Genomic DNA, 111403 nt, shown 5'->3' with positions numbered 1-111403 from the left:
GCGTGGATCAATCGCCAAGGCGAAGTCTGGCCCGCCACGCTGGGCGAAGCGCCGGAGCTCAGCTTCAACGACCTGGCCGAACTCGCCGACTGGCTGGAACTCCACGCCATGGCGTGACCCCGTTGGCGCATCGGCGCATCATTGGCGTTTGCGCGCCCCGCGCGACACGTCTGCACGCCGAAGGAAAGCCATGTCCGCCCTGCTCGACCGTTCGTCCGCCCCCCGCCACCTCGTCGCGATCGAGGCCGTCGACGCCCGCCGCCTGCCCGCCGCGCGCAAGCGGCTGGATGCCGCGCAGCGCCGCTGGCTGGACACGAACGGTTTCGACGCCCGGCCCGGCAGCGCGATCCTGCTCGCCGATGCGCACGGCAAGCCCGCCCGCGTGCTGGTGGGCGTGGACGCGGCCGATCCGCTGGCCGCGCTCGCCGCATTGCCGATGACGCTGCCCGAAGGCGCCTACCAGCTCGCCGCCGAGGGCGTGGCGCTCGATCCCGAGCAGGCTGCGCTGGGCTGGGCCTTGGGCGCCTACCAGTTCACCCGCTACCGCAAGGCGAAGCGCGCGCCGGCCACGCTGGCGCTGGACGCCGCCACGCTCGCCACCGTGCAGCCGCTGGTCGAGGCCACCACGCTGGTGCGCGACCTGGTCAACACGCCCACCGAGGACATGGGCCCCGAACAGCTGGGCGAGGCGATCCGGCACCTCGGCAAGCAGCACAAGGCGAAGGTGCGCGACTGGGTCGGCAAGGAACTGCTGAAGGCGAACTTCCCCACCATCCACGCGGTGGGCCGCGCCAGCCATCGCGAGCCGCGGCTGGTCGAACTCAGCTGGGGCAAGGCCGAGCATCCGCAGCTGGTGATCGTGGGCAAGGGCGTGTGCTTCGACACCGGCGGCCTCGACCTCAAGGCATCCGACGGCATGCGCTGGATGAAGAAGGACATGGGCGGCGCCGCGCACGCGATCGCGCTGGCGGGCCTGGTGATGCAGGCCAAGCTGCCGGTGCGGCTCACCCTGCTGGTGCCCGCGGTGGAGAACGCGGTGAGCGGCAACGCGCTGCGCCCCGGCGAAGTCGTGGTCACGCGTGCCGGCCATTCGGTCGAGATCGACAACACCGACGCCGAGGGCCGGCTGGTGCTGTGCGACGCCTTGGCTTACGGCGCGGAACAGCAGCCCGAATTGATGATCGACTTCGCCACGCTCACCGGCGCCGCCCGCGTGGCGCTGGGCCCCGACCTGCCCGCGCTGTTCGGCAACGACGACGCGCTGGCCGAGGCCGCGCTGGCCGCCGGCCGCGCGATGAACGACCCGCTGTGGCGGCTGCCGCTGTGGCGCCCCTACCGCAAGATGCTGGACTCCTACCTCGCCGACTTCGCCAACGCCGGCCCCTCGCGCCACGCCGGCGCGATCACCGCCGCGCTGTACCTGGAACGCTTCGTGCCCGACGGCCTGCCCTGGTTGCACCTGGACACCTACGCCTGGAACGACGCCGACCGCCCCGGCCGACCGCGCGGCGGCGAAGCAATGGGCCTGCGCGCGGTCTTCGCGATGCTCGAAAAGCGCTACCGCAAGAGCTGATCTCCAAGCCCCTCTCCTTCCGGGAGAGGGGTACACCTGCGCGCGTCATGCAGGCACATGACTTTTGGCGATGTCGCAGCACCATCCGAAGTGGCATGGTGCGAAGTCGATTCCCCGCAGAGAAATCGCCCATGCGCCCCACCCTGCTCGCGCTCGGCCTCGCCATCGGTCTCGGCCTCGCCGGCCCGACCCTGGCCCAGGCCGCCACGCCCAGCCAGTCGCCGCTCACCGCGCTGACCAAGGACTCCGGCACGCCGATGCCGGCCGAGCAGAAGCGCGTGCACTTCGACCACGCCGAACTGCACATCACGGTGAAGCCCGCCACGCAGAGCATCGAGGCCAGCGCCACGCTCACGTTCAGCGCACTGGCGTCCACCGACGTGCTGCTGGTGGACCTGGACCGCAACCTGCCGGTGAGCGCGATCAGCGTCGATGGCAAGGCGCTTGCCAAAAGTGCGTGGAGCAACCCGGAAGGTCGCCTGCGCATCCCGTTGCCGCACGCCATCAGCAAGGGCAACAAGGTCGTCGCCACCATCGCCTACGGCGGCAAGCCGCACGTGGCGAAGAACGCGCCGTGGGACGGCGGTTTCGTGTGGAGCCACACCAAGGACGGCCAGCCCTGGGTGGGCAGCGCGGTGGAAGGCGAAGGCTGCGACCTGTTCTGGCCGTGCATCGACCAGCCCGACGGCAAGCCGGATCTGGTCGACCTCTACGTCACCGTGCCCAAGCCGCTGGTGGCGCCCGGCAACGGCGTGCTGGTCGGCGTGACCGAGCAGGGCGACACGCGCACGTACCACTGGCGCGCCAAGCACCCCACTACCTACGCCATCTCGATCAACGTGGGGCCGTACCAGGAGCTGAAGGGCGAGTACCACAGCCGCTTTGGCAACACGATCCCGCTCCACTACTGGTACCTGCCCGGCGAGGAGGCGCAGGCGAAAGCGCTGTTCGCCGAGTTCCCGCAGCTGCTGGATTTCTTCGAGGCGAAGATCGGCCCCTACCCCTGGGGCGACGAGAAGATGGGCGTGGTGGAAACTCCGTACAAGGGCATGGAACACCAGACCATCAATGCCTACGGCAACCACTACGCGAAGGACGGCAGCGGTTTCGACTGGCTGCTGCAGCACGAGTTCGCGCACGAGTGGTTCGGCAACCAGATGACCAACGCGAACTGGGACGACATGTGGCTGCACGAGGGTTTCGCCACCCTGATGCAGCCGCTGTACGCGCGCTGGCTCGACGGCGACGCCGACTACTACGCCTGGCTGCACCGGCTGCGCCTGATGATAGCGAACAGGCACCCGGTGGTGTCCGGCCAGCCGCGCACCGAGGAGGCGGTCTACGACGAATCGCGCGGCGGCCCCGGCCAGGACATCTACAACAAGGGCGCGCTGATGCTGCAGACGCTGCATCACCTGATCGGCGACCAGGCGTTCTACGCATCCATCCGCGAACTGGTCTACGGCCGCCCCGACCCGAAGCCCGGCAACTTCACGCCGCAATACCGCACCAGCGCCGACTACATGCGCATCGTGGACCGGGTGACCGGCAAGGACTACGACTGGTTCTTCAAGGTCTACCTCTACCAGGCCGCGCTGCCCAAACTCGACGTGCAGCGCCACGGCGACACCCTGGGTCTGCGCTGGCAGGTGCCGCAGAACCTGCCGTTCCCGATGCCGGTGGAGGTGCAGGTGGACGGCACCGTGCACACCGTGTCGATGGAAGGTGGCCACGGCAGCCTCGCCGTGCCGGCCGGCGCGCTGGTGACGATCGACCCGCACTCGGTGCTGCTGCGCGACGAACCGCGCATCACCGCATTCCAGCAGTGGATGAAGCAGCAGCGCGCACAGCGCAAGGCGGCGAAGCCGTAAGCCCCGTCAACCTGCGCCGGAGAGGAAACCGCCGATCCGGCGCAGCCGCTGCCGCAGCGCGCGCAGGCCGCGCACCAGCTTCGGCAACAGCCAGCACAACAGCAGCACGAACAGCGCCAGCAGCACCAGCATGGCCAGCGGGTGGTGCCACATCAGGTAGAGGCCACCCACCCAGGTGAGATCCTCGCCCACGCTGGCGGTCCAGTTGCTCACGGGTTCGGGCGAGGTGTTGATCAGCGCGCGACCGCCGCTCTTCGCCAGATGCGTACCCGCGGTGAGCGCACCGCCGAGCAGCGCCGCCGCCACCTGCGTGCCCGCGCCCGACTCCCGGAACACGCCCCACGCCAGCAGCATGCCCACCGGGATGCGGACGAAGGTGTGCAGCGCGTCCCACACGCTGTCGAACGCGGGAATCTTGTCGGCGAGGAACTCGCCCAACGCCAGCACGCCGGACACCACCAGCACCCAGGTGTCCGTGAGCATCGCCAACCCGGGCGGCAGGTGCACCCAGCCCAGCCGTCCCAGCAGGCCGGCCACGAACACCGTGGCGTACAGGCGGAAACCGCTGGCCCAGGCCAGGCCACCGGCCAGCGCGACGTTCGACAGCGGATCCATGGCAATGCTCCCGGCAACCGGCGAAACCGCGAATGGCCACACGCTCGCGCGCCGCCGTCGCGACGTCAAGCCTCGACTCTCGCAAGAGGGAACCTCGAATAACCTCTCAACTTGCGTCATTCCGGCGAGGCGCTTTTCAACAGCCGAAGGGCTGGTCAAGCCGGGATGACGAGCAAAAAACGGTTGTTCGAGGTCCCCGAGAGCACGCAAAGCCGTTCCGAACCGCCGTGCCATGAAAACGACCAGGGGCGCCGAAGCGCCCCTGGTCGTCAGTATCGCGCGCGATCGCTCAGTGCGTCGCGGCGGTGGAGGCCGCGGCGGCGGGCTTGTCGGCGCCGGCCAGCACGGTGGCGAGGTAGTTGCTGCCGGGCGGCAGGATGACGGCGCCCAGCTTGGGATCGGTCTTCAGCAGGCCGACTTCGTCGGCCACGATGTGCGCAGCCTCGCGCAGCTGGGCGTCGGGCGCCTGCTTGGCGTCCTTCTCCTGCTGCAGTTCGCTCTTCAGGCTGCGCTCGCCGGGGTCGAGGCCGTCGTCGAGCGCGCTGTCCTGGTCCTTGAGGTAGGCGTCGCTGCCGTCGATGGTCTTCTGCCGCGCGCGGAAGCTGGCCTGGGTCGCGTCCAGCTGCTTGCGCTCCGCCTCGCGCTTGGCGAAGTTCAGCGACACCGTGGTGCGGGCGCGCATCGTCTTGTACTGCGCCAGCTCGTCCAGCATCAGCTTCCACGCGGGCGACTTCACCACGCGGGCGGCGTGCAGGCTTTCCAGCTGCGGCAGGTAGACCTTCACGTCGCCTTCGGGCTTGTAGTCGGCGGGCGCGATGTGCGTCCACGGCAGTGCGTTGTCGTAGGTGGATTCGCCGAAGTCCTTGGCGTCGCCGTTCTGCGGGAACGCGAAGTCCGGCGTCACGCCCTTGATCTGGGTGGAGCCGCCGTTGATGCGGAAGAACTCCTGCACGGTCATCTTCAGCTCGCCGTACTGCGGCTTGCCGTCGGCGTTCTGGCTGAAGCGGTCGAGGTCGATCAGGGTCTGCACGGTGCCCTTGCCGAAGGTGGGCGTGCCGATGATCAGGCCGCGACCGTAATCCTGGATCGCCGCGGAGAAGATTTCGGAGGCCGAGGCGGTGCCGCGGTTCACCAGCACCGCCAGCGGGCCGTTCCACACCGGATCGGCATTGTCCGCACCCTGCACGTCGACCTGGCCACGCGCGTCGCGCACCTGCACCACCGGGCCCTTGCCGGTGAACAGGCCGGTCATCGAGTCGGCCTCGGCCAGCGAGCCGCCGCCGTTGTTGCGCAGGTCCACGATCACGCCCTGCACGCCGGCCGCCTTCAGCTCGACCAGCAGCTTGGCCACGTCGCGGGTGGCGCTGCGGTAATCCTTGTCGCCTTCGCTGCGTGCGCCGAAGTCGGAGTAGAAGCTCGGCAGGTCGATCACGCCGATCTTGCGCACGACGTCGCCGTCCTTGACGTCGATGATCTTCTTCTTCGCCGCGCTTTCCTCGATGTTGACCTTCTTGCGCACCAGGCTGATCAGCTCGTGCTTGCCGTCCGGACCGGCGTCGGCGGGCAGGATCTCCAGCCGCACGGTGGTGTCCTTCTTGCCGCGGATCAGGTTGACCACGTCGTCGAGGCGCCAGCCGATCACGTCGGTGACCGGGCCGCTGTCGCCCTGGCCCACGCCGACGATACGGTCGCCGGGCTTGAGCTTGCCGGACTTCTCCGCCGGACCGCCCGGCACCAGCGAGAAGATCATGGTGTAGTCGTCGCGCGCCTGCAGCTGGGCGCCGATGCCCTCCAGCGAGAGCCTCATCTGGATCGCGAAGTTCTCCGCCTGGCGCGGGCTGAGGTAGTCGGTATGCGGGTCGGTGGTCTCGGCATACGCGGTCATGAAGGTCTGGAACGCGTCCTCGCCGTCCAGCTGCTTCAGCCGCTCGATGTAGTTGGTGTAGCGCTTGGTCAGCGTCTTGCGGATCTCGTCGTCGCTCTTGCCCGCGAGCTTGAGCCGCAGCCAGTCGTTCATGGTGCGCTTGCGCCACAGCTCGTTCAGCGCCGCGTCGTCCTTCGCCCAGCTGGCGTTCTTGCGGTCGTAGTCGTAGCTCTCGTCGCCGTCGAAGCTGAAGCCGTCCTTGAGCAGGCTGCGCGCGTAGGTCATGCGCTGCACCGCGCGTTCCAGGAACTTGTTGTAGATGTCGAACGGCGCGCTGAGGTCCTGGTTCCAGATCGCGTCGTCCAGCTTGGTCTTCAGCGGCGCGAACTGGTCCATGTCCTGCTGGGTGAAGAACACCTTGTCGCTGTCGAGCAGCTTGAAGTAGTCCTTGTAGATCTTCGCCGACATCGCGTCGTCGAGCGGCTGCGCGTCGTAATGGAAGCGGGTGAGGAAGCGCGCCGACAGCTGCGCCGCCTGCGCCTGGGTGGCGGTGGGCTTGAGCGGCCACACGGCCGCCTTGCGGTTGCCGCCGGCGCCGAGGTCGGCGGCCGACTGCGCGTAGGTGCAGGTGACGGTCAAGGCCAGCAGCAGGGCCAACGCGGGACGGAAGGTCATGGGGATGGCGACTCTCGGGAGTTAGGCGACGCCGGCCGCGTGGGCCTGCAGGTCGGCGTGGTAGGAGGAACGCACCAGCGGGCCGGAGGCGACGTGATGGAAACCCATCGCCTCGCCCTCCCTGCGCAGGTCGTCGAATTCTTCGGGCGTCCAGTAGCGCACCACCGGGTGATGGTGCGGCGTGGGCTGCAGGTACTGGCCGATGGTGATCATCTCGACGTCGTGCGCGCGCAGGTCGCGCATCGTCTCGACCACCTGCTCGCGCGTCTCGCCCAGGCCCAGCATGATGCCGGACTTGGTCGGCACGTCGGGATGCTGCGCCTTGAAGCGCTTGAGCAGGTCCAGCGACCACTGGTAGTCGGCGCCCGGGCGCACTTCGCGGTAGAGGTGCGGCACGGTTTCCAGGTTGTGGTTGAACACGTCCGGCGGGAATTCCTTCAGCACTTCCAGCGCGCGCTCCATGCGGCCCTTGCCGCGGAAGTCCGGCGTGAGTATCTCGATGCGGATGGCCGGGCTGGCGTGACGCGTGGCGCGGATGCAGGCGGCGAAGTGCTCGGCGCCGCCGTCGCGCAGGTCGTCGCGGTCCACCGAGGTGATCACCACGTACTTCAGGCGCATGTCGCGGATGGTCTCGGCGAGGCGCGCTGGCTCCAGCGGATCGGGCGGCTGCGGGCGGCCATGCGCCACGTCGCAGAACGAGCAGCGGCGCGTGCATACCTCGCCCAGAATCATGAAGGTGGCGGTGCCCTTGCTGAAGCACTCGTGGATGTTCGGGCAGCTGGCCTCCTCGCACACCGTCACCAGCGCGTTCTCGCGCAGGCGCGCCTTCAGCTGCTGCACGGCATTGCCCTGCGGCAGGCGCACGCGGATCCACGACGGCTTGCGCAACACCGGCACCGCGGTGTCGAAGCCGGCGCGGTTCAGCGCGATCTTGTCGTTGCCCAGCTGCTTGTCGACCGCGGGCGTGCCCGCGACGACGCTGATCGGGATGGTCTTGTTCGGGGAAACGGACGCTTCACTCATGCAGCAAGAGCCTGCTCATGGTCTCCAAGTGCCTCGCGCCGGGAACTGTTTGCGCGCAGGCCAAGGAAGAGGGAGGGAGTGGACGTCTGTCCACGACTGATTGATGACGCAGGCATGCGGGCAAACAGACCCGGCCCTACGGGTTGCCATCGAGTGGCCGCCAGGTGGCAGCGCGCGGCTTGACCTGCCGACCAGGCAGGCGCTGCGCCACGCACTGCCACCTGGCAGCCACTCGATGACAACGCGAGGTACTTGGAGATCATGAACAGGCTCTCGGGCTCAGACCACGACGCGGGCGGGGAGTTCGGGGATGACGGGGTCGGCGGGCGCGGCACGGAAACCGAACTGGCGGCAGAATTCCTCCACCAGCGCATCTTCCACCTCCGCCAGCCGTGACGGACCGCCCAAGTCTAGCACCTGGGTCACCGCCAAACCCTTGTAGCCGCAGGGGTTGATGCGGTGGAACGGCTCCAGGTTCATGTTCACGTTGAAGGCCAGGCCGTGGAAGCTGCAGCCGCGGCGCACGCGCAGGCCCAGCGCGGCCACCTTGGCGTCGGCGACATACACGCCCGGCGCGCCCTCGCGGCGTTCGGCGACGATGTTCCAGCGCGCCAGCGTATCGATGATGCCCTGCTCGATCCGGTTGACCAGCTCGCGCACGCCCACGCCGGCGCGGCGCAGATCGATCAGCGGGTAGCCCACGATCTGGCCGGGACCGTGGTAGGTCACCTGGCCGCCGCGATCCACCGGGATCACCGGAATGTCGCCGGGCGCCAGCACGTGTTCCATCTTGCCGGCCTGGCCCAGGGTGAACACCGGGTCGTGTTCCAGCAGCCAGAACTCGTCGACCGTGTCGGCGGTGCGGTTGTCGGTGAACGCGCTCATCGCCTGCCATGTCGTCGCGTAGGGCTGGCGGCCGAGACGACGGATCTTGAGCGGCAGGGACATGGCGAAACCTGGCAAAACAGGAAGGGAAAAGATGCGGCCGGCCGGCGGAAAGCCAAGGGCGGCGCGGCGGCCACCCTGCCGGTCACGGCCGGCTCGTCACAACTGGTTCGTCACAACCGGCTCGTCACATCGTGTACCGGATATCCGGGTCCGCGCGCAGCACCGCGTGCGCGCTGTCGTACTGCTCGCGGTCGGTGCAGCGGAAGCTCACCGTGACCGAGACGTAGTTGCCGCCACCGGAGTGGCGGTGCTTCACCGTCTCGTGCAGCACGTGCAGGCCGGCGCGCTCCAGCAGCTGCGGCACGCGGGTGGGCAGCCCGGCGCTGGCGTTGCCCACCGCGGTGATCTCGAACTCGCCGGGAAACTGGAAGCCCTTGCCTTCCCGCTTGGCCTGGCTGAAATCGATCTCGTGCATCACTTCGTGCTCGTCGCCGCGGCCGGCGCGGGCGCGTCGGCCTTCTTGCTGCCGTGGAACCACAGCAGGATCGAATCCCACAGCCGCGAGAAGAAGCCGCCCTGCGGCGCGTCGTTCAGCGCGATCAGCGGCACGCTCTGGATCGGCTGGCCGTCCAGCGTGATGCGCAGCGTGCCCACCTGCTGGCCCTTCTTGAACGGGGCGATCAGGGTGGAAGGAATGTCCATGGTGGCCTTGAGCTGGTCGTACTGGCCGGTCTTCACGGTCACCAGCACCGGCTCGGCCACGCCGATCGGCAGCTGGTTCGCCGCGCCCTTCCACAGCCGCGGGGTCACCAGCGGCTTGCCGCCGTCGTACAGCTTGTGCGTCTCGTAGAAGCGGAAGCCGTAGTTGAGCAGGGCCATCGCCGCGTCGGCGCGGCCCTTGTCCGTGCTGGCACCCATCACCACCGCGATCATGCGCTCGTCGCCGCGCTTGGCCGAGGCGGCGAGGCAGAAGCCGGCGGCGGCGGTGTGGCCGGTCTTGATGCCGTCCACACTGGGGTCGCGCCACAGCAGCGCGTTGCGGTTCTGCTGCTTGATGCCGTTCCACTCGAACTCCTTGATCTTGGAGATCGCGTAGTCCTCGGGAAAGTCGTGGATCAGTGCGCGCGACAGCACCGCGATGTCGCGCGCGGTGGAGTAGTGGTCGTCCACCGGGTAGCCGGAGGCGTTGGAGAAGTGCGTGTTGGTCATGCCCAGCTGCTTGGCGTAGGCGTTCATCAGGTTCGCGAACGCGTCCTCGGAGCCGGCCGTGTGCTCGGCCAGCGCGATCGCCGCGTCGTTGCCGGACTGGATGATCATGCCCTTCAGCAGGTCGTCCAGCTCCACCTTGCTGTTGAGCTTGAGGAAGCTGGTGGAGCCGTCGGTGCCGCCGCCACCGCTGCGCCAGGCGTGCTCGCTGATGTTGACCTGGTCGCTGTTGTGGACGCGGCCGTTGGCGATCTCGGCGGAGACCACGTAGTCGGTCATTACCTTGGTCAGCGAGGCCGGCGCGCGGCGCTCGTCGGGGTTCTTCGAGGCTAGGATCTGGCCGGTGGCGTAGTCCATCAGCACCCAGCTCTGCGCATCCACGTCCGGCGGCGGCGGCACCGGCATCGCCGGCACCACCGGGCGCGGCACCGTGGGCACGGGATGCGGCGGGGCGGGCGGCGTCTGGGCAACGGCGGCGCCGGCCACCAGCGCGGCGACGGCGAACGGGGTCAGGATGCGGCGGAGAAAGCTCATCGTGGTCTGTGGTCCGAAATAGGTTGCAACACGGCGCCGGCGGACGCCGTCAATGGATAAAAACATCGCTCAGTCTACCGCGACCTGCGGCCGTGGCAGACCCATGCCTTCGATGCGGGCGGTCACCTGGTCGGCGCGATCCACGCCATCCAGCGGCCCCACCCGCACGCGGCGAATGGTGCGGCCGTTGACCTGAACCTGCTCCACCTGTACCGGCGCGAAGTTGGCCTGGCGCAGCTGCGCGGCCACCCGCTCGGCATTCGCCGGATCGGAGAACGCGCCCACCTGCAGGTAGATGCCCGGCGATCCGGCGTCGGCTGTGACCGTGTGCGGCGCCGGCGGTTCCCCGCCCGGAGCGGACGGATCGATGCCCTGCACCTCGACCAGGCCGGTGCCCTTGGGCCAGACGCCGATGCGCACCGCGGCGGCGTAGGACAGGTCGATGATGCGGTTCTCGTGGAACGGGCCGCGGTCGTTGACGCGCACGATCACGCTCTTGCCGTTCGCCAGGTTGGTCACCCGCGCGTAGCTCGGCAGCGGCAGCACCTTGCTGGCGGCGGTGAACTTGTACATGTCGTACTCCTCGAGGCTCGAGGTCTTGTAGCCGTGGAACTTGTTGCCGTAGAACGAGGCGATGCCGCGCTCGTCGTAGCCGCGCGCGCTGGGCAGCACGCGGTAGCTCTGGCCCAGCACGGTGTACGGCGACTTGTTGCCGTACAGCGAGCGCGGCTCCGCCTTTGGCACCGGCTCGGGCAAGGTGGCGATGAAGGCTGGCGGTGCGCCGGTGGGCGAGCTGTCGGTCTTGTCGCCGTAGCGGCGGTCCTGCGGCAGGCTGGTGTCGTCGCGATGGAACCAGCCGTGGTGCGTGCTGCGCTCCGCGGTGCCCGTCGGCGCGGCAGGCCGCGTGGCATGGCGACCGCCGCAGGCGGTCAGCGCCAGGGCCGCCGCCAGCAGCGACAGGCCGCGCCACAACCTCATTGCACGCGATCCGCGCTGCGCACGCCGTCCATGATCGCCAGCGCCAGCTGGTTCACCGCCATCGCGTACATCGGGCTGCGGTTGTAGCGGGTGATCACGTAGAAGTTGTTGAAGGTGAACCAGTGCTCCGGCCCGCTCAGGCCATCAAGCATCAGCAGGCTGGTCGGCTCGCCCGGGTTCAGGTGCTGGAACGGCGCGTAGCCCCAGGCCTCCAGCTGCTCCAGCGGCCACTGCGGTTTCGCCTGCCAGTCGCCCAGCGGCTTCGCCGCGCCGTCCGGCTGCGCGCGCGCCGCCACCGGGCCGCCGTCGACCCAGCCGTGCTTCGCGAAGTAGTTCGCCACGCTGGCGAGGATGTCGGGCAGCGAGTTCTGCAGGTCGATGCGACCGTCGCCTTCGGCGTCCACCGCGTAGTCGCGGATGCTGTCGGGCATGAACTGGCCCCAGCCCTGGGCGCCGGCGTAGGAGCCGGTGAGCGTGTCCAGCGGGCCGGCGAGGTGGTTGTCCGGCAGCTCCAGCAAGGTCTTCAGCTGCTGGCGGAAATACGTCGCGCGCGGCGGGTAATAGAAGCCCAGCGTCACCAGCGCATCGAGCACCTTGTACTTGCCGGTGACCCGGCCATAGAACGTCTCCACGCCGAGGATCGCCACGATGTACTGCGGCGCCACCCCGTACTGCTTGCCGATGCGTTCCAGCAGCTCACGGTGCTCGCGGTAGAACGCCACGCCGTCGGCGATGCGCTTGTCGGTGAGGAAGATCGGCCGGTACGCGCTCCACGGCTTCGCTTCGGCCGGCCGGCTGATCGCGTCGAGGATGCCCTGCTGCATCTTCGCCTGGTCGAGCAGCGCGTTCAGCGCGGCGGGACTCTTGCCGGTGTCGCGGGCCACTTCGCTCACCAGCGCGGCCTGGCCGGGGTGGGTATCGGCCAGCGCCGGCTGCGCCAACCCCAGCGACGACACGACGATCGGCAGCAGGAGGAAAGGAAACAGGCTGCGGAAGCGGCGCGACGCGGAATGTTCTGGCATGGCTTGATCGACATCGATGACGGCTGCACCGAAGCGTAACATGCGTTTCGGTGAGTAATTTTTGCGATCATCCTTGATCGCCAGGATCCATCGGGTGGCCATTCATGGTCGCACCCGGGTTTCATTGCGATCATCCCTGATCGCGAAGATCAAACGGGCGGCCATCCATGGCCGCACTCTTCAATTCAATCGTGCCGCTTGCGGTGCGCGTGGATCGACATCAGCATGCCGAAGCCCACCAGCAGGGTCACCGCCGAGGTGCCGCCGTAGCTCACCATCGGCATCGGCACGCCCACCACCGGCAGCATGCCGGAGACCATGCCACCGTTGACGAACACGTAGACGAACAGGCTCATGCCGATCGCGCCGGCGAGCAGGCGCGAATAGGTTTCGCGCGCCTCCATCGCGATCCACAGGCAGCGGCCGATGATGAAGGCGTACAGCGCCACCATCAGGCACACGCCGACCAGGCCGAACTCCTCGGAGAACACCGCGAAAATGAAGTCGGTGGTGTGCTCGGGCAGGAAGTCCAGCTGCGCCTGCGAGCTGTGCATCCAGCCCTTGCCGAACGCGCCACCGGAACCCACCGCGATCTGCGACTGGATGATGTGCCAGCCGTTGCCCAGCGGGTCGGACTCTGGGTTGAGCAGGGTCAGCACGCGCTCGCGCTGGTACTGGTGCATGAAGTGCCAGGCCACCGGCACCATTGCGCCGGCGCCGGCCAGCAGCAGGCCGATGCGCCACCACGCCATGCCGGAGAGGAACAGCGCGAATGCGCCGGCCGCCGCCACCAGCAGCGCGGTGCCCAGGTCCGGCTGCCTGGCGATCAGCACGGCGGGAATCGCGATCAGCACGCCCACCACCGCGATGTCCTTCCAGCCCGGCGGCAGCTGGCGCGGGTGCAGGTACCAGGCCGCCATCATCGGCATGGTGAGCTTGACCAGCTCGGAAGGCTGGAAGCGCATCACGCCCAGGTTCAGCCAGCGGTCGGCGCCGCGCCCCTCGCCCAGCACCGCCACCACCACCAGCAGCAAGGTGCTGCCGGCGTACAGCCACGGCGTCCAGTTGCGCAGGGTCGACGGCGGGATGCGCGAGATCAGCAGCAGCAGCGCGAAGCCCAGCACGAAGCGCACGGCCTGCCCGCCCACCAGCGCGACGCTGCCGTCGGCGGCGCTGTACAGCGTGGCCAGCCCGACCATCGACAGCAGCAGCAGGCCCGCGGCCAGCGGCAGGTCGATCCGCGGCCGGGTCAGCACGCGGCGCAGCAGGCGTCCCATCCGCACTTGCAGTAGCTCGATCATGGCGGCGTCTCCTGCGTCGCCGCTTCGGCCGGCTGGTCCTCTCCGGCCGGCGCAGCGGGCGGGGCGCCGGCGGGCGGCAGTCCCCCCGGCGGCAGCGGCGTGTCCGGCGGCGCGTCCGGCTGGGTGGCCAGCCAGGCGTCGAGGATCTTGCGCGCGATCGGGCCCGCCGAGGAAGCGCCCCAGGCACCTTCCTCCAGCACCACCGCCACGGCGATGCGCGGATCCTCGGCCGGCGCGAACATCTCGAACCAGGCGCGGTGGCGGCTGGCGAGGTAGGCGAGGCTCTTGTTCTCGTTGTAGGCGTCGGTGCGGCGCGAGTAGCGCTCGGCGGTGCCGCTCTTGCCCGCGATGGTGTACGGGAACCCCTTGCCCAGCCCGTAGGCGGTGCCGCGCGGATCGTTCACCACCATCTGCATGCCCTGCTCCACCGCCTGCCAATTGCCCTGGCTGGTGACCAGCGAGGGACCGCTGGGCGGATTGGCCAGCGGGACCTTCGGCTGGTCCACGCCGGTCTGGGTGGCCATCACCAGTCGCGGCGCGTACGGCGTGCCGCGCCCGGCGAGGGTGGCCAGCGCATGCGCCAGCTGCAGCGGGGTCACCGCCCAGTAGCCCTGGCCGATGCCGGCGATCACTGTCTCGCCGGGGTACCAGGACTGCTTGAAGCGCCTGGCCTTCCATTCGCGCGAAGGCAGGATGCCGCTGGCTTCGCCGTCGAGGTCGATGCCGGTGGGCTTGCCGAAGCCGAACTTGCCCATCCACGCGCTGAAGCGGTCGATGCCCATGTCCAGCGCCAGCTTGTAGAAGTAGGTGTTCACCGACCACATGATCGCGGTGCGCAGGTTCACCGTGCCGAAACCGCCGCGGCGGTCGTCGCGGTAGCCGCGCGACTGGCCGGGAATGTAGAACGTGCCGGTGGAGAGCACGGTGTCCTGCGGCGTGCGCAGGCCCAGCTCCAGCCCGCCCAGTGCGACGTACGGCTTCACCGTGGAGCCCGGCGGATACACGCCGCGCAGCGCACGGTTCAGCAGCGGCTTGTCCGGCGCGCTGGTCAGCGCGTCGTAGTCGGCGTGGCTGATGCCGTCGACGAACAGGTTGGGGTCGTAGGTGGGCACGCTGACCATCGCCAGCACCTGGCCGTTGCGCGGGTCGATCGCCACCGCCGCGCCGGGGCGGCCGTCGAAGGCGACTTCCGCGGCCTTCTGGATGCGCACGTCGATGCTGAGGTAGACGTTCCGGCCGGGCGTGGCGGGATGCGTCTGCAGCACGCGCTGGGTGCGGCCGTCCGCGTTCACCTCGACCAGTTCGTAGCCCGGCGTGCCGTGCAGCACGTCCTCGTAGGAGCGCTCGATGCCGATCCGGCCCACGTGGGTGGTGCCCTTGTAGCGCGACGGGTCGAGCCGGTTGAGGTCGTCCGCGTCGATGCGCGAGACGTAGCCGATCACGTGCGCGAACAGCCCGCCGAACGGATAGCGGCGGTTGAGATAGGGCACCACGTCCACGCCGGGGAAGCGCCAGCGGTTCACCGCGAAGCGGTCGATCTCGTCCTCGGTGAGGCGCAGCTTCAGCGGCACGCTCTCGAACCGGCGGCTCTGCTTCAGCTGCTTGTGGAACGCGTCGAGGTCGTCCTGGCCGAGCGGGATCACCCGGCCCAGCTGCGCCAGCATCGCGTTCATGTCCTTGACCTGCTCGGGCACCACCTCGAGCCGGAACGCGGGCACGTTGTTCGCCAAGAGCACGCCGTTGCGGTCGTAGATCAGGCCCCGCGCCGGCGGGATCGGCAGCGGCTTGACGCGGTTGTTCTCCGAGCGCGTGGCGAACTCGTCGTAGCGCTGCACCTGCAGGAACACGTAGCGGCCGATCAGCCCGGCCAGGCCCAGCAGGATCAACACGAAACCGGCCACGGCGCGGCGGCGGAACAGCTCGCCCTCGCTGCGTGCATCCTTGATCGCGCGTCGCAGCTTCATGTCACCGGTCCATGTCTCATTGGATCGTGTCTCATTGAATCCGCAAACGCGCGCGCAGGTCGTCCAGCAGCAGGAACAGGAACGGCCACAGCGCGGCACCCACGAACGGGGCGATCCACCAGCTCGCGGGCGGCACCTGGGTGCCGGACAGCACCCGCACCACCAGCAGCAGGATGCGGTCGTTCAGCAGCAGGGCCAGCACCGCCAGGGTCTGCTGCCACATCGGGAAGAAGCGCAGCCGCGAGCGGAAGCGCAGCACGATGAACACCAGCGCGGTGAGGCGCAGCGCCTGCTCGCCCAGCAGCACGCCGTCGAACAGGTCGGCGCCCAGGCCGAGCAGGAAGGCCAGCCCCAGGCTGACGCGATCTTCCGACTCCAGCGCCCAGTACAGCAGGACCAGCGCGGGCCAGTATGGCTTGAACGGCTCCAGTACCGCCGGCAACGGCACCAGCATCATCAGCAGCGCGAACACCAGCGTGCCGATGAACCACCACAGGGACAGGCGCTGGCGGTTCATGGCGTGCTTCCGGCCGATGCGGGCGTCGTGGTGGTGGCGCGCGGCGGTGGCGAGGCCGGCTGGCCTGCCGCCGGTGTGGCGGTCGTCGGCGCGGCACCGGTGGCGGCGCCCGGCGCCGGCGCCAGCGTCGTCGGCGGGCCGGCCGGCACTGCCGGCGCGGGCGGGCCGTCGGGCTCGGCCTGGTCGTGCAGCAGCAGCACGTCGTCGCTGCGGTCGAGATCGGCCGCCGGCTGCACCTGCGCCACGCGGAACATGCCGGAGGAGCTCGGCGCCACCGCGAGCACCTTGCCCACCGGAAAGCCCGGCGGGAAGCGGCCGCCGAGACCGGACGTGAGCAGCCGGTCGCCCGGCCGCACGTCGGCGGCCAGCGGGATGTTCGGCAGCACCAGACCGCTGCCGTCGCGCGCGCCGTAGGCCACCGTGCGCAGGCCGGAACGCTCCACCACCACCGGGATCGCGTGCGCCGGATCGGTCACCAGCATCACCACCGACGTGGTCGGCAACACCTCGACCACCTGGCCCATCACGCCGTGCGCGTCGATCACCGGCTGGCCCGGCTTCACGCCGTCGCGGGCGCCGAGGTTGAGCACCAGGCGCTGCTGCCAGGCACCCAGGTCCACGCCCACCACGCGCGCCAGCTGCACGTTGATGTCCAGGCTGTGCCGGGTGTCCAGCAGTTCCTTCAGCCGATGGTTCTGCTCGGCCACGCCGGCCATGCGGTTGAGCCGCGCATTGGCCAGCAGGAGATCCTCGCGCAGGCGCTGGTTCTGCTCGGTGAGCAGCTTGCGGTCGGCGAACGCCACGCTGAGCGTGCGCATGCCGGCGCTGGGCAGGTTGGCCAGCCGGTACACCGGCTCCACCACCGCCGACGCCGCATAACGCACGCGCCACAGCCAGCCGTTGCGGTGGTCGAGCACCATCAACACCATGGCCAGGGCGAGGTAGACGATCAGCCGCAGCGTGCCCGCGGCGTTGCCGGCGAACAGCGGCGAAGACTCATCGCGCGAACGCGCCACGATGAGTCGGCCTTACTCGGGCGCGAAGAAATCGCTGCCGTGCTGGTCGATCAGCTCCAGCGCCTTGCCGCCGCCACGCGCCACGCAGGTCAGCGGATCGTCCGCCACCTGCACGTGCAGGCCGGTTTCCTCGGAGATCAGGCGGTCGAGGTCGCGCAGCAGCGCGCCGCCGCCGGTGAGCACGATGCCGCGCTCGGCCACGTCGGAGCACAGCTCCGGCGGGGTCTGCTCCAGCGCCGACTTCACCGCGGCCACGATGCCGGCCAACGGCTCGTGCAGCGCTTCGAGGATCTCGTTGGAGTTGATCGTGAACATGCGCGGCACGCCTTCGGCGAGGTTGCGGCCGGAGATCTCGATCTCCCTGACCTCGCTCTGCGGGAACGCGCAGCCGATCTCCAGCTTGATCCGCTCGGCGGTGGACTCGCCGATCAGGGTGCCGTGGTTGCGGCGCACGTAGTTGATGATCGCCTCGTCGAAACGATCGCCGCCCACACGCACCGACTGCGAGTAGACGATGCCGTTCAACGAGATCACCGCCACTTCGGAGGTGCCGCCGCCGATGTCCAGCACCATCGCGCCACGCGCCTCGTGCACCGGGATGCCGGCGCCGATCGCGGCGGCCATCGGCTCCTCGATCAGGAACACGTCGCGGGCGCCGGCGCCCTCGGCCGATTCCTTGATCGCGCGGCGCTCGACCTGGGTCGAGCCGCACGGCACACAGACCAGCACGCGCGGGCTCGGCCGCAGGAAGCGCGACTTGTGCACCTGCTTGATGAAGTGCTGCAACATCGCCTCGGTCATGGTGAAGTCGGCGATCACGCCGTCCTTCATCGGCCGCACCGTGGCGATGTTGCCGGGCGTGCGGCCCAGCATGCGCTTGGCGTCGCTGCCCACCGCCGCGATCGCACGCGGGCCGCCCGGACCACGGTCCTGGCGCACCGCCACCACCGAGGGTTCGTTCAGCACGATGCCCTGGCCACGCACGTAGATCAGCGTGTTGGCGGTGCCGAGATCGATGGAGACGTCGTTGGAAAAGATCCCGCGAAACTTCTTGAACATAGGTTCGCCGCGCGCCGGCCTGATTAAAAAATAAGCTCACCAGTCTAGTCAGCGCGCCGGCCATGCGCAACCGGAAAAACGTTAAGAAAGCCTTGTACGACGCACATTTGCCGCACATTTCGGCAATCCGGATCGCGCGCGCCGCGCCCTCCGCGGATTCGCCACGAACACCCGTTCACGATAGGATGCGAGTCTTTGGCCGGGTCTGCGGACCCGGGTTTGTCGGTCGCGTCGCGCGCGCCATCCTCACGTTCCGGGGCAATCAAGAACCATGTCTGCCGTCATCTGCGGATCGCTGGCCTACGACACCATCATGGTGTTCCAGGACCAGTTCAAGAACCACATCCTGCCCGACCAGATGCACATCCTGAATGTGTCCTTCCTGGTGCCGCGGATGCGCCGCGAGTTCGGCGGCTGCGCCGGCAACATCGCCTACAACCTGAAGCTGCTCGGCGGCGACCCGCTGCCGGTGGCCGCGGTGGGCCAGGACTTCGCGCCCTATCGCGCGCACCTGGAGAAATGCGGCATCCGGCTCGACCGCGTGCGCGTGTTCGACGACCAGTTCACCCCGCAGTGCTTCATCACCACCGACCTGGACAACAACCAGATCACCGCCTTCCACCCCGGCGCGATGTCCAGCGCGCACGACAACCACGTGCGCGACATCCCCGACATCGACATCGGCATCGTGGCCCCCGACGGCCGCGAGGCGATGCTGCAGCACGTGGACGAGTTCGCCGCGCGCGGCGTGCCCTTCATCTTCGATCCGGGCCAGGCGATGCCGCTGTTCAGCGGCGACGAGTTCCGCGCGATGATCGAAAAGTCCACCTACGTGATCGTCAACGACTACGAGTCGCAGCTGCTGCAGACGCGCACCGGCTGGAGCGCCGAGGAGATCGCCGGCCGCGTGAAGGCCTACGTGGTCACGCTGGGCCCGCGCGGCTCGCTGATCCACGCCGACGGCACCACGCACGAGATCCCGCCCGCGCACGAACGCCAGATCGTCGACCCCACCGGCTGCGGCGACGCGTACCGCGCCGGCCTGATCTTCGGCATCATGCGCGGCAAGGACTGGCCCACGGTGGGCCGCATGGCCTCGCTGATGGGCGCGCTCAAGGTCGAGCACCCCGGCACGCAGAACCAGCGCTTCGACTACGCGCAGTTCGCCGCCGCGTTCAAGGAGCAGTTCGGCTACGCGCTCGACTGACCGCACCGCCGTGTAGGAGCGCACCCTGTGCGCGATGGCTTCCGGCTTCGATCAAACACCAGAGCATTCGCGCACAGGGTGCGCTCCTACATCGGTTTTCAGCCAGGCGTGAACGCGCAGGCGGCCTGCACCGCCGCCTGCCAGCCGCGATACAGGCGCTCGCGTTCCGGCGCGGGCATGCGCGGCTCGAAGCGGCGTTCCACCTGCCACAGCTGCGCGAGCTGTTCGCGGCTCTCCCAGAAACCCAGCGCCAGCCCGGCCAGGTAGGCCGCGCCCAGCGCCGTGGTTTCCTGCACGCGCGGGCGCAGCAGCGGCACGTCCAGCAGGTCGCTCTGGAACTGCGCGATGAAGTCGTTCGCGATCGCGCCGCCGTCGCAACGCAGTTCCTTCAGCGGGATGCCCGCATCCGCCTCCATCGCCGCCAGCACGTCGCGCGACTGGTAGGCCATCGCCTCCAGCGCCGCGCGCACCAGGTGTTCGCGGCGGGTGCCGCGGGTGAGGCCGAACATCGCGCCGCGCACCTCGCTGCGCCAGTACGGCGCGCCCAGTCCCACGAAGGCCGGCACCAGGTAGACGCCGTCGCTGGAAGCCACGTTCTCCGCCAACGCCTGCGAATCAGCCGCGCATTCCAGCATGCGCAGGCCGTCGCGCAGCCATTGCACCACCGCGCCGGCCACGAAGATGCTGCCTTCCAGCGCGTACTCGACCTTGCCGCCGATCTCCCAGGCGATCGTGGTCAGCAAGCCGTGTCGTGACGGCACCGCCTGCGCGCCGGTGTGCATCAGCATGAAGCAGCCGGTGCCGTAGGTGTTCTTCGCCATGCCGGGCTCGAAACAGGCCTGGCCGAACAGCGCCGCCTGCTGGTCGCCGGCGAGGCCGCCGATCGGCACCGCGGCGCCGAGGAAGCGTGCCGGGTCGGTGTCGCCGTAGCGTTCGCTGCATGAGCGCAGCTCGGGCAGCATCGCGCGCGGCACGTTGAACAGGCGCAGCAATTCGTCGTCCCATTCGCGCCGATGGATGTCGTACAGCAGGGTGCGCGCGGCATTGCTGGCGTCGGTGATGTGCAGGCGCCCGCCGCTGAGGTTCCATACCAGCCAGCTCTCGATCGTGCCGAACAGCAGCTCGCCGCGCTCGGCCCGCGCCTGCGCGCCCTCGACATGGTCGAGGATCCAGCGGATCTTGCTGGCCGAGAAATACGCGTCGATCAGCAGGCCGGTCTTCGCGCGCACGACAGTCTCGCCACCGTCCGCCCGCAGGCGTTCGCAGATCGCCATGCTCTGCCGCGACTGCCACACGATCGCGTGGTGCACCGGCTGCCCGCTGCGGCGATCCCATACCACGGTGGTCTCGCGCTGGTTGGTGATGCCGATGCCGGCCAGCTCGGCCGGCTCGACCTGGCTGCGCGTGAGCAGCTCGGTCACCGTCACCAGCACGCTGGCAAGGATCTCGCGCGGATCGTGCTCCACCCAGCCGGGCTGCGGATAGATCTGCGCGAACTCGCGCTGCGCCATGCCCGCCACGCGGCCGGCCGTGTCGACCAGCATCGCCCGCGTGCTGGTGGTGCCCTGGTCCAGTGCCAGGATGTATCGCTTCGCCACGGCGGACCTCGCGCATCGACAGCTGCGCGAAGATTAGCAACGAAGCGGGCGGCACGGCTCAAGTACCGTGCACGCGGTCATGACTGGCGGTGACGCTCCGCCGGAGGTTCCGTTCGCGCTGAGCGTAGCTTGCGGCAGCAAGCGCAGTCGAAGCGCCCGCGCCAATGCCCCTTCGACTTCCTCGCTCCCCAGAGCGTGGCCATCCATGGCCACTCCCCGCGTCGGCCCTGCGGGCCTACGCTCAGGGCGAACGGAGAGAGTTCCAACCGAGATTTGCGGGCCGACGGGAGCAGCTTCGACCGCGACAGAACCCGGCTTACCAGGTGCGCACGTCCACGATGCTGGCGGTGAAGCTGCTCATGTCCGGCTGAATGCGGAACATGCGGCCCAGGTCGAAGTTCACCGTGTCGCCGGGGGCGATGTTGGAGGTACCGGCCGGCCAGGCCTGCTTGCTCTGCACCACGTTGCCCGAGGCGTCCTTGATCTCGATGCGGATCTGCGCGGCCGAGGCGGCGGTGCAGTGGTTGACCAGCTCGCCGCGCAGGCTGAGGCGGGCACCGGCCGCAGCGGGCTTGAAATCCTTGATCGCGAAATCGGCAGGCGCGCAGGTGGCGTGGGCGGCCAGCGGGGCCAGCAACAGGACGGCGGCGGCAACGAGGGCTTTCATGGAATCTCCGGAAACGATGGGGAGGGAACCGCCGTACGGATGCAGGCGGATGCCACCGGTATCGACCGCACTGCCCGGAGCTTTAGCGCCTCGCCATCGCCGGCTCAAGTTTCCCGTCCCGTGGCCGATGCCCCGGATACGTGCGCAATCGCGCCCAAGTGGGAGACCGAAGCTCATGAAGACATTGCTAGTTTCCACGGTCCTGTTGCTGGCTCCGCTGGCCGCTCACGCCGCCTGCTCCGCGCAGGACTTCGCGATCCAGGATTTCAAGCCGGCGCTCAACAACACCGGCATATCGACGCGTATCGCCTTGCGTGGCGAACTGGCCAACCATTGCACCAGCGCCGCCGCCGCGCAGATCCGCGTCGAGATCAAGGACGCCTCGGGCAAGGTGCTGGAGAGCAAGCAGGCCTGGCCGGCCGGCACCTCCAACATCGCCCCCGGCGACAAGGTCGACTTCGACCTGGGCCGCATGTTCCGCTTCCGGCCCGGCATGGAATCCTTCACGGCCAGCGTGGTCGACGTGCGCACCTGGTAAGCGGCCACCCCGGCGCCAACGCGAAAGGCCCCCGCGGGGGCCTTTCGCGTTGGCGCATCCGATCCGCCGGGCGGCCAGCCACGGCCGGGCCGGCGATCGATCGTCAGTGCAGCACGAACAGCTTGTCGAAGCCGGCCACGCGCAGGGTGCTGCGCAGCTCGCCGGAGGCGTTGACGATGCGGATGTCGGCGCGGTCGGCGCCGGCGTGCTCGCGCAGCAGCAGCAGCATGCCCAGCGCCGAGCTGTCCATGCCGGCGACCTCGCCCAGGTCGATCACGTAGCTGCGCGCGGGCTTGCCGGCGCCGAGGCAGGCGTCGTGGAAGTCGCGATGGATGCTGAAGTCGAAACGCTCGCCCAGCTGCAGGGTGAGGCAATCGAGTTCGGGGTCGTGGTGGACGATCATGGTGCCATCCTCAAAAGAGTTCGATTTCGCCGGCGTCCATCGAGTTCTGCAGCGCCGGGCCGCGCGAGCGCAGGCGCGCCTTCTCGCGCTGGATCGCCAGCCGGCTGCGCACGCGCTGCGAGCGCTCGGCCAGCGCATCGGCCTCCAGCGCGGTGCAGGCCAGTTCCTCGATGTCGCGGGTGCATTCGGTGGTGACGTCCTGCAGTTCGGTGAGCCGGGTGCGGGTCTGCGTGATCAGCTGGCGCAGGATGTCCTCGAACTGCAGCGAGCGCACGGTGGTGGAGACGTCGCTGCCGAGGCCGCGGCTGATCTCGACCACCTGGTCGGCCACCTTGCTGCTGCGCGCGTCGCTCTCGGTGACATGGGCGGTCATCGCGTCGATGCCGCCCTTGGCGGACAGCGCCACGTTGAGGTCCTGCGAGGCCATCGCCCCGATCAGGCCGCGCAGCTGCTCCATCGCCGTGCGGGCGCGCTCGACGTGGCCGCCGATGCGCTCGTTGAGCTGGTTGGAGTTGCTCGCCAGGTTGCGGATCTCGCCGGCCACCACCGCGAAGCCGCGGCCGGATTCGCCCGCGCGCGCCGCCTCGATCGCGGCGTTCAGCGCCAAGAGGTTGGTCTCCTCGGCGATGGTGTTGACGTTGCGCAGCAGGCCGAACACCGCGTCCATCTCCTTCGCCATGCCGTCGATGCGGTAGACGATGCGCAGGCTCTCGCGCGACATCTGCACGATCATTCCCACGAAGTGCTCCAAGAGATCTCCGGTGCGCGCGGCGAAATCCTGCACGGAGACGCCGCCGTCCTGCACGTCGATGATCTGCTTGAGCAGCGACTGCTGCAGCGCGGTCTTGTTCGACAGGCCGTCGAAGCCGCCGCCCAGTTCGGACACCGCGTCGCGCAGCAGGTCCAGGCCCTGGTGCAGTTCGCGGGTGGCGTGGCCGAGCTCGTCGACCAGCGCGCTGCGCACGTCTTCCAGCGCCTCGCGCACCGGCTCGCTGCTCGCGGGCGCGGCGACGACGGGTGCGGCCGGCGGCTCGGAGCGCATCGCAAAAAACCAGGCCGCGGTCAGCACTAGCACCAGCAGCGGCGCCAGCCAGGCCGGATGCCACAGCAGGCTCAGCAGCAGGGCGACGACGCTGGCGATCCAGCCGGCCAGCGGGCGTCGGAACGGGGAGGCGGGAGTGAATGACATGATCCGTTATCCGAGCGCGGGCGCCACCGGCGCCGGGGAATGGGTATGGCGGGCGAGCGCGAGCAGGCGCGCCGCAATGTGGTCGACCGGCAGCATCTCCGGCGCGGCGCCGAGCTTCCAGGCGGCGCCGGGCATGCCCCACACCACCGAGCTGGGCTCGTCCTGCACCAGGGTGGCGGCGCCGGCCTGGCGCAGTTCGAGCAGGCCGCGTGCGCCGTCGTCGCCCATGCCGGTGAGCAGCGCGGCGATGGTGGCGGCGCCGGCGCTGGCCGCCAGCGAGCGGAACAGCACGTCGACGCTGGGGCGGTGCCGGTTCACCGGCGGGCCGTCGTGCAGGCGGCAGACGTACTTCGCGCCGTCCCACATCACCAGCAGGTGGTGGCTGCCGGGTGCGATGTAGGCATGGCCCGGCTGGATCGGCTGGCCGTCGCGCGCCTCGCACACGCGCATCGCCGAGCAGCGGTCCATGCGTGCGGCGAACGGCCCGCTGAAGGCGGCGGGGATGTGCTGGGTCACCAGGATCGGCGGCGCGTCCGGCGGCATCGCCTCCAGCACCACGCGCACCGCCTCGGTGCCGCCGGTGGAGGCGCCGATCGCGATGATCGGGCTGCCGCCGCGGCTGCCCGCGGTCTGCGAGCGCGGCAGCACCGCATCGGCGGAGAGCCGCGGCGCCACGTCCAGCCTGCGCACCGTGGTGCGCGCACGCGGCTTCGCCTTCGCCGCCTGCTTCACCTTGGCGCAGATCTCCAGCGCGCTGTCGCCGAAGCTGGATGCGAGGTCGCTGCTCGGCTTGGCGAGGAAATCCACCGCGCCCAGCTCCAGCGCGCGCAGCGTCACGTCGGCCCCTTCCGTGGTCAGCGACGACACCATCACCACCGGCATCGGCCTGAGCCGCATCAGGTTCTCCAGGAAGGTGAGGCCGTCCATGCGCGGCATCTCGACGTCCAGCGTGAGCACGTCGGGATCGAGCTGCTTGATCTTCTCGCGGGCGATCAGCGGGTCCGCCGCCGTGCCCACGACTTCGATGCCCGGGTCGCAGGCAAGCATGGTCGACATCAACTTGCGCACCAGGGCGGAATCGTCGACTACCAGTACGCGCACTCTTTCCATTGCTCACCTTGGCCATGCGGGCCCGTCGCCGAAGACGATGGCCCGGTCGATGCCGCGCCGGCGCCCGGCGTCAGAACAGCTCGACCTCACCCTTTATCGGATCGTTTGCCAAACGCTTGAGGTAGCCGCGCTCGTCGGCCACCAGCGCCACGTCGTCGCTGCGGCGCAGCTGGCGCACGCGCACCCGGCCGCTCTGCGGGAAGAACTGCACCTGGCGCGGATACACGTCGCCCAGATCCTCGGCCACCAGCAGCAGCCGTTCGGCGGCGAGATAGCGATGCACGAAGTCGATGTTGCGCTGGCCCACGTCGCTCATCTGCGCCAGCACGCGGCCGCCGCCGAACACCTTCACCCTGAGGTCCGCGCGCTGCCCGCCGGCCTTCAGCACCGCGTTGATCAGCTGTTCCATCGCGTCGCTGCCGTAGCGCGCCGCGCGGCCCACGGTGGCCGACCAGCCGTCGCTGGCGCCGCGCGGCTCGGGCAGCATGAAATGGTTCATGCCGCCGATGCCGCGGACCGAGTCGTGCACGCAGGCCGCCACGCAGGAACCGAGCACGGTGCTGACCAGTTCGTCCTGCGTGCCCACGTAGAACTCGCCCGGCAGCACCTTCACCACCATGCAGTTCTGGGTGGGGTCCCAGAACCGGCGCAGGTGCTCGAAGCCGGGCATGGCCTCGGGCAGCGTGGGCGTGGCCCGGCGTTCGGCCGTGCGTGCCAGCATCAGGCGCGCTTCCGGTAGACGGTGCGGCCGATCAGCTCGAAGTCGTCGTTGATGCCGTGCAGCGACTCGGAGTGGCCGAGGAACAGGTGGCCGCCCGCCGGCAACAGCGCGGCGTAGCGGCTGAACAGCCGCTGCTTGGTCGGCTGGTCGAAGTAGATCACCACGTTGCGGCAGAAGATCGCGTCGAACGGCCCGCGCATCGGCCAGTCGTGCAGCAGGTTCAGCGGCTGCACGGTCACCAGTTCGCGCAGCCGCGAATGCACGCAGGCGTAGCCTTCGTATTCGCCGGCGCCGCGCAGCAGCCAGCGGCGCCGGCGCTCTTCGCTGATGCCGTCCAGCTTGTCCAGCGGATACACGCCGTTGCGCGCCGTTTCCAGCGCCTGCGGCGACAGGTCGGTGGCGAGGATCTTCGCGTCGACGCCGGTGGCGCCGTGCTTCTCCAGCGCCTCGGCCAGCACCATCGCCAGTGCATACGGTTCCTCGCCGCTGGAACAGCCGGCCGACCAGATCCGCAGCCGGTCGCCGTCACGGCGCTTGTGTGCCAGCCACTGCGGCAGCAGCTCGCGCTCCAGCAATTCGTAGTGGTGCGGCTCGCGGAAGAACGCGGTGACGTTGGTGCTGATCGCGCTGGCCAGTTCGCCCAGCTCGCCGTTCGGATCGCTGCGCAGCAGCGCGCAATAGGCCGCGTAGTCAGGCAGGCCCAGCGCGCGCAGGCGTCGCGCCAGCCGCCCCTGCACCAGCTGGCGCTTGTGCTCGCCCAGTGCGATGCCGCAGTGCGCGTAGACGAAGTCGCGCAGGAAGCGGAACTCCGCCGCGCCGAGCAGGATCGTGCCGTCGCCCGCGGGTGCCGCATCACGCTTGATCGCAGCGGCGGCGACGGCCACGCTCAGAACTCCTTCCAGGCGCCGGCGTCCGCCGCTTCGGCGGCGACCGCGCGCGGCGGCGCCTTGCGCACGGCGGCGAACACCGCCTCGGTGGCCTTGGCCACTTCCTTCGCGCGCGCCGGCGGCACGTCCGCCGTCGCGGCATCGCCGGCGAGACGGAAGAAGCCCACCTGGCTGGTCAGGTCGCCGGCCTGCTCCTGCATGGCGCGAGCGGCGGCCGAGGCTTCCTCGACCAGCGCCGCGTTCTGCTGGGTCATCTCGTCCATTTGCATCACGGCGTTGTTGACCTGGTCGATGCCGGCCGACTGTTCCTGGCTGGCCGCGGCGATCTCGGCCACGATGTCGGTGACCTTCTTCACGCTCTCGACGATGTCGGCCAGCGCCTTGCCGGACTGGTTGACCAGTTCCGAGCCGCTGCGCACCTTCTCCTCGCTCTCGGCGATCAGGCCCTTGATCTCCTTCGCCGCGCCGGCGCTGCGCTGCGCCAAGTTGCGCACCTCGCTGGCCACCACCGCGAAGCCGCGACCCTGCTCGCCGGCGCGCGCCGCTTCCACCGCGGCGTTCAGCGCCAGCAGGTTGGTCTGGAACGCGATCTCCTGGATCAAGCCCACGATGTCGCCGATCTTGCGGCTGGAGGCGTCGATCTCGGCCATCGCGACGATCGCCTTGCCGGCCACCTCGCCACCGTGCTCGGCCTGCTCGCGGGCACCGCGCGCCAGCTGGTTGGCGTGGCTGGCGTTCTCCGCGTTCTGCTTCACGGTGGAGGTCATCTCCTCCATCGACGAGGCGGTTTCCTCCAGGCTGGAAGCCTGTTCCTGGGTGCGCTGGCTGAGGTCGTCGTTGCCGCGCGCGATCTGCTGCGCCGCGCTCGACACCGCGTCGGAACCCTGGCGCACCTCACCCACGATCGCCGCGAGACGCTCGTCCATCACCCGGAACGCGTCGAGCAGGCGGCCCAGCTCGTCCATCCGCTTCACCTTGATGCCGTGGCCCAGCCGGCCGTCGGCGATCGCGTGCGCCACCGTCACCAGGCGCGCCAGCGTGCCGCTGATCGAACGCACCAGCAGGGTCGCCACCAGCAGCGCGAAGATCAGGCCGCCGGACAGCGTGACCAGCACCAGTGCTCGCACCACGCCGTAGCGGCTGACCTGGGTGTGGTAGATCTGCTTCACCTCGTCGCCCTGCGCCCGGATCAGCTTGTCGAGCGTGTCCAGGCGCATCATCAGCCCCGGCCGCACTTCCATCTCCAGCAGGTCGCGGGTGCCGTCGTCATTCTGGCCCAGCGCGTCGTAGACATCCTTCAGGCTGCTCGCGTAGTCCGCGTCGGTGGCGCGATAGGCCTTGTACTTCGCCGCGATGTCCGCGCTGAGCGGCAGCGCCGACAGCTGCTTGTTGTCCGCGGCGATCTCCTTCTGGAGCTTCTGGGATTCGGCGACCTTCTGCTTCACCTGGTCGGCCTTGCCGATCACGTTGGCCGCCTCGCCCAGCACGACGAAGTTCATCAGCGACTTGGAGCGCAACTCGCCCATCAGCTGCGCCGGCACCATCGCCTCCTCGTAACTGTGGCGCATGCCCTCGTTCTGCCAGGACATCACGCCCAGGCCCACGCCGGCGCCCGCCACCAGCATGATCGCGAGCAGCGCGAAGGTGCCGATCAGGCGGGCCTTGACCGACAGGGTGGAAAACTTGGCGAAACGCGCGGTGAATTTCTTGATGTTCATCGTGATTCCCGAATCAGGCGGCAACTTCGACTTCGCGGACGGCCGGCAGCGCGGCATCCAGCGTTTCCACGTCTTCCGGACGCATCAGTTTCTCCACGTCCAGCAGCATCACCATGCGATCGGCATGGGTGGTCAGACCTTTGAGGTAGCGGGTGTCGACGATCGCGCCCATGTCCGGCACCGGCTTGACCGTCGCCGGGTCGATGTCGACCACGTCGGACACCGCGTCCACCACGATGCCGAACAGGCGCTCGGCCACGGCCACCACGATCATCACCGTGTTGTCGCCGTAGCTCTCGCGTTCCAGTCCGAAGCGCAGGCGCAGGTCCAGCACCGGCACGATCGCGCCGCGCAGGTTCAGCACGCCGAGCATGTACGCGGACGCCTGCGGGATGCGGGTCACCCGCGACCAGCCGCGGATCTCGCGCACCGCCAGGATGTCGACGCCGTACTCCTCGCCGGCCAGGCTGAAGGTGAGCTGCTGCACGGTGGCTGCCGTGTCCGCATGGTGTTCGTGCATGGATCGTCTACCTCGTGATGGGCGCCGCGGGGCGCCCGGCCTCGATGCTGTATCGGCGCTGCCGGGGAGGACTTGAGCACGCTTCAATCCGCAGGGTGATGGCAAAGCAATGCGCAGCGATCCCGCAGATGCCCGCCGGTAGGAGCGCACCCTGTGCGCGAATGCTCTTGGCTTCGATTAGCGCCAGAGCCATTCGCGCACAGGGTGCGCTCCTACCCGGCCCGGGCTACGCGGAGACTTTGAACAGGCTCCATGGACGCTCAGGCCGCCTTGCTGCGCCGTCCCAGCCGCACCACGCCGCCCACGTCGACGATCAGGGCCACCGAACCGTCGCTGACGATGGTGGCGCCCGACACGCCCTGTACCTGCTGGTAGTGCTTCTCCAGCGACTTGATCACCGCCTGCTGCTGGCCCACCAGCTCGTCGACCAGCAGGCCCACGCGCTGGCCGCCGTCCTCGACCACCACCACGATGCCGCGCTCGATCGCGGTGACCGCATCGGCGCAGCCGAAGGCGTGGTGCAGCCGGATCACCGGCAGGTATTCGTCGCGGAAGCGGAACACCTCGCCACCGCCGGCGGTGCGGCGCACGGCGTCGGCCGGCAGGCGCAGCGATTCGACGATGGAGATCAGCGGCACGATGTAGCGTTCGGCGCCCACCGTGGTGACCAGGCCGTCGATGATCGCCAGCGTCAGCGGCAGCGCGATGGTGAACACGCTGCCCTGGCCGGCCACGCTCTTCACGCCCACGCTGCCGCCGAGGTCGCGCACGTTGCGGCGCACGACGTCCATGCCCACGCCGCGGCCGGAAAGGTCGGTGGCCTGGGCCGCGGTGGAGAAGCCGGGCTGGAAGATCAGCTCGGCCACCTCGTCGTCGCTCAGCGGCTGGGTGGCCGAAACCAGCCCTCGCTCTACCGCCTTGGCGCGAATGCGTTCATGACTCAGGCCGGCGCCGTCGTCGCTGATCCGCACGATGATGTTGCTGCCCTCGTGGTGCGCGTCGAGCGTGAGCGTGCCGGTTTCCGGCTTGCCCGCGGCGCGGCGCTGCTCGGGCATTTCCAGGCCGTGGTCGATCGCGTTGCGCACCAGGTGCACCATCGGATCGCCGATCTTCTCCAGCACGGTCTTGTCCAGCTCGGTGTGCTCGCCGTGCAGCTCCAACCGCACCTGCTTGCCGAGCTTGCGCTCGAGGTCGCGCACCAGGCGCGGGAAGCGGTTGAACACGCTGCCGATCGGCAGCATGCGGATGCGCATCACGCTGTCCTGCAGCTCGCGCGTGTTGCGCTCCAGCTGGGCCAGCCCCTCGCGCAGCCGCTCCAGCTGCGAAAGATCGAAATGCTCGCCGATGTCGCTGAGCATGGACTGGGTGATCACCAGCTCGCCCATCATGTCGATCAGCGCATCGACCTTGTCGATGCCCACGCGGATCGAGCCGCCATCGGCATGGCCTGCAGTGCTCGCGACGGTGGCCTCGCGTGCCGGCGCCGGCGTTTCCGCAGCAGGCGTCGCCGCTGCGATTGGCACCGGCGTTGCCACGACGGCTTCGGTCGCGGCCGCGGTCAGCGGCGCGATGGCGAGTTCGCAGTCGCCGTCCAGCCAGTCGAATACGGCGTCGAGATCCGCGCGTGCCACCGCACCGTGCAGGCGCAGTTCCCAGCCGAGATGGCACTGGCCAGGATCGAGCGCGGCGAAGTCCGCGGGCGCGGATTCGGTCACGAAGGCGCGCAGCACTTCCAGCCGGCCCAATGTCTGCAATTCGTTGAACACGCGGAGGGGATCGTTGCCGGTCTGCAGCAGGTGCGGCAGCGCAACGAAGCGGATCGCCCAGCCGGTGGCCGGCGCGGCCGACGCCTGCACCGCGACGGGCGCCGGCGCGCCCGCGACCAGCTGCGCCAGCTCGGCGCGCAGCGCCTCGCTGCCGGCGTCGGCCGCGGGCTGGCCGCGACTGGTGCGGTCCAGCATGCCGCGCAGGCAGTCGAGCGAGCGCAGCAGCAGGTCGATCAAGCCGGCATCCACCGCGCGGCGTTCGCTGCGCACTTCCTCCAGCAGCGATTCGGCCACGTGGGTGAACGCGGCCATGTCGGCGAAGCCGAACGTCGCCGCGCCGCCCTTGATCGAATGCGCCGCGCGGAAGATGGTGTGCACCAGCTCGTGGTCGGTCGAGCCCGAGTCCAGCGCCAGCAGCGCCGCCTCCATCGCGTCGAGGCCTTCGCGGCTTTCCTCGAAGAAGGTCTGGTGGAACTGGCTGAGATCAACCGTGGCCATCGATGCCCCTTAACCCAGCACGCGCTTGACGGTGGCCAGCAGCTGCTCGGGGTCGAACGGCTTGACCAGCCAGCCGGTGGCGCCGGCGGCCTTGCCTTCCATCTTCTTCTCGGTGTGCGACTCGGTGGTGAGCATCAGGATCGGCACGCCCTTGTACTCGGGCTTCGCGCGCAGCGCGCGCACCATGCTGATGCCGTCCATCACCGGCATGTTGACGTCGGCCAGCACCAGGTCGAACGCGCTGCCGCCGGCCGCATCCAGCGCCAACTGGCCGTTCTCGGCCTCGGTCACCTCGTGGCCCGCGCCGCGCAGGGTGAAGGCCACCATGCCGCGCATCGAAGCCGAATCGTCTACCGCGAGAATCTTTGCCATGCTGCCACCTCGTTCAGGCCGGCCGGGCGGCCGGCAGTTCCAGAATCTTCGCCAGGCCCAAGAGCCCGGCCGCGTCGTTCAGGGCCGCGCTGCTGCCGCGCCAAGCCAGCGCGCCGCCGCGACCGTCCAGCGCGCGGCGCAGCAGCACCAGCAGCTGCAGCGCGGCGGTATCCACGCGCTCCACCTGGCTGCCGTCGAGCTCGACGGCGCCGCCCGGCAAGGCCGCCACCAGTTCGGTGTGCAGCGCCGCCAGGGTGGCCATGCGGCAGTCCGGCGGCAGCACCACCGCCTCGCCTGCCGCCTGTTCGCCGTCCCGTTTCGCCGCCCGCTTGCCGGCCATGCCCATCGCTCCGTTCGCGCCCGTTGGCGCCGACTGCTGGGCTTATCGGCCGCGCTGGTGCACGCTTTAGGCCCATTTGCCGGTCCGGCGACGTCGCCTCAAGTTCGTGCGAAAACGGTCGATGTCCTTTGGGACGAGCCCGCTCTCGACACCACCCTCCACGCGCAGGAATCCGCTTGATCATCCAGCCGACCAGCCTTGCCGCCCTGACCTGGGCCGGCGCCGCCTCTGGCAGCGCCGCGCCGAGCTGGCGCATCGGCAGCGTGCTGCTGGCGCGGCCGCTGGGCGTGAATGCGCAGGGCCTGCAGGTCCTGCAGATCGGCACGCTGACGGTGGAGGCCGACGTGGCCGGCGGACAGCTGCCCGCACAATTCCAGGTGCGCGTGCTGAGCCTGGGCGCCCAGCCGCAACTGGAGATGCTCGCGCAGCCGAGCGACCCCGTGCTGCAGCGCGCCCTGCGCGAGCGCCTGCCGCAGCAGAACGGTTACGCGCCGCTGCTGGCCACGCTGGACGCGCTGGCCCAGCGGCCGGTGCTGCGCCAGTTGCCGCCGGAACTGCGCAACGCGCTCGCCCTGCTCGAACAGGCCATGCCCAGCCCGGCGGAGGTCACCCGCGGCGAAGGCCTGCGCGTGGCGATCGAACACAGCGGGCTGTTCCTCGAATCCCTGCTTGCGCGTCCGCCGGGCCAACCGGCGCCCCCGCTGCAGGACGACTGGAAGGGTGCGCTGCTGCGCCTGGTCGCCTTGCTCGACCGTCGCGCGCCGGCACCGTCGACGCGGAACACCGGCGACACCGCACCCCCCATGCTGCAGCGCGGCCTGCAGGCGCAGCCGCGCGCGTCCCTGCCGCCGTCGCTGCTGGCGGGCGACGAAGTGGAGCCGCTGCTGGATCGCCTGCAAGGCGACGTGAAGGCCGCACTGGCGCGGGTCGAGGTAGCCCAGCTGGAGTCCGCCAGCGGCCCGCTGCCGGCGTGGATGATCGAGATTCCGCTGCACGGCGTGGACGGCCGCGACGTGCTGCAACTGCAGCTGGAATACGCCATCGACACCGGCGACGGCAGCCGCGGCTGGAACCTGGGCTTCGCGCTGGACCTGCCCGCGCTGGGCGCGGTGCAAGGCGAATTGCAGCTGCGCGAGCCGCGCCTGTCGGTGCGCCTGTGGGCCGCGCAAGCCGATACCGTGCAACGGCTGGAGCGCCAGTTCGGCGCGCTGCGCCAGCGCCTGGCCGCCTGCGGCCTGCTGCTCGACCAGCTGAGTTGCCAACTGGGCCTGCCCGAGCCGCCGAACCGCTACAGCGCCGTGCTGCTGCAGGCCACCGCATGAGCACGTCGACATGAACCCGCCGACTTCTCCTCCCGCGCGCCGGGTCAGCCTGCGCCTGTCCGCGCCCGGCAGCGGCGAGACGCGCGCGCTGCCACCCGAGTCGCTGGAAAGCCTGCGCGCCCGCGCGCAGGCACTGGGCCTGCCGCTGCACTCCGATCCGCAGATCGCCGCCCTCTTGGCCGGCCTGCGCCTGCGCGACGACGTGCCGGTGCTGCTCTACGCTGCGGCGGCTTCGGTGTTGGCCGCGGTCTATGACGCGGCGGAGGAGCAGGGCTGATTCACGCCACTGGCGCGCGCATCGCGAGGATCAGGTCCCGCCTCGTCACGCGACAGTCCAAAGCACGCGACCAGTGGTCCGGTATCCACGCCTTCGCACGCGAGTTGTCTTGCCAGCAAGTGGACCTGAAACCGCTCTGGAACCCAGGCTGTAGTGGCTAACCCGAAGCACCCGCGCACCTCGTCCAGCAGCCGCGGCGACTTGCCTGCGTCGGCATGCATATCGGCGTTTTCGGGGGTGATATGACATACACACCTCATTTCGCCAGATATGCATACCAGCATCCGCCTATGCGGCGAGCCGAGACAGCCGGGCAAGTCCTTGATGGTTTGCAGGATTTCCCCGCTTGACGGTGCCTCAGCGAGCGTGGAGCATGGCACGCATATGCCCCGATCTGGGGACTACTAAGCGTTAGGCCGCTAATGAATCCATACGAGGAAATTGAGCAAAGAGCGAGAGCCGCTGAGTCCTTACAGGATTCTGCTGCTGTTCTCTCAGATCTTCTCTCGGGCGGCTTCTCGGTCTGGATGGATGGATCGCTTTACAGCATCAAGCAACTAGTCGCGCGTGTTCAGGGACTTCAGATCCATGTCTACGCCAACGAACATTCTCCACCCCACTTCCATGTAAAAAGCCCGGACATAGAGGCTTCCTTCACTATTCAAGACTGTGCTTTCATGCATGGCAATATCGGTGGGCGCGAAAAAAATTTGATCCAATGGTGGTATGAGCGGTCCCGGCCACAACTTGTTTCCGCGTGGAACTCCACGAGGCCATCCGATTGCCCAGTTGGGCCCATCAGTGAGTAGTACGCGGCCTAACCGTTCAAGGCGGACGGCTACGCCGCCGCTTAACTCCAGCGTTAGGCGCCACAGGATTCGAGGCATGTCAAAGCAACAGACGGAGCGGCAGCGTTACTTGGGTTTTGGTATCAGCATTGGCGTTGCGATTGGGTGTGGCCTCGGAATAATCTTTGGCAATCTCGCTCTAGGTATCGGCCCGGGTATTGCAATCGGCGTCCTGTTTGGGATTGCGTTAGGCAAAAAGCACGCAGCCAAATCTGGCACCGACAGCAGCGAGGACGATGCTGGCGGCGTCTAACATTTCCGTAAGAGACTTCCGATCAAGCCCGGGCGCATGATGCTTTTGCCCTGAGCTTTCGGGCCACTGCTGGTCATGGTGTTGTCCTGTTTTCTACGTGCTGCGCGTCAGTGCTGTGCGTGCTGCAACGAGTGTCAGACGGCATTTCCGTAACCGGTCTTGTTGAGCCGATGTGGCCGACTCGGACCTCTGTATAAACCGCACCCGAAGACCTCTTTCGTTCATCGGACTGTCCGGGGCTCGGGGATCGGCCGAAGCGCCGTTTGGACGTCCATCCAGTTAGCCAGGTTCTCTCCGGGGTGGTCTGACCTGTTGTCTACCGTATCGCGCTGACGATGGAGCGAAACTTCTTCTAGGCCACGTGCATCGCGTGGCTTTGCCGGTGCATCGGGTGGTTCAGGCACGCGTGCGGGTCGTAGTCCACGTCGTGCGCCAGTACCGCCCAGATCTGCCGGGCGTGCTTGTTGGCGATGGCCACGATCACCTTGCCGAAGGGCAGGCGCCCATCGAGTGAGCGTATCCACAGCTGTTCCGGGGTGGCCTTCTCCGTGGCCACGGCCTTGGCGCGCTGCAGGCTGCTGCGGGCACCCTGGATCAGCAGCGTGCGCAGGTACGCATCACCGCGGCAGCTGATGCCACCCAGTTGTGCATGCCCGCCGCTGGAATGTTGCGTGGGCACCAAGCCGAGCCATGCAGACATCTGCCGCCCCTGTTTGAACTCGCGGGCGTTGCCCACCGTGGCCACCGCCGCATCGGCGGTGATCGGGCCGATGCCCACCATGGCGCGCAACTGCACGCACCGCGCGTCCTGACGCGCGTGGGCTTCGATGCGGGCATCGCACGCGTCGAAGTGCAGGCGCACCTGCGTCCAGTGATCGGCCAGGTCACGCAGCAACTCCTTGAACTCGGCGGGCAGTGCGAGCTGCGCATCCAGGTCCGCCAACCGTCGACGCAGCGCCCGATCGCTCTGCGCCACGATCACGCCGAACTCGGCGAGCAGGCCACGGATGCGATTGCCGATGGCGAGCGATTCGGCCTTGTAGCCCTCGCGCACCCGATGCCACGACAGGCGCACCTGCTGGTCGATGTCCTTGACCGGCACGAAGCGCATGTTGCCCTGGCGCGCCGCGGTGGCAATCGCCTCGGCGTCGGCGCGATCGTTCTTGCTGCGCGAGCTCTTGCGGAACGGTTTGACGAACTGGGCGGCCATGATCTTCGGCTGCAAGCCGTACGCCTGGCAGCGCCGCGCCCAATGATGTGCCCCGCTGCATGCCTCCATCGCCACCACCGTGCCCGCCGGCAGCTGCGGCAGCCACGCGATAAACGCATCGCGACGCAGATCCTGCCGCCGCCGCACGTGGCCGGCGCCGTCCATCTCGCACGCCGAAAACACGCTCTTCGCCAAGTCCACACCCAGGGTTATAGTGCTCATGGAGACTTCCTCTTCTGCTGACGGTTGTGTCGCAACACCATCATGGCCTTCGAGGCCGAAAGGGGAGGAAGTCTCTTTTTACTCGTTCAAGGCGGACGGCTTCGCCGCCGCTTAACTCTAGCGTTAGCCGTTCAAGGGGGATGTCATGAATGTTACGGAGCTTAAGGATTGGCTTGCCTTCCTCAACAGCACGCCGGATCCCGTAAAGAGCTATCTACTCAAACTATTCTGGGTGCTTGTTGCACTGTTACTTCTCTCGGCAATTCTAAAAATTCTCTTTAGTAAACAGTTTAGGGAGCTGTACGCCGCTCTTGCAAAAGGAGCCAACTTCGCCGCTCAGCTTGGAAAAGCAGCGGCGTCAGGGGCTGGCAAGGCCCTGGAGCTGCCTGAGCCCTATCCACGCATTGCAAAATTCTTTGCCATTGTATTTATGGCAAATAACTATGCAGCGGCGTTCGTCTTCGGTGTTTTTGCATTGATAGTAGGCGTGCTGTCTGTCACATCTTCTGTGCCCAGTTTTTTGGCAAGAACGGCTGCAATGCTTATCACATTCGCACTTGTGTATTTTGCTTGGTTCTTCTTCGCTCAAGCTGAGCATGATCGTGTTCGTCTGTTCAATCGCCGTGAGAACTCGGCAAGCGGCTAACAATTCGTCCAAGCGGACGGCTCCGCCGCCGCTTAACTCCAGCGTTAGGCCGCACAACAATGGAGGGGCCCATGAATGGCGCTCAGGTTCTCGTCGCGTTGGCGGCGCTTGTCTCACTGGTTGGCTGTGCCAACACAGGTGCGGTTAAGCCGCCAACTTGGCTTTCAGGCTCCTACGAGGGCACCCTGTCGGCACCGGCTGCCGTGGGCTGCGGTCTCCCGTCAATGCTTGAGCCGTTCACTTGGACTATCTCGGTCGATGGTGATGACTTTCTACTCGTCTCCAAGTCGCCGTACGGAAATACCTTCACGTTCAAATCGAAGCTTCGCAGCGAGGGTGAACATTGGCTGTTATCTGGTTCTTTAGAAACCACTTCGAAGTCCCTCGGCAATGGCACTTTCGTGGGCCGCCTTTACGCGGCCGATCATGGCGTCATCTTCGCCCACTCGGTCCAGTCAGCCACGAATCCAGATTGCCACGAGGAAGGTGCAGCGCTCGCGGGTGCCAGGGATCGCCGGACCTGAGTGCCTCCCGGGTACCGCCTAACCCTTCGCTCAACCGGACGCAAACCCGCTACGTGGGTTCGCGCCGGTTACCTCAAGCGTTAGGCGGCCCCGGGCACCAGGAAACTTTGAACCGGCTCTTACAAAGCCGGCACGCGCATCGCGAGGATCAGCGTCGCCTCGTCGCGCGACAATCCGCAGCAGGCGACCAATTGCTCGACATCGGCGCCTTCGCGCGCGAGTTGCTTGGCCAGCTCCCACGAGCGCCCGAGCGTTGCCGGCCGTTCCACCTGACCGAGTTGCCGTTCGAGCCGGCCCAGCGCGGTCACCAGCATCGAGGTGGGCACGTCGGTACTGGTGCCGGCGGCGTTCTGCCACAACGCATCGACGCGTTGATGCAGCCGACGGGACTGCCGCCACAGTCGCAGCAGCAGCAGGGTCTGGCCGGTGGCCAGCAGGAGCAGCGCGAGTACGCCCAGTTCAAGCCACATCGTCGTCTCCTTCCAGCCGGTACAGCCGGCGCGCGTCGAGCAGGGCCACGAAGCCGTCCCGCCAGGGCAGCACGCCGCTGACCGGATCGTCGTCGCGGCTGGCACGGCCCGGTGGCGGCGGTGCGATCTCCAGGCCGTCGCGGTCGATCAGTTCGCCGACCGCGTCGACCTTGAGGCCGAGCGAATGGCCGGCATGCGCCAGCATCACGATGCGCACCGCGAGCGGATCGGCGGCGGGCTCTGCCGGCAGGCCCAGCCGACGGCGGCCGTCCATCACCGGCACGATGCGCCCGCGCAGGTGGCGCACGCCGAGCAGGTCGGCGGCGGCGCCGGGCACCGGGGTCAGTTCCTCCTCGCGGATCACCTCGCTGACGTCGGCCAGCCGCGCGGCGTACAGCTGCGCACCGATGCGGAACGACAGCCAGTGGCGATCCGCTCCGGCGTGGTCGGAAGCATGGCTGTTCATGGCGTAGCCCTGGCCTGGATCGCGCTACCGGATGCGCTGTCCGAGGGGATGGTGGCGGCCGGCACTTCCGCGTGAGCCGTGGCGGCCGGCGCTTCGGCCGGCGCAGCCTTCGTCGCCGCTGCCGATTGCAAAGGCTCGATCACCTGCACGGTGGGCAACATGCCCGGCGCGGTCGCTTCGGCGATGCCGGGTTGCCGGTCGAGTTCGCCGATGGTGCTGCGCTCGCGCTGCGGCGCCGAGCCTTCGCCCATCACCACCACCAGCACGCGGCGGTTCTCGTTGCGGCCTTCCACGGTGTCGTTGTCGGCCACCGGATGCATCTCGCCCCAGCCGATGATGCCGAGCCGGTCCGGCACGATGCCGTTGTTGACGAACAGCCGCGCCACGCTGCCGGCACGCGCCGCCGAGAGTTCCCAGTTCGAGGGATACAGCGCGGTGTTGATCGGCACGTCGTCGGTGAAGCCTTCGACCCGCAACGGATTGGCGAAGCCCGCCAGCACCGCGGCGAGATTGTGCAGCACGCCCTGCGCCGGCACGGACAGCTGCGCCACGCCACTGGGGAACAGGATGTCGGTGCGGATCTCGATCTCCAGCCACTGCCCGTTGTTGCGCACCACCACCTGCTTGCGGTCGATCAGCGCCTGCAGCGCCTTGCGCACATCGGCCTCGATGCGCTTGAGGTTGGCCGGTGGCGTGGTCTGGTGCGCGATGTCACGGCCGTTGCCGCCCTGCAGCGCCACCGGATGCGGCGGGATCGGCACGGCGATCGGCACCGCCGCGGAACCCGCCTGCCCGGCCGGCGTGGCGATCGCGGGGTTGACGTTGTGCGGCCGCACCCGGGTGGGCGGCAGTGGCGCAACCGCGTGGCTGGAGCCGTTGAACGCCTCGATCAGCGATTCGGACATCACGCGGAACTTGCCTTCGTTGACCACCGAGACCGCGTACATCACCACGAAGAAGGCCAGCAGCAGGGTCATCAGGTCGGCATAGGGAATCGCCCACGCCTCGTGGTTCACGTGGTCCTCGTGCTTGTGCCGCCTCATGCCACGTAACCCTGCAGGCGCGACTCGATCTGGCGCGGGTTGTCGCCCTGGGCGATCGACACCAGGCCCTCGATCAGGATCTCGCGCATCCGCGTCTGCTTGTTGATCAGGCCCTTCAGCCGCGCCGCCATCGGCAGCATGAACAGGTTCGCCAGCGCCACGCCGTAGATGGTGGCGACGAAGGCCGCCGCGATGCCGTGGCCGAGCTTGGACGGGTCGGCGAGGTTCTGCATCACCGCCATCAGGCCCATCACCGCGCCGATGATGCCCAGCGTGGGCGAGTAGATGCCGGCGTTCTCGTACACCTTGGCGCCGGCCAGGTCGGTGGCCTCGCGGGTTTCCAGGTCCACCTCCAGCACGCCGCGGATCGCCTCCGGCTCGCCGCCGTCGACCAGCAGCTGCAGACCCTTCTTCACGAACGGGTCGGACTCGGACTCGATCTGCGGCTCCAGGCCCAGCAGGCCCTGCCGGCGCGAGATCTCGCTCCAACCCACGATGCGGCTGATCAGGTCGTCCGGCCGGTGTTGCGGTGGCTTGAAGACCATCGCCATCATCTTCAGCGCGCGCTTGAGCACCTTGCCCTGGTTCTGCACCAGCAATGCCGCCAGCGTGCCGATGAACACGATCACGAACGCGGCGGGGTTCCACAGCGCGTCGACCGTGGAGCCCTTGAGGATGGTGCCGACGATGATGACCACGAAGGCCAGGATCGTGCCGATGATGCTGATCAGATCCATGATGTTAGAGCCTGTTTACGATCCCCAAGCGCCCCGCGCCAGGAGCTGTTTGCGCGCAGGCCAAGGAAGAACGAAGGAGTGGACGTCCGTCCACGACTGAGTGATGACGCAGGCATGCGGGCAAACAGGCCCGGCCCCGGAATTGATAGGTGCCGGGGTTGCCATCGAGTGGCCGCCATGCGGCAGCGCGCGGCTTGGCCTGCCAGCCAGGCAGGCGCTGCGCCACGCCCTACCACCTGGCGGCCACTCGATGACAACGCGGGGTGCTTGGGGATCATAAACAGGCTCTTAGCCGGTCTGCGCGAGGGGGAGGGGAGACGGCGCGGCGCCGTCGGCGAGACCGGCCAGCTCCATCACCAGCGCCAGCCGGCCGTCGCCGGTGACGGTGGCGCCGGCGACGCCGGGCACGTCGGCGAACAGGTGGCCGAGCGGCTTGACGATGACGTCCTCGCGGCCGAGCACCTCGTGCACCAGGCAGCCCAGCCGCTGGTGGCCGATGTGCAGCACCGCCACGTGGCGCACCGGCTCGGCCGCCACGCCGGCCCAGTCGACCAGGTCGACCAGCGGCAGCGCACGGCCGCGGTGACGCGCGACCAGGCGGCCGTCGAGCAGGCAGTCCTGGCCCGCGGCCAGTTCGAACACTTCTTCCACGTTGCCCAGCGGCAGCGCCAACAGACGCTGACCCACACGCACCATCAGCACGCGCAGCACCGCCAGGGTGAGCGGCACGGCGAGTTCCAGCTCGCTGCCGTGGCCGAGGCGCGAATGCACGGCCAGCGTGCCACCCAGCTCGGTGATGCGGGTCTTCACCACGTCCATGCCGACGCCGCGGCCGGAGACATCCGACACCGTGGCGGCAGTGCTGAAGCCGGGGCGGAAGATCAGTTCGTAGCACTCGGCCTCGGACAGCCGCGCGGCCTGCGCCGCGTCGATGACGCCCTTCTCCACCGCCTTGCGGCGCAGGATTTCCGGAGCCATGCCGCGGCCGTCGTCGCTCACCGTGATCACGATGCGCTCGCCACGCTGGCTGGCCGACAGCACCACGCGGCCCTTGCGCGGCTTGCCGCCCTGCTCGCGCAGGTCCGGCGCTTCCACGCCGTGGTCGAGCGCGTTGCGCAGCAGGTGGATCAGCGGATCGGCGAGCGCCTCGACCAGGCTGCGGTCGAGATCGGTGCCCTCGCCTTCCAGCACCAGTTCCACTTCCTTGCCGAGCTGGCGGGCGAGGTCGCGCACGATGCGCGGGAAGCGCTGGAACAGCCGGCCCACCGGCTGCATGCGCATGCCCATCACCGCGCCTTGCAACTCGTCGGTGATGCGGTCCAGCTCGCCGGCCGCGGCGGCCAGCGTCTCGCTGCCGTGACGCGCGGCGAGGCTGAGCAGGCGGTTGCGCGCCAGCACCAGTTCGCCGGCGTGGTTGACCAGCAGGTCCAGCCGCGCGGTGTCCACGCGCACCGTGGTCTCGGCGGCCGGCGCGGCATGACGCGCCGACGGCGCAGGCGCGACAGCGGGCGCAGATACGGGTGCCGCGATTGGCGCGGCAGCGATACCGGGCTGGCCGCCCGCGTCTTGCAAGCCAGGCTGGCCGCTCGTGGCTTGCAACCCGGGCTGGCCGCCCTTGCCGTGCAGCGTGTCCAGCAGCGCCTCGAATTCGTCGTCGTCGATCGTTGCGTCCGGTGCCGGCGCGGGCGGCAGGACGGTCGGCGCTACCGTGCCCGGTGCGGCGGTGCCGTACAGGCTGTCGAGCAGCGCCTCGAACTCGCTGTCGTCGATGGCGCCGCCCGCCGGTTCGGGCGACGGCGCAGGTACAGGCGCCGGTGCAGGTGCGGCGGCGGGCTTGCCGCCACGCGGCAGCAGCGCCTGCAACAGTTCGGCGGGCGGCATCGCCAGCGACGTGCCGGCGCCGAGCGCGGCCATCATCTCGACCAGCCGGTCCAGCGTCTGCAGCAGCGCGTCCATGTAGCTGGCGTCGAGCCGCACGGCGCCGTTGCGGGCCAGGTTGAGCAGGTCCTCGGCGTGGTGGCACAGCTGCACCATCGGTTCCAGCGCGAGGAAGCCCGCGCCGCCCTTGACCGTGTGGAAGGCGCGGAACACGGCATTCAGCAGCTCGCCGTCGTCCGGCGCCGCTTCCAGCCCGACCAGCTGCTCGCCCAGCCGCTCGACGAGTTCGCCGGCCTCGACCAGGAAGTCCTGGCGCAGCTCGTTGTCGAAATCCGCGTTCACCTAGAACCCGAATTCGCTGAGCAGCCGGTCGGCATCCTCCTGGCTGGTCACCTTGGCCACGTCGACCGGCGCCTCGACGCCGGCCAGCGCGCCGGTGAGGCGCACCAGCTCCAGCAGCGAGGATTCCACCGTGCCGATGAAGCTGGCGACCTTCTTGATGCGCTGGCCGGTGAGGTCCTGCCAGGACTGCGCCACCACCATGTCGCCGAGACCGGCGCGGCAGCTGTCGGCGAACGTGGCGGCTTCGCGCGCCAGCGCGGCGGCGGGTTCGTCACCCTCGGCCTGCTGCAGCACGTCCCAGGCGTTGCGCGCCAGCGACTCGGCCTGCGGTCGCAGGCGCTCGGCGAAATCGATGCTGCGGTTGGCGGCGTTCGCGCTCATTTCCAGTACGTCCTGCAGGTGCTGGCGCGCGTCGGCCACGATGCCGGGCACGCCTTCCTGCGCCAGCTCGCCGCCGAGGCGGCGCACGGCGTCGTGCAGTTCGCGGGCGAGCTGGCCCAGCGCGCGGAACAGGTGCTGCTCGCGCTGGCGCACCATCGTGTCCAGCGCGTGCTCGAAGGCGGGGCCTTCCGGGCTGTTCAGCAGATCGCGCAGCTCGGGCGGCAGGCTGTCGTCGACGGCGAGAGGTAGGACGGCATTCATGCGCTGGCTCCGCTGGCGGCGATCCGTTCGAAGATCTTGGTGAGTTTTTCCCTGAGCGTGACCGCGGTGAACGGCTTGACGACGTAGCCGTTCACGCCGGCCTGGGCGGCGGCGATGATCTGGTCGCGGTTGTTCTCGGCGGTGACCATCAGCACCGGCAAGCCCTTCAGCGCAGCCTCGGCGCGGATCGCGCGCAGCAGGTCGATGCCGGTCATGTTCGGCATGTTCCAGTCGGTCACCACCAGGTCGAACGGCTGGCTGCGCAGCATGATCATGGCGTTCTCGCCGTCGTCGGCTTCCTGGATCAGCGTGTTGGTGAAGCCCAGCTCGACCAGCAGGTTCCTGACGATGCGCCGCATGGTGGAGAAGTCGTCCACCACCAGGATTTTCATGTTCTTGTCCAAACGTCTGCTCCGGGTGCAATGGGCCGCATGTGGCCCCGGGGATGGTGGGATGGCGTGGACTCAGTCGCGCCAGCCGGCCAGTTGCGCGCGCAGCCGGATCACGGCCTGGCCGTGGATCTGGCACACGCGCGACTCGCTGACGCCGAGCACGGCACCGATTTCCTTGAGGTTCAATTCCTGTTCGTAGTACAGCGACATCACCAGTTGCTCGCGCTCGGGCAGCGCGCCGATCGCCTCGACCAGCGCCGCGCGCATGCCGTGGTGCTCGATGCCTTCGTCCGGGCCGAGGCTGTTCTCGTCGGCCACGTCGAGCACGCCGGTGTCCTCGCCGTCGTCCGAGGAGGTGAGGCTGAGCAGGCGCGAGGAGGTCGCGTCGGCGAGCACCTGGTGGTATTCCTCCGCGCTCATGCCGAGCCGGCGCATCACTTCGGCGTCGTCCGCCACGGCACCGGTCTCGGCCTCGATCTGGCGGATCGTCTCGGCCACTTCGCGGGTCTTGCGGTGCACCGAGCGCGGCGTCCAGTCGGCGCGGCGCAATTCGTCCAGCATCGCGCCACGGATGCGGATGCCCGCAAACGTCTCGAAGCTGGCGCCCTTGTCGTGGGCAAAGTGGCGCGCTGCCTCCAGCAAACCGATCATTCCCGCCTGGATCAGGTCGCCCACGTCGACGCTGGCCGGCAACCGCCCCATCAGGTGATAGGCGATCCGCCGGACCAGCGGCGCGTGCCGACGTACCAGTTCGTCGGCACTCTCGCGGGAGAGTTGCAGATATTCCGAAGCCGCGTTCATCCCGGCATACCCCCGGCCGGAGCCGTCCGGCCACCGAAGAAGGAGATACGGTCGAGACCCGCATGCTCGGGCTCGATCCACTTATCGACCGCACCGGCCAGTTTCTTGAATGCCCGCGCCGACGGGCTGGACGGCCACAGCTCGACCACCGCGGCCTGGCGCCGGATCGCCTGGCGCAGGCGCTCGTCGTGCGGCACCCAGCCGCTGAATTCGATCGCCACGTCGAGGAAGCGGTCGCTGACCCGCGCCAGCTTCTGGTGCAGTTGCCGCGCCTCGCCCTCGTTGCGCGCCATGCTGGCGACCATGCGCAGGCGGCGCACGCCGAAGTCGCGGCTGAGCACCTTGGCCAGGCCGTAGGCGTCGGTCAGCGAGGCGGGCTCGTCGCACACCACCAGGATCACCTCGGCGGCGGCGGCGGCGAACATCGTCACGCTGTCGGACAGGCCCGCGGCGGTATCCACCAGCAGGTACTCGGGCGGTCGCGCCAGCTCGTCGAAGGCACGGATGATCGCGGCCAGTTCGTTGTTGCCCAGCTGCGCCAGCCGGCGCGCGCCGGAACCGGCCGGCACCACCTGCAGGCCGCAGGCCGCGGGCAGCAGCAGTTCCTGCAGCGTGCATTCGCCGTCGAGCAGGTGGCCGATGTGGCGCGACGGCGCGAGGCCGAGCATCACGTCGACGTTCGCCAGCCCGGTGTCGGCATCCAGCAGCATCACCTCGCGGCCGGCGCCGGCCAGCGCCACGCCGAGGTTCACCGCCAGCGTGCTCTTGCCCACGCCGCCCTTGCCGCCGGCCACCGCGATCGTCTGGCAGTGCCGGCGCGCGCCCGCCACCGCGGACAGCAAGCCGTCGGCCTGGTGGCCGGCGCCCGCCTCCGCGACGGGGCGGCCGACCATCGCCGCCAGCATCTGCCGCAGTCCCGCCGCCTGGTTCATCGCGAGCACCCCGTTCATGCCTGCGCCACGGCGAGGCCGAAGCGCTCGGCCATCAGGTCGTCGTCGGGAAGCTCACTCTTGAGGGACTGCGCGGCGCGGCACACCAGCACGCGCGCGTCGGCGGTGGCGATGTCCTCGGGCACGCGCTGGCCGTCGGTGACGTAGTCCAGCGGCAGGCGGTTGCGGATCAGCACCGACAGCGCGCCGCCCAGCTTCGGCGCCTCGTCCAGTTTGGTCAGGATGCAGGCATGCGGCTTCAGCGCGCGGTAGGCGCGCACCGCGTCCTCCAGCGAGGAAGTCTGCGCGTTGGCCGCCAGCACCAGGCAGGAGCGCAGCTCGCCGGTGTCGGCGAGGATCTCCAGCTGCTGCGCCAGCCGCGGGTCGCTGCCGGCCATGCCGGCGGTGTCGATCAGCACGGTGTGGCGGCCCTGCAGCATCTCCAGCACCTTGCCCAGGCTGCGCGCGTCGTAGGCGGGATAGACCTGCACGCCGAGCAGGCGCCCGTAGTGCTCCAGCTGCGCGGCGGCGCCGATGCGGTAATGGTCGGTACTGACCAGCGCCACGCGCCCGGCGCCGTGGCGCATCACCGCTCTCGCAGCGAGTTTCGCAATGGTCGTGGTCTTGCCCACGCCGGTGGGGCCGACCAGGGCGACCACGCCGCGGTCGTCGTCGCACAGCTGGCGGCCGCTCACCGCGAGGCTGCGGCTGAGCATGCCCAGCGGCAGGTAGCGCGCCTGGTCGGCGTTGAGCTGCTCCGGCAGTTCGGCCACCAGGGTGCGCGCGACGTCGGCCTCGATGCCGAGCCGGGTCAGCTCGCGCAGGATGCGCGCGCGCAGCGGCTGGCGCCGCTCCATGTCGTTCCACGCGAGGCTGGACAGCTGCAGCTCCAGCATCGCGCGCAGGTCGCCCAGCTCGCTGCGCAACTGTGCGGTGTCGCGCGCGGCGCGCTCCATCAGCGGATGCATCGCCGGTGGTTCCGCCGCGACCGCGGCGGCCGGCGCGGCGACGGTATGCAGGCGACGCGGCGCGGGTGGCGGCGGCACCGACGGCTTCGCGGGGGCGACGGCGCGCGACGCCTGCGCCGCAGCCGCAAGCGGCGCCGGCTCGGCCTTCGCTTCCTTCGCCTCCGGTGCGGACGGCGGCGGCGCGGCGGGCGCGCCGTGCCGGGCGGCCTCGCGCACCAGCGCCTCGTCGTAGTCGATCGCGGCGATCACCTCGATGCCGTCGTCCATCCGGCGCGTGGACAGGATCACCGCATCCGGCCCCTGCTCCTCGCGCACCTCGCGCATCGCCTGGCGCATGTCGGGCGCCACGAAACGTTTGATCTTCATGCGTGCTTGCTCCGCGAGCGGAATCCGGAAGTCGCGCTCGGTGATCCGTCATCAGCCAGGACGCCGCAAATTCGCCGCGCCGACCGCCTTTCCGAATTCCGCATGCCGATATCCAAGTCCCTGCTCCTCAACGCCCCAAGGCCTGCACCAGTCGCACCCGACGGTTGTCGGGCACCTCGTTGTAGGCGAGCACGTGCAGGTTTTGTGCCACGTGCCGGGTGAAGCGCGCGAGCCACGGCCGCAGCAGCGGCGCGACCAGCAGCACCGCGGGTTCGCCGCTCATTTCCTGGCGGCGCGCGGCCTCGGCCACGCTCTGCTGCAGGCGGTCGGCGAGGCCCGGTTCCACCGCGGCGCCCGCCACGCCGCCGGACATCGAGCCGAGCAGGATCTGCTCCAGCTCCGGCGCCAGCGTGATGACGGGGACCTCGGTGCCCAGCCCGGCAATCTCCTGCACGATCTGCCGGCCCAGCGCCACGCGCACGGCGGAGGTGAGGACGCCGGGATCCTGACTCTGCGCCGCGTGCTCCGCCAAGGATTCGACGATGCCGCGCATGTTGCGGATCGGCACACGCTCGGCCAGCAGGTTCTGCAGCACCTTCACCACCACGCCCAGGGTGAGGCGCTTGGGCACCAGGTCCTCGACCAGCTTCGGCGCGCCCTGCGCGAGGCGGTCGAGCAGTTGCTGCACGTCCTGGTGGCTGAGCAGTTCGTGCGCGTGGCCTTGCAGGATGTGCGAGAGATGGGTGGCGATCACCGTGGCCGGGTCGACCACGGTGTAACCGTAGCCCTGCGCCAGCTCGCGCTGGCCCGGCTCGATCCACACCGCTTCCAGGCCGAAGGCCGGGTCCTGGGTGGCGATGCCCGGCACCGTGCCGTGCACCTGGCCGGGGTTGATCGCGAGCAGGCGCTCGGTGTGCACCTCGGCCTCGCCCATCGGCACGCCCATCAGCATGATGCGGTAGGTGTTGGGGCCGAGGTCGAGGTTGTCGCGGATGTGCACCGCGGGGATCAGGAAGCCCAGCTCCTGCGACAGCTTGCGGCGCACCGACTTGATCCGCCCCATCAGCTCGCCGCCCTGGTGCTGGTCCACCAGCGGGATCAGCCGGTAGCCCACTTCCAGGCCCAGCGGGTCGACCGTGGTGACGTCCTCCCAGCCCAGTTCCACGCGCTCGGCCGGCGCTGCTGGCGCCGGCGTCGCCGCGGTGTCGGCGGCGAGCTGCTCGCGCGTCTCGCGCTGGCGCTTGAACAGCAGCCACGCCGCGCCGCCGCACACGCCACCCAGCAGCAGGAAGGCGAGGTTCGGCATGCCGGGGATCAGCCCCATCACCCCCAGCACCACCGCCGCCACCGCCAGCGCGCGCGGCTGGCCGAACACCTGGCCGGCGAGCTGGCGGCCCATGTCCTGCGCGCGCGAGACGCGGGTGACGATGATCGCGGTGGCCACCGACAGCATCAGCGCCGGCACCTGCGCGACCAGGCCATCGCCGATGGTCAGCAAGGTATAGGTCTTGGCCGCCTCGCCGGCCGACAGGCCGTGCTGCATCACGCCGACGAAGAAGCCGCCGACGATGTTGATGATGAGGATCAGGATGCCCGCGGTGGCGTCGCCGCGCACGAACTTCGAGGCGCCGTCCATCGAGCCGTAGAAGTCCGCCTCCTCGCGCACTTCCTGGCGCCGTTCCCGGGCCTGTTCCTGGGTCAGCAGGCCGGCGTTGAGGTCGGCGTCGATCGCCATCTGCTTGCCGGGCATCGCGTCCAGGGTGAAGCGCGCGGTGACCTCGGACACGCGGGTGGCGCCCTTGGTGACCACCACGAAGTTGATGATGGTGATGATCGCGAACACCACCAGGCCCACCGCGAAGTTGCCGCCGATCACGAACTCGCCGAACGCCTCGATCACCTTGCCGGCGGCGCCGGGGCCGTCGTGGCCGTGCAGCAGCACCACGCGGGTGGAGGCGATGTTCAGCGCGAGGCGCAGCAACGTGGCCATCAGCACCACGGTGGGAAACGCGGCGAATTCCAGCGGGCGCATCACGTAGACCACCGCCAGCAGGATCACCAGCGACAACGCGATGTTGAAGCTGAACAGCATGTCGAGCAGGAACGGCGGCAGCGGCAACATCATCATCGCCAGCATCACCAGCATCATCACCGGCGCGCCGACGCCCCGTCGCGCCAGCTGCTTGAAATTGCCCAGTACCTGCGTGCCCGTCATGGATTTGACTCGTATTCGATCAGCGATAAGGACCCATCAGGTCGGGATCGACCTCGGGGTTCGGCACGGCCGGCGGCGCCTCGCCCTGCGCCGCAGCCTGCTTCAGCTGGTAGACGTAGACGAGCACCTGGGCCACCGCCACGTACAGCGCAGCGGGAATTTCCTGGCCAAGCTTCGTGCTTGCATACAAGGCGCGTGCCAGCGGCGGCGCCTCGACCAGCGGAATGCGATGGCTGCCCGCCACCAGGCGGATCTGCTGGGCCAGCACGTCGACGCCCTTGGCGATCACCCGCGGCGCGCCCATGCGGCCATCGTCGTATTTCAGCGCGACGGCGAAGTGGGTGGGGTTGACCACCACCACGTCGGCCTTGGGCAGTTCCTCCATCATGCGGCGGCGCGCCTGCGCCATCTGCACCTGGCGAATGCGGCCCTTCATCTCGGGGCTGCCCTCGCTCTCCTTCATCTCGTCCTTGATCTCCTGCCGGCTCATGCGCAGCTTCCTGGTGTGGTCGTACTTCTGGTACAGCGCGTCGAGGCCGCCGATCAGCGCCAGGATGCTGCCGAACCACAGTGCGGCCTGGCCCAGCAGGCCCAGCGCCTGCGCGATGCCCGCGCTCACCGCGCCGCGCCCGGTGGCCTGCAGCGCGCCCTGCCAGTGGCGCAGCAGCAGCGCCAGCACGGCACCGATGAACAGCAGCTTCAAGAGCGCCTTGCCCAGTTCCACGAGGCCCCGCAGCGCAAAGATGCGGCCCAGGCCCTTGATCGGGTCCAGCCGCTCGAACTTCGGCTCCAGCGCCTTGCCGCTGAAGTTCAGCCCGCCCAGCAGCAGCGGCGCCGCGAACGCGGCCAGCAGCGTGGCCAGCGCCACCGGCGCGAACAGCGCCAGCGCCTCGCGCAGCGCCGCGTGCAGCACGCGCCCCGGCAGCGCGTCGGAGAACAGCGCCTCGCGCGAATAGCCCAGGCCAAACCTGAAGATCCGCCGCGCGTGCTCGAACGACGCCGGCCCGCCGGCCATCAGCGCCGCCACGCCGGCCAGCACCACCGCCGCGCCGCTGAGGTCGCGCGATCGCGGGACCTCGCCTTTCTCGCGCGACTCCTTGAGCCGTTTTTCTGTCGGCTGTTCGGTTTTTTCCTGGTCGCTGTCGTCGCTCATCGCTCAGCCGCCGAGCAGATGACGCATCAGGGTCCACGCATCGCCCTGCAAGGCGTCGAACGCGCCCGGCAGGCTGCGCAGGGAGAGCCACAGCGCGATGAAACCCAGCGACACGGTGATCGGGAAGCCCACCGCGAACAGGTTCATCGACGGCGCCGCACGGCTGATCGCCGCGAAGCCGATGTTCACCACCAGCAGCGAAGTCATCGCCGGCAGCGCCACGCGCACCGCGCCGCCGAACAGCTGCACGCCGAAGGCCAGCACCGCGTGCAGTCCGTTGGCGTCGAGCGCGGGGCCGCCCGGCGGCAGGCTGCCGAAGCTGTCGGCGAGCAGCGCGATCAGGCGCAGATGGCCGTCCATCGCCAGGAACAACAAGGTCACCAGCACCAGGTAAAACTGGCCCAGCACGTTCGCGCTGCCACCGGCCTGCGGATCGACCACCTCGGCGAAACCCAGGCTCATGCTCTGCCCCACCAGGCCGCCGCCGAACTGCACCGCGTCGAACACCAGCTTCAGCACGAAGCCCGTCGCCGCGCCGATCGCCAGCTGCCCCGCCAGCCCCAGCATGCCGGCCGCGCCGAGCACATCGGGCGGCGCCGCGTGCGCGAGCGGCGCCAGCACCAGGCTGAGCACCACCACCACGCCCAGCCGCACCCGCATCGGGATCACCGAGGCGCCGAACACCGGCGCCAGCAGGCACAGCCCGCTCACCCGCGCCAGCGCCCACAGGAAGCGATCCAGCCACGGCAGCAGCCAGGCCACGTCCAGCGTCATCACCGGATCACCCCCGGCAGGCTCTCGATCAGCTGCGTGGTGTAGTGCACCAGCAGGCGCAGCATCCACGGCCCCGCGATCAGCGCCACCAGCGCCATCGCGATCAGCTTGGGGATGAACGACAGCGTCATCTCGTTGATCTGCGTGGCCGCCTGGATCACGCCGATCAAGAGGCCCACCGCCAGCGCGGTGAGCAGCAGCGGCGCGGCCACCAGCATCGCCACGTAGAGGGCGTGTTGGCCGATTTCCATGATGGATTCGGGGGTCATGGGCAGCCTCCCGCATGGCGAACGACGAAGAGTTCGCGTTCTCCCGCACCTGTAGGAGCGCACCTTGTGCGCGACGTTCTTGCTCCATTCAAGGTCAGGAGCTTTCGTGCGCCTGCGGCGCCCGAGTCACTTTTCTCTTGCGTGGCCAAGAGAAAAGTAACCCAAAGAGAAGGCCACCCCGGTTGGCGCTTGCCGGGCGTCCTGCCCGGCAAGTCCGTGAGGCGGGGCCGGGCTTTTCGAGCGGGCTCCTGCCCGCGCGAAAAGGCGTTGCCGTCCATGGCAACGCCCGCTGCGCGGCCTCCTCGTCCCCACCTCACCGCCGCCCAGGGGCCCCGGAAAAGCAGGCGCGCATCGTGCGCGCCAGAAGCAAGAGCACCGCGAACTGCAACGCCCTTGCTTTTGCTGTGGCTTCTGCGCGCAGGAGCGCGCTGCTCTGCCGGGGCCCCTATGGCGCGGCGGGCGGGTGGAGGAAAGTCCGTCAGGATGGCTCGCAGGGATGCGAGCCAGTTTTTCGCCGGCACATGGATGTGCCGTCGAAAAACCCCGGAACCCGCCCGCGCACCCGCAGGGCAGGATGCCCGGAGGGCGCGCCATCGGGGTGTCGTTTTCTCTTGGCTACTTCTCTTTTGGACAAGCAAAAGAGAAGTAGCTCGGGCGCCGACAGGCGCACGAAACTGCTTTGTCGCTGGCGATGACACACAAACAAAGGCCCCTCTCCCCCACCCCTCTCCCGCAAGCGGGAGAGGGAAGATGCAGGGGGTCGCGAGCACCCGCCCCTCACTCCAACCCTCTCCCCGAAGGGGAGAGGGAGTGAACGCCAGTGGCGCGTCACATGCGGCGCTCACGTGTAGAAGCTCCCGGCCAGGGTCCCCAGCAGCAGCGTCCACCCGTCCACCAGCACGAACAACATGATCTTGAACGGCAGCGAGATGATCATTGGCGAGACCATCATCATGCCCATCGACATCAGCACGCTGGCCACCACCAGGTCGATGATGAGGAACGGGATGAACAGCAGGAAGCCCATCTGGAATGCGGTCTTCAGTTCCGAGGTGAGGAAGGCCGGCATCGCCACCTTGAACGGCACGTCGGCCTTGCTCGCGTAGGGCTGCTCGCCGGCGAGCTTGGTGAACAACGCGAGGTCCGCCTCGCGGGTCTGGTCGAGCATGAAGCGCTTGAACGGCGCGGTGGCCGCGGGCAGCGCCTGCTCGGCGCTCAGCTGGCCGTCCATGTACGGCTTCACGCCGTCGGCGTAGGCGCGGTTCAGCACCGGCGACATCACGAACAAGGTGAGGAACAGCGCCAACCCCAGCAGCACCTGGTTCGGCGGCGTGGACTGCGTGCCCAGCGCCTGGCGCAGGAAACCCAGCACGATGATGATGCGGGTGAACGAGGTCATCATCAGCAGGATCGCCGGCAGCAGGGTCAGCACCGTGAGCAGTGCCAGCATCTGCAGCGACAGCGTCCAGTTCTTCGCGCCGCCCGGCGCATCGTGCACGGTCAGCACGGGAATGCCCGCACCACCCAGGCCCGGCGGGCTGGCCGGCATCGACAGGGTCGGCGTGGCCGGTGCGGCCTGCGGCGCGGCGGACGCGAGCAGCGGCAACAGCAGCAGGGCGAGCGCCATCCAGCAGCGCGCGGCGAGCGAGCGATGCATCATCACGACTTCGCCTTCCAGCGCGACAGCAGTTGCGCGATGTTCGGCACCGCCGGCAACGGCGCCGGCGCCGCGGATTCGGCCGGCGCCGCGCCCTCGTAGACATGCAGGGTACGCATGCCGCCCGGGCCCATGCCCACCAGCAGGCGCTTGCCGTCGGCGTCGAGCAGCAGCACGCGGTCGCGCGCACCCACCGCCATCGTCTCCACGCAGCGGATGCGCCGCCCGCCGGGCCGGCTGCGCGCTTGCATGCGCCGCGACATCCATCCGGCCACGAAAATCAGCGCCACCACCGCGACGAGACTGAGCAGTACCCGCACCAGTTCGCCGCCCACATTGACGTCTGCCGCCGGCAGCGCCACCGGCGCCAACGCGACAAACCTGCGACCCATTCCCGCTGCCCTGTTCACTGCCCGATTACCTCAACTTCCGCACGCGCTCGGCGGGGCTGATCACGTCGGTCAGGCGGATGCCGAACTTCTCGTTGATCACCACCACCTCGCCATGCGCGACCAGCGTGCCGTTGACGAACACGTCCAGCGGTTCGCCGGCGGCGCGGTCGAGTTCCACCACCGAGCCCTGGTTGAGCTGCAGCAGGTTGCGGATGCTGATGCGCGTGCGGCCGACCTCCATCGCCAGGGTCACCGGCACGTCGAGGATCATGTCGAGGTTCACTTCGCCCGCGCCCGTACCGCTGCCGCGCAGCGAATCGAACTGGACGCGCTCGCCGACGTCGTCGGCCAGGGCTTCGGTGGACTGGTTCATGCGATTTCTTCCCGGTTGCCCAGGTCGCCGCTGGTGCGCACCACGCGCCGGCCGACCTGGTTGTGGAAACGGATGGCGTTGCGGCCGTTGGCCTGGCCGTAGCGGCCGCGGAACAGCGGCACGTCCTCGGCGTAGACGGTGGCGAGTTCGGGCAGCTGGATCGGCAGCACGTCGCCGGGGCGCAGGTGCAGGAACTCGCCGAGGGTGAGCTCGATGTCGAGCAGCTGCGAGCTGAGCGGCACTTCGGCGTCGAGCACCTCGTCGCGCAGCAGCTCGGCCCAGCGGTCGTCGCGGTCGACGCGGTCGCTCTGCACGCCGGCGTCGAGCAGGGTGCGGATCGGCTCGACCATCGCGTACGGCAGGGCCAGGTGGATCTCGCCGCCGCCGCCGTCGAGTTCGACATGGAAGCGCGACACCACCACCGTCTCGGTGGGGCTGACGATGTTCGCGAACTGCGGATTGATCTCCGAAGTCTGGTACTCGAACGAGAGACCCAGCACCGGTGCCCAGGCCTCGACCATCGCCGTGAACAGCTCGGCCAGCAGGATCTGGATCACGCGGTTCTCGGTGGCGGTGAAGTCGCGGCCTTCGATGCGCGCGTGGTAGCGGCCGTCGCCACCGAAGAAGTTGTCGATCACGGTGAACACCAGGCGGGGTTCGAACACCACCAGCGCGGTGCCGCGCAGCGGCTTGATCCGCACCAGGTTCAGGTTGGTGGGCACCACCAGGCCGTGCACGTACTCGGCGAACTTCTGCATCTTCACGCCCAGTACCGAGACCTCGCAGGTCTTGCGCAACACGCTGAAGACGCCGGTGCGGAAGTAGCGCGCGAAGCGGTCGTTGACCATTTCCAGCGTGGGCAGGCGGCCGCGCACGATGCGGTCCTGCTGGGTGAAGTCGTAGGAGATCGCCGTGCCCGGCGCCAGCGGCTGGTCGCCGCCGGTTTCCACCGCGCCGTCGGTCACGCCGTCGAGCAGCGCGTCGATCTCGTCCTGGGAAAGCAGGTCGCTCATCGCCGGCGTCCCGTCACTGCATCACGAAGCTGGTGAAGTACAACGCGTCGATGCCGGGCCGGCCCAGCCGCGCCTGGACGATCTTGCGCACCGCGGCCAGCGCCTGCGCCTGCAGCTTCTCGCGGCCGGCGGCGTTGCTGATGATCGAGTACTCCTGGTTGCTGAACAGCGATACCAGCGCGTCGCGGATCACCGGATCGGCGGACTTCGCCACTTCGATCGCCTTCGGATCGTGCGCCATCAGGGTCACCGCCACCTGCAGGTAGCGCAGCGACTGCTCGTCGCGGAAATTCACCACGAAGGGCGGATCCATCGGCAGGTACAGCTCGGGCTTGGTGTCCGTCACGGTCTGCCTGGTGGCGGCCGCATGCGCGGCCTTCTGCGCCTGCCAGGCGTAGCCGCCGCCGGCCAGCACCAGCAACGCCACCACGCCGATCAGCAGCGGACCGCGTCGCTTGCGCGCCGCCGGTGCCGCCTCGGTCTGTTCCTCGTTGGCCATGAAATCCTCGATCCGCCGGGTTGGGAGTTGCGCGCCGCGGCGCGCCCACCCATCCAATGCAATCCATGTGCCATGCACGGAAAGCCTTGCGGCAAGCGGATTCGCGGCTGTCTGCGCGAAGACCGGGAAGCTGCGCGGCGCTTTCTTGACGCGTGCCGGAAGCCCGCCGCGACGCGATCGCGACGCGCGCCGAAACGGCGGCGTCATGCAGACTGGAGCGCGGTCTTCAGCCGTGGAGGGAAATTCGCTGGCGCCATCCTCCCCTCTCCCTCCGGACGCGGGGAAGGGCCATGGATGGCCCTGCTTTGAGGAGCGAGGAAGAGGGGTCGGGGGAGAGGGTTCGGACTTGCCGTGCGCTTCGCTTCCCGGCTGCCGCCATCCTCTCCCGGAGGGAGAGGGACTCACTGGCCAGCCCTGCGCGAATTCAAGTCGCTCGGTTTCGTTGCTCAAAGCGAGAGCTTGTGCTGCTCGAGTCCACGAATTGGAAACTCGGGTATTCCGGACAGCAGTGCGCTTGCGTGGGCATGACGAACAAAGGCTCGAGAGCACCAATGCCCGTCCTTTCAGTCCACCGAAACGCAATGAGTCTCAGGCGAATGCGTCGAGCAGGCCGATCCGGCCGCTCGCGACGGGCAGGCTCACGCCCTGCACTTCGCCGATCTCGTCCGCCGTCGACGCGCCATGTCCCTCGCCGCGCGCGTGCTGGTCGCCGCGATTCTGCTGCTGTCCCACCTCGGCGTGGCCCAGCGCGAGGCCATGCCGGGCCAGCAGCTGATCGAGCTGCGGCAGGCTCTGCTGCACCGCCGTGACGGCGGCCGGGTGCTGCGCGCTGAACACCACGTCCACGCGGTCGTGGCTCACGCTGAGATGCACGTCGATCGAGCCGAGATCCTCGGGATGCAGGCGGATCTTCGCCTCCTTGATGTCCTGCTGGCCCAGCCACAGCACCTGCTGGCCGAGTTCGCCGGCGAAGCCGGGGCTGCCCGGCGGCGACGCCAACTGCAGCTGGGGTAGCGCCGGCGTGGCGGGTGCCGGGGTCGGCGCAGGCGCGGTGGCCAGCGCCAGCGCTTCCAGGCCGTGATCCTTGTGGGTGTCGGTGCCGCCGGCCGCGAGCGCGTGCTCCGCGTTGCCCAGTGCGGCGGCGAGGCTTGCGACGGGCGTGGCCGTGGCAACCGCCGCCGCAGCGGCCTTGTCGTCCAGTCCCATGCCTTGCGGCATCACGGCGGCCTTGGCCTGGCCCGAGGCCGCGCCGTCCGCCGACACCGTGGCATCGTCCGCGCCGGACGATGTCGCCGGCACGCCGTTCGCCACCTGGCCGAGCATGGCGAGCAGGGCGCCGGCCAGCGTGGCGGCACCCTGCTCACCGGCCGCCGAGGTTTTCGCGGGGTCCGCCGCCTTCGCCGTGGCGGCGGCCACGGCATCGCCCGCCTCGGCGACGGCAGGCGCGGCCTGGGCCACGAGCAGGGCGATATCGGCCTGGGTGGCGTCCATCGGCCCGCGCGGCGCGGTGGGCGACGTACCCGTCGCCGACGCGGCTGACGCCGCGGATGTCGTGGCAACCGTCGACACGTTCGACCCCTGCGCGGGCTTCGCCCCCGCATGCGTGGTGGATGAATCGGCCGGCGCGCGCGCAGCCGGCGCCGATGCGGACGACTGGTCCGCCGGCGGTGGCGTGTCGGCGGGCCGTGCGCCGCGAGCTGCCTGCAGGTGGTGATCGAACGGATTCGGTGCCGGGCTGTTGCCTGGCGCGGCGGCGGGCGCGCTGCGCACGCTGTTCGCGGCAGGCAGTTGGGGAAGCATGGGGGCTGGCGTCATGGCGCAAGGATTCCCGTGTTGGCGGACCGGCGCTTCATCGCGGCCGCCGTTGCTGCATGCGTTCGTCGACCTCGGCCTGTTCGCGCCTATCCTCGGCGCGACGCTCGTGTTCCTGGTGCTGCGCGACCACACTGCCCAGCGCGCTTTCGCGCGCATGCGCCTGCTGCCAGGAGTCGCGCACCTGGGCTAGCCGGCGATGCTGGCGGTGGACCTCGGCGCTCTGCTGGGCGATCGCCTGGTCGATGCGCGCGACGAACTGCTGGCGGTTGAGCAGCGCGCTGACGCTGACCGCACCCTCGCCCGCGGCGGCGTATTCGGCGCGGTAACGCTCGAGTTCGCCGAGCTGGTGTTCGGCCTTCGCCAGCTGCTGCTGCTGCGTGGCCAGCTTCGCCATCGCATCCTCGGTCTGCTGGTGGGCCTGGTCCACCGCCGGTTGCAGGCGTTTCGAGCGGGAATTCATGCGGTCACCTGTTCGGCGAGCTTGCCGAGCTGCTCGACGGCGGTTTCGAGCGTCATCGGTTCGTCGACTTCCTGCTGCAGGAAGTCGCGCAACTGCGGCCACAGTTCGATGGCCAGGTCCACCTGCGGGTCGGACCCCTTCTGGTAGGCGCCCACCGCGATCAGGTCGCGCTGCTGGCGATAGGCCGAGTAGACGCGACGGAAGCGCTGCGCCGCCTGCAAGTGCTCGCGCGCCGTCACCTGCGGCATCACGCGGCTGATCGAGGCCTCGATGTCGATCGCCGGGTAGTGGCCGGCCTCGGCGAGGTCGCGCGACAGCACGACATGGCCGTCCAGGATCGCGCGCGCCGCATCGGCGATCGGATCGTGGCGGTAGTCGTCGCCCTCGGTGAGCACGGTATAGAACGCGGTGATCGAGCCGCGTCCCTCGGCGTCGTTGCCGGCGCGCTCGACCAGTGCGGGCAGCAGCGCGAACACGGACGGTGGATAACCCTTGGTCGCGGGCGGCTCGCCGATCGCCAGCGCGATCTCGCGCTGCGCCTGGGCGTAGCGGGTCAGCGAATCCATCAGCAGCAGCACGCGCAGGCCCTGGTCGCGGAACCATTCGGCGATCGCGGTGGCGTACTGCGCGCCACGCAGGCGCTTCAGCGGCGGCGCGTCGGCGGGCGCGGCCACGATCACTGCCCGCGCCCTGCCCTCCGGCCCCAATGTGTGTTCGACGAATTCCTTCACCTCGCGGCCGCGCTCGCCGATCAGGCCCACCACCACCACGTCGGCGTCGGTGTAGCGCGTCATTATGCCGAGCAGGGTGGACTTGCCCACGCCGGAGCCCGCGAACAGGCCCAGGCGCTGGCCGCGGCCCACGGTGAGCAGGGCGTTGATCGCGCGCACGCCCACGTCCAGCGGCGCGGCTATCGGCTTGCGCGCCATCGGGTTGATCGGCTCGTTCTTCAGCGCGGCATGTTCGTCGGCATCGAGTGCGCCCTGGCCGTCCAGCGGCAGGCCGTCGGCGCCGACCACCCGGCCCAGCAACTGCCGGCCCACCGGCAGGCCGCCGCTGCGCGCGCAGGGGCGCACGCGCGCGTTCGGCAACACGCCGTGCATGTCGCCCACCGGCATCAGCAGCAGGCGTTCGTCGGCGAAGCCCACCACTTCGGTTTCCAGCGTGGCGCCGTCGGCGGTGTCGACCAGGCAACGCGCGCCCAGCGCGGCCTCGCAGCCTTCGGCTTCGAGGGTGAGCCCCACCACGCGACGCAGGCTGCCTTCCACGTTGAGCGTGCGTGCCGCGGCGGCGCGGGCGGCGTGCCGCGCGAACTGGCGCTGCCAGCGCGCGCGGCGCGCGGCCGGATCGGCCACGGCGTTCATGCGGCACCCTCGTGCGGCCCGGCGGCTTCGCCGAGCACGGCATCGACCACCGCCGCGAGGCGGGTTTCCACCCGCGCGTCGAGGCGCGAGTGTTCGCTTTCCAGCCGGCAGTCGCCGCGCGCGAGCGCGGGATCGGCCAGCAGTTGCCAGTGGCGTTCGGCCGCGCCGAGTTCCCGCAGCAGGGCGAGGTCCTGCGGATGCAGATGCACGCGCAATTCGCGGGTCGCCGCGGGCAGCGCGTTGGCCGCCTCGCGCACGGCGCGTACGACCAGCTCGGGCGACAATTGCAGCTCGTGCGCGACCACCCGGCCGGCCACCACCATCGCGAGGCGGGCCAGCTCCTGTGCCACCTGTTCGTCGAATGCCTGCAGCGGGCGCGCTACCGCTTCATACACGGCGTCGAGCTGCGCCAGCCGCTCGCGCAGTTCCTGCGCGGCCACGGCCCGCCCTTCGGCGAGGCCGGCGGCGCGACCTTCATCGCGCGCCTGCTGCTCCAGCGCCTCCAACTCGCGCACGGTCGGCTGCGGCGGCACCGCGTCGTCCTGCGCCGCCTCCGACTCGTTGCCGACCTGCGGCATCTCCCAGCGCCGGAAGTCCATCGCGGCATCGTGGATCGCGGCCGCCATCAGACGTAGTCATCCCCGGCACCGCCCAGGCTGAGCTGGCCGGCGTCGGCGAGCTTCCTGGCCGCGGCCAGCACTTCCTTCTGCGCCGCGTCGACCTCGCTGAGGCGCACCGGGCCCTTCACTTCCAGGTCGTCGCGCATCATGTCGGCGGCGCGCTTGGACATGTTCGCGAAGATCTTCTCGCGGATCGCCGGCTCGGCGCCCTTCAGCGCGGTGATCAGGATGCCCGACGGCACCTCGCGCAACAGGGTCTGCATGCCGCGATCGTCCAGTTCGGCGAGATCCTCGAACACGAACATCAGATCCTCGATGCGTCCGCCCAGCGCCTCGTCCTGGCTGCGGATCGCGGTCATCAGCTCGGCTTCGCGGGTGCTGTCCATCGCGTTGAGGATGTTGGCGGCCGCCTTCAGCCCGCCCACGTTGGCGGACTTCAGCTTCTTGGTGTTGCCGTTGAACTGGCGCTCCATGATCTCGTCCAGCTCGTTCAGCGCGTGCGGCTGCACGCCGTCGAGCGTGGCGATGCGCATCACCGCGTCGGAACGCACGCGCGGCGGCAGGTAGCCGATCACCTCGGCCGCCTGGTCCGGCTCCAGGTGCGCCAGCACCAGCGCGATGATCTGCGGATGTTCCTGGTTGATCATCTCGGCGATCGCGCGGCTCTCCATCCATTTCAGCGATTCCAGCCCCTTCGAGCTGCGGCCGAGCAGGATGCGGTCGATCAGGCCGCCGGCCTTGGTCTCGCCCAGCGCGTTGGTCAGGATCTTGCGGATGTATTCCTCGGTGCCGACGCCCAGCGAAGTCTGCCGGCCCATGTCCTCGTCGAGCTTGTCCAGCGCGTCCGTCACCTGCTCGCGCGAGACGCTGGAGAGCGCGGCCATCGCGCTGCCGACCGCCTGCACGTCGCGCGCGCTCAGGTGCTTGAGCACCTCGGCCGCGTCCTGCTCGCCGAGCGTGAGCAGCAGGATCGCCGCGCGCTGCGCGCCGGTGACGGGCGCCTCGTGACGGTTAATTGCCATCTTCGTTCACCCAGTTCCTTACCACTTGGGCCACCTGCCGGGAGTTCTCGCCGACCATGCGCCTGGCCTGGCCGATGCGCTGTTCGTAGGCCAGCGCTGGCGCCGCGTCGAGGCGGGCCGGCTGGCTGCCGGACAGCCGGCCGCCCTCCTGCGGCTCGTCGTCGCCCACGCGCACGGACACGGTCGGCAGCGGCGCCGCCAGGATTTCCTTCGACGGCCCGCCGCGCAGCAGGCCCTTGAGCAGCGGGCGCAGCAGGCCGAACGCGACCAACAGTGCGATCAGCACGCCGAGGCCTTGCTTGATCAGGTCCAGCGCGCCGGGGCGTTCCCACAGCGGCGTCGCGGGCGCCGCGTCCGGCGCGGCGTTGCGGTGGAAGGCCTGGTTGATCACGCTGACGCTGTCGCCGCGCGCGGCGTCGAAACCCACGGCGTTCTTCACCAGGTCCGTGAGGTGCTGCAGTTCCTGCGGCGTGAACGGCACGTCCCTGGCACCGCTGGCGGCACCGGCGACGGCCGCCGCGAGCTTGTCGTCCACCACCACCGCCACGGTGAGGCGGGCCAGCCGGCCGGCCGGATCGCTGACGTGACTGATGGTGCGGTCCAGTTCGTAATTGCGCGTGGCGCTGCTGGAACTCTCGCCGTCGCGGCTGCTCGTGGTGGTCGACGCCGTGTTGCCCGGCGCAGCGGCCGCGCCGGCGTTCGGTTTCGCGGCGGTGGGCTGCGCCACCGTCGCCGGCGGCTGGTTGCTGAGCGCGCCGGGCACGCCGCCGGCGGCGGCACCACCGTCGCTGCGCTGCTCGCTGCTGACCTGCTCGCTGCGCAGCGCCGGATGATCGTGGCCGTAGGTTTCGCTGGCCTTCTCGGTCTGGCTGAAATCCAGGTCCGCGTTGACCTGCGCGCGCACGCGGCCGGGCCCGACCAGCGGCGTCAGCAGTTCCTCGATGCGCTGGGCATAGGTGTTCTCGATGCGCGTGGCCAGGCGCAGGCGGTTGTCGCCGGTCTCGCCGGGCGCGTCCGCATTGCCGGTCAGCAGCCGGCCCTGCTGGTCGACCACCGAGACCTGGTTGGGATCCAGCCCCGGCACGCTGGACGCCACCAGGTGCACGATCGCCGCCACCTGGCCCGCGTCGAGCTGGCGGCCCTGGTACAGCGTGAGCAGCACCGAGGCGCTGGCGCCGCGACTGTCGCGGATGAAAGCCGAAGGCTTGGGCATCGCCAGGTGCACGCGCGCGGCGCGCACCGACTGCAGCGAGGCGATGGTGGAGCCGAGGTCGCTCTCCAGCATCTGCTGGTAGCGCGTGCGCTCGGCGAGGTCGCTCATGCCGAACGGCGAGTCGCCGGCCGGCGGCGTATTGATCGCGGCGCTGCCCTGCGGCAGACCCTTCGCCGCCAGCCGCAGCCGCAGCGCGGCGAGGTCGGCGGCCGGCACCATGATCGAGGTGCCGTCGCCGCCCAGCTTGTACACGGTGTCGGAGGCCTGCAGCTCCTGCGCGATCGCGGCGGCGTCCTTCTGGTCCAGCCCCGCGTACAGCAGGCCGTAGTTCGGGCCGCGCGACCACAACACCACCGCCACGCCCAGCGCCACCGCCGCGGCCACCGCCACCAGCAGCGCGAGTTGGCGCGCCGCCGGATTGCGGGTGATCTGCTTGAGGGAGTCCAGGCGCGCGCCGCTGTTGTTGGCGGTCGTCGCGATGGCGTTGTCGGCCATGCTGCTGCTCGTCGGTCAGGGCTGTTCGGTGATCGGGGTGTCGGCGTCAGACCGACATGTTCATGACGTCCTTGTAGGCGTCGACCAGCTTGTTCTGCACCGCCACCGCGGTGCGCAGCGAGAGATCCGCCTTCTGCACCGCGATCATGGTGCGGCCGAGGTCGGCACCGGGGTCGCCGCGCTCGAAGCTCGCGGCCATGTTGCCCGCCTCGACCTGGCTGTTGCCGACCGCGGCGATGGACTGCCGCAGCAGCGTGGAGAAATTCGCCGGGCCGCCGCCCGCCGGCGCCTGCACCGCGGTCTCCGGCATGCGCACCTGCGCCGTCATCTGGCGCATCTGGGCAAGCAGGTTGTTGACGTCGATCGTGCTCATGCCGCGGTGTCCATGCCGATGGGTGGAAGACGGAATCCCGTCACGCGACGGGTTTGCAGGGGATGAATGCAGGAGCCGTGCCACGCGTCGCCGACGCGTGGCAACTCGCGTTTCAGGCCGCCAGTCCGTTCGCCTGCAGGCCGTACTTGCGCAGCTTCTCCACCAGCGTGGTGCGCTGCATGCGCAGCAGGCGCGCGGCGTGCGCCACCACGCCGCCGGTGGCGTCGAGCGCCTGGCGGATCAGTCCCACCTCGATGTCGGCGAGATGGTCCTTCAGGTCGATGCCGTCTTCCGGCAGCAGGCGCTGCGCCTCGTCCACCGGATGCACGCCGAGCATGGCCGCCGCCGACGCCTGGACATCCTCCATCAGCGCCAGCAGGGCCGCGCCGTGGACTTCCTCGCCGGCCGGCCCGTGGCGGTATTTCACCGGCAGCTCGCTGGCGCGCACCTCGCCGTGCGGGCACAGGATCGCCATGCGCTCGACCAGGTTCGCCAGCTCGCGCACGTTGCCCGGCCAGGCGTGCTCGCGCAGCGTGTGCATCGCGCCGGCGCTGAAGCGCGCCACGTCGAGGCCGCGGCGGGCCAGGCGCTGGTTGAACTCCTCGATCAGCACCGGCAGGTCCTCCAGCCGCTCGCGCAGCGCCGGCAGTTCCAGCGGGAACACGGAGAGGCGGTAGTACAGGTCCTCGCGGAACTTGCCCTCACTGATGGCCTGCTCCAGGTCGCGGTGGGTGGCGGCGATGATGCGCACGTCGCAGCGCTGGGTCTTGCTGCCGCCCACGCGCTCGTACACGCGCTCCTGCAGCACGCGCAGCAGCTTCACCTGCATCGGCAGGCTCATGTCGCCGATCTCGTCGAGGAACAGCGTGCCGCCCTCGGCCAGCTCGAAGCGGCCCTTGCGCGCGCTGATCGCGCCGGTGAAGGCGCCCTTCTCGTGGCCGAACAGCTCGCTTTCCAGCAGTTCGGCCGGGATCGCGCCGCAGTTGATCGCCACGAACGGCTTGTCGCGGCGGGAGGATTGCTCGTGGATGGCGCGCGCCACCATCTCCTTGCCGGTGCCCGACTCGCCCAGCACCAGCACGGTGGAATCGAACGGCGCCACCTGGCGGATCAGCGCATTGACTTGCACCATCGGCGCCGAATGGCCCACGAAGCGCAGCGCGGTGGACTGGCCGCCGAGCAGGCGCGTGTGGACGCTGCGCAGCGCCTCGGCCACCTGCTCGTAGCGCAGCGGAAACTCCAGCACGGCCATGCGCGTGGCGGACGGCGAGGCCATCCTCGCGCAGCGCTCGGCCAGCGGCGCATCGGCGGCCACCAGCATCGGCACATGGTTCGCGGCGTCGCCGAGCAGGGCCAGCTGGCGTTCGGCCGCGGCCTCGCTCTCGACCTTGCCGACGTAGACGGCCTGCCATGCGTGGGTGGACTCGTCGACCGATCGGCATTCGGCGGCGAGCTGCGGCCGGTAGCCCAGGAAGTGAAGCGCCGACAGCACGGCTTCAGCACGCGCCGCATCGGACTCGATGACGAGGAAATCGAATTTCTGCACAGCCCCTTCTCCTTACCGCACTCGTCGCGACCCTTCGGCTTCCATCGGGGGGCGCTGTTCGTCAGTGCCGGCTTTCCGTCGCCGGCTTGATGAACGAAGAGCAACAAGGGGGCCAACTTTGACGGCGGTCGCGACGGCAAAGCGTCGCCCGGCTGCATGAAAACGGCGGCTGCGCCGCGCCGGCATGCGCAAGAGTTTGCCGCAAGCGCATGACACGAAAGGTCTTTGCGAAAAATCGGTACCGTGACGAAGCCATCCGGAAGCACGTGACGGCCGTCGAAAAAATCTCTGCCCGGACCACGCAAGTGTGATCGATATCACATGTGAAATGACAACTCCGTCGGAGTGTCAGCCGAGCTGCTGGCGCGCCTCTGCCACTTTGCGTCGGTGATGGCGGAACACGAGGCGCTCAATCGCGTCACTTGTCGCGTCACCCTGCACGGCGAACTCGACGAAGCCCCGACTTTCATCGGCGGTGCGCACCATCCGGCCGGCCAATTCCAGCGGCAGGCTGCGGCAGGCATCGAAGCGCAGGCGCAGCAGCAGGCCCTCGCCGGCCGGCAGCAGTGCGGCCGGCAGCACGGCGCCCACCGCGTTGAAGCGCAGCGTCCGGCGCGGCGGCAGCGCGGCGGCGGGCGCCAGCAACTGGTTCACGATCTCCACCAGCGCGGTGAGCTTGGCATCCATGCGCAGTATTTCCTGCATCAACGGGTTGTCGTCGTCGCCGAGGTCGGCGCGGCGTTCCTCCAGCGCAGCCAGCGTCGCCAGGGTGTTCGCGTTGCGCTCGGCCAGCCGCTGCAGCAGTTCCGGCGACGGCGGCCAGGCCAGCGGCTCGCTGTCGGCGTGCAGGTGTTCCTCGCTGCTCAGGCGTTGATCGAATTCGTCCCAGCTGCTGGCAGTCATGTCGGCTCCGCGTGGCTATCCGGGCCGTCGGGCGGCCCAAGGCTGATGTTGCCGCAGCACGATGCTCGCCGGACGCCCGCGGATCAAGCACGCGGCGACCATGACGCGATGCGCCGACCGGCCGCCGTACTCAGCCGGCGAGGTCGACGTAGGTGCGCAGGGCCTGATGCGCGTAACCGTGGCGGCCCAGCGCGTCGGCGACCTCGGTGCGTGCACGCGCGGCCAGGTCCAGCATTTCCTCGTTGCAGGCCAGCAGCTGCTGCAGCAGTTCGCGGCTGCGCGTGTCGCGCGGGTGGCCGGCACGCAGCAGCGGCTGGCGCTCGGCGTCCAGCCCGGGCAGGCTGCCCCAGTGGCCTTCGCGCGCCGCCGCCAGCATCGAGGCGCTGACCGCCAGCGCGCGTTCCAGCAGGACGTGTCCCGCAGTCACGCGGCGCTCCCGGCCCGCCCGGCGAGGTAGGCGTCGCGGATGCCGTTCCAGCCGTCGCGCACCGGTTCGAGCAGGCGTGCGCACTCGGCCAGCGCCTCGTCGTCATTGTTGAGCTGCGCGAACAGCAGACGGCGATTGACGTAGTCGTACAGCGAATCCAGCCGCTGGGCCACCGAGCCGCCGGCCTCGTGGTTGAGGCTGGCGCGCAGCTCGCCCACGATCGCCACCGCCTTGGTGACCACGGCGCCCTTGGCCGGCACGTCGCCGCGGCGCAGGTGCACGCGCGCCTGCGCGATGCGCTCGATCGCGCCGTCGAGCAGCATGGCGATCAGCTGGTGCGGATCGGCACCTTCCACACGGCCCTCGGCGCGGGTCTGCTGGTACATCGCGCTGGCCTGGCGCATGTAGGCGTTCGTCATGACTGGGCCTCCGTCACTTGTTCGATGAGTTGCTGTTCAACATCGCCTGCAGCGAGCTGGTGAGGTAGCTGCTGGTGTTGTTGAGCGAGGACATCAGCGTGTCCAGCGCGGTGTACTGCTGGCGCAACTGGGTCGCGTACACGTTCATGCGCGCGGTGAGCGCCGTCGACTGCTGGCTCAGGTTGCTGAGCTGGCTCTGGATGCTGGCGGTGCGCGTGGCGAGGATGCCGTTGCTGGCGGTGAAGCCGTCCAGCATGCTGTTGAGGCGGGTGGCGTAGCCGTTGGTGCCGGCGAACAGGTCCTGCACCGCGCCCGGGTTGCTCTGCAGCGCACTGCCCAGCGTGCTGCTGTTGGAGGACAGCGTGCCGTCGGCATTGCGCGTGATGCCCAGCGCCGCCAGCGAACCGATGCTGTTGCCCGGCACACTGCTGCTCAGCACGCTGTTGACCTGGCGCTGCACCGACATCAGCGTGGTGTCGCCCAGCAGCACCCCGCCCTGCTTGGAACTCGGGTCGTAGCTGCTCAGCGTGCCCACGGTGGAAATGTAGCTGTTGTAGGCGTTGACGAAGTCCGATACCGCGCCGGTCACCGCGCTGGTGTCCTGGCTCACCGTCAGCGTGCTGGAGCCGGTGGCGACCAGGTTCAGGGTGACCCCGTTCAGCGCGCCGCTGACCGAGTTGCTGGCGCTGGTCACCGCGATGCCGTCGATGCTCAGGCTGGCGTCGCTGGCCTCGTTCGATCCGGCCGTGTTCAGCGTGGTGGCCAGCGACGAAAGCCCCGCGCTGCTGCCGCTGCCCGCGCTGACGCTGAAGGCATTGGCCACGCCGGTCTTGGTGGAGGTCAGCAGCAGCTGCGCGCCGTTCGCACCGTTGACGATCGTGGCCTGCACGCCGGGGTTGCCGCTGGACTGGTTGATCGCCGTGGCGATGCTGCTGATCGAATCGGTCGCCGAGACATTGAGGTTCATCGACTGGTTGCCGACGCTCACCGTCAAAGTTCCGGCGCCCACCGCGCTGCCCGACGCATAGGCGCTGCTGGCCCGCGTCTGCGCGGTGGCCAGGTGGTTCACCGTCAGGTTGTAGCTGCCCGGCTGCGCGTTGGGCAAGGTGCTGGTGGTACCCAGTGCGGTGTTTCCCAGCGTGGCTGCATAGGTAGTAAAAGTGAGGCTGCTGCCGAGCTTGCCCAGCGTGGTCTGCAGCGAGTTCAGCGCGCTGCCCAGTGCGGTCAGCCCGGCCTCCTGTGCCTGCAATTGCGTGGTCTGGCTGCTGATCTGCTGCGCCGGGCCGGCCTGCTTGGCATTGACCAGCGCGGTGATGATGGCATTGACGTCCAGTCCCGAACCGATGCCTGCCGAGCTGAGCAGGCCGCTGCCCGGGTTGCTGGTGCTGCCCGTGCCCGTGGTGGTCGTGGTGGTGCCGACGCCGGAGATGGAGGTCATGGGACTGTTCCTGTGGTGATCCACTCCCGATCGACCGGGATTCAAGAATCACAGGCAAAACTCACGCCAGCCGCATGGGCTTTGCCTGAAACCCTCGGACAATGGCGGCCCGGACGGGCCGCCATCGCGAGACGGAACCGCCCGCATCGCGCGGGCGGTTCCTGCCGCCGTCACTGCAGCAGCTTCAGCGCCATCTGCGGATTGGCATTGGCCTGGGCCAGCACCGAGATGCCTGCCTGCTGCAGCACATTCGCCTTGCTCAGCGCCGCGGTCTCGGCCGCGAAATTCGCATCCTGGATGGTGGATCGCGAAGCCTGCAGGTTGGTGGACTGCGCCGCCACCGTGGCGATGGTGGACTGGAAGCGGTTCTGCACCGCGCCCAGCTGGGCGGCGAAGTCGGCCACCGACTTCAGGGCCACGTCCACCTGGGAGATCAGCGCGTTGGCGCTGTTGACGGTCTGCACGTTGCCGGTGGCCAGCGAACCCGAGGTGGCGATGCTGCCCGAGGCGTCCGTGGCCGTGGTGGAACCGTTCACGTAGGCGCCGCTGGTGATCGCAGTGGTGGTCACCGCGCCGCTTGCGGCCGCGCCGCTGTCGGCCACCGTGAAACTGCCGTTGGCGAACAGGCTGACACCGCCCTTGCCGTCGACCGCCGCACTGACGCCGGTGGCGCCCGCGGCATTGATCGCGTCGGCCAGGTCCTGCACGCTGCCGGCCTTGCCGGAAAGCGTGACGGACTTGCCGTCGGTGCCAGTGACGGAGATCTTGCTCAGGTCCATCGTCTGGGCGTTGCCGCTGGCGTCGACGAAGGCACCGCTCAGGTTGCCGGTCTCCATCTGGGCGATCGAGCCCATCGCGGAAGCTTTCACGCTGGTCTGCAGATTCACGCTGATGGTCTGGCCCACGTCGGCGCCGACCTGGAAGCTCTTGGTGCCCAGCGAGCCATCCAGCACCTTGGAACCGTTGAACGAGGTCTGGTTGGCGATGCGGGTGATTTCCGCCAGGCGCTGCTGCACTTCCTGGTCGATCGAGGAACGGTCCGAGGCGGTGTAGGTGCCGTTGGCGGACTGCACGGCCAGATCGCGGATCGCCTGCAGGTTGGCGGTGACCTGGTCCAGCGCCGAGCCGGCGGTCTGCGCCAGGTTGATCGCGTCCGAGGCGTTCGCGCTGGCCTGGGACAGGCCGCCGATCTGGGTGGTGTAGCGCTGGGCGATCGCGAAGCCCGCGGCGTTGTCGGCGGCGCTGTTGATCTGCAAGCCCGAGGACAGGCGCATGGTGGCGGTGGCCAGCGCGCTCTGCGACTTGGTCAGGTTGTTCTGCGCGTTCAGCGAGGAAACGTTGGTGTTGATGACCAGTGACATGGGATGTCTCCTAATTAAGCGGTCTTGAAGCTGTCGGATACCTTCTCCGGCGGTGCCCCTGGACCGGAGTGCCAACCGCCTCAGGGGATGTTTCGGCGGTGGCGCGGGCTTCTTGAGTCATTTCCCGAAATTTCTTTGCGTTGGCACGGGATATGCGCCTGATCCTGCCTGCGGCAGGTATCGGTCGTATGGCTTGTCGACAACTCCTTGCGTTGCCTGGACCCTCAAGTCGGCGCAACAGCTCTCCTGCAGACCGATCCACGGCTTGGCACCAACCTTGCTCCAACCGATGAAAGGCCGCTCCGCGACGTAAAACCGTCGATGTCGCGAGCGCCGGAACTTCCATCGCGAGGCAAGGCACATGCAAGCGGCCACCATGCAGGACGAGGCAATCGGGCACGCCTCGACAATTCCGTTGATGCGCGCGCAATTGCCGGACGCCGACGCGTTGCTGCCGTATCTTCGACGCATCGATGCCGCGCGCTGGTACACCAATTTCGGTCCGCTCGCGAACGAACTGGAGCAGCGGCTGGCCACGCAGCTCGACCCCGGCGACAGTCCCGCCGTGGTCAGCCTGTCCAGCGGCACCGCCGCGCTCGAGCTGGCGCTGGGCGCCATGCAGCTTCCGTCCGGCGCACAGGTACTGCTGCCGGCACTCACCTTCGTCGCCACCGCCACCGCCGTCATCCGCGTCGGCCACATGCCGCTGATCGCCGACGTGGCCGCCGGCAACTGGCTGCTCACACCGGAAATCGCGCGGCGGATCGCGACATCCCGACGGATCGACGCCGTCATGCCCGTCGCAACGTTCGGGCTCGCGCAAGACATCACGGCGTGGGATCGCTTCGTCGAGGACACCGGCATTCCCGTACTCATCGATGCCGCGGGCGCCTTCGGCAACCAGCAGGCCGCGCGGCGCTGCCACGTGGCCTTCAGCCTGCACGCCACGAAAGCGCTCGCCGCCGGCGAGGGCGGTTTCGTCGTCACTCGCGACCGCGCGATGGCCGCGCGGATACGCACGCTGAGCAATTTCGGCATCGATCTCGAGCACGGCAGCCAGGTGTTCTTCCCCGGCGGCAACGGCAAGCTCAGCGAGTACCACGCCGCCGTCGCACTGGCCTCGCTGGATCAATGGCCCGACATCGAACGTTCGCGCCGCGCGCTGCAGGCGCGCTACCTCAGGCAACTGCAGCGATCCTGCCCGGGAGTCGTCCTGCAGGAACAGGCGGTGGGTGGCGTGTACCCGATCCTGGTGGTGGCGCTGCCATCCGGCGTGCACGCCCGGGAAATCCAGCAGGAGCTGGCGGCGCGCGGTATCCAGACGCGGCAATGGTACTGCCCCACCCTCGACCGCCACCCCGCCTTCGCCAGCTTTGGTGCCGAGCCATTACCCGTGGCGCATTCGCTTTCGGAGCGCCTGCTCGGCCTGCCGTTCTACCTGGACATCACGACGGCGCAGATCCGCCGCGTCTGCGAGTCGCTGGCTGTCGTGCTTGCCGAAGCGGCCGGCACGATCCGGCCGACGAGCAGCCATCCCGCCGGGACATGCCACCCATGAGCCACACCGAGACGGCCCTGCTGCAGCAGCACTGCGAAAAGCTGCAACAGCGCATCGGACTGATGCAGCAATTCTTCGACGAACATGCCCTGCGGGAAAAGACGCGGCTCCGCGCCGGCGATGCGGCGTGCCTCGAACGCATCCGCCGCGCTCCCGACTATGCGGCGGCCTACGGCGAACAACCGCTGGTCTCGGTCATCGTTCCCACGTACAACCGTGCCGAGCTGATCGTGCAGCGCACGCTGCCGAGCGTGCAGCGCCAGGATCACGCGAACTGGGAGCTGCTGATCGTCGGCGACTGCATGGAAGCGTCGCAGGCGGCGATCCTGCATGCGGCCGCGCAGGACGACCCGCGCATACGCTTCCACAACCTGCGCCGACGCGGGAAATACCCGTCGTCGAAGGGGCCGATGTGGTACGTGGCCGGCATCAAGCCGGTCAACTTCGGCCTGCGCGTGGCCCGCGGCGCGTGGATCGCCCATCTGGACGACGACGACGAATTCCTGCCCGATCACCTTTCGAGCCTGTTGCGCACCGCACGGGAAAACCGCGCCGAATGGGCGCACGGACGCGTCCGCTTCCTGGACGACGACGGCAACGAGCAGGGCGTGGTCGGCAGCGCCATCCCGCGCTTCAGCGAAATATCACGCATCGGCAGCCTGTACCACGCCGGGCTGAAGACCTTCCGCTACAACCCCGGGTGCTGGAAGTACTTCCACCCGGGCGACTGGGATTTGTGGGAGCGTCTGCTCGACATGGGCGTGCGCCACGCCCACACGGACGAAATCGTCGCCGTCCATCACGGCGACTATTTCCGCAGTTCGGTGCTGGAGGATGGCCGGGATCCGGCCGTCAGCTTCCGCGCCGCCACCCCCGAAGAGATCTATCGCCACTGGCTGCAGCCCCAGCGGCTTACGCCGCAACACGCCGCGCTGGCTCAAGGCCGGCAGACCCCGCTTTCCGTGGAAGTCGTCGTCATCGACACTGACGGCACGGCCGCCGACGTCCAGGCCAGCCTCGACAGCCTCGCCGGGCAGCAGCATCGCGACCTGCGCGTGACCGTGCTGTCGGATCGTGACGATCTCGCCTGCCCCGGCGCCGCACTGCAATCGCTGCATGGCGACTGGGTCGAACGCTTCAATGAACTGGCCGCCGCCAGCGACGCGGACTGGCTGCTCCCGCTGTTCGCCGGCGACGAGCTGGCGCCGCATGCGCTGCTGCTGCTCGCCGAGAACGCCGGCACCCGTCCGGAGCACGCCTGCTGCTATGTCGACGAGGACACGCGTGTCGGCGATGGCTACGGGCAGCCGATCCTCAAGCCCGACCTGAACCTGGACATGTTGCGCAGCTATCCCTACCTGGGCCGCACCCTGGCCATGCGCAGGGAAGCCTTGCTCGAACTGGGCGGATTGAATGCGCAACGCGGGCCGCTCGCCCATTACGACTTCGCGTTCCGCAGCATCGAACAACATGGCCTGCAATCCGTGGGACATCTTGCCGAGGTGCTGTACCGCGCCGGCCAACCCTACGCGCAATGGCTGGCGTCGCCACCGGTGCGCGAGCATGCCGCCGCAGTCGTGGCAGGCCATCTCGACCGCCTGGGCATCCGCCACGAAATCGCGTCCGACGCTTTGACCGGCGTCCATCGCGTGCGTTACCTGCACGATCGCCAGCCGCCGGTCTCGATCATCATCCCCACCCGCGACCAGCTGCCGATGCTCAACGGCCTGATCGACAGCCTGCTCGCCAAGACCAGCTACAGGAACTACGAGCTGCTGATCGTGGACAACGACAGCCGCGACCCGGCCGCGTGTGCCTATCTCGACGGCATCGAGCGGCTGAACAACCCGCAGTTGCGCGTGCTGCGCTGGCCGCATCCGTTCAACTACTCCGCAATCAACAATTTCGCCGCGGCACAGGCGCGCGGCGAATACCTGGTCCTGCTCAACAACGACACCGCAGTGCTGCACGAGGACTGGATCGAGGCGCTGCTCAACCACGCGCAACGGCCCGAGGTGGGCATCGTCGGCGCCAAGCTGCACTACCCCGACGGGCGCATCCAGCACGCCGGCGTGGTGCTTGGCCTGCGCGGGCCGGCCGACCATCCCTTCATCGGCGAGCCCATGGACGCGCCCGGCTACATGCACCGCCTGCAGGTGGACCAGAACTACACCGCGGTCACCGCCGCCTGCCTGATGATCCGCAAGTCGGTGTACGAGGAAGTCGGCGGGCTGGACGAGCAGGACTTCAAGGTCTCCTACAACGACGTCGACCTGTGCCTCAAGGTGCATCAGGCTGGCTACCTCACGGTGTGGACGCCCTATGCGCGCCTGATGCACGAGGGCAGCGTCAGCCAGAACAAGGTGGACCAGACCGCCCAGGAAGCCAAGCACGCGCGCTTCAAGGGCGAGCAGCAGGCGATGTACCGCAAGTGGTTGCCGCTGCTGGCACGCGATCCGGCCTACAACCGCAACCTCAGCCTGGCCGGCAACGGCTTCGACCTCGACCAGCTCCGGCCGCAGGCCTGGCAGCCCTTCGAGCAGCCGCTGCTGCCCCGCCTGTTCTGCGTGGCCGCCGATGCCAACGGCTGCGGCCACTACCGCATCCGGCAACCGTTCCACGCCATGCAGCGGGAGGGACTGGCCGAAGGCGCGATCGCACCGATGCACCTGGAGCCGATCGGGATGGAGCGCTACGCGCCGTCCACCATCGTGCTGCAGCGCCAGCTCAGCGACAGCCAGCTCGAGACCATGCGCGACTACCGTGACTTCAGCCGCGCCTTCAAGGTCTACGAGCTGGACGACTACCTGCCCAACCTGCCGCTCAAGAGCGTGCATCGCGACGGCATCCCCAGGGACGTGCTGAAATCGCTGCGCAAGGCCGTGGCACTCACCGATCGCTTCGTGGTTTCCACCGCGCCACTGGCCGAGCAGTTCGCCGACATGCACAGCGACATCCGCGTGGTGCCGAACCGCCTGCCCATGGACTGGTGGCGACAGTTGGCCAGCCGGCGCCGCAAGGGCGCCAAACCGCGTGTGGGCTGGGCCGGTGGCAGCAGCCACCGCGGCGACCTGGAACTGATCGCCGACGTGGTGCGCGAGCTGGCCGGCGAGGTCGAATGGGTGTTCTTCGGCATGTGCCCGGAGAAGCTGCGTCCGTACGTACACGAGCACCACGACGGCGTGCCCATCGACAAGTATCCGGCAGCCCTGGCCTCGCTCGATCTCGACCTCGCGCTGGCGCCGCTGGAGGACAACCTGTTCAACGCCTGCAAGAGCAACCTGCGCCTGCTCGAATACGGCGCCTGCGGCTTCCCGGTGGTGTGCAGCGACATCGTCTGCTACCGGGGCGACTTGCCGGTGACGCGGGTGCGCAACCGCTTCAAGGAATGGGTGGACGCGATCCGCATGCACGCTGGCGACCTTGACGCCACCGCGAAGATGGGCGACGCGCTGCGCACGATGGTGCAGCGCGACTGGATGCTCACCGGCGACAACCTGGTCGCCTGGCGTGACGCCTGGATGCCGGATCGGTGATGCCCGTCGGACTCGCCGCCTTGGACGGCTGACGATCCGGCCGGACCTGGAAAAATTACTTCCGCTGCAGCAGGTAGCTGTTCTCGTACCCGGGAACAATGCCAAGGACATGGAAATCGTTGAAGTAGCCACCCACCCTGAGCAGGTCCACTGCGGGACCGACTTCAGGCGAATAGCGGTGGTCGCCGTAGTCGTCGAACACGACAAAGCCGCCGGCCACAACGCTCGGTGCATACAAGAGAAAATCGAGCAGGACATTGCGACCGGCGTGTCCGCCATCGATGTGCAGAAGCACGGTCCTGGGCGCCTCGGCGTAAACGCGATCCGCCGCCAGCTCCGAATAGCCACGAATCAGCTTGGCTTCGGGGAACAGCTTGCCGTGGTAGTAGCCCAGCTCGTCGGGCTGCTTCTCGAGTTCCATCGGATCGATTCCGAAGATCCGCCGCTTCCGCCCGCATATCTGGCTCATGAAGCACAGGGACTTTCCCTTCCAGACCCCGATTTCGACGATGTCGCCCGGAATCTCCCCGATCAGCAGACAGAGGTATCCGAGCAACTTCACATGGTCATGAAACGACAGCTCCCTGCGCGACATGGCGTGCTGCGCAGGCAGTTCTTTTTGCGCCTGCTCGAAGATGCCACCGACCATGCCCCATATGTCATCGACGCCTTTCTGGACTCTCGCTTCACTCAGAAGGTTCTTGAGCCCGGGGAGATCGATGGCAGGAATGCTTGACGACATGGTTGACGCGCTCCTTATGCAAAGTATGGGGAATGACATGGCTTTGTCGCGACCAGGCTTCGACCTCGCGAGATCGGCGAAGCGGCGCGGACACGCATTGTCACGGTCGCTGGCCTTTCACGACGGCAGGCACGCCGGCAACCAGCGAGTTCGCCGGAACGTCCCTGGTCACGCAGGCACCGGCGGCGATCACCGCGCCATCGCCGATGGACAGCGGCCGGTCCGGCTTGCCGTTGATGATGCAGGCATTCGTGCCAATGAACACATCGCGGCCGACACGCACGCATCCGGACACGTTGACCCCCGGGGAAAGGGTGGCGTAATCGCCCAGGATCACATCGTGTCCGATCGTGCACGCCAGGTTGATCTGCACATGCTCGCCCGTTGAAACATTGCAGGTGATCGTCGACCGCGCGCAGACCACGGTACCGGCGCCCAGTTCGACAAAGCGCGAGGCCTCGACCCGCGGATGAACCAGTGTTGCCGGACGATGCCCGGCGGCGATCAGGGCAGCCACCGCACTCCGCCGCTGCGACGGATCGCCGAGCGCCACGACGAAACGGGCGTCGTCGCGCGGCGGCAGTTCCGACAGCAGCGAGACCGGAATGCCGTTGACCGGTGCCGTCAGATAACGCGGATGATCCACGACCAGGCGCAGCTCGACCCGCTCGCCCCAGGCCTGTTCCGCCAGCCACGCCACCTCACTGCCAAAGCCGCCTGCGCCGAATATGTACAGGCGCCCGAAATCCGGCGTGGGGTCGTGCAACGGATGGGAAGGCATCATGATTGCTCCGTGCCCGTTCGGGAAATGGCCAACGCACCGCAACCGCTGTGGCTCGTGCGGCCCGTCACTTCAGGTAATTGAACAGGCTCATCCCCTGCACCTTCGCGAACGTCTGCTGCGAGGCCTGCAGGGCGGTGGATTGCAGCATCAGCTTGCTGATGGCGCTGGCCATGTCGGTGTCCTGCACGCCGGAGAGGGTGGTCTGGTAGGTCAGGGTGAGGTCGCTGTAGGTGCTCTTCTGCTGGGTGAGGCGGTTCAGGCGGCCGCCCACGTCGGTCTGGGTGCTGGAGACCTGGTCCTGCGCGCGATCGATCGATTCGATCTGCCGGCTCATCGTGTTGCCGAGCTGCGTGTTGTTCTGGCTGCCGTCGTTCAGCGCGTTGATCATGTTCGTCAACGTGCCGAACACGTCCTGGGTCTGGCCGGATTTCACGCTCATCGTGTCGCCGGCGGCGGGCGTGCCGCTCAGGGCGACGGTCATGCCGTTGAAGCTGATGCTGCCGCCGTCCTGGTAACTGCCGGTGCCCACCACCGCATTGCCGTGGTTGGCGTCGGTGGCGGTCCAGTTGCCGGCGGCGTCGAAGCTGATCTGGTAGTTCACCGGGCCGGCGGCGGTAGCGGCCTTCCAGGCGCTGCTGTCGGTGACGCTGGTGGCGCCCACCAGCAAGCTGCCGGTGTTGCCGGCCGTCGCGGCGGCGACGAAGGAGCCATTGCCGGCCGGGATGTTCATGAACAGGCCCGCGCCCTCGTCGCTGTTCGGGATGCGCAGGCCGCTGCCGATCGCGGTCATCTGGTTGTCGCGGTTGCCGGTGTAGCTCACCGAGCCGTCGCTGTTGAGCACGAACGGCGTGCTGGTGGTGCTGGTGCCGGCGAACAGCGCGTTGCCGCTGGCGTCGGTGGTGTTGGCCAGCTGCACCAGCTGCGCACGGATCTGGGTGAGCTGGGTGGCCATGTTCTGGCGATCGGCGGTCGACAGCGTGCCGTTGATGCCTTGCAGCGCCATCGAGCGCGCCTGGTCGAGCAGCGAATTGAAGGAGCTGAGCGTGTTGCTCTCCGTGGAGAGCCGCGCGTTGGCGCCGTCGATGTTCGCGGAATACTGCGCGGTGCTGGCCAGGATGTGGTTGAGCGACACCGCCTGGGTGGCGCCGGCCGGATCGTCGGAAGCGACGTTGATGCGCTGGCCGCTGCTCACCTGGTTCTGCGTGGCAGCGAGCGAGCCCTGCTGGTCGAGCATGGTGGTCAGCGACTGCTGGTACATCCAGCTGGTGGAAAGGCGGATCATGGATTACCTCTGCACAGCGGCGATCAGGCTGGTGAACAGCGTCTGCGCGGTGGCGATCACCTGCGCGGAAGCCTGGTAGGCCTGCTGGTACTTGATCAGGCCAGCCGCCTCCTCGTCGAGGTTGACGCCGGCCGAGCTCTGCTGGGCGCTGGCGGCCTGGTTGTAGAGGCCGGTCTGGGTGGTGAGGTCGTTGCTCGCCATGCTGCCGGCGAGGCCGACCTGGTTGGTGAGGTTCGCATAGGCACCCACCGCCGAGGTGCGGCCGCCGTCGAGCACGCCGGCATTGGCGAGCCCGGCGAGGTCCAGCGCGTTGCTGTTGTCGTTGAGGCCGCCGCTGTTCTTCGCCACGCTGAAACTGTCGCCGCTGGCCGGCGTGCCGGCGAGGCTGAGGCTCCAGCCGTCGAACTGGATCGCCGTGCCGCTGGTGTACGTGCCGGTGGTGCTGTTGCCGGCGCCGTCGGTGACGGTGTAGCTGCCGCCCGCACCGAACATCACCGTGGCGCCGGTGAACAAGTTCGCGTTGCTGCTGTCGCTCACGCCCACCGCGCTCACGGTCGCGCCGCCGGTGTTGGTGCCGGCGGCGGTGCCTTTCAACGCCGCCGCCGCGGCGATCGCGGAAGGATCGCTGGTGGCCAGCGCGAGGCCGCTGGCCGCGTTGCGGGTGGGTCGGATCCGGAAGCTGTCGCCGACCTGGGCGCCGGCGGACACGCTGAAGGTGAGGCCTTCGGCCGACAGCGTGCCGTTGGCGTTCGCAGTCATCGTCACCGTGCGTCCGCTGCTGGTAGCCAGCGCCCAGCCGTGGACCGAGGGCGCACTGGCGCTGCCGGTGTACGTGAGCACGTAGTTGTCGTTGGTTAGCGCGCCGAGATCGCTCACGCTGGCGCCCACCGTGGCGCTGCCCTGGTTGCCGCTTGCGCCCGCCACGGTCGGGGCGGGCACGCTGAACAGCGGAGCGCCCTGGTTGCCGTTCAAGTCCAGGCCCTTGGCCTGCTGCGCGTTGACGCTCTGCGCCAGCGCCAGCGCGGCGCGGCCCAGCTGGTTCTGCGCCGGGTCCAGCGTGTTGCGCCGATAGTTCAACAGCGCGCCCAGCGTGCCGCCGGAGAGGCGCGAGCTGATGTCGTGGCCGCTGGCGTCGAGCACGCTGGTGCTGCCGGCATCGTAGGCGTCGCTGCCGACCTGGAAGCCGTAGGCGTAGCTGCCGCTGACCAGTGCCTGGCCGGAGGTGCTGTAGACGCTGAGCGTGCCGTCGGGCTGCGCGGCGACCGAGATGCCGGTGATGCCGGCCAGCTGCTTGACCAGACCGTCGCGCTGGTCGAGCAGGTCGTTGGGCTGGGTGTTGCCGGCCTGGCTGATGCTGGTGTTGAGCGCGGCGATCTGCTTGACCAGCGAGTTGGCGCTGCCGACGGCGTCGGTGATCTGCGTGTTGATCTGCGTGCGTTGCTGGTCGAGCTGCTGGCCGAAGGTGTTGAAGGCCATCGCCAGCGTCGACGCGTTGCCCAGCAGCGCCTGGCGCGCGGAAGGATCGCCCGGGGCGTTCGCCACCGCGTTGAAGCCGCCGTAGAAGCTGTCCAGCGTGCTCTGCAGGTTGCCGCTGTTCTTCAGCAGGCCGTTCAGCGTGGTGGCGAGGTCGTTGCTGGTGGTGGCGCCCTGCAGCGCGCTGTTGGTGCTCCACAGCGTCTGCGTGAGGTACTGGCTGTAGGCGCGCTGCACCGCGATCACGTCCACGCCGGTGCCCAGGGTGTAGCGGCCGTTGTTCTGGCCCACCCGGTCCACCTGCACGGTGTTCTGGCGGCTGTAGCCGTCGGTGCCGGCGTTCGCGATGTTGTTGCCGGTGACCTTCAGGCCGAGCTGGGCGGCATTGAGGCCGGAAACGCCGATGTTGAGCAGGCTGGACATGGGACGGGATTCCTGGGGTCGCTTATTCGTTCGGCCCGCCGGCCGGATTCTTGAGCGCGGCCAGCGCCGCGCGCATCTGCGGGCTGCTGGCGACCGCGCTGATCTTCTCGGCGTAGGACGGATCGGTGGCGTAGCCGCCGCGCACCAGCGCACTGGCGAAGCCGCGCACGTCGTCGCCATGCCCGCGTGCGGCGGCATAGCGCGGATTGGAGGCGATCAGGTTGGCGTAGTCCCTGAACGACTGCGCCGGCGAATCGTAGGCGCGGAACTGCGCATGCTTGCGCACCGCCACGCCGCCCTCGTATTCCAGCGTGGGCACGCTCACCTTGCTTCCGTTCCAGCTGCCGCCGGCCTTGATGCCGAACAGGTTGAAGCTGGTGGAGCCGTCGGCGTTGCGCGGCATGTGCTTGCCCCACTGCGTCTCCAGCGCGGCCTGCGCCAGCACGGTGCGCACCGACAAGCCCAGCTTCTGCGCCGCGGCCTCGGCATACGGCGCCAGCGCGCGCACGAATTCCTGCGCGTCCTGCGGCAGCCACTTCATCGCACTGCGGCCGATCTCGCGGCCGGCTTCCACCACGTTGGCGAGGCGGCGCTGGAACTGGTCCGGCGTGGCCGGCAGCTGGGTGGGGTCGCCGATGCCGTCGGGGTCGTCCGCGGCACTGGCCGTCGCCGGCGCACCGGTGCCACCCAGCGTGCCGATCGCGGCGCCCGTGCCAGCTGGCGTGGGCGTGGCCGTTCCGCCCAGCTGGCGGATCAGCATCTGCGCGATACCCAGCCCCTTGCCGCCCTGCGCCAGGCTCACCGAGAGCTGCTGGTCGAACAGGTCGCGGTAGGCCTTGCCGGCATCGCTGTCGCCCAGCGCATTGCCGAAGCTGTCGCTGGCCGCGCGCATGGACTTCAGCATCATTTGGGTGAACAGCGCCTCGAACTGCTTCGCCACCGCGGGCAGCGCCGCCTTGCCGTCGCGCTGTGCCTGCGCGCGCAGCTGGTCGAACCCGGACAGTTCGGTCCAGGTGCTCAGCGAGGCGTTGGCGGACAGCGCGGGATCGCTCATGGCGCTAGATCACGACAAGGTCCGCGTGCAGCGCGCCGGCCTGCTTCAGCGCCTGCAGGATCGAGATCAGGTCGCTGGGCGAGGCGCCCACCTGGTTCACCGCGCGCACGATGGTGTCCAGGCTCACGCCCGGGCCGAACTTGAACATGTGCCCACCCTCCTCGCTGACCTGCACGTTGCTGGACGGCACCACGGTGGTCTGGCCGTTGCTGAACGGCGCGGGCTGGCTGACCAGCGGCTGCTCGCCGATCGTCACCTGGATCGCGCCGTGCGCCACCGCGGCCGCCGAGACGCGCACGTCCGAGCCGATCACCACGGTGCCGGTGCGCGAGTTCACCACCACGCGCGCGGGCGGCGCGCCGGGGGTCACGTCCAGGTCCTGGATCGTGCCCAGCCAGGCCACCTTCTGGGTGGGATCCTGCGGCACGCGCACTTCCACCGTGCCGCCGTCCACCGCGCGCGCGGTGCCCGCGCCGTAGGTGCGGTTGATCGTGCCGACGATGCGCGTGACGGTGGTGAAGTCCGGCGTGTTGAGGTTCAGCCGCAAGTCGTCGCTGGAAGCGAACGCGGATGCCACGCTGCGCTCCACCGTGGCGCCGTTCGGGATGCGCCCGCTGGCGGAGATGTTCTTCTGCACGCTGGAGCCGCTCTTGCCCGACGCGCTGATGCCGCCCACCACCACGCTGCCCTGGGCCACCGCGTAGACGTTGCCGTCGGCGCCGCGCAGCGGCGACATCAAGAGTTCGCCGCCACGGATGCTCTTGGCGTTGCCGATCGAGGCCACGGTGACGTCGATGGTCTGGCCCGGCTTGGCGAACGGCGGCAACTCGGCGGTGATCGTCACCGCCGCCGCGTTCTTCAGCTGCGGACGCACGTTGGCCGGCACGTTGATGCCGAACTGCTGCAGCATGTTCTCCAGGCTCTGCGTGGTGAACGGCGCCTGCGTGGTCTGGTCGCCGGAGCCGTCCAGCCCCACCACCAGGCCGTAGCCGATCAGCTGGTTGGAACGCACGCCGCCGACCGAGGCGAGATCGCGGATCTTGTCGGCGTGGGCGGGAAACACGAAAGCGAGGCAAAGCACGAGCAGCACCGCGAAGCCCCCCACCCCAACCCTCCCCCGTCGAGCAGGGGAGGGAGCGAACGCGGTGGGCGGGTTCGCACGCTCGTACTGCGCTGCGACTTTCATGGTCATGGGCCCGTGGAGTTTCATTTAGAAGGGCATCCACTTGGAGTTGAAGAAGCGCGACAGCCAGCCCTGGGTGTTGGCGTCGGCGAGGCTGCCGCGGCCGGTGTAGGAAATCTTGGCGTCGGCGACGCGGGTGGACGGCACGGTGTTGTCCTGGCCGATGTCCTGCGGGCGCACGATGCCGGTGATGCGGATCAGTTCCTGGCCCTGGTTGATGGTGAGCAGCTTCTCGCCGCGCACCAGCAGGTTGCCGTTGGGCAGGCGCTGCGCCACGGTGACGGTGATGTTGCCGGTGAGCTGGTTGCTCTGGCTGCTGGAGCCGCCGCCGTCGAAGCTGTGGTCGCTGTCGATGCCGACGCTGGCCTTGTTGAACGTGCGGCCGAGCAGCGATGGCGCACCGATCTTGTCCTTGTTGGTCTTGCTGGTGCTGGTGTTGGCCTTCTTCACCGCCTGGGTGTTCTCCACCAGCACGACGGTGAGGATGTCGCCCGCGCGGTGCGCGCGCGGGTCGGTGAACAACTCCATGCCCTGCGCGTCGTGGTAGATCGCGCCGTCGGCCACCGGCGCGGCGGCAGGCGCCACCGGCGCGGTGGCGGCCCATTGCGCGTCGTCGCGCTGCGGTTGCACGACGGCGCAACCCGCCAGCGCGGCCAGCGCGAGCACGACGGCAAGGCACGGAAGAACGGCGGTGATGCGCACGGCGGTCGGCCTCAGGTCTTGTTGGTGATGGTCTGCAGCATGGTGTCCGCGGCGCTGATCGCCTTGGAGTTCATCTCGTAGGTGCGCTGGGTCTGGATCATGTCCACCATCGCTTCCACCACGTTGACGTTGGACGACTCCAGCGAGCCCTGCAGCAGGGTACCCATGCCGTTGAGGCCGGCCTGGCCGGTCTGCGGGGTGCCGCTGGAGGCGGTCTCCAGGTACAGGTTCTGGCCCATCGACTGCAGGCCCGCGGGGTTGACGAAATCGGCCAGCTGCAGCGAGCCCACCTGCACCGGCGCGGCCTGTCCCGGCACGGTGGCGCTGATCGTGCCGTCGTTGCCGATGGTGATGCTCTGCACGCCCTGCGGCAGGGTGATCGCCGGCTCGATCGCGTAGCCGTCGGCGGTGACGATCTGGCCGTTGGCGTCGGTATGCAGCGAGCCGTCGCGGGTGTACGCGGTGGTGCCGTCGGGCATGCTCACCTGCAGGAAGCCGCGGCCCTGGATCGCCACGTCCAGCGAGTTGCCGGTCTGGCTGATCGCGCCCTGGGTGAACAGCTTCTCGTTCGCCACCACGCGCACGCCGGTGCCCATCAGCAGGCCCGAGGGCGACTGCGTCTGCTCGGTGGTTTGCGCGCCGGGCTGGCCCAGGTTCTGGTACATCAGGTCCTGGAACGCCGGGCGCGAGGCCTTGAAGCCGGTGGTGCTGGCGTTGGCCAGGTTGTTGGAGATGGCGTCGAGGCGCGTCTGCTGCGCGTCGAGGCCGGTCTTGGCGATCCAGAGAGAGGCGAACATGGGAGGGCTCCGCTAAGCGTGTGGGGTTCAGTTCGCCTGCAGCAGCTTGAGGCTGGCGTCGGCGTTGTCTTCGGCGGTCTTGATCGAGCGCACCTGCATCTCGTACTGGCGCGACAGCCCGATCATCCGCACCAGTTCGGTCGAGGGATTGACGTTGCTGGCTTCCAGCGCCTGCGACGCCAGCTGCACGCCGGGATCGGCGTCGGCGCTGCCGCCGCCGGCCAGGTGCAGCAGGCCATCCGCGCCCTTGGAAAGCTGCGCGGGATCGGGGTTGACCAGCTTGATGCGGTCGACCTGGGTGAGCGTATTCGGCGCCTGCCCCAGCGGCACGCTGGAGATCGTGCCGTCGTTGCCGATCACGATCTGCGCGCTGTCGGGAATGCTGATCGGGCCGCCGTTGCCGAGCACCGGATTGCCGGCCGCGTCGGTGAGCGTGCCGTCGGCGGTGAGCTGCAGGTTGCCGGCGCGCGTGTAGGCCTCGCTGCCGTCCGGCGCCTGCACCGCGATCCAGCCCGAGCCGCGCACCGCCACGTCCAGTGCGCGGCCGGTCTGCTGCAGCGCGCCCTGGCTGTCGTCGCGGCCTAGGCTCTGCGCCACCGCGTTGATCCGGCTGGGACTGCCCGGCCCCTGCACCGGCAGGCTGCCGAACGCGTCCAGCTCGCTCTTGAAGCCGGTGGTGGTGGCGTTGGCGAGGTTGTGGCTCACCACGTCCTGGGCCCGCATGATCTGCGTGGCCCCGGTCATGGCGAGGTAGACGGAACGATCCATGGCTGGCTACCCCGGTCGATGCTTACCGCGAGACGGCGTTGAACAGCGTGCTGGCCAGCGTGTTGTCGGTGGACAGCACCTGCGCGTTGGCCTGGTAGTTGCGCTGCGCCTGGATCATGTCGACCAGCTGCTGGGTGGTGTCGGAGGTGTTGGACTCCTCCAGCGCGCCGGACTGGATCGTGCCGTACTGGCCGCTGGCGGCCGTGCCCATCACCGCAGTGCCGGAATCGGTGCTGGACATCCAGCTGGCGCTGCCGAGCTGGCGCAGGCCCTGCACGTTCTGGAAGTTCGCCATCGCCAGCTGGCCGATCTTGCTGCTCTGGCCGTTGGAGTAGTTCGCGGTGACGATGCCCGCGCTGTCGATGTCGATCGAGGACAGCGCGCCGGCGGTGTAGCCGTCCTGGCTGATCGTGCCGGCGGCGTAGCCGGTGCCGTACTGGGTGGTCTTGCCGAAGTTGATCGACAGCGTCTGCGGGTTCGCGCCGTTGGCGTAGGCCACCGGGTTGAAGCCGACGATGCCGTTGGCCGGCGTGGTCAGCGCGCCGCTGCTGTCGAACGTCAGCGGCTGCGTGCCGGCGTTGTTGCCGTCCACGTACAGGTCCACGTTCCAGGTGTTGGTGCCGGTCTTCACGTAGTAGGCGGTGGCCTGGTGCGAGGAACCCAGGCTGTCGTACACGGTGAACGTGCTCGACTGGTTGAAGGTGGCCGGGTTGGTCGGGTCGAAGGCCAGCGGCGGCACGGTGGCGTCCGCCGGCAGGTTCGACGACACCACCGCCGTGGCGGTGGGCTTGGCCGAACTCTGCGCGGTGACCAGGTTGAGGTTGGACAGCGTGCTGGTGTCGAAGCTGTTGCTGGCGGTGCTGTAGGGATAGACCTGCAGCTTGTTGTTGTCCTGGGTGACCACGTTGCCGGCCGGGTCCTGGTGGAACGCGCCGGCGCGGGTGTAGGCGTAGCCGTTGCCGGTGTTGACCACGAAGAAACCGTTGCCGCTGATCGCGAGGTCGAGGCTGTTGCCGGTGGTCTGGATGTCGCCCTGGGCGAACTGCTGCGCCACGCTGGTCAGCCGCGTGCCGCTGCCCACCGCGGTGGCGCTGAGGTTGATGCCGGTGACCGCATAGATGTCCGCGAACTCCGCGCGCGAGCCCTTGAAGCCGGCGGTGTTGGCGTTGGCGATGTTGTTGGCGATCACGTTGAGATCGGACTGCGCGGCGTTGATGCCGCTGAGAGCCTGGTTGAGTGCCATGAATCGTTCCTCGCTGGAAGGGTTGTTGCCGCCGATCAGTTGATCTGCGCGATCGCGCTGAGCGGCACGCCGCCCACGCCGCTCACCTGCACGTAGGTGCCCACACTGCTGCCGCCGTAGCCCACGCCGCTGACCGTGCCGTCGACGTAGGTGGAGAGCGCGTTGCCGCCGACGTCGGCGGCGGTCACGCTGTAGTCGCCCGGCGGCACCGGCGCGCCGCTGTCGTCCATGCCGTCCCAGTTGAAGCGGGCGAGGCCGGCGGCCTGGGTGCCGAGGTCGAGCGTGCGCACCACCTTGCCGGCACCGTCCTTGATCGCGACCTGCACGTTGGCGGTGGCGCCGGTGACGCCCACCGCGCAGTCCATCGCGCTGCCGGCGTAGCTCAGGTTCGCCGACGGCACCAGCACGTGGCGCCCCACCAGGCCGACCGAACCGAGCACCTGCGAGGACTGCAGCGAACTGGTGAGCTGGCCGGAGAGGCTGTTGACGCTGGTGTTGAGGTCCTGCATCGAGGCCAGTTGGCTGAACTGCGCCAGCTGCGAGACGAACTGCGAGTTGTCCATCGGGTTGGTCGGGTCCTGCGACTGCAACTGCGTGGTGAGCAGCTTCAGGAAATCGGCCTGGTTCATGGAGTTGCCGAGCGCGGCGGTGGCCGCGCCAGCGGCGCTGCCGGTGCCGGCGGCGCTGGTGGTGGTGTTCACGCTGGTGGTCATGGTTGCGGGCTCACTGGCCGAGGGTCAGGGTCTTGAGCATCAGTTGCTTGGCGCTGTTCATCACCTCGACGTTGTTCTGGTACGAACGCGACGCCGAAATCATGTTGACCAGTTCGTCCACCGGGTTGACGTTGCTGGCGTAGACGTAGCCATCCGCATTCGCCAGCGGGTTGCCCGGCTCGTAGCGTTGCGGGATCGCGGCCTGGCTCTCGGTGATGCCGAGCACCTGCACGCCCTGCGCGGTGCCGGCATCCTTGCCGCCGGACTGCTGCTGCGCGTGCACGGCGGCGAACAGCGGCTCGCGCGCACGGTAGGCGCCTTCCGGCGTGCCGGACACGCTCTCGGCGTTGGCCAGGTTGCTGGCCACGGTGTTGAGCCGCAGCGACTGCGCGGCCATGCCGGAGCCGGCCACGTTGAAGATGGAATAGAGCGACATCAGCTCTGCCCTCCGGAGATGGCGGTGCGCAGCATGCGGATCTGCGCGGTGATGAAGGAAAGGCTGGCCTGGTAGTGCACGCTGTTGGCGGCGAAGTCGGCCTGCTCGACCTGCGCGTCGACGGTGTTGCCGTCCATGCTGGGCTGCGTCGGCACGCGGTAGGCCAGCGCCGCCGCGCCCGTGCCCGGTCCGCTGCCGATCTGTCCGGCGCTGGGCGCCTGCAATGCCAGGCTGCTGCCGTCGCCACCGCCGGCCGCGGCCAGCGCCTTGCGGAAATCGATGTCGCGGGCGAGGTAGCCGGGCGTGTCGGCATTGGCCAGGTTGTTGGCCAGCACGTCGGCACGGCGCTGCCACAGATCCAGCGCCTGGGTATGGATGCCGAACAGGTTTTGCGGGACGGGATTCATCGGTCTGCTCCGCGGGCGGTTGCCGCATGGAGCCGGAGGCAAGTTGCATGCCACCACGCCGGAACCCTTGCCACGCCTGGCCTGGCAGGGTTCGCGCCTTGGCGTCGCGCGGGCGACGCCAAGGCGGAGTCGGTTTGTTGACGCGGCGCGCGCGTCAGTCGGCCAGCGCTTCCGCCGGCAGCAGTTCCAGCACGGCGTGCGCCAGCAGATCGGGCTGGAACTTGGCGACGAAGGCGTCGGCCTTGACCTCCTTCACCATCGCCTCGTTGAAGATGCCGCTGAGCGAGCTGTGCAGCACCACCTTCAGCCGGCACAGCGCCGGCGCCTCGCGGATCGCCCGGGTCAGCGCATAGCCGTCCAGGCGCGGCATCTCGATGTCGGAGACCACCAGCTTGACGCCTTCGGCCGGATCGGCGGCCGCCAGTTCGTGCAGGCGCTCGAGCGCCTCGCGACCGTCCTGCGCCACCACGCACTCGATGTTCATCTGCTTGAACAGCTCGACCAGGCGGCGGCGGGCGATCAGCGAATCGTCCACCACCATCACCCGCCGCGGCGCCAGCATGTGTGCGTCGGCGAGGCGCTGCATCTGCAGCGACAGCTCGGCCGGCGCCGCGTCGATGCCGGCCAGCACCTGCTCCACGTCCACCACCGCCAGCAGCGCGCCGTCGACGCGGGTCACGGCATTGACCCGCGCACCGAAGCCCAGCGTGGCGGAGGGCGCCTCCAGCTTGTCGCCGTCGCACTGCACCATGCGCTGCAGGTCGGCAACCAGGAAGCCCTGCACCGAGCGACTGAACTCGGTGACCATCAGGTGTGCCGATGCCTCGTCGCGCAGTGGCGGATAACCGAGCGCGGCAGCGAGGTCGATCACCGGGATGGTCTGCCCGCGGTAGTCGCAGCTGCCGGCGAGCAGGGCATGCACGCCCGGCATACGCTCCAGCGGTGGACGGCGCATCACCTCGCGCACCTTGAACACGTTGATGCCGAACAGCTGCGCATCGCCGAGCCGGAACAGCAGCATGGCCACGCGGTTGTGGCCGGCCAGCCGGGTATGTTGCTCCACCTTTTCCAGCAGCGTGCCGCCCATGCGGACTCCTCGCGAATCGCCCGCCGCCTTGGCAGCCGTACGCGTTCGCTATCGACCGCGCGGCGCCGCGCTTGAGCGCGCGCCCCGGTCGCCATGGGTGGCATGCGGATTGCTTTCTCAAGCCGCGACGGTTTTGGACGATGCAGTCCCCTGCAAGCTCCCACCACACACTCGACATAGGTGATGTTCGTCCCATGAGTCTGATCTGGAATCGGCACCTCGCCCTCCTGGTGGAGGCCGCCGTCACCGGCGACGAGGCACGGCTGGCCGCGCTGCGGCGCACGCATCCGCGCGCGGCGAAGGCGCTGGCGCCGCTGCTGGCGCGCATTGCCAGCCGGCCGCCGGCGGCGGTGGCGCTGCAAGCCGTGGAGCAGCAAGGCCTGGTGCTGGCCGCGGTGCAGCAGCTCGCGCGCGAGCAGGCGGCGCTCGACCAGGCCGCCGCCGATGGCCGCGGCAGCGTCGATCGCTTGACGGATGGCAGCGCCGGTATCTCGACGGCGCTGCAGCAAGTGGCCGCCGAACTGGACCGGGCCGGCCAGGCCAGTCGGGCCGGCAGCGGCAATGTCAGCGAACTCGACGGCCAGCTGCGCCTGTTGCGCAGCGCGCTGGCGGCGATGAACCGCAACCAGAGCAAGCTGGCCGAGCAGGTGGAACAGATCCGCAAACTCACCGCCACCGTGCAGGAGATCGCCCACCAGACCAACCTGGTGGCGCTGAACGCCGCGATCGAGGCCGCGCGCGCCGGCGAGGCCGGCCGCGGCTTCGCCGTGGTCGCCGACGAGGTCAAGCAGCTGGCGGAAAAGACCACCCTCACCACCGCCGAGATCGAGGGCGTCACCGGCTCGATCGGCGACTTCTCCACGCAATTGGACGGCGACGTGCAGCACAGCCTGCAGCAGCTGGAACGCGCCCAGGCCGGTGCGGCGCAGTCGGGCACCACCCTCGATGCGGGCAATCAGGCGCTGCACGCGGCCGGCGAGCGTGTGCACAAGCTGCAACAGAACCACGACGCCCAGCATGCGCGCGCCACCAGCGTGCAGGCCGCGCTCGGCGCCGTGCAACGTCGCGCCGGCGAGGCGCGGCGCCAGTCCGATGCGCTGCAGCGCGCCGCGCTGCTCGCCCACCGGCTGGGCCTGGATTGGCTGGAAGGCATCAGCGGCAAGGATCCCGGCAGCCTCAGTCTGACCGTGCGCGAAGCTTCGCTCAATCTGCGCCAGGCGGCCGAACTGGCCCTGCTCGAACCGGCGGCACTCGATCGCCGCTGGTTCGACACCCACGCGATCCGCCGCAGCGTCGAACGGCTGGGCGCGCTGCAACCGGCGCATCCGGCCAGCGCCGGTCTCGCCGACGCCGGCATGCAGCTGTGCGAGCAGGGCAGTCGCTTCATCGCGCTGCTGTGCGACGGCGAGGCCGAGCAGGCCGCGGCGCTGTCGCGGCAGCTCGAATCCGCCCGTGATGCCCTGCTCGGGCAACTCGACAGCCTGCTGGCGGACGCGTGAACCCGAGCCGCGCCAGCGTCGGCCGATGCCTTGCCCTGGCATGGTTCGGCTTGGCGTGGCCGGGCAGCAGCCTCGCCGCACTGCCGTCGCCCGATGCCGTGCGCGCCGCCGCCGAACAGGCCGTGCACGCGCGTTTCGACCTGCCGGGCAGTCGCGTCGTGGTCCAGGCCCAGCCGCTAGCTCCGCGCCTGCGGCTGGCGCCCTGCGCGGCGCCGCTGCGCGCCGTGCTGGCCGACGCCGTCCGTCCCGCGCCACGCCTGAGCGTGCCCGTGCATTGCCCGCAGGGTGGTGGCTGGACCGTGCGCGTGCAGGTGCAGCTGCAGCTGTTCCGTCCGGTGCTGGTGACCAGTCGGCCGCTGCTGCGCGGCGACGGCCTGCGTCCGGCGGACGTGCGCGCCGAGGAACGCGACGTGACCCGGCTCGGCTACGGCTACCTCGACAACCTCGACCAAGTGGCCGGGCGCACCCTCGCCCGCGCCCTGCCCGAAGGCAGCGTACTCACCCCCGCTGCACTGGGCGGCCGGCGCATGGTGCGGGCGGGCGACCGCGTGCAAGTGGTGGCCCGGCTGGGCGACATCGTGGTGCGCGCCGACGGCGTGGCGCTGGGCAGCGGCGACAATGGCGCCCGCCTGCGGGTGCGCAACGAGAGCTCGGGCAAGGTGGTCGACGCCATGGTCCATGCCCCCGGCGTGGTGCTGGCCCTGCCCTGAGATCGCCGATGCCTTCCACACCCCACTCCCAGCCCCTAAAGTTTCCGAACATCGGGCCGATGCAGCATTCACAGGGCCACTCCGCAGCGAGAACGGACGCATGAATACGACCATTTCCAACAACGGCTTGCCGAAACTTCCGCAAGCCGCCGGCCAGCCGGGCAACAGCGCGGCGCCGGAATCCTCCGCCAGCGCCACCGGTGCCGGCGCGCCCGCGGCCAAGGCCGACGACCAGCTCAAGCTGACCGATTCGGCCAAGGCGTTGCAGCAGGCCGCGCGCACCGACGCCACTCCGGTCGATACGCAGCGGGTGGAGCGCGTGCGCCAGGCGCTGGCCGACGGCAGCTACAAGGTCGACGCCGGCCGCATCGCCGACCGCATGATCGCGATGGAACGGCAGCTCGGCGACACGGGCAAGGCATGAGCCCGCCGCTGCGGCAGGAGTTCGCCGAGGCGCTCGCCGCAGTGCAGGGCGAGATGCGCCACGGGCTGGAGCAGCTCGCGCAGGTGCTCGAAGACGAACGCGCGGCGCTGGACGGTGGCGATATCGAGGCGCTCGACCGGGCCGGCGCGCGCAAGCAGGCGTTGATGCAGCAGCTGGAACAGCTGGACGCGGAGCGTCGCCTGCTGGCGCGCGAACAGCCGCAGGCTCCGGCCGTGCCGGATCCGGACTGGACCGCGATCGTGCAGTCGCTGCAGCACTGCCACCGGCTCAACCAGCGCAACGGCGGCATCGTCGGCCAGCGCCTGCAGCTGGTGCGCCAGGCGCTCGCGGTGCTGACCGGGACGGACAGCGACAGCGGGCTGTACGACCGCAGCGGCGAACTGCATGCCGGCGCACGTTCGCGTCCGCTGGCGGCGGCCTGATTCGAGTTGAGTACCCCGCCGCCCGCACGCACGGTGGCATCTCCAGCGGGCCGCTGGCCGCGGCCCGCTTCACCGTCAAACGCGATGCCGGACCGATCATGAGCCCTTCCCCCACTTCCGCCGCTCCCGCGGCCACCAGCAAACCCTCGATCTACGAAGGCGTCGCGCCGGCGCTGCCGGTGATGCGCGTGCCGCTGCTCAATCGCGAGCGCGAGCTGTTTGCCTACGAGATCCTGTTCCATCGCGAAAGCGGCGACGAAGCGACCCTGCTGCAGAGCGTGCTGGGGATGATCACCGACGGTGCGTTGACCCGCCTGGTGCGCGGCAACCGCGCGTTCCTCAACCTGCCCGCCGAGCTGCTGCCGGAAGACGCCGACGTGCTGCTGCACCAGCCGCGCCTGGGCGTGGTGCTGCAACCGCATGTGGCCGACGACGCGGCGCTGATGAAGCGCCTGCAGTCGATGGCGCAGCGCGGCTGCCAGTTCATGCTGGACGTGGGCGATCAGGATCTCGACCACGGCCTGCCGTTCGAAGCCCTGCTGCAGATGGTGCAACTGGTCCGGCTCGACGCGGGCCAGCTGGCGCCGGAAGTGCTGGCGCAACGCGCCGCGCACCTGCACGCGCGCGGACTGCACGTGGTCGCCGGCCAGGTCAACGACCATCCCACCTACGAACGCTGCCTGACGTTGCCGATGGAGGCGGTGCAGGGACGTTATCTGTTGGTGCCGCAGCCGATGGCCGTCCCCGTGCTGACCGCGAACCGCCTCAGCATGCTGCGCCTGCTGGGCGTGCTGCACGAAAGCAACCCGGGTCCGGTCGAGCTGGGCAACATCGTGCGCGACGACGCGGTGCTCAGCTACAAGCTGCTGAGCTGCGTCAATTCGGCCTACTTCGCATTGCCGCGGCAGCTGAAATCCGTGCAGCAGGCCGCGATCTTCTTCGGCGTCACCCGCATGCGCAACTGGGTCGACACCATGGCGATGTGCAGCATGGACGATCGTCCACCGGAGCTGTTGCGCGCCGCGCTGATCCGCGCCCACATGTGCGAGGAACTGGCCCAGGGCATGCCCCTCGGGAGTGCCGAGATGGCGTTCACCGTCGGGCTGTTCTCGCTGCTGGACACCTTGATGTGCGCGCCGATGGAATTCCTGCTGCCGCAGCTGCGGCTGGCGCCCGAGATCAGCGACGCGCTGACCGGCCGCAGCGGCCCGTTCGGCGCGATCCTGCAGCAGATCCTCGCCTGGGAGGCGAACGAGCTGACCAGCGCGCAGGTGCCCCCGCAGCGCATCCAGCGACTGGCCACGATCTACCTCAACGCCACCCAATGGGCCGATCAGGTCTACGCCAGCGCGAACGAGAAGAGCGTGCAGTAAGCCCGGTCGTCAGGTTCATGCGTGCGGCCGTGTGTGCTCCGGCCACCGCAGCGATCGATGGCGTGTCGAACGATCGATGCGCTTTCGTGCTCCTTGACCAGCATCGGCTTCACATGGCGTCGGGGTGCGCATCCTGGCACAGCAATCCCGCTCGTTCGATCCAATCGCCCGTACCGGACGATCGCGCGCATTTCCATTCCCCAAATGCGCGTCGATGCGGTGGCTCCAGCGTACGCATGGTGAACCGGCAGCGGCCTTTCCTGTTTTGGTGCGCGCGGCACCGCGCCCGAGTGACCATCACTGCGATAGCCCTTCGTGTCGAGTTGCGTATGAAGGATCGCTCTCGTCGAGGCGGCTGGTTGGCCCGATTGCTTCGAGTCCCGCAATCCTTCGTTGAAGCGAAACAGCATTCGAGCGGCGCGCGCCGCCGGGCACACGTCATTCCGGGGCCGGCGACATGATTCGCGCATGAAATCGTCACGCCCAAAAACAAACGCCCTCACCGGAATCGGTGAAGGCGTTTGAGGGATAAAGCCCCTGGCGGTGACCTACTCTTGCATGCGAGATGCACACTACCATCGGCGCGGCTGCGTTTCACTTCCGAGTTCGGGATGGGATCGGGTGGGACCACAGCGCTATGGCCGCCAGGGAAGGGGTTGAAGCAGCGCAGTTGCGCCGGCTTCAATACTTTGGCAAACGAGTGACAAGCGTCCGGGTTTGACGTACCGGGAAACGTGGTGAAGGCCACTTGGGGTTATATGGTCAAGCCGCACGGCTCATTAGTACGCGTAAGCTCAATGCATTGCTGCACGTCCACATCGCGCCTATCAACCACCTGGTCTTGATGGTGCCTTAAGGAGAGTCAAGCTCTCGGGAGATCTCATCTTGGGGCGCGCTTCCCGCTTAGATGCTTTCAGCGGTTATCGCTTCCGTTCATAGCTACCGGGCAATGCCTCTGGCGAGACAACCCGAACACCAGCGGAACGTCCACTCCGGTCCTCTCGTACTAGGAGCAGCCCCCCTCAAATCTCCAACGCCCACGACAGATAGGGACCGAACTGTCTCACGACGTTCTGAACCCAGCTCGCGTACCACTTTAAATGGCGAACAGCCATACCCTTGGGACCGGCTACAGCCCCAGGATGTGATGAGCCGACATCGAGGTGCCAAACACCGCCGTCGATATGAACTCTTGGGCGGTATCAGCCTGTTATCCCCGGAGTACCTTTTATCCGTTGAGCGATGGCCCTTCCATACAGAACCACCGGATCACTAAGACCTACTTTCGTACCTGCTTGATCCGTCGATCTTGCAGTCAAGCACGCTTATGCCTTTGCACACAGTGCGCGATGTCCGACCGCGCTGAGCGTACCTTCGTGCTCCTCCGTTACTCTTTGGGAGGAGACCGCCCCAGTCAAACTACCCACCATACACGGTCCCTGACCCGGATTACGGGCCGAGGTTAGAACGTCAAGCACTTCAGGGTGGTATTTCAAGGATGGCTCCACCGAAACTGGCGTCTCGGTTTCGTAGCCTCCCACCTATCCTACACAGAAGAACTCAACGTTCAGTGTAAAGCTATAGTAAAGGTTCACGGGGTCTTTCCGTCTTGCCGCGGGAACGCTGCATCTTCACAGCGATTTCAATTTCACTGAGTCTCGGGTGGAGACAGCGCCGCTGTCGTTACGCCATTCGTGCAGGTCGGAACTTACCCGACAAGGAATTTCGCTACCTTAGGACCGTTATAGTTACGGCCGCCGTTTACTGGGGCTTCGATCAAGAGCTTCGCCTTGCGGCTGACCCCATCAATTAACCTTCCAGCACCGGGCAGGCGTCACACCCTATACGTCCACTTTCGTGTTTGCAGAGTGCTGTGTTTTTGATAAACAGTCGCAGCGGCCAGGTTACTGCGACCTGCCAATGCTCAGTCACGCATGTGACCACATCGGCAGGCGCACCTTCTCCCGAAGTTACGGTGCCATTTTGCCTAGTTCCTTCACCCGAGTTCTCTCAAGCGCCTTGGGATTCTCACCCTGCCTACCAGTGTCGGTTTACGGTACGGTTTTTCTACAGCTGAAGCTTAGTGGCTTTTCCTGGAAGCGTGGTATCAGTCACTTCGCCCAAAAGGGCTCGTCTCGGTGCTCGGCATAAAGGGTCCCGGATTTGCCTAAGACCCATGCCTACCGCCTTTCCCCGGGACAACCAACGCCCGGTAGACCTAACCTTCTCCGTCCCCACATCGCACTGTAGAAAAGTGCAGGAATATTAACCTGCTTCCCATCGACTACGCATTTCTGCCTCGCCTTAGGGGCCGACTCACCCTGCGCCGATGAACGTTGCGCGAGGAAACCTTGGGCTTTCGGCGTGCGGGCTTTTCACCCGCATTATCGTTACTCATGTCAGCATTCGCACTTCCGATACCTCCAGCAAGCTTCTCAACTCACCTTCACAGGCTTACGGAACGCTCCTCTACCGCGCACACAAAGTGTGCACCCCGAGCTTCGGTGTCTAGCTTAGCCCCGTTAAATCTTCCGCGCAGACCGACTCGACCAGTGAGCTATTACGCTTTCTTTAAAGGATGGCTGCTTCTAAGCCAACCTCCTGGCTGTCTATGCCTTTCCACATCGTTTTCCACTTAGCTAGAACTTGGGGACCTTAGCTGCGGGTCTGGGTTGTTTCCCTTTTCACGACGGACGTTAGCACCCGCCGTGTGTCTCCCGGATAGTCTGTCCTGGTATTCGGAGTTTGCCATGGTTTGCTAAGTCGCGATGACCCGCTAGCCATAACAGTGCTCTACCCCCAGGAAGATTCGTCCGAGGCGCTACCTAAATAGCTTTCGAGGAGAACCAGCTATCTCCGAGTTTGTTTAGCCTTTCACTCCTATCCACAGCTCATCCCCATCTATTGCAACAGATGTGGGTTCGGTCCTCCAGTGCGTGTTACCGCACCTTCAACCTGGCCATGGATAGATCACTCGGTTTCGGGTCTACTGCCAGAGACTATGCGCCCTATTCAGACTCGGTTTCCCTTCGCCTCCCCTAGACGGTTAAGCTTGCCACTGACAGTAAGTCGCTGACCCATTATACAAAAGGTACGCAGTCACCCTTGCGGGCTTCCACTGCTTGTACGTATACGGTTTCAGGGTCTATTTCACTCCCCTCTCCGGGGTTCTTTTCGCCTTTCCCTCACGGTACTTGTTCGCTATCGGTCAGTCAGGAGTATTTAGCCTTGGAGGATGGTCCCCCCATGTTCAGACAGGGTTTCTCGTGCCCCGCCCTACTCAATTTCATGCACGGTGCCCTTTCGTCTACCGGGCTATCACCGTCTGCGGCGGGCCTTTCCAGACCCTTCGACTAAAACACTGTGCACTTTTGGGCTAGTCCCCGTTCGCTCGTCGCTACTGAGGGAATCTCGGTTGATTTCTTTTCCTCCGGGTACTTAGATATTTCAGTTCCCCGGGTTCGCCTCCGCAACCTATGAATTCAGTTACGGATACCGCTTGCGCGGTGGGTTTCCCCATTCGGACATTGCCGGATCAAAGCTTGTTGCCAGCTCCCCGACACTTTTCGCAGGCTGCCACGTCCTTCATCGCCTCTGACTGCCAAGGCATCCACCGTATACGCTTGGTCGCTTGACCATATAACCCCAAGTCGCCTCGGGGCCATACTTTCAAACCACCTGTTACGTGCCTCAACACATGTCTCGGTTCGGTTCGAACCAAGACGCTTGTCACTCGTTTGCCAGTTTTCAAAGAACACAAGAACGGCCTCAACGCCGCCTCGCTTCAAATCTTTTCGTGTGCTTGGATTTCACGCGTCGCCATGGTGGAGCCAGTCGGGATCGAACCGACGACCCCCTGCTTGCAAAGCAGGTGCTCTCCCAGCTGAGCTATGGCCCCATGCCTGATGAAGAGTCCGCACACGGAGGTGCGGCTTCTTGCGCAGGAGGTGCACAGGTCATGGTGGGTCTGGGAGGACTCGAACCACCGGCCTCACCCTTATCAGGGGTGCGCTCTAACCACCTGAGCTACAGACCCGGAAAGCTTTCCTGGGACGTTACGTGAAATACAGGTGTCTTGTGTGGACGTCTTGCGCGACGAGTCGCGCTGTCGTTCTCGAAAGGAGGTGATCCAGCCGCACCTTCCGATACGGCTACCTTGTTACGACTTCACCCCAGTCATGAACCACTCCGTGGTCGTCGTCCCCCTTGCGGTTAGACTAACGGCTTCTGGAGCAACTCACTCCCATGGTGTGACGGGCGGTGTGTACAAGGCCCGGGAACGTATTCACCGCGGCATAGCTGATCCGCGATTACTAGCGATTCCGACTTCACGAAGTCGAGTTGCAGACTTCGATCCGGACTGGGATCGGCTTTCTGGGATTGGCTCCACCTCGCGGTATTGCAACCCTCTGTACCGACCATTGTAGTACGTGTGTAGCCCTGGCCGTAAGGGCCATGAGGACTTGACGTCATCCCCACCTTCCTCCGGTTTGTCACCGGCAGTCTCCTTAGAGTTCCCGACTTTACTCGCTGGCAACTAAGGACAAGGGTTGCGCTCGTTGCGGGACTTAACCCAACATCTCACGACACGAGCTGACGACAGCCATGCAGCACCTGTGTTCCGATTCCCGAAGGCACTCCCGCATCTCTGCAGGATTCCGGACATGTCAAGGCCAGGTAAGGTTCTTCGCGTTGCATCGAATTAAACCACATACTCCACCGCTTGTGCGGGCCCCCGTCAATTCCTTTGAGTTTCAGTCTTGCGACCGTACTCCCCAGGCGGCGAACTTAACGCGTTAGCTTCGACACTGATCTCCGAGTTGAGACCAACATCCAGTTCGCATCGTTTAGGGCGTGGACTACCAGGGTATCTAATCCTGTTTGCTCCCCACGCTTTCGTGCTTCAGCGTCAGTGTTGTCCCAGATGGCCGCCTTCGCCACTGATGTTCCTCCCGATCTCTACGCATTTCACCGCTACACCGGGAATTCCACCATCCTCTGACACACTCTAGCTCGCCAGTATCCATTGCCATTCCCAGGTTGAGCCCGGGGATTTCACAACAGACTTAACGAACCGCCTACGCACCCTTTACGCCCAGTAATTCCGATTAACGCTTGCACCCTTCGTATTACCGCGGCTGCTGGCACGAAGTTAGCCGGTGCTTATTCCTCAGGTACCGTCAGCCCCACGGGTTATTAACCCGTAGTATTTCGCTCCTGATAAAAGTGCTTTACAACCCGAAGGCCTTCTTCACACACGCGGCATTGCTGGATCAGGCTTGCGCCCATTGTCCAATATTCCCCACTGCTGCCTCCCGTAGGAGTCTGGGCCGTGTCTCAGTCCCAGTGTGGCTGATCATCCTCTCAGACCAGCTAGCGATCGTCGCCTTGGTGGGCCATTACCCCGCCAACTAGCTAATCGCACATCGGTTCGTCCTGCCGCGCGAGGCCCGAAGGTCCCCCGCTTTCTCCCGTAGGACGTATGCGGTATTAGTCCCGGTTTCCCGAGGTTATCCCCCACGTCAGGGTAGATCCCGATGCATTACTCACCCGTCCGCCACTCGCCGCCAGGTATTGCTACCCGCGCTGCCGTTCGACTTGCATGTGTTAGGCATGCCGCCAGCGTTCAATCTGAGCCAGGATCAAACTCTTCACTTAAGTTTTCGACCATCCGAAGATGATCTATCTTTCTGAAGCGTGACCCCAACCGTTGAAACTCATTACTGACTTTCTTTCGGTGGGACGCTTGCATTGCTTGGACAGGTCATCGACCCGCCAGCGCAAGGCGTCCACACAATTCACCTGTGCACACTGTCAAAGATCCAACCACCGCGGAACTTTCCGCCAAGGGACATTTCGTCCCGGTGAGCCGCCCATTCTACATCGGTTTTTCCTGTCGTCAACAAGCGCGAGGAGAAAATTTCACGTCGTGTTTGTCGAGGAACCCTTCGACGAAGGGCGGCTCGTCGAAGGGGCGAGAATCATAGCGCTGCGTCGCGCGACTGGGAAGGGGCGGCACGCAAATTTTTCGGCGAAGCCGCCACGATGCGTGGGCTCTACACTGCCCCGACCATAGACCACACGAGACATCGCGCCATGCCGAGATTCCTGCTCGCCGCCGCGCTGCTGGCACTGGGCGGCAACGCCTGCGCGTATCCCGCCGACACCGCGCCCGTCAGCGTGACCCTGCGCGGGCATCACTACTCGGTGGAGCTCGCCACCAACGAGGCTGCGCGCGAGCATGGCCTGATGATGCGCACATCGCTGGCCGCGGACCACGGCATGCTGTTCGTGTTTCCCGACACGGCGCCACGCGGGTTCTGGATGAAGAACACGCTGATCCCGCTCGACATCCTGTACTTCGATGCCGAGCGCAAGCTGGTGTCGGCGCAAGTCGACGTGCAACCGTGCAAAGCCGATCCCTGCCCGGTCTACCCCAGCGCGGGGCCTGCGCGTTACGTGCTGGAGCTGTCGGCCGGCACGGCCGCGCGGATCGGCGTGCGCAACGGCGACACGCTGGCGATCGAGGGCAGGCTGGGAACGGTCGACTGAGCGACGTCGGCGGGCGAGACGAGCGCCACGCCGACGCGGTAGGGGATCAACGCTTCGGGACGGATCGCGTCGAGCATGTCCCAGTCGTCTTCGAACGGAATGAACTGCTGCATGGTGATGCTTCCGCATGACGCGCATGGCTTGCGCGTGGAAGCATCACAGCGGATCGGCGGGCCCGTTCGCAGGCGGAAACATGGCGAAAACGGGCCGGGCGCGGGCAGGCATCGGCGATCAGTCGACCTCGATCATCTCGAAGTCGCTCTTGGTGGCGCCGCAATCCGGGCAGGTCCAGGTCTCGGGCACGTCCTCCCAGCGCGTGCCGGGTTCGATGCCTTCCTCCGGCACGCCAAGCGTCTCGTCGTAGATGTAACCGCAGACCACGCACATCCATTTGCGCAGCGCGGTGGTTTCGGTGGAACTCTGGCTCATCGTCGGGCTTCTTCGTGCGAGGGTGAATAGTGCATTCTCGCAACTCGCCTGCCGTTGCGAAAGCACGCGGCGCCCACCATCGCCCCCTGCGGGCGCACGGAAGCTTCGCGCCATGATCCACTCCCTATTTCCCAGCCACGGCCTGTACGCGATCACCGACGGCCCGCGCACCGACCTGTCGGCGACTGTCGCGCAGGCGCTGGCCGGCGGCGCGCGGGTGCTGCAATACCGCGACAAGACCGCCGATGCCGCGCGACGCCATGCCGAAGCCGCTGCGCTCGAGCAGTTGTGCGACACGCACACCGTGCCGTTGATCGTCAACGACGACGTCGCGCTGGCCGTCGCGGTGCGCGCCGCCGGCGTGCACCTGGGCCGCGACGACGACGACGTGGCCGCCGCCCGCGCGGCGCTGGGTGCCGGCGCGATCATCGGCGTGTCCTGCTACGACTCGCTCGAACGCGCCCGTGCCGCCGCGGCCGCCGGCGCCGACTACGTGGCGTTCGGCGCGTTCTTCCCCTCGCCCACCAAGCCGCAGGCGGTACGCGCATCGCTGGACCTGCTGCGGCAGAGCGCCACGCTGGGCGTGCCGCGGGTGGCGATCGGCGGCATCACGCCGGACAATGCCCCATCCCTGGTCGAAGCCGGCGCGGATTTCCTCGCCGTGATCTCCGCGGTGTTCGCCGCGCCCGACGTATGCGCCGCTGCGCAGCGCTTCGCCCGTCTCTACCCCACCGATTGAGTAAAGCATCGATGAGCACCAACCACGAACTGTTCCAGCGCGCCCGCCAGTTGATGCCCGGCGGCGTCAATTCGCCAGTACGCGCCTTCAAGTCGGTGGGCGGCGAACCGTTCTTCACCGCGCGCGCCGACGGCGCCTGCCTGTGGGACGTGGAAGGCACGCGCTACATCGACTACGTGGGCTCGTGGGGCCCGATGATCGTGGGCCACAACCACCCCGCGGTGCGCGAAGCGGTGGAGCGCGCGGTGCAGGACGGTCTCTCCTTCGGCACGCCCTGCCCGGCCGAGGTGACGATGGCCGAAACCATCGTGAAGCTGGTGCCGTCGGTGGAAATGGTGCGCATGGTGAATTCGGGCACCGAGGCCACCATGTCGGCGATCCGCCTCGCCCGCGGCGCCACCGGCCGCGCCAGGATCGTGAAGTTCGAGGGCTGCTACCACGGCCACGGCGACAGCTTCCTGGTGAAGGCCGGCTCCGGCGCACTCACCTTCGGCGTACCCACCTCGCCCGGCGTACCCAAGGCGAACGCCGATCTCACCCTCACCCTGCCCTACAACGATCTCGATGCGGCCAAGGCGCTGTTCGCCGAGCAAGGCAGCGAGATCGCTGGCCTGATCATCGAACCCGTCGCCGGCAACATGAACTGCATCCCGCCGGCGGACGGCTACCTGCAAGGCCTGCGCGAGCTGTGCACGCGACACGGCGCGCTGCTGATCTTCGACGAGGTGATGACCGGTTTCCGCGTGGCGCTGGGCGGTGCCCAGGCGCATTACGGCGTGACGCCCGACCTCAGCACCTTCGGCAAGATCATCGGCGGCGGCATGCCGGTGGGTGCCTACGGCGGCCGCCGCGACTTGATGGAACAGATCGCGCCCAGTGGCCCGATCTACCAGGCCGGCACGCTCAGCGGCAATCCGGTGGCGATGGCGGCGGGCCTGGCGATGCTGGAGCTGGTCCAGGCGCCGGGCTTCCACGACACGCTCGCCGCGCGCACGCGGCTGCTCTGCGACGGCCTGCAGTCGGTGGCCGATGCCGCCGGCGTGCCGTTTTCCACCAATCGCGTGGGCGGCATGTTCGGCCTGTTCTTCAGCGCGGAAAAGGTCACCAGCTACGCACAGGCCACCGCGGCCGACACCGCGCTGTTCAACCGTTTCTTCCACGGCATGCTGAAGCGTGGCGTGTACCTCGCGCCCAGCGCGTTCGAAGCGGGTTTCCTGTCCAGCGCGCATTCCGACCAGGACATCGCCGACACCTTGCAGGCCGCGCGCGAAGCATTGGCCGAGGTAGCCGAAGGCTGAGTCGCGCGCTCGCGCCGGTCGCGTGCACCATGCCTGCAGCTGGCACGTCTGCGCGGCGCCGCCGGCGAGTCCCACGCCGCCCTCTTCCCGCGCATAACCCGGTGCCGCGCTCGGGTCTATCCAAGCAAACACAGTCTTTGCACATATACGCCTTTACTATATGTGGCAAGCGCACAGAATGCGTGCGGCCGTCATCCGTCGGCTTGCCATCATAAGGAGTACAACTCATGAAATCCCTCACCCTTGCCTGCGCCCTGGCGCTGGGTCTTGGCCTGCCGTTCGCCGGCACGACGGCGCCGGCCATGCCGGCCATGCAAGCCGCACCGCAAGCCGCCGCGGCACCGGCTGCGCCGAAACTCCACGCCGCGCTGCGCGGCCTCTGGCACGGCCACGTCGTGCACACCCGCGCCTACGCGATGGCGGTGGAAGCCGGCAACGCGGCGGCGGCGACCAAGGCCGCCGATGACGTGGTCGCGAACGCCAAGCAGATCGCCAACGCCGTGGCCGGTTTCTACGGCGCCGACGCCGGCACGGGCATGCTGAAGCTGCTCGCCGGGCACTGGGCCGGGGTCAAGGCGTTGACCGACGCCACGCACGCGGGCGACAAGGCCGCTGCCGACAAGGCCATGCAGGAACTCGCCACCAACGCGGGCGAGATCGCCAAGTTCCTCCATGGCGCCAATCCCGCGAACTGGCCCGAGGCCACCGTCGACGGCCTGCTGCTGGAGCATGTGGCCGATCACCAGAGCCAGGTCGGCGAGATCATGCGCGGCGACAAGGCTGGCGAGGCGAAGACCTGGGCGATGATGCAGGAACACATGAACACCATCGCCGACGCGCTGGCCGGCGGTATCGCCGCGCAGTTCCCCACCAAGGTGCAATGAAAACCGTGAGCGCCCTGCGCCAGCTCGGCCAGACCCAGCAGAAACTGCTGCGGGCGTTGCTGGCCGCGCCGCAGGGCGCCAGCGTGGAAGCGCTGTGCCAGGCGCTGGGCGTGACCCACAACGCGGTGCGGCAACACCTTGCCGCGCTGATCGCCACGGGCTACGTCGAGCGCGGCACGGCGCAGCCCACCGGTGGACGGCCGCAAGCGCGCTACCTGCTGCTGCCGGCGGGCCGCGAACTGTTTCCGCGCAACTACGGATTGATCGCCACCGGCATCCTCGAACACCTGTACGCCAGCGCCGGCAAGGCCGGCGTGCAGGCACTGCTGGCGTCGATCGGGCAGGAGCTGGGCAACTCCGCGGCCAGCCGCATCGACGGCGCGGACGAAGCCGCCATCGCCGCGCGGCTCGCCGAGCAGCTCGATGCACTGGGCTACGAGGCGACCACGGTGCAGCGCGACGGCGAAACCCAGGTCGAGGCGTACAACTGCGTGTTCCACGCGCTCGCCAAGGCGCACCCGGACGTATGCCGCTTCGACCTCGCCTTCATGGAAGCGGCTACCGGGCGACCGATCCAGCACATGGAATGCCTGCTGCGCGGCGGCCAGGCCTGCCGCTTCCGCATCGGCAAGCCACGCGGCGAAAGCTGACTACCACTGCCCGGTGTTCGGCATCGAGACCCACGGTTCGGCCGGCGGCAGATGGCCGTCCTGCAGGATTTCCACCGAGACCAGGTCGGGCGAACGCACGAAGGCCATGTGGCCGTCGCGCGGCGGGCGGTTGATGGTGTAGCCCATGTCCAGCAGGCGCTGGCAGGTGGCGTAGATGTTCTCCACGCGGAACGCGAGGTGGCCGAAGTTGCGCGCGCTGCCGTAATCCTCGGTCGAACCCCAGTTGTACGTCAGCTCGACCTCGGCCTCGGGGCTGTCCGGCGCGGCAAGGAAGACCAGGGTGAACTTGCCCTGTTCGTTCTCCATGCGGCGCATTTCCTTCAGGCCCAGGCCTTCGCAATAGAAACGCAGCGAGGCGTCGATGTCGCGCACGCGCACCATGGTGTGCAGGTATTTCATCGTTTTCTCCGTCGGTACTCAGGCTTGCGCGAAGGCGCGCAGGGCTGCATGCAGGCGCTTGAGGCCTTCCGCCAATTCCTCGCCGTCGATCGTCAGCGGCGGCACGAAACGCAGCACGTCCGGGCCGGCCTGCAACAGCAGCAGGCCGTGCGCGGCGGCGTGGTCGAGGATCGCGCCGGCCTTGCCCCGATGCGCCGCGGTGAGCGCCGCGCCGATCATCAGGCCGCGGCCGCGCACCTCGTCGAACAGCCGCAGTTCCGCATCGATCGCCGCCAGCCCGTCGCGCAACGCCTGCGCCTGCGCCACCACGTTCGCCAGCAGTTCGGGCGAGCCCAGCTTGCGCAATGCCGTACGCGCCACCGCGGCGGCCATCGGATTGCCGCCGAAGGTGGTGCCGTGGGCACCGTACTGCATCACCTCGGCCACCTGCGGTCCGGCCAGCATCGCGCCGATCGGGAAGCCGCAGCCCAGCGCCTTGGCGAGCGTCACGATGTCGGGCCGCACGCCATCCTGCACGTGGGCGAACAGCGTGCCGGTGCGGCCCATGCCGCACTGGATCTCGTCCAGCACCAGCAACGCGCCATGCGCATCGCACAGCTCGCGCACGCGTTTAAGGAACCCCGGCGCGGCGGGCAGCACGCCGCCTTCGCCCTGCACTGGCTCCAGCATCACCGCGGCGATGTCGCCGGCGCCGAACGCGGCTTCCAGCGCCGCGGCATCGTTGAAGTCGAGATAGCGGAAACCCTGCGGCAGCGGCTCGTAGCCGGCCTGGTACTTCGGCTGCGCGGTGGCGGTGACGGTGGCCAGGGTGCGGCCGTGGAACGAGCCCTTGAAGGTGACGATGACGCGCTTCTCCGGCGCGCGCCCCTGCGCGGCAGCCCACTTGCGCACCAGCTTGATCGCCGCCTCGTTCGCCTCGGCGCCGGAATTGCACAGGAACACGCGCTCGGCGAAGCCGCTCGCGCCCACCAGTTCCTCGGCCAGCCGCAGCGGCGGCTCGGTGTAGAACACGTTGCTGGCGTGCCACAGCTTGTGCGCCTGCACGGTGAGCGCGGCGAGCAGGTCGGGATCCTGGTGGCCCAGCGCGTTCACCGCGATGCCGGCGCCGAAGTCGACGTAGTCGCGCCCTTCCGTGTCCCACACCCGGGCGCCCTTGCCGTGGTCGAGCACCAGCTCGCGCGGCTTGTACACCGGCAGCCAGTAGCGCTGGCCGAGATCGATCAGGGAGGAAGACGGGGTCGAATCGTGTTGCGGCATGGGGCACTCCAGGTTGCGCCCCGACCTGGTTCCCGTGTTCGCCCGGAGCGTCGCGAAACGTCCGCGATCGCAGGATCCGGCCCGGTGATGCGCGTGAGGCCGGCATTATCCCACGGGCAACCGCCGGATCCGCGGTCGATCCGGCACAAGGATCGGCGAAGGCACCCACCGCCCGTCACACCAGCCTATGGCGTGCGCAACTCCAGCCGGTGCTTCTTGCACAGGCGGTACACGGTGACCCGGGAGATCTGCAGGCGCCGCGCGCACTCGCTGATGTTGAACCGGCAGTCGCGCAGGCAGGCGGCGATGGTCTCGCGCTCGGCCGAGGCGCGGGAGACGCCAAGGCTGGCGCCAGCCGGGTCGGCGTGTTCCGTCGCACCGACCGGCAGGGCGAGGTCGGCGGCGCTGATCAGCGCGCCTTCCGCCAGCACCGCGGCGCGCTGCACCCGATTGCGCAGTTCGCGCACGTTGCCCGGCCAGGCGTACTGGCGCATCGCCTGCAAGGCCGCGTCGTCGAAACCGCGGGCGGCGCAGGCCTGCCGCTCGCGGAAGCGCTCGAGATAGTGCTGCGCCAGCAGGTCCACGTCGTCGCCGCGCTCGCGCAGCGGCGGTACCTGCAGCCGCAGCACGTTGAGCCGGTAGTACAGGTCCTCGCGAAAACGACCCGTCGACACGGCGTGTTCCAGGTCCAGATGGGTGGCGGCCATCACGCGCACGTCGACCTCGATCGGCCGGCTGCTGCCCAGGCGCTGCAGCACGCCTTCCTGCAGGAAGCGCAGCAGGTTGGTCTGCGCGTCCAGCGGCAGGTCGCCGACTTCGTCCAGCAGGATGCTGCCGCCGGCCGCGCTCTCGATGTGCCCGATCCGCCGCGTGGTGGCGTCGGTGAACGCGCCGCGCTCGTGACCGAACAGTTCGGACTGCACCAGGTTGAGCGGCAACGAACCGCAGTTGATCGCCACGAACGGCTGCATGGCGCGCGCCGAGAGTCGATGCAGCACGCGGGCGGCCACTTCCTTGCCGACGCCCGTCTCGCCGGTGATCAGCACCGGCAGGTCGACCGGCGCGTACTTGCGCAGGCTGGCCGCCACGGTCGCCAGTGCGGCGCTGCGCCCCACCAGCTCGGGCAGGTCGACCGCCGCCTCCGTCGCGGGCGGCGGACCCGCGGCGGCGCGCGCCAGTGCAGCGAGCAGGCGCGGCAGATCGAGCGGCGTGCTGAAGAAATCGCGGCAACCTTGCAGGATGCGCTTGACCTGCGGATGCCGCGCCTGCGTGTCGAACGGGATCAGGGCAATCCACGGCAACGCGGGATGCTCCGCCATCAGGCGCCGCATCACAGGCATGGCACGCGCATCACATTGGCGCAGGTCCGCCAGCGCCACCACGTCGTCGCCCTCGCGCACCCCGGCGTCGGCGTCCACCCCGGCCACGCGAAGATGCCATCCGGCCTCGGCCAGCCCCTTGCGCTCGCGGGCATCCGGTTGTCCGAACCAGATCACGCACCCCAGCGGCTTCGCACCTGTAGCGTCCATACTCCCCTCCCCCGGATTCGATCGCCACGTGTCGCCCCCCTTCGCGACACCCGTGTGGCGGATCCATCAGGCAAGTGATTCGGCGCGAATTGTAATCCTGCCCGGACGGCGCGGATATGACAGCAGCACGCGGATGCATCCGCGTCGGTGACGACATGGGCCTTGCGCACGCGGCGCTTCGAAAGATCTTTCGCCGATGCGGATCGACATGCGCCTGCCCCGCCCACCGGCACGCGCGGATGGCGTCAGGCCTTCTGGAAACGCGGCAGGATGTCGCGCAGCTCGGCCAGGCGCTGCAGCGGATCGGTCAGTTCCAGCAGGCGCTGGCGTTCGTCGCCGCCCAGCGGCAGCAGCTCGGCCAGCCGGAAGCCCAGCCAGCGGGCGTCGTCGTAGCACTCGCGCGGCACCTGCCTCCGCTGCGGCGCCATCACCTCGACCAGGCGTTCGGTGATCGTCTGCAGCAGGGCGAGCTCGACCGGCACCGGCGCGGGCGCCTCCTCCGGCCACCACTCCACCTCGCCGCGCAATTGGCCGTCCGCACGTACCCGCGTGCGTCGCACCCGGAAGCGCTGGCCGCCTTCGGCCACGATGCCGAGCAGGCCGTCGGCGTCGTAGTGGAAATCCACGATGCGCGCCAGCGTGCCCACCGCGGCCGGCAAGGCCGGCTCGCCGGTCTCGCGCCCTTGCAGGATCAGGCAGACGCCGAAGCCGCGCTCGTCGCGCGTGCACTCGCGCACCAGGTCCAGGTAGCGCGGCTCGAAGATGCGCAGCTCCAGCCGCCCGCCCGGGTACAGCACGGTGGACAGCGGGAACAACGGCAGCTCGGCGCGGGAGGAACGTCCAGCCATGCGGGCAGTGTAATGGGCAGTTGCTGCGCTCCATCTCGACGACTGTCGCATGCACGGCATGGCCAACCTGCACGTCGCCGACGGCTCGGTGTTTCCCACCGGCGGCTGGACCTTTCCCACCTTCACCATCGTGGCGCTGAGCCTGCGCCTGGCCGACCGGCTGCAGGCGCTCTGCGCACTCTGACGCCGGATCAGTCCAGGAACAGGTCGGGCAGCAGCGGCGAACCCGGCCGCACCGCGTAGCGGTCGAAATCGTGCACACCGGCCTCGCGCAGTACGTCCTCGTCGATCGCGAAGCGGCCGCTGCATTCCCGCGCGGGGCGCAGCAGCATGGCGTGCGCCGCATCGGCCACGATCTCCGGCCGGCGGCACTGCTCGGCGCGCACGCCGGCGATCATGCCGATCGCCGCGGTGGCGATCACCGTGCGCGGCCACAGCGCGTTCACCGCGATGCCCAGCGGCGCGAACTCCGCGCTCATGCCCAGCACGCACAGGCTCATGCCCATCTTCGCGATCGTGTAGGCGGTGTGCGGCGCGAACCATTTCGGATCGAGGCTGGGCGGCGGCGCCAGCATCAGCACGTGCGGGTTCGCCGCTTGCTTCAGGTACGGCAGGCAGCTCTGGGTGACGAGGAAGGTGCCGCGCGTGTTGACCTGGTGCATCAGGTCGTAGCGCTTCATCGGCGTGCCTTCCACCCCGGCCAGCCAGATCGCGCTGGCGTTGTTGACCACGATGTCGATGCCGCCGAAATGTTCGGCCGCCTGCGCTGCGGCAGCGCGCACCTGCTCCTCGTCGCGGATGTCGCACTGCAGCGCCAGCGCCTTGCCGCCGGCGGCCTCGATCTCGGCGGCAGCGGTGTGGATGGTGCCGGGCAGCTTCGGATTCGGCACGCCGCTCTTGGCGACGATCGCGACGTTGGCGCCGTCGCGTGCGGCGCGCAGCGCGATGGCGAGGCCGATGCCGCGCGAGGCGCCGGTGATGAACAGGGTCTTGCCGCTGAGGGTGGTCATGGGCTGGTGTCAGGCGAGGCGGTGAGTGGGCAGAGTCAGATTTCCGCAGCGCCCGGTCAAGCCGAAACGTCAGGAAAACTGACTCTGACCCCACCTGCGTGGCACATTGGCCGCCTCATCAAGGGGAGCATGCGCAAGGATGTCGACCATCGCCACCGTACCGGCAGCATCCGTCGCCGAGACGCGGACCGAATCCGTGCTGCGCGTGCGCGGCCTGCGCAAATCCTTCAAGCAGCGCGAAGTGCTGCGCGGCGTAGCCTGGGACGTGCCGCCCGGCCGGGTAATCGGCCTGCTTGGCCGCAACGGCGCCGGCAAGACCACCTTGCTGCGCTGCCTGCTGGGCCTCTCGCCGATCGACGCCGGCACGGTGGAACTGTTCGGCGAACCGATGACCGAGCCCGGCGGCGAGCGCATGCACCGCATCGGCTTCGTGCCGCAGACCTTCGACCTGTTCCCGTGGATGAAGGTGCGTGCCTACCTCGACTTCACCGCGGCGTTCTACGCGCGCTGGAACCACGCGCTGGCCGCGCGCCTGCTCGGCGACTGGGATCTCGACCCGAAGCAGAAGATCGGCGAGCTGTCGCAGGGCCAGCGGCAGAAGCTGGCGATCGTGCGCGCGATCGCGCCCGAGCCGGACCTGCTGGTGCTGGACGAACCGGTGGCCAGTCTCGACCCGCAGGCACGCCGCGCCTTCATGGCCGAGCTGCTGGAACTGATGAAGGCGCCGGGCAAGACGGTGATCTTCTCCACCCACATCACCGCCGACCTCGAGCGCGCCGACGCCGACATCAGCTTGCTGCGCGACGGCGCGATCCGGTTCACCCGCCCGCTGGCCGAGCTGCGCGAGCGCATGCATCGCGCGGTACTCGTGCGCGCCGGCGGCTGGCCGCAGGCACCGGTGACGGCGGGTCTGCTCAAGGCCACGCTGAAGGGCGACGAGGCGCAACTGCTGGTGGAGGACATGAACCTCGACAGCCTGCACGCGCTGGCCACGCGCGAAGGCGCCACGCTGCGCATCGAGACGCCCACGCTGGAAGACCTGTTCGTGGAGCTGGCATGAGAGCGGCGTGGCAGCTGTGGCTGCTGCCGTGCCGGCAGACCACCGTGATCGCGGTGCTGATGCAGCTGGCATGGCTGGGCGGCGCGTTGGCGCTGGGTTGCGTGCCCGCGTTCGGCGTGAACGCGGCTGGCGCGACGGCAATGCTGTTCGGCTTCGGCGCCTGGTTCTGGTTCACGATGCTCGGCCTCTGCCTGCGCGGTCTGTGCCGCCCGGAGAGCTTCCTGCTGCCCGGCTTTCGCAGGCGGCTCGCCACGGTGGGCACGCTGCAGGTCGCGCAGTGGGCGCTGCTGCCCATGCTGGCCGCGCTGTGGCTGGGCGTGCCGCACGCGTTGCTGGGCGGCGCGGCGATCCTGCTGCTGGCCGCGCTCGGGCTGGCGGCCAGTTCCGCGCGCTACATCAACCTGCTGGTCTGGGGTGTGTTCATCCTGGCCGGCTGGCAGCCGGGGCTGGCCAGCCAGATCGCCCGCGCGCTGGTCGCCTCGCCGTGGGCGGTGCCGCTGGCGCTGTTGCTGGCGGTACTGATCGCCAGCCTCAGCCTGCGCGCGATGCTGCGCATCGACGACCGTGAAGCGGATGCATCACCGCTGGAAAACGCCCAACTCGGCCGCTCGCGTGCACGCAGCCTCGATGGCACGCCGGCGCGGCGCGGCAAGCTGGGGCGACGCATCAGCACGATCTTCGATGGCACCTCGCAGCGCGCCATGGAACAGGCGCTGGCGCGCTATCGCCGCAAGCCCTCGTGGCATCTGCGCATGGTGCTGGTACGCCGGCTGCTGCTGCCGCACGACAACCCGCAGGCGCTCGCGTTGCGCCTGCTGCTGGTGGCGGCGCTGGTCACGTTCTACGTCGTCGCGGTGATGCATCGTCAACGCTTCAACGCGGTGATGGTGGGCGCCTACGCGATCCTGCTGGGCCTCTCGCGCTTCCCGCAGCTCGGCCGCGGCATGCGGCAGATGCGGCCGAACCTCGCCGACCTCTACCTCACACTGGCGCCGCGCACGCGCGCCGATTACCAGCAGACCCTGCTCGACGCGCTCACGGTGCTGGTGCCGATCACCGTGCTCAGTACCGTGGCCTACACCGGGCTGGGCATCGTGCTCACCCATGCCGCGGAGCCGGTGCGCATGCTGATCGACGCCGCCATCGTGAGCGTGGGCGCCAGCCTCACCGCGCTGGCGGTGCACCTGATCGGCCCGGAGAGCAGCCTCGGGCGCGGTCTGGTGGACATGGTCGTGACGCTGGACGCGATGGCGACGTACTGGGGCGGCTACTGGCTGCTCGGTGCGTTGGGCCACGCTCTTGGCGGCGGTGTCCTGCTGCTGGTCACGCTGGGCTTCGGGCTGGGCGTGTGGAGCTCGGCGCGGCGCGAGTATCTGCGTCGGCCGCCGTGTTTCGACGCGCCGCTGTAGCGTCCCTCCCTCGGGAACCTGATTGGCGTGGAATCCGCACCCGGCATGAACCGGGTTTCGCCCCGACCCGACGCCGATCCGATGCCGGGAAGGAATGCAGGTTCAATCGTCCCGGCCGCTACACTCCACCGCACCCTCACCCGGCCCTTCGCGCCGCCTTCTCCCAGAGGGAGAAGGGCATCGAGACTCCGCATGCCGCTGATGACCTACCTCGCCCTCGGCGACTCCTACACCATCGGCGAAAGCGTGCCGGCGGCAGGTCGCTGGCCCGTGCAGCTGGCCGCCGCGCTGCGCGGCGAGGGCGTACCGCTGGCCGAGCCGGTCATCCTCGCCACCACCGGCTGGACCACCGACGAGCTGTCCGCCGCAATGGACGCGGCCGGCTTCGCGCCGCCCTGGGACCTGGTCAGCCTGCTGATCGGCGTCAACAACCAGTACCGCGGCCGCGACGTTGAGGCATACCGCGGGGAGTTCCGCCGCCTGCTGCAGCGCGCGATCGCGCTGGCTGACGCGCGCGCCGGACGCGTGCTGGTGCTGTCAATTCCGGACTGGGGCGTCACCCCGTTCGCACGCGACAGCGGCCGCGACATCGCGCGCATCGCCAGCGAGCTGGACGCCTACAACGCCACGGCCCGCCAGGAGACCCTGCAGCTCGGCGCACGCTGGGTGGACATCGCGCCGATCTCGCGCACCCGCCCCACCCTGCTCGCCGACGACGGCCTGCACCCCTCGGCCGCGCAATACGCGCTGTGGACCGAAGCCGCCTTGCCGGCGGTCCGCGCCATGCTGGCGGCCGCGCCTGCGGCTTGAAGCCGCGCGGCGGCGCCGCATATCGGCGGTATCATTGCGCGTCCCCTTCGGAGTTTCCCATGTCCCTCGACACCGCCACCCGCGAACGCATCGAATCCCTGCTCAAGAGCCACCGCGTGGTGCTGTTCATGAAGGGCAACCGGCTCCAGCCGGCCTGCGGCTTTTCCGCCGCCGCCACCAACACGCTCAATGAGCTGTTGCCGGAGTACCACACGGTCAATGTGCTGGAGGATCCGGAGATCCGCGAAGGCATCAAGGCCTATGGCGACTGGCCCACGATCCCGCAGCTCTACGTCGAAGGCGAGCTGGTCGGCGGCGCCGACATCATCCGCCAGATGTACGGCAGCGGCGAACTGCACGCACTGTTCGGCCTCGCCGCGCCGGATCGCACGCCACCCGCGATCACCATCACCGACGCCGCCGCCAAGGCGATCCGCGAAGGCACGGCCAACGCGCAGGGCCTCGCGCTGCACCTGGAGATCGGCCCCGACCACAGCGCCGGCTTCCAGCTCGCGCCGGCCAGCGAGCACGACATCGTCGCCCACGCCAACGGCCTGGAAGTGCACTTCGACCCGGCCAGCGCCCAGCGTGCCAAGGGCATCGTGATCGACTGGGTCTCCACCGTGCAGGGCGAGGGCCTGAGCCTGAAATTCCCCGGCGCGCAGGAAGTGAAGTCGATGGACGTGCAGGAACTGCAGCAGCGCCTCGCCGCCGACAGCATCACATTGATTGACGTACGCCCCGCCGCCGCGCGCGCCCAGCTGCCCGCGCTGCCGCAGGCGCGCATCCTCGAGGACGAAGGCTACGAGGCGCTCGCCGCCCTGCCCAAAGACACCGAACTCGCCTTCATCTGCCAGCGCGGCATCTCCAGCCAGGGCGTGGCCGAACGCTTCGCCGCGCACGGCTTCAGCCACGTGCACAACGTGGCGGGCGGCATGGAGGCGTGGCACTCAGCCTGACCCATGTCTTCGCCTCCAACCTCCGCCCATATCGGCCAGTTGATGGCGGAAGCCGGCAAGGCGCTCGGCCAAGGCCGGCTTGACCACGCCGAGCACGCGCTGACGCAGGTGCTGGCAGCAAATCCCGCGCTGGTCGACGCGCAATACCTGTACGGCGTTGCCTGCCTGATGAGTGGCCACGCCGCCAAGGCTGCCGACTGGCTGCGCAAGGCCGTAGCGCAACGGCCCACCGACGCCAACATGCGGACCTATCTGGGCTGCGCCTTGCACGATGCCGGCGCCTTGGACGAAGCGCTGATTCATCTGCGTCGCTCCTGTGAGCTGGCGCCCGGGCAGGCATCGAACTGGTACAACCTTGGCAAGGCACTGAAACAGCGGGGCCAATTGCGCGATGCCGATGAGGCCTTTCGCCACACGCTGATGCTGGACTCACAACACGTGCTGGCCCGCATCGGCGTGGCCGACATCGCCACCATGCAAGGCGACATTCCGCACGCCGTGGCCGAGTATCGGCACGTGCTGCGCCAGCAACCCGGGTGCGCCGAAGCATGGCATGGCCTGGCCAATCTCAAGACCGAATCGCTGGGGCCGGCCGACATCGAGCCGATCCGCAACTCCTTGCGTCAGCCGGGCCTGCCGCCCGACACGCAGGTGATGCTCGGCTTCAGCCTGTTCCGCGCGCTGGAAGACCAGCAGGACTACGCCGGCGCCTTTGAAGCGCTGCGCCAGGCGAACGCGGCCAAACGGCGCCAGGTGGAATGGGACGCCGACGCCGCGCGCGCGCGGGTCGACCGCATCATGGCGGTCTTCAGCGCCCCGCTACCCGAGCCGATGGACTCCACGCTGGGTCACGAAGTCATCTTCATCGCCAGCATGCCGCGCTCGGGTTCCACCCTGGTCGAGCACATCCTCGCCACGCATCCCGACGTCGAGGGCGCCAACGAAATTCCCGACCTGCCGCAGGTCATCGAAGACGAATCGCGCCGCCGCGGCCAGCCCTTCCCGCAGTGGGCAAGCGCAGCCACCACCGACGATTGGCACCGACTCGGCAAGGACTACCTCGCCCGTACCGCATGCTGGCGCGAGCGAAGCCCTCGCTTCACCGACAAGAACGTCGCCAACTGGCCACTGCTGG

Annotated in this window: 108 protein-coding genes, 2 tRNA genes and 3 rRNA genes (2 of these 113 running past the window's edge); 29 read left to right on the top strand and 84 right to left on the bottom strand. The window is 68.5% G+C overall.

Annotation, left to right across the window (positions count from 1 at the left end; translation table 11 throughout):
* From AB7878_RS11980 to AB7878_RS11970, 3 genes are all read left to right on the top strand, one after another.
* On the top strand, positions 1–117 hold the 3' end of the coding sequence (locus AB7878_RS11980) for an HAD family hydrolase (RefSeq protein ID WP_369494587.1). The gene continues 582 nt to the left of window position 1, outside the view; 117 of the gene's 699 nt are visible here — the last part of the coding sequence; its start codon lies off the left edge, out of view; its stop codon occupies positions 115–117.
* Positions 118–190: 73 nt separating this feature from the next.
* Positions 191–1573 carry a leucyl aminopeptidase family protein gene (locus AB7878_RS11975; protein ID WP_369494586.1) on the top strand — a complete coding sequence of 461 codons (1383 nt, stop codon included), beginning with the start codon at positions 191–193 and terminating at the stop codon, positions 1571–1573.
* 131 nt (positions 1574–1704) lie between these two features.
* Positions 1705–3444 carry a M1 family metallopeptidase gene (locus AB7878_RS11970; RefSeq protein WP_369494585.1) on the top strand — a complete coding sequence of 580 codons (1740 nt, stop codon included), beginning with the start codon at positions 1705–1707 and terminating at the stop codon, positions 3442–3444.
* 6 nt (positions 3445–3450) lie between these two features.
* Here AB7878_RS11970 and AB7878_RS11965 read toward each other — a convergent pair whose 3' ends face one another.
* The 13 genes from AB7878_RS11965 to AB7878_RS11905 form a co-directional block, all read right to left on the bottom strand.
* Positions 3451–4059, bottom strand: coding sequence for a DUF4126 domain-containing protein (locus AB7878_RS11965; RefSeq protein WP_369494584.1), 609 nt, complete (start codon positions 4057–4059; stop codon positions 3451–3453).
* A gap of 289 nt (positions 4060–4348) precedes the next feature.
* Positions 4349–6598: a carboxy terminal-processing peptidase gene (locus AB7878_RS11960; RefSeq protein ID WP_369494583.1), complete on the bottom strand. Its 2250-nt coding sequence runs from the start codon at positions 6596–6598 to the stop codon at positions 4349–4351.
* Positions 6599–6619: 21 nt separating this feature from the next.
* Complete coding sequence (gene lipA, locus AB7878_RS11955; RefSeq protein WP_369494582.1) at positions 6620–7621, bottom strand: lipoyl synthase; 1002 nt, start codon at positions 7619–7621, stop codon at positions 6620–6622.
* Between the two features lie 279 nt (positions 7622–7900).
* Complete coding sequence (lipB, locus tag AB7878_RS11950) at positions 7901–8569, bottom strand: lipoyl(octanoyl) transferase LipB (protein WP_369494581.1); 669 nt, start codon at positions 8567–8569, stop codon at positions 7901–7903.
* A 124-nt stretch (positions 8570–8693) separates the two neighbouring features.
* Positions 8694–8984, bottom strand: a complete 291-nt coding sequence (locus AB7878_RS11945; protein ID WP_077482193.1) for a DUF493 family protein — start codon at positions 8982–8984, stop codon at positions 8694–8696.
* Positions 8984–10249 (bottom strand): D-alanyl-D-alanine carboxypeptidase family protein, encoded by a 1266-nt coding sequence (locus AB7878_RS11940; protein WP_369494580.1) that lies wholly within the window; start codon positions 10247–10249, stop codon positions 8984–8986. Before AB7878_RS11940 ends, AB7878_RS11945 begins: the two co-directional genes overlap by 1 nt.
* 69 nt (positions 10250–10318) lie before the next feature.
* Positions 10319–11227 (bottom strand): septal ring lytic transglycosylase RlpA family protein, encoded by a 909-nt coding sequence (locus tag AB7878_RS11935; protein ID WP_369494579.1) that lies wholly within the window; start codon positions 11225–11227, stop codon positions 10319–10321.
* Entirely contained in the window at positions 11224–12249 is a 1026-nt protein-coding gene (gene mltB, locus AB7878_RS11930) for a lytic murein transglycosylase B (RefSeq protein ID WP_369494578.1), read from the bottom strand. The genes AB7878_RS11935 and mltB overlap by 4 nt, the downstream gene beginning before the upstream one ends.
* A gap of 185 nt (positions 12250–12434) precedes the next feature.
* Entirely contained in the window at positions 12435–13550 is a 1116-nt protein-coding gene (gene rodA, locus AB7878_RS11925) for a rod shape-determining protein RodA (RefSeq protein WP_369494577.1), read from the bottom strand.
* Entirely contained in the window at positions 13547–15514 is a 1968-nt protein-coding gene (mrdA, locus tag AB7878_RS11920; RefSeq protein ID WP_369494576.1) for a penicillin-binding protein 2, read from the bottom strand. The genes rodA and mrdA overlap by 4 nt, the downstream gene beginning before the upstream one ends.
* 31 nt (positions 15515–15545) lie before the next feature.
* Positions 15546–16031 carry a rod shape-determining protein MreD gene (gene mreD / locus AB7878_RS11915; RefSeq protein WP_369494575.1) on the bottom strand — a complete coding sequence of 162 codons (486 nt, stop codon included), beginning with the start codon at positions 16029–16031 and terminating at the stop codon, positions 15546–15548.
* Entirely contained in the window at positions 16028–17047 is a 1020-nt protein-coding gene (gene mreC / locus AB7878_RS11910; protein WP_369494574.1) for a rod shape-determining protein MreC, read from the bottom strand. Before mreC ends, mreD begins: the two co-directional genes overlap by 4 nt.
* A gap of 12 nt (positions 17048–17059) precedes the next feature.
* Positions 17060–18106, bottom strand: a complete 1047-nt coding sequence (locus AB7878_RS11905) for a rod shape-determining protein (RefSeq protein ID WP_369494573.1) — start codon at positions 18104–18106, stop codon at positions 17060–17062.
* Positions 18107–18377: 271 nt separating this feature from the next.
* Here AB7878_RS11905 and AB7878_RS11900 point away from each other — a divergent pair, with 271 nt between their 5' ends.
* Positions 18378–19313: a carbohydrate kinase family protein gene (locus AB7878_RS11900; RefSeq protein ID WP_369494572.1), complete on the top strand. Its 936-nt coding sequence runs from the start codon at positions 18378–18380 to the stop codon at positions 19311–19313.
* A 98-nt stretch (positions 19314–19411) separates the two neighbouring features.
* On the opposite strand, the gene glpK is transcribed toward AB7878_RS11900, so the two are convergent.
* Both glpK and AB7878_RS11890 read right to left on the bottom strand, forming a co-directional pair.
* Positions 19412–20911: a glycerol kinase GlpK gene (glpK, locus tag AB7878_RS11895; protein ID WP_369494571.1), complete on the bottom strand. Its 1500-nt coding sequence runs from the start codon at positions 20909–20911 to the stop codon at positions 19412–19414.
* A 316-nt stretch (positions 20912–21227) separates the two neighbouring features.
* The gene (locus AB7878_RS11890; RefSeq protein ID WP_369494570.1) at positions 21228–21578 is read right to left on the bottom strand and encodes a hypothetical protein; all 351 of its coding nucleotides are present in this window, start codon (positions 21576–21578) and stop codon (positions 21228–21230) included.
* A gap of 175 nt (positions 21579–21753) precedes the next feature.
* On the opposite strand from AB7878_RS11890, the gene AB7878_RS11885 reads away from it, so the two are divergent.
* The gene (locus AB7878_RS11885; RefSeq protein WP_369494569.1) at positions 21754–22116 is read left to right on the top strand and encodes a hypothetical protein; all 363 of its coding nucleotides are present in this window, start codon (positions 21754–21756) and stop codon (positions 22114–22116) included.
* Between the two features lie 103 nt (positions 22117–22219).
* Here AB7878_RS11885 and AB7878_RS11880 read toward each other — a convergent pair whose 3' ends face one another.
* The 10 genes from AB7878_RS11880 to AB7878_RS11835 form a co-directional block, all read right to left on the bottom strand.
* On the bottom strand, positions 22220–22519 hold the full coding sequence (locus AB7878_RS11880) for an STAS domain-containing protein (protein WP_077482181.1): 300 nt from the start codon (positions 22517–22519) through the stop codon (positions 22220–22222).
* Positions 22520–22529: 10 nt separating this feature from the next.
* Positions 22530–23708, bottom strand: coding sequence for a methyl-accepting chemotaxis protein (locus AB7878_RS11875; protein WP_369494568.1), 1179 nt, complete (start codon positions 23706–23708; stop codon positions 22530–22532).
* A gap of 6 nt (positions 23709–23714) precedes the next feature.
* Entirely contained in the window at positions 23715–24818 is a 1104-nt protein-coding gene (locus AB7878_RS11870; protein WP_369494567.1) for a protein-glutamate methylesterase/protein-glutamine glutaminase, read from the bottom strand.
* Positions 24819–24888: 70 nt separating this feature from the next.
* Positions 24889–25539 (bottom strand): chemoreceptor glutamine deamidase CheD, encoded by a 651-nt coding sequence (gene cheD, locus AB7878_RS11865; RefSeq protein ID WP_369494566.1) that lies wholly within the window; start codon positions 25537–25539, stop codon positions 24889–24891.
* Complete coding sequence (locus AB7878_RS11860) at positions 25539–26423, bottom strand: CheR family methyltransferase (RefSeq protein WP_369494565.1); 885 nt, start codon at positions 26421–26423, stop codon at positions 25539–25541. The genes cheD and AB7878_RS11860 overlap by 1 nt, the downstream gene beginning before the upstream one ends.
* A gap of 2 nt (positions 26424–26425) precedes the next feature.
* Positions 26426–28144 carry a methyl-accepting chemotaxis protein gene (locus tag AB7878_RS11855; RefSeq protein WP_369494564.1) on the bottom strand — a complete coding sequence of 573 codons (1719 nt, stop codon included), beginning with the start codon at positions 28142–28144 and terminating at the stop codon, positions 26426–26428.
* A gap of 13 nt (positions 28145–28157) precedes the next feature.
* Positions 28158–28664, bottom strand: a complete 507-nt coding sequence (locus AB7878_RS11850) for a chemotaxis protein CheW (protein WP_369494563.1) — start codon at positions 28662–28664, stop codon at positions 28158–28160.
* Between the two features lie 260 nt (positions 28665–28924).
* Positions 28925–30928: a chemotaxis protein CheA gene (locus tag AB7878_RS11845; protein WP_369494562.1), complete on the bottom strand. Its 2004-nt coding sequence runs from the start codon at positions 30926–30928 to the stop codon at positions 28925–28927.
* 9 nt (positions 30929–30937) lie between these two features.
* Entirely contained in the window at positions 30938–31300 is a 363-nt protein-coding gene (locus AB7878_RS11840) for a response regulator (protein ID WP_077482174.1), read from the bottom strand.
* 13 nt (positions 31301–31313) lie between these two features.
* Positions 31314–31640 carry an STAS domain-containing protein gene (locus tag AB7878_RS11835; protein WP_369494561.1) on the bottom strand — a complete coding sequence of 109 codons (327 nt, stop codon included), beginning with the start codon at positions 31638–31640 and terminating at the stop codon, positions 31314–31316.
* A 176-nt stretch (positions 31641–31816) separates the two neighbouring features.
* Here AB7878_RS11835 and fliK point away from each other — a divergent pair, with 176 nt between their 5' ends.
* The 4 genes from fliK (at position 31817) to AB7878_RS11815 (ending at position 34340) form a co-directional block, all read left to right on the top strand.
* Positions 31817–32962, top strand: a complete 1146-nt coding sequence (gene fliK / locus AB7878_RS11830) for a flagellar hook-length control protein FliK (RefSeq protein WP_369494560.1) — start codon at positions 31817–31819, stop codon at positions 32960–32962.
* Between the two features lie 10 nt (positions 32963–32972).
* A complete protein-coding gene (locus AB7878_RS11825; protein ID WP_369494559.1) occupies positions 32973–33239 on the top strand; it encodes a flagellar biosynthesis protein in 267 nt (88 codons plus the stop codon).
* 422 nt (positions 33240–33661) lie between these two features.
* Positions 33662–34048: a DUF4160 domain-containing protein gene (locus AB7878_RS11820; RefSeq protein ID WP_369494558.1), complete on the top strand. Its 387-nt coding sequence runs from the start codon at positions 33662–33664 to the stop codon at positions 34046–34048.
* 76 nt (positions 34049–34124) lie between these two features.
* Complete coding sequence (locus tag AB7878_RS11815; protein WP_369494557.1) at positions 34125–34340, top strand: glycine zipper domain-containing protein; 216 nt, start codon at positions 34125–34127, stop codon at positions 34338–34340.
* Positions 34341–34692: 352 nt separating this feature from the next.
* Here the strand turns inward: AB7878_RS11815 and AB7878_RS11810 are convergent, their stop codons facing one another.
* Positions 34693–35772 carry an IS110 family RNA-guided transposase gene (locus tag AB7878_RS11810; protein WP_369494556.1) on the bottom strand — a complete coding sequence of 360 codons (1080 nt, stop codon included), beginning with the start codon at positions 35770–35772 and terminating at the stop codon, positions 34693–34695.
* A 145-nt stretch (positions 35773–35917) separates the two neighbouring features.
* Here AB7878_RS11810 and AB7878_RS11805 point away from each other — a divergent pair, with 145 nt between their 5' ends.
* Together AB7878_RS11805 and AB7878_RS11800 are read left to right on the top strand one after the other, a co-directional pair.
* Positions 35918–36418, top strand: coding sequence for a hypothetical protein (locus AB7878_RS11805; RefSeq protein WP_369494555.1), 501 nt, complete (start codon positions 35918–35920; stop codon positions 36416–36418).
* Positions 36419–36489: 71 nt separating this feature from the next.
* Positions 36490–36942, top strand: coding sequence for a hypothetical protein (locus tag AB7878_RS11800; protein WP_369494554.1), 453 nt, complete (start codon positions 36490–36492; stop codon positions 36940–36942).
* Positions 36943–37061: 119 nt separating this feature from the next.
* On the opposite strand, the gene AB7878_RS11795 is transcribed toward AB7878_RS11800, so the two are convergent.
* The 32 genes from AB7878_RS11795 to AB7878_RS11640 form a co-directional block, all read right to left on the bottom strand.
* Positions 37062–37412: a DUF2802 domain-containing protein gene (locus tag AB7878_RS11795; protein ID WP_369494553.1), complete on the bottom strand. Its 351-nt coding sequence runs from the start codon at positions 37410–37412 to the stop codon at positions 37062–37064.
* Positions 37402–37878, bottom strand: coding sequence for a chemotaxis protein CheW (locus AB7878_RS11790; RefSeq protein ID WP_369494552.1), 477 nt, complete (start codon positions 37876–37878; stop codon positions 37402–37404). The genes AB7878_RS11795 and AB7878_RS11790 overlap by 11 nt, the downstream gene beginning before the upstream one ends.
* Complete coding sequence (gene motD, locus AB7878_RS11785; protein WP_369494551.1) at positions 37875–38921, bottom strand: flagellar motor protein MotD; 1047 nt, start codon at positions 38919–38921, stop codon at positions 37875–37877. Before motD ends, AB7878_RS11790 begins: the two co-directional genes overlap by 4 nt.
* Positions 38918–39658 carry a flagellar motor protein gene (locus tag AB7878_RS11780; protein WP_369494550.1) on the bottom strand — a complete coding sequence of 247 codons (741 nt, stop codon included), beginning with the start codon at positions 39656–39658 and terminating at the stop codon, positions 38918–38920. The genes motD and AB7878_RS11780 overlap by 4 nt, the downstream gene beginning before the upstream one ends.
* A 288-nt stretch (positions 39659–39946) precedes the next feature.
* Positions 39947–41878 (bottom strand): chemotaxis protein CheA, encoded by a 1932-nt coding sequence (locus AB7878_RS11775; RefSeq protein ID WP_369494549.1) that lies wholly within the window; start codon positions 41876–41878, stop codon positions 39947–39949.
* Complete coding sequence (locus AB7878_RS11770) at positions 41879–42520, bottom strand: protein phosphatase CheZ (protein ID WP_369494548.1); 642 nt, start codon at positions 42518–42520, stop codon at positions 41879–41881.
* Positions 42517–42924 (bottom strand): chemotaxis response regulator CheY, encoded by a 408-nt coding sequence (gene cheY, locus AB7878_RS11765; RefSeq protein WP_077483980.1) that lies wholly within the window; start codon positions 42922–42924, stop codon positions 42517–42519. Before cheY ends, AB7878_RS11770 begins: the two co-directional genes overlap by 4 nt.
* A gap of 60 nt (positions 42925–42984) precedes the next feature.
* A complete protein-coding gene (locus AB7878_RS11760) occupies positions 42985–43713 on the bottom strand; it encodes an RNA polymerase sigma factor FliA (RefSeq protein WP_369494547.1) in 729 nt (242 codons plus the stop codon).
* Positions 43710–44645, bottom strand: coding sequence for a MinD/ParA family ATP-binding protein (locus AB7878_RS11755; RefSeq protein ID WP_369495759.1), 936 nt, complete (start codon positions 44643–44645; stop codon positions 43710–43712). Before AB7878_RS11755 ends, AB7878_RS11760 begins: the two co-directional genes overlap by 4 nt.
* A gap of 14 nt (positions 44646–44659) precedes the next feature.
* Positions 44660–45976, bottom strand: a complete 1317-nt coding sequence (gene flhF, locus AB7878_RS11750; protein ID WP_369494546.1) for a flagellar biosynthesis GTPase FlhF — start codon at positions 45974–45976, stop codon at positions 44660–44662.
* Positions 45977–46103: 127 nt separating this feature from the next.
* Entirely contained in the window at positions 46104–48191 is a 2088-nt protein-coding gene (gene flhA, locus AB7878_RS11745; protein WP_369494545.1) for a flagellar biosynthesis protein FlhA, read from the bottom strand.
* Positions 48192–48210: 19 nt separating this feature from the next.
* Positions 48211–49344: a flagellar biosynthesis protein FlhB gene (flhB, locus tag AB7878_RS11740; RefSeq protein ID WP_369494544.1), complete on the bottom strand. Its 1134-nt coding sequence runs from the start codon at positions 49342–49344 to the stop codon at positions 48211–48213.
* 3 nt (positions 49345–49347) lie between these two features.
* Entirely contained in the window at positions 49348–50121 is a 774-nt protein-coding gene (gene fliR, locus AB7878_RS11735) for a flagellar biosynthetic protein FliR (protein WP_439653792.1), read from the bottom strand.
* Entirely contained in the window at positions 50118–50387 is a 270-nt protein-coding gene (gene fliQ, locus AB7878_RS11730; RefSeq protein WP_077483974.1) for a flagellar biosynthesis protein FliQ, read from the bottom strand. The genes fliR and fliQ overlap by 4 nt, the downstream gene beginning before the upstream one ends.
* An 841-nt stretch (positions 50388–51228) precedes the next feature.
* A complete protein-coding gene (gene fliP / locus AB7878_RS11725) occupies positions 51229–52047 on the bottom strand; it encodes a flagellar type III secretion system pore protein FliP (protein ID WP_369494542.1) in 819 nt (272 codons plus the stop codon).
* Positions 52047–52436, bottom strand: coding sequence for a flagellar biosynthetic protein FliO (fliO, locus tag AB7878_RS11720; protein WP_369494541.1), 390 nt, complete (start codon positions 52434–52436; stop codon positions 52047–52049). The genes fliP and fliO overlap by 1 nt, the downstream gene beginning before the upstream one ends.
* A gap of 25 nt (positions 52437–52461) precedes the next feature.
* Positions 52462–52809: a flagellar motor switch protein FliN gene (gene fliN, locus AB7878_RS11715; RefSeq protein WP_369494540.1), complete on the bottom strand. Its 348-nt coding sequence runs from the start codon at positions 52807–52809 to the stop codon at positions 52462–52464.
* Entirely contained in the window at positions 52806–53822 is a 1017-nt protein-coding gene (fliM, locus tag AB7878_RS11710) for a flagellar motor switch protein FliM (protein WP_369494539.1), read from the bottom strand. Before fliM ends, fliN begins: the two co-directional genes overlap by 4 nt.
* Positions 53823–53835: 13 nt before the next feature.
* Positions 53836–54321 carry a flagellar basal body-associated FliL family protein gene (locus AB7878_RS11705; RefSeq protein WP_369494538.1) on the bottom strand — a complete coding sequence of 162 codons (486 nt, stop codon included), beginning with the start codon at positions 54319–54321 and terminating at the stop codon, positions 53836–53838.
* A 588-nt stretch (positions 54322–54909) separates the two neighbouring features.
* Positions 54910–56136: a flagellar hook-length control protein FliK gene (locus tag AB7878_RS11700; protein WP_369494537.1), complete on the bottom strand. Its 1227-nt coding sequence runs from the start codon at positions 56134–56136 to the stop codon at positions 54910–54912.
* Between the two features lie 34 nt (positions 56137–56170).
* A complete protein-coding gene (fliJ, locus tag AB7878_RS11695; RefSeq protein WP_369494536.1) occupies positions 56171–56596 on the bottom strand; it encodes a flagellar export protein FliJ in 426 nt (141 codons plus the stop codon).
* Positions 56593–57960, bottom strand: a complete 1368-nt coding sequence (gene fliI, locus AB7878_RS11690) for a flagellar protein export ATPase FliI (RefSeq protein ID WP_369494535.1) — start codon at positions 57958–57960, stop codon at positions 56593–56595. The genes fliJ and fliI overlap by 4 nt, the downstream gene beginning before the upstream one ends.
* A complete protein-coding gene (locus AB7878_RS11685; protein ID WP_369494534.1) occupies positions 57957–58586 on the bottom strand; it encodes a FliH/SctL family protein in 630 nt (209 codons plus the stop codon). The genes fliI and AB7878_RS11685 overlap by 4 nt, the downstream gene beginning before the upstream one ends.
* Positions 58586–59602: a flagellar motor switch protein FliG gene (gene fliG / locus AB7878_RS11680; RefSeq protein WP_369494533.1), complete on the bottom strand. Its 1017-nt coding sequence runs from the start codon at positions 59600–59602 to the stop codon at positions 58586–58588. The genes AB7878_RS11685 and fliG overlap by 1 nt, the downstream gene beginning before the upstream one ends.
* Positions 59592–61310: a flagellar basal-body MS-ring/collar protein FliF gene (fliF, locus tag AB7878_RS11675; RefSeq protein ID WP_369494532.1), complete on the bottom strand. Its 1719-nt coding sequence runs from the start codon at positions 61308–61310 to the stop codon at positions 59592–59594. Before fliF ends, fliG begins: the two co-directional genes overlap by 11 nt.
* 46 nt (positions 61311–61356) lie before the next feature.
* Positions 61357–61683, bottom strand: coding sequence for a flagellar hook-basal body complex protein FliE (gene fliE / locus AB7878_RS11670; protein ID WP_369494531.1), 327 nt, complete (start codon positions 61681–61683; stop codon positions 61357–61359).
* A 112-nt stretch (positions 61684–61795) separates the two neighbouring features.
* Positions 61796–63229 carry a sigma-54 dependent transcriptional regulator gene (locus tag AB7878_RS11665; RefSeq protein WP_369494530.1) on the bottom strand — a complete coding sequence of 478 codons (1434 nt, stop codon included), beginning with the start codon at positions 63227–63229 and terminating at the stop codon, positions 61796–61798.
* A 348-nt stretch (positions 63230–63577) separates the two neighbouring features.
* Positions 63578–64132, bottom strand: a complete 555-nt coding sequence (locus tag AB7878_RS11660; RefSeq protein WP_369494529.1) for a PilZ domain-containing protein — start codon at positions 64130–64132, stop codon at positions 63578–63580.
* A gap of 130 nt (positions 64133–64262) precedes the next feature.
* Positions 64263–64559 carry a flagellar protein FliT gene (locus tag AB7878_RS11655; protein WP_369494528.1) on the bottom strand — a complete coding sequence of 99 codons (297 nt, stop codon included), beginning with the start codon at positions 64557–64559 and terminating at the stop codon, positions 64263–64265.
* Positions 64556–64978: a flagellar export chaperone FliS gene (gene fliS / locus AB7878_RS11650; protein WP_369494527.1), complete on the bottom strand. Its 423-nt coding sequence runs from the start codon at positions 64976–64978 to the stop codon at positions 64556–64558. The genes AB7878_RS11655 and fliS overlap by 4 nt, the downstream gene beginning before the upstream one ends.
* Before the next feature lie 13 nt (positions 64979–64991).
* The gene (gene fliD, locus AB7878_RS11645) at positions 64992–66416 is read right to left on the bottom strand and encodes a flagellar filament capping protein FliD (RefSeq protein ID WP_369494526.1); all 1425 of its coding nucleotides are present in this window, start codon (positions 66414–66416) and stop codon (positions 64992–64994) included.
* A 170-nt stretch (positions 66417–66586) separates the two neighbouring features.
* Complete coding sequence (locus AB7878_RS11640; RefSeq protein ID WP_369494525.1) at positions 66587–67777, bottom strand: flagellin N-terminal helical domain-containing protein; 1191 nt, start codon at positions 67775–67777, stop codon at positions 66587–66589.
* Between the two features lie 361 nt (positions 67778–68138).
* Between AB7878_RS11640 and AB7878_RS11635 the strand changes: the two genes are divergently transcribed.
* Both AB7878_RS11635 and AB7878_RS11630 read left to right on the top strand, forming a co-directional pair.
* On the top strand, positions 68139–69335 hold the full coding sequence (locus AB7878_RS11635; protein ID WP_369494524.1) for a DegT/DnrJ/EryC1/StrS family aminotransferase: 1197 nt from the start codon (positions 68139–68141) through the stop codon (positions 69333–69335).
* Positions 69332–72871 carry a glycosyltransferase gene (locus tag AB7878_RS11630; protein WP_369494523.1) on the top strand — a complete coding sequence of 1180 codons (3540 nt, stop codon included), beginning with the start codon at positions 69332–69334 and terminating at the stop codon, positions 72869–72871. Before AB7878_RS11635 ends, AB7878_RS11630 begins: the two co-directional genes overlap by 4 nt.
* A gap of 55 nt (positions 72872–72926) precedes the next feature.
* Here AB7878_RS11630 and AB7878_RS11625 read toward each other — a convergent pair whose 3' ends face one another.
* From AB7878_RS11625 to AB7878_RS11560, 14 genes are all read right to left on the bottom strand, one after another.
* Positions 72927–73613, bottom strand: a complete 687-nt coding sequence (locus tag AB7878_RS11625; protein ID WP_369494522.1) for a class I SAM-dependent methyltransferase — start codon at positions 73611–73613, stop codon at positions 72927–72929.
* A gap of 100 nt (positions 73614–73713) precedes the next feature.
* Positions 73714–74397 (bottom strand): acetyltransferase, encoded by a 684-nt coding sequence (locus tag AB7878_RS11620; protein ID WP_369494521.1) that lies wholly within the window; start codon positions 74395–74397, stop codon positions 73714–73716.
* 64 nt (positions 74398–74461) lie between these two features.
* Complete coding sequence (flgL, locus tag AB7878_RS11615; protein WP_369494520.1) at positions 74462–75679, bottom strand: flagellar hook-associated protein FlgL; 1218 nt, start codon at positions 75677–75679, stop codon at positions 74462–74464.
* A gap of 3 nt (positions 75680–75682) precedes the next feature.
* A complete protein-coding gene (gene flgK, locus AB7878_RS11610; protein WP_369494519.1) occupies positions 75683–77575 on the bottom strand; it encodes a flagellar hook-associated protein FlgK in 1893 nt (630 codons plus the stop codon).
* Between the two features lie 22 nt (positions 77576–77597).
* Complete coding sequence (flgJ, locus tag AB7878_RS11605; protein WP_369494518.1) at positions 77598–78629, bottom strand: flagellar assembly peptidoglycan hydrolase FlgJ; 1032 nt, start codon at positions 78627–78629, stop codon at positions 77598–77600.
* A 4-nt stretch (positions 78630–78633) separates the two neighbouring features.
* Positions 78634–79821, bottom strand: a complete 1188-nt coding sequence (locus AB7878_RS11600; protein ID WP_439653791.1) for a flagellar basal body P-ring protein FlgI — start codon at positions 79819–79821, stop codon at positions 78634–78636.
* Between the two features lie 18 nt (positions 79822–79839).
* Positions 79840–80514 (bottom strand): flagellar basal body L-ring protein FlgH, encoded by a 675-nt coding sequence (flgH, locus tag AB7878_RS11595; protein WP_369494517.1) that lies wholly within the window; start codon positions 80512–80514, stop codon positions 79840–79842.
* 11 nt (positions 80515–80525) lie between these two features.
* Positions 80526–81311: a flagellar basal-body rod protein FlgG gene (flgG, locus tag AB7878_RS11590; protein WP_369494516.1), complete on the bottom strand. Its 786-nt coding sequence runs from the start codon at positions 81309–81311 to the stop codon at positions 80526–80528.
* Between the two features lie 27 nt (positions 81312–81338).
* Positions 81339–82079, bottom strand: coding sequence for a flagellar basal-body rod protein FlgF (flgF, locus tag AB7878_RS11585; RefSeq protein WP_369494515.1), 741 nt, complete (start codon positions 82077–82079; stop codon positions 81339–81341).
* Positions 82080–82101: 22 nt separating this feature from the next.
* The gene (gene flgE / locus AB7878_RS11580) at positions 82102–83322 is read right to left on the bottom strand and encodes a flagellar hook protein FlgE (RefSeq protein ID WP_369494514.1); all 1221 of its coding nucleotides are present in this window, start codon (positions 83320–83322) and stop codon (positions 82102–82104) included.
* Between the two features lie 35 nt (positions 83323–83357).
* Entirely contained in the window at positions 83358–84035 is a 678-nt protein-coding gene (locus AB7878_RS11575; protein ID WP_369494513.1) for a flagellar hook assembly protein FlgD, read from the bottom strand.
* 10 nt (positions 84036–84045) lie between these two features.
* Entirely contained in the window at positions 84046–84471 is a 426-nt protein-coding gene (gene flgC, locus AB7878_RS11570; protein ID WP_369494512.1) for a flagellar basal body rod protein FlgC, read from the bottom strand.
* Positions 84471–84878 (bottom strand): flagellar basal body rod protein FlgB, encoded by a 408-nt coding sequence (flgB, locus tag AB7878_RS11565; protein WP_369494511.1) that lies wholly within the window; start codon positions 84876–84878, stop codon positions 84471–84473. The genes flgC and flgB overlap by 1 nt, the downstream gene beginning before the upstream one ends.
* Positions 84879–85032: 154 nt before the next feature.
* Entirely contained in the window at positions 85033–85965 is a 933-nt protein-coding gene (locus tag AB7878_RS11560) for a chemotaxis protein (RefSeq protein ID WP_369494510.1), read from the bottom strand.
* 194 nt (positions 85966–86159) lie between these two features.
* On the opposite strand from AB7878_RS11560, the gene AB7878_RS11555 reads away from it, so the two are divergent.
* From AB7878_RS11555 to AB7878_RS11535, 5 genes are all read left to right on the top strand, one after another.
* The gene (locus AB7878_RS11555; RefSeq protein ID WP_369494509.1) at positions 86160–87464 is read left to right on the top strand and encodes a methyl-accepting chemotaxis protein; all 1305 of its coding nucleotides are present in this window, start codon (positions 86160–86162) and stop codon (positions 87462–87464) included.
* Positions 87461–88174 carry a flagellar basal body P-ring formation chaperone FlgA gene (gene flgA / locus AB7878_RS11550; RefSeq protein ID WP_369494508.1) on the top strand — a complete coding sequence of 238 codons (714 nt, stop codon included), beginning with the start codon at positions 87461–87463 and terminating at the stop codon, positions 88172–88174. Before AB7878_RS11555 ends, flgA begins: the two co-directional genes overlap by 4 nt.
* Before the next feature lie 100 nt (positions 88175–88274).
* On the top strand, positions 88275–88598 hold the full coding sequence (gene flgM / locus AB7878_RS11545; RefSeq protein WP_369494507.1) for a flagellar biosynthesis anti-sigma factor FlgM: 324 nt from the start codon (positions 88275–88277) through the stop codon (positions 88596–88598).
* A complete protein-coding gene (locus AB7878_RS11540) occupies positions 88595–89041 on the top strand; it encodes a flagella synthesis protein FlgN (protein WP_369494506.1) in 447 nt (148 codons plus the stop codon). The genes flgM and AB7878_RS11540 overlap by 4 nt, the downstream gene beginning before the upstream one ends.
* Positions 89042–89139: 98 nt before the next feature.
* Positions 89140–90414, top strand: coding sequence for an EAL and HDOD domain-containing protein (locus AB7878_RS11535; protein WP_369494505.1), 1275 nt, complete (start codon positions 89140–89142; stop codon positions 90412–90414).
* On the opposite strand, the gene AB7878_RS11530 is transcribed toward AB7878_RS11535, so the two are convergent.
* The 6 genes from AB7878_RS11530 to AB7878_RS11505 form a co-directional block, all read right to left on the bottom strand.
* Positions 90381–90824 (bottom strand): hypothetical protein, encoded by a 444-nt coding sequence (locus tag AB7878_RS11530; protein WP_369494504.1) that lies wholly within the window; start codon positions 90822–90824, stop codon positions 90381–90383. The two genes, AB7878_RS11535 and AB7878_RS11530, sit on opposite strands and share 34 nt — an antisense overlap.
* Positions 90825–90949: 125 nt before the next feature.
* A 5S ribosomal RNA gene (gene rrf, locus AB7878_RS11525) occupies positions 90950–91063 on the bottom strand.
* A 109-nt stretch (positions 91064–91172) separates the two neighbouring features.
* Positions 91173–94051, bottom strand: a 23S ribosomal RNA gene (locus AB7878_RS11520).
* 185 nt (positions 94052–94236) lie between these two features.
* Positions 94237–94312 (bottom strand) — tRNA-Ala (locus AB7878_RS11515).
* A gap of 61 nt (positions 94313–94373) precedes the next feature.
* A tRNA-Ile gene (locus tag AB7878_RS11510) sits at positions 94374–94450 on the bottom strand.
* An 81-nt stretch (positions 94451–94531) separates the two neighbouring features.
* A 16S ribosomal RNA gene (locus AB7878_RS11505) occupies positions 94532–96072 on the bottom strand.
* Together the 16S, 23S and 5S rRNA genes with 2 tRNA genes alongside form the textbook arrangement of a ribosomal RNA operon.
* 438 nt (positions 96073–96510) lie before the next feature.
* Here AB7878_RS11505 and AB7878_RS11500 point away from each other — a divergent pair.
* On the top strand, positions 96511–96966 hold the full coding sequence (locus AB7878_RS11500; protein ID WP_369494503.1) for a DUF192 domain-containing protein: 456 nt from the start codon (positions 96511–96513) through the stop codon (positions 96964–96966).
* 231 nt (positions 96967–97197) lie between these two features.
* On the opposite strand, the gene AB7878_RS11495 is transcribed toward AB7878_RS11500, so the two are convergent.
* Positions 97198–97395, bottom strand: a complete 198-nt coding sequence (locus tag AB7878_RS11495; RefSeq protein ID WP_369494502.1) for a rubredoxin — start codon at positions 97393–97395, stop codon at positions 97198–97200.
* A gap of 112 nt (positions 97396–97507) precedes the next feature.
* On the opposite strand from AB7878_RS11495, the gene thiE reads away from it, so the two are divergent.
* The 4 genes from thiE to AB7878_RS11475 all read left to right on the top strand — a co-directional run bounded on the left by thiE (position 97508) and on the right by AB7878_RS11475 (position 100966).
* Positions 97508–98134 carry a thiamine phosphate synthase gene (gene thiE, locus AB7878_RS11490; RefSeq protein ID WP_439653790.1) on the top strand — a complete coding sequence of 209 codons (627 nt, stop codon included), beginning with the start codon at positions 97508–97510 and terminating at the stop codon, positions 98132–98134.
* A gap of 11 nt (positions 98135–98145) precedes the next feature.
* Positions 98146–99432 (top strand): glutamate-1-semialdehyde 2,1-aminomutase, encoded by a 1287-nt coding sequence (hemL, locus tag AB7878_RS11485; protein WP_369494501.1) that lies wholly within the window; start codon positions 98146–98148, stop codon positions 99430–99432.
* 227 nt (positions 99433–99659) lie between these two features.
* Positions 99660–100316, top strand: coding sequence for a hypothetical protein (locus tag AB7878_RS11480; protein WP_369494500.1), 657 nt, complete (start codon positions 99660–99662; stop codon positions 100314–100316).
* Entirely contained in the window at positions 100313–100966 is a 654-nt protein-coding gene (locus AB7878_RS11475; protein WP_369494499.1) for a helix-turn-helix transcriptional regulator, read from the top strand. The genes AB7878_RS11480 and AB7878_RS11475 overlap by 4 nt, the downstream gene beginning before the upstream one ends.
* Here the strand turns inward: AB7878_RS11475 and AB7878_RS11470 are convergent, their stop codons facing one another.
* From AB7878_RS11470 to AB7878_RS11455, 4 genes are all read right to left on the bottom strand, one after another.
* On the bottom strand, positions 100967–101386 hold the full coding sequence (locus AB7878_RS11470) for a VOC family protein (protein WP_369494498.1): 420 nt from the start codon (positions 101384–101386) through the stop codon (positions 100967–100969).
* Between the two features lie 18 nt (positions 101387–101404).
* The gene (locus tag AB7878_RS11465) at positions 101405–102643 is read right to left on the bottom strand and encodes an acetylornithine/succinylornithine family transaminase (RefSeq protein ID WP_369494497.1); all 1239 of its coding nucleotides are present in this window, start codon (positions 102641–102643) and stop codon (positions 101405–101407) included.
* A 185-nt stretch (positions 102644–102828) separates the two neighbouring features.
* Positions 102829–104172, bottom strand: a complete 1344-nt coding sequence (locus AB7878_RS11460) for a sigma-54 dependent transcriptional regulator (protein ID WP_369494496.1) — start codon at positions 104170–104172, stop codon at positions 102829–102831.
* A 245-nt stretch (positions 104173–104417) separates the two neighbouring features.
* On the bottom strand, positions 104418–105020 hold the full coding sequence (locus AB7878_RS11455) for an LON peptidase substrate-binding domain-containing protein (protein WP_369494495.1): 603 nt from the start codon (positions 105018–105020) through the stop codon (positions 104418–104420).
* 49 nt (positions 105021–105069) lie between these two features.
* On the opposite strand from AB7878_RS11455, the gene AB7878_RS11450 reads away from it, so the two are divergent.
* Positions 105070–105204, top strand: a complete 135-nt coding sequence (locus AB7878_RS11450) for a GMC oxidoreductase (RefSeq protein ID WP_369494494.1) — start codon at positions 105070–105072, stop codon at positions 105202–105204.
* A 7-nt stretch (positions 105205–105211) separates the two neighbouring features.
* Here AB7878_RS11450 and AB7878_RS11445 read toward each other — a convergent pair whose 3' ends face one another.
* Positions 105212–106030, bottom strand: coding sequence for an SDR family oxidoreductase (locus tag AB7878_RS11445; protein ID WP_369494493.1), 819 nt, complete (start codon positions 106028–106030; stop codon positions 105212–105214).
* 139 nt (positions 106031–106169) lie between these two features.
* On the opposite strand from AB7878_RS11445, the gene AB7878_RS11440 reads away from it, so the two are divergent.
* The 5 genes from AB7878_RS11440 to AB7878_RS11420 all read left to right on the top strand — a co-directional run.
* A complete protein-coding gene (locus tag AB7878_RS11440; RefSeq protein ID WP_369494492.1) occupies positions 106170–107090 on the top strand; it encodes an ABC transporter ATP-binding protein in 921 nt (306 codons plus the stop codon).
* A complete protein-coding gene (locus AB7878_RS11435) occupies positions 107087–108499 on the top strand; it encodes a hypothetical protein (protein ID WP_369494491.1) in 1413 nt (470 codons plus the stop codon). Before AB7878_RS11440 ends, AB7878_RS11435 begins: the two co-directional genes overlap by 4 nt.
* Before the next feature lie 192 nt (positions 108500–108691).
* Entirely contained in the window at positions 108692–109309 is a 618-nt protein-coding gene (locus AB7878_RS11430) for an SGNH/GDSL hydrolase family protein (protein ID WP_369494490.1), read from the top strand.
* 59 nt (positions 109310–109368) lie between these two features.
* Positions 109369–110268, top strand: coding sequence for a Grx4 family monothiol glutaredoxin (gene grxD, locus AB7878_RS11425; protein WP_369494489.1), 900 nt, complete (start codon positions 109369–109371; stop codon positions 110266–110268).
* Positions 110269–110271: 3 nt separating this feature from the next.
* Positions 110272–111403, top strand: the 5' portion of a protein-coding gene (locus AB7878_RS11420) for a tetratricopeptide repeat-containing sulfotransferase family protein (protein ID WP_369494488.1). 431 nt of this gene lie beyond the right edge of the window; the window shows 1132 of its 1563 coding nt (coding positions 1–1132); its start codon is at positions 110272–110274; the stop codon falls past the right edge of the window.

The sequence above is a fragment of the Rhodanobacter humi genome (assembly GCF_041107455.1).
GTDB lineage: Bacteria > Pseudomonadota > Gammaproteobacteria > Xanthomonadales > Rhodanobacteraceae > Rhodanobacter_A.
The sequence above is the reverse complement of the archived record's forward strand: the minus strand, read 5'-3'. Positions and strand labels throughout refer to the sequence as shown.

Excerpts from the sequence above, each read along its gene's own strand:
- flgK (WP_369494519.1), bottom strand. The coding sequence starts at position 77,575 with ATGTCCAGCCTGCTCAACATCGGCGTTTCCGGCCTCAATGCCGCCCAG.
- thiE (WP_439653790.1), top strand. The coding sequence starts at position 97,508 with ATGATCCACTCCCTATTTCCCAGCCACGGCCTGTACGCGATCACCGAC.
- AB7878_RS11795 (WP_369494553.1), bottom strand. The coding sequence starts at position 37,412 with ATGTGGCTTGAACTGGGCGTACTCGCGCTGCTCCTGCTGGCCACCGGC.
- mreD (WP_369494575.1), bottom strand. The coding sequence starts at position 16,031 with ATGAACCGCCAGCGCCTGTCCCTGTGGTGGTTCATCGGCACGCTGGTG.
- mltB (WP_369494578.1), bottom strand. The coding sequence starts at position 12,249 with ATGCCAGAACATTCCGCGTCGCGCCGCTTCCGCAGCCTGTTTCCTTTC.
- fliD (WP_369494526.1), bottom strand. The coding sequence starts at position 66,416 with ATGACCTCCATCTCCGGCGTCGGCACCACCACGACCACCACGGGCACG.
- AB7878_RS11810 (WP_369494556.1), bottom strand. The coding sequence starts at position 35,772 with ATGAGCACTATAACCCTGGGTGTGGACTTGGCGAAGAGCGTGTTTTCG.
- AB7878_RS11940 (WP_369494580.1), bottom strand. The coding sequence starts at position 10,249 with ATGAGCTTTCTCCGCCGCATCCTGACCCCGTTCGCCGTCGCCGCGCTG.
- flgG (WP_369494516.1), bottom strand. The coding sequence starts at position 81,311 with ATGTTCGCCTCTCTCTGGATCGCCAAGACCGGCCTCGACGCGCAGCAG.
- AB7878_RS11820 (WP_369494558.1), top strand. The coding sequence starts at position 33,662 with ATGAATCCATACGAGGAAATTGAGCAAAGAGCGAGAGCCGCTGAGTCC.
- AB7878_RS11705 (WP_369494538.1), bottom strand. The coding sequence starts at position 54,321 with ATGGCCAACGAGGAACAGACCGAGGCGGCACCGGCGGCGCGCAAGCGA.
- AB7878_RS11620 (WP_369494521.1), bottom strand. The coding sequence starts at position 74,397 with ATGATGCCTTCCCATCCGTTGCACGACCCCACGCCGGATTTCGGGCGC.
- AB7878_RS11475 (WP_369494499.1), top strand. The coding sequence starts at position 100,313 with ATGAAAACCGTGAGCGCCCTGCGCCAGCTCGGCCAGACCCAGCAGAAA.
- AB7878_RS11835 (WP_369494561.1), bottom strand. The coding sequence starts at position 31,640 with ATGGCCGGCAAGCGGGCGGCGAAACGGGACGGCGAACAGGCGGCAGGC.
- fliJ (WP_369494536.1), bottom strand. The coding sequence starts at position 56,596 with ATGAATTCCCGCTCGAAACGCCTGCAACCGGCGGTGGACCAGGCCCAC.
- motD (WP_369494551.1), bottom strand. The coding sequence starts at position 38,921 with ATGAGGCGGCACAAGCACGAGGACCACGTGAACCACGAGGCGTGGGCG.
- flhF (WP_369494546.1), bottom strand. The coding sequence starts at position 45,976 with ATGAAGATCAAACGTTTCGTGGCGCCCGACATGCGCCAGGCGATGCGC.
- AB7878_RS11960 (WP_369494583.1), bottom strand. The coding sequence starts at position 6,598 with ATGACCTTCCGTCCCGCGTTGGCCCTGCTGCTGGCCTTGACCGTCACC.
- AB7878_RS11935 (WP_369494579.1), bottom strand. The coding sequence starts at position 11,227 with ATGAGGTTGTGGCGCGGCCTGTCGCTGCTGGCGGCGGCCCTGGCGCTG.
- flgM (WP_369494507.1), top strand. The coding sequence starts at position 88,275 with ATGAATACGACCATTTCCAACAACGGCTTGCCGAAACTTCCGCAAGCC.
- flgC (WP_369494512.1), bottom strand. The coding sequence starts at position 84,471 with ATGTCGCTCTATTCCATCTTCAACGTGGCCGGCTCCGGCATGGCCGCG.
- fliI (WP_369494535.1), bottom strand. The coding sequence starts at position 57,960 with ATGAACGCCGTGGCCGATCCGGCCGCGCGCCGCGCGCGCTGGCAGCGC.
- flgE (WP_369494514.1), bottom strand. The coding sequence starts at position 83,322 with ATGGCACTCAACCAGGCTCTCAGCGGCATCAACGCCGCGCAGTCCGAT.
- lipB (WP_369494581.1), bottom strand. The coding sequence starts at position 8,569 with ATGTCCCTGCCGCTCAAGATCCGTCGTCTCGGCCGCCAGCCCTACGCG.
- flgJ (WP_369494518.1), bottom strand. The coding sequence starts at position 78,629 with ATGAGCGATCCCGCGCTGTCCGCCAACGCCTCGCTGAGCACCTGGACC.
- AB7878_RS11880 (WP_077482181.1), bottom strand. The coding sequence starts at position 22,519 with ATGATCGTCCACCACGACCCCGAACTCGATTGCCTCACCCTGCAGCTG.
- AB7878_RS11755 (WP_369495759.1), bottom strand. The coding sequence starts at position 44,645 with ATGAACCAGGCGGCGGGACTGCGGCAGATGCTGGCGGCGATGGTCGGC.
- AB7878_RS11760 (WP_369494547.1), bottom strand. The coding sequence starts at position 43,713 with ATGAACGCGGCTTCGGAATATCTGCAACTCTCCCGCGAGAGTGCCGAC.
- AB7878_RS11540 (WP_369494506.1), top strand. The coding sequence starts at position 88,595 with ATGAGCCCGCCGCTGCGGCAGGAGTTCGCCGAGGCGCTCGCCGCAGTG.
- AB7878_RS11870 (WP_369494567.1), bottom strand. The coding sequence starts at position 24,818 with ATGGAAAGAGTGCGCGTACTGGTAGTCGACGATTCCGCCCTGGTGCGC.
- AB7878_RS11500 (WP_369494503.1), top strand. The coding sequence starts at position 96,511 with ATGCCGAGATTCCTGCTCGCCGCCGCGCTGCTGGCACTGGGCGGCAAC.
- AB7878_RS11770 (WP_369494548.1), bottom strand. The coding sequence starts at position 42,520 with ATGAATGCCGTCCTACCTCTCGCCGTCGACGACAGCCTGCCGCCCGAG.
- AB7878_RS11555 (WP_369494509.1), top strand. The coding sequence starts at position 86,160 with ATGAGTCTGATCTGGAATCGGCACCTCGCCCTCCTGGTGGAGGCCGCC.
- fliO (WP_369494541.1), bottom strand. The coding sequence starts at position 52,436 with ATGGGTCGCAGGTTTGTCGCGTTGGCGCCGGTGGCGCTGCCGGCGGCA.
- AB7878_RS11530 (WP_369494504.1), bottom strand. The coding sequence starts at position 90,824 with ATGCTGTTTCGCTTCAACGAAGGATTGCGGGACTCGAAGCAATCGGGC.
- AB7878_RS11975 (WP_369494586.1), top strand. The coding sequence starts at position 191 with ATGTCCGCCCTGCTCGACCGTTCGTCCGCCCCCCGCCACCTCGTCGCG.
- AB7878_RS11630 (WP_369494523.1), top strand. The coding sequence starts at position 69,332 with ATGAGCCACACCGAGACGGCCCTGCTGCAGCAGCACTGCGAAAAGCTG.
- cheD (WP_369494566.1), bottom strand. The coding sequence starts at position 25,539 with ATGCTGGCACGCACGGCCGAACGCCGGGCCACGCCCACGCTGCCCGAG.
- AB7878_RS11460 (WP_369494496.1), bottom strand. The coding sequence starts at position 104,172 with ATGGACGCTACAGGTGCGAAGCCGCTGGGGTGCGTGATCTGGTTCGGA.
- AB7878_RS11480 (WP_369494500.1), top strand. The coding sequence starts at position 99,660 with ATGAAATCCCTCACCCTTGCCTGCGCCCTGGCGCTGGGTCTTGGCCTG.
- AB7878_RS11850 (WP_369494563.1), bottom strand. The coding sequence starts at position 28,664 with ATGCACGAACACCATGCGGACACGGCAGCCACCGTGCAGCAGCTCACC.
- AB7878_RS11815 (WP_369494557.1), top strand. The coding sequence starts at position 34,125 with ATGTCAAAGCAACAGACGGAGCGGCAGCGTTACTTGGGTTTTGGTATC.
- flgB (WP_369494511.1), bottom strand. The coding sequence starts at position 84,878 with ATGAATCCCGTCCCGCAAAACCTGTTCGGCATCCATACCCAGGCGCTG.
- fliS (WP_369494527.1), bottom strand. The coding sequence starts at position 64,978 with ATGACGAACGCCTACATGCGCCAGGCCAGCGCGATGTACCAGCAGACC.
- flhB (WP_369494544.1), bottom strand. The coding sequence starts at position 49,344 with ATGAGCGACGACAGCGACCAGGAAAAAACCGAACAGCCGACAGAAAAA.
- flgF (WP_369494515.1), bottom strand. The coding sequence starts at position 82,079 with ATGGATCGTTCCGTCTACCTCGCCATGACCGGGGCCACGCAGATCATG.
- fliF (WP_369494532.1), bottom strand. The coding sequence starts at position 61,310 with ATGGCCGACAACGCCATCGCGACGACCGCCAACAACAGCGGCGCGCGC.
- AB7878_RS11700 (WP_369494537.1), bottom strand. The coding sequence starts at position 56,136 with ATGACGCCAGCCCCCATGCTTCCCCAACTGCCTGCCGCGAACAGCGTG.
- AB7878_RS11845 (WP_369494562.1), bottom strand. The coding sequence starts at position 30,928 with ATGGCCACGGTTGATCTCAGCCAGTTCCACCAGACCTTCTTCGAGGAA.
- AB7878_RS11430 (WP_369494490.1), top strand. The coding sequence starts at position 108,692 with ATGCCGCTGATGACCTACCTCGCCCTCGGCGACTCCTACACCATCGGC.
- AB7878_RS11840 (WP_077482174.1), bottom strand. The coding sequence starts at position 31,300 with ATGGCAAAGATTCTCGCGGTAGACGATTCGGCTTCGATGCGCGGCATG.
- rodA (WP_369494577.1), bottom strand. The coding sequence starts at position 13,550 with ATGATCGAGCTACTGCAAGTGCGGATGGGACGCCTGCTGCGCCGCGTG.
- AB7878_RS11875 (WP_369494568.1), bottom strand. The coding sequence starts at position 23,708 with ATGTCATTCACTCCCGCCTCCCCGTTCCGACGCCCGCTGGCCGGCTGG.
- AB7878_RS11440 (WP_369494492.1), top strand. The coding sequence starts at position 106,170 with ATGTCGACCATCGCCACCGTACCGGCAGCATCCGTCGCCGAGACGCGG.
- fliN (WP_369494540.1), bottom strand. The coding sequence starts at position 52,809 with ATGAACCAGTCCACCGAAGCCCTGGCCGACGACGTCGGCGAGCGCGTC.
- AB7878_RS11625 (WP_369494522.1), bottom strand. The coding sequence starts at position 73,613 with ATGTCGTCAAGCATTCCTGCCATCGATCTCCCCGGGCTCAAGAACCTT.
- flhA (WP_369494545.1), bottom strand. The coding sequence starts at position 48,191 with ATGACGGGCACGCAGGTACTGGGCAATTTCAAGCAGCTGGCGCGACGG.
- flgL (WP_369494520.1), bottom strand. The coding sequence starts at position 75,679 with ATGATCCGCCTTTCCACCAGCTGGATGTACCAGCAGTCGCTGACCACC.
- AB7878_RS11965 (WP_369494584.1), bottom strand. The coding sequence starts at position 4,059 with ATGGATCCGCTGTCGAACGTCGCGCTGGCCGGTGGCCTGGCCTGGGCC.
- AB7878_RS11560 (WP_369494510.1), bottom strand. The coding sequence starts at position 85,965 with ATGGGCGGCACGCTGCTGGAAAAGGTGGAGCAACATACCCGGCTGGCC.
- AB7878_RS11685 (WP_369494534.1), bottom strand. The coding sequence starts at position 58,586 with ATGGCGGCCGCGATCCACGATGCCGCGATGGACTTCCGGCGCTGGGAG.
- AB7878_RS11900 (WP_369494572.1), top strand. The coding sequence starts at position 18,378 with ATGTCTGCCGTCATCTGCGGATCGCTGGCCTACGACACCATCATGGTG.
- AB7878_RS11780 (WP_369494550.1), bottom strand. The coding sequence starts at position 39,658 with ATGGATCTGATCAGCATCATCGGCACGATCCTGGCCTTCGTGGTCATC.
- hemL (WP_369494501.1), top strand. The coding sequence starts at position 98,146 with ATGAGCACCAACCACGAACTGTTCCAGCGCGCCCGCCAGTTGATGCCC.
- fliQ (WP_077483974.1), bottom strand. The coding sequence starts at position 50,387 with ATGACCCCCGAATCCATCATGGAAATCGGCCAACACGCCCTCTACGTG.
- AB7878_RS11495 (WP_369494502.1), bottom strand. The coding sequence starts at position 97,395 with ATGAGCCAGAGTTCCACCGAAACCACCGCGCTGCGCAAATGGATGTGC.
- AB7878_RS11575 (WP_369494513.1), bottom strand. The coding sequence starts at position 84,035 with ATGACCACCAGCGTGAACACCACCACCAGCGCCGCCGGCACCGGCAGC.
- AB7878_RS11455 (WP_369494495.1), bottom strand. The coding sequence starts at position 105,020 with ATGGCTGGACGTTCCTCCCGCGCCGAGCTGCCGTTGTTCCCGCTGTCC.
- AB7878_RS11885 (WP_369494569.1), top strand. The coding sequence starts at position 21,754 with ATGAAGACATTGCTAGTTTCCACGGTCCTGTTGCTGGCTCCGCTGGCC.
- AB7878_RS11800 (WP_369494554.1), top strand. The coding sequence starts at position 36,490 with ATGAATGGCGCTCAGGTTCTCGTCGCGTTGGCGGCGCTTGTCTCACTG.
- lipA (WP_369494582.1), bottom strand. The coding sequence starts at position 7,621 with ATGAGTGAAGCGTCCGTTTCCCCGAACAAGACCATCCCGATCAGCGTC.
- AB7878_RS11470 (WP_369494498.1), bottom strand. The coding sequence starts at position 101,386 with ATGAAATACCTGCACACCATGGTGCGCGTGCGCGACATCGACGCCTCG.
- AB7878_RS11970 (WP_369494585.1), top strand. The coding sequence starts at position 1,705 with ATGCGCCCCACCCTGCTCGCGCTCGGCCTCGCCATCGGTCTCGGCCTC.
- AB7878_RS11640 (WP_369494525.1), bottom strand. The coding sequence starts at position 67,777 with ATGTCACTGGTCATCAACACCAACGTTTCCTCGCTGAACGCGCAGAAC.
- AB7878_RS11890 (WP_369494570.1), bottom strand. The coding sequence starts at position 21,578 with ATGAAAGCCCTCGTTGCCGCCGCCGTCCTGTTGCTGGCCCCGCTGGCC.
- AB7878_RS11635 (WP_369494524.1), top strand. The coding sequence starts at position 68,139 with ATGCAAGCGGCCACCATGCAGGACGAGGCAATCGGGCACGCCTCGACA.
- AB7878_RS11945 (WP_077482193.1), bottom strand. The coding sequence starts at position 8,984 with ATGCACGAGATCGATTTCAGCCAGGCCAAGCGGGAAGGCAAGGGCTTC.
- AB7878_RS11445 (WP_369494493.1), bottom strand. The coding sequence starts at position 106,030 with ATGACCACCCTCAGCGGCAAGACCCTGTTCATCACCGGCGCCTCGCGC.
- fliG (WP_369494533.1), bottom strand. The coding sequence starts at position 59,602 with ATGGCAATTAACCGTCACGAGGCGCCCGTCACCGGCGCGCAGCGCGCG.
- fliP (WP_369494542.1), bottom strand. The coding sequence starts at position 52,047 with ATGATGCATCGCTCGCTCGCCGCGCGCTGCTGGATGGCGCTCGCCCTG.
- AB7878_RS11825 (WP_369494559.1), top strand. The coding sequence starts at position 32,973 with ATGAACCCGCCGACTTCTCCTCCCGCGCGCCGGGTCAGCCTGCGCCTG.
- AB7878_RS11790 (WP_369494552.1), bottom strand. The coding sequence starts at position 37,878 with ATGAACAGCCATGCTTCCGACCACGCCGGAGCGGATCGCCACTGGCTG.
- AB7878_RS11465 (WP_369494497.1), bottom strand. The coding sequence starts at position 102,643 with ATGCCGCAACACGATTCGACCCCGTCTTCCTCCCTGATCGATCTCGGC.
- AB7878_RS11805 (WP_369494555.1), top strand. The coding sequence starts at position 35,918 with ATGAATGTTACGGAGCTTAAGGATTGGCTTGCCTTCCTCAACAGCACG.
- AB7878_RS11450 (WP_369494494.1), top strand. The coding sequence starts at position 105,070 with ATGCACGGCATGGCCAACCTGCACGTCGCCGACGGCTCGGTGTTTCCC.
- AB7878_RS11660 (WP_369494529.1), bottom strand. The coding sequence starts at position 64,132 with ATGACTGCCAGCAGCTGGGACGAATTCGATCAACGCCTGAGCAGCGAG.
- fliE (WP_369494531.1), bottom strand. The coding sequence starts at position 61,683 with ATGAGCACGATCGACGTCAACAACCTGCTTGCCCAGATGCGCCAGATG.
- AB7878_RS11435 (WP_369494491.1), top strand. The coding sequence starts at position 107,087 with ATGAGAGCGGCGTGGCAGCTGTGGCTGCTGCCGTGCCGGCAGACCACC.
- AB7878_RS11600 (WP_439653791.1), bottom strand. The coding sequence starts at position 79,821 with ATGACCATGAAAGTCGCAGCGCAGTACGAGCGTGCGAACCCGCCCACC.
- mrdA (WP_369494576.1), bottom strand. The coding sequence starts at position 15,514 with ATGAAGCTGCGACGCGCGATCAAGGATGCACGCAGCGAGGGCGAGCTG.
- AB7878_RS11535 (WP_369494505.1), top strand. The coding sequence starts at position 89,140 with ATGAGCCCTTCCCCCACTTCCGCCGCTCCCGCGGCCACCAGCAAACCC.
- fliM (WP_369494539.1), bottom strand. The coding sequence starts at position 53,822 with ATGAGCGACCTGCTTTCCCAGGACGAGATCGACGCGCTGCTCGACGGC.
- AB7878_RS11855 (WP_369494564.1), bottom strand. The coding sequence starts at position 28,144 with ATGAACATCAAGAAATTCACCGCGCGTTTCGCCAAGTTTTCCACCCTG.
- AB7878_RS11905 (WP_369494573.1), bottom strand. The coding sequence starts at position 18,106 with ATGTTCAAGAAGTTTCGCGGGATCTTTTCCAACGACGTCTCCATCGAT.
- grxD (WP_369494489.1), top strand. The coding sequence starts at position 109,369 with ATGTCCCTCGACACCGCCACCCGCGAACGCATCGAATCCCTGCTCAAG.